A 115,343-nucleotide genomic window follows, 5' to 3' on the forward strand; every position below is an offset into this window, starting at 1 on the left:
GGTAATATGAAAGAAAACACTTTTCCTATGTTAGAGCGAACTAAATTCCAAGAAATTTTTGCAGCGTCAATAACCCTTACATTTTCAACAACTATAATATAATCCCAAAAAATAAGATAAAAAAATAAAATCATAATTCCAATTAAAAAAAGGAAAGTAAGTGCTCTTAAGGCAAGAAACAATGGTGTAACGACTAACAGCAAAAAGAATATTATAAAAACCTGTAATAGAAAACGACTAAAAAATTTCTTTGCACAACTAATAAAGGTATCTACGCTGACCTCATACCCCTTAATCCCTGCTAGGACACAGCCTAAGAAACCACCTTTTAAAAAAGCACCTGTCAATAAAAAGAGTATAAATAAAAGTAAGAATGCACCCTCTAGGTAGCTAAAGGGTAGATTTACTGCAATACTACCAGTACCACTCTGGGGTGGATCAGCTAAAACCTGCGTAAGACTCGGAACTGCTGAAGGAATAGTAAATTTAAGAGCAAACCCTTGTGCCCGCCGTAAAATATCCCCTAGTTGTAGGAAATCAAGAATTATTGGAACGAAAACTAGCGGATAAAATCTCTTGGTCAAATCAAAACCTTTGCTTAAGTTCATAGTTTCCATCCCTTTCAGAAAGTTTTAGATATAACATCTTTTTAAAACTCCGCCGTGGACGACGCGCCTCTCGTCCGATTTCAGCTACCGCCCCGTGTCTTGTTTTTTATAGAGCCTTTCGAAAATATATCCGGTCATAACCATTTTCACACCTTTGATCATATGCAATATATCCCAACTTTTTATAAATACTAATATTTTCCACCATCTTAACATTGGTGTATAACCGAATCTCCTTGACTCCCCTTTCTACCGCATAGTTCTCAGCATATTTAATCAGACTTTTTCCAATTCCTTTTCCTTGATAAGATGGAATCACGGCCACATTATCCAATAAAACGTAATCCTCAAAGTCCAGCAACACGAGAATTCCAACAATTTGGCCATTCCATTCTGTCACATAAACGTTCCCTGCTGCAATTAATGAAGCATAATTATCCAGCATAGGTTGCGGTTTTTTTCCCAGTCTGCCAATATACATTTCATAAGAAATGTTAGCGCAATTAAGGATTTCCTTTTCATCAAATAAACTGGCTTTCCTTATTTTTTCTATATCCATTTATTTTCCTCCACCCCTCATTATCCCTCTTAAGTTCACACAACATTTCGAAGAAGCAAAGGACGGCAGGGCCAGTCAGTCAAGGAATCGTCCCCTGACTCATTCAGTCTCAGATTTTGGGAACACACTGTTATGCGATTTGCCCCCCTCAGATTTTATTGCTAAAATCTCAAAGCGATAAGTGGTTATGTAATCCTCTCCGAAGGGATAATGGACTTTACAATCTTCGGATAGATTGTTGAGTATTCGAAAGATTTGTTGTTGATTGTTTTGGGCTGTTCCCATTCTGTCAAACCATTGCGGCAATTTATAGTGATCTTTTAACAGAGAAGTATGTTGTATAGTCAATGGTAGTTCCTTTAATAGCCGGTTCCATAGACGTGGCGAATAAGAACACTGGTGTGAACTGTCCCTTAAAAACTCGATACGATTAATTTCTTTTTCTGCTTCATCCCCATCAAAGACCGAGCAATCAAGAATATAAAGTTTCCCTCCCGACTTTAATACCCTACACATTTCGCGAAGAGCCTTTCTCACGTCGAAGAAATGATGGGCAGCAAATCTTGAGGCAACAATGTCAAATTGACCATCAGGAATATTCAAGTTATGTACATCTTCCACCTGAAACTCAATATTGCTTATACCGGATTGCTTCGTTGCCACTTCCGCCTCTGCCAACATTTCTGGGGTTATATCAACTGCCACCACCTTGTTAACACATTTGGCCAAGGCAATAGCTGTATGCCCTCCTCCGGTAGCAATGTCTAAGGCAGTTTCATCTGGATTCGGCTTTAAAAGATTAACCATTCTCTCCAGATCAACCGGATTTCCATGGGTAGAACTCAATCTATAATCTGAAGCCCTTTGCCCAAAATTTTTCCGAACCTCGCTTTGATTTCCCACACAAGTCTCCCTCCCTAATTTAGGCATGTCGCATAACGTCCCGAGAAGTCCCGCAGCGTCTTATTACATTCATTAAGGAAGCAAGGGACGGTTCGTCATTTCTTATAAAACAAGTTTAAGAGGACCCTGTTTAGACCTTATCCCTCGTTTGTTTTTTCTTCATTTTGCGTGACAGTCAAAGGAAGCGGGAGAACCATCCCTTTGCTTTACGCTAGTCAGTGAGTCAGGGAACCGTCCCCTGACTCACTGACTAGTGAATAAAAATCCTTTGATTCTAACTTCAGAATTTCCTCCCCTAATTTTTGTTATGTCGTATAACGTCTCGCGTATTCCCAAAGTCTGGTTATTACCTTCGTATTATGTCAGCGTTCGGGAATACGCTGTTATACATCATGTGATGTCTCCATTTTAGAGTGTGCCACGATGGTGTGCCCTCGATAATTCTCACTAAACCAAATCGCACTTTATCCATTCGCTTTTGTTATGCGCTTTCCTCCAAATGCATGGATTGTTCTCGTTCCTGCAATGCACCTGCCCCACTGCTCTGTCCCTTTAGGATAAATAATTCATCACCAGGATTAAGCACATACTCTATATCATTAATAACAGCTATATATTTTCCGCTTACACAAACCATGTACTCATCAAATTCATGTTTATGTTTCTTAGATACTCGATCTGAGTGACACGTCCAGAAAGCCATTTGACTACCATCAGCACCTTCATAATAATAGCCATCAATATCTTCGGTATTTTGCTCAGCACTATCAATATGGTTTGCACTATTCTCCATGAAACCTGGGAAATCCTTCATATTCCTAACCTCTGTCTGCTCAACGAGCTTGTGATCATTACAGAAATAATAATAAAAGCCCCATATGCCATCTTAACAAAATCCGTGCATGGTGGCGCGGCCATTACATCACATAACGTATAACGCCCCGCGAAGTTCCGAAGTCTGGTTATTACTTGCATATTCTCTCAGATTCTGGAACTTTGCTGTTATATGTATTGTAGCAACCCTCTGCTCGGAGGCCGCCAGAACGGCGGCCCTTGAGCAAACCCTTCAAATTTATGCTACCGGGGCCTCTCTTTTCTTGCAAATCAAATCACAAGGAACCTTAACATATAAAAGTTCCAATGTTTAACTGTGCCTACGGATTATTTCGTTTGCCTTATATACATCTTCTTTCCTGACAAGAATTTCATAACTGTTATTTGTGTTTGATCCCATTAGCATGTCCGATTGCCTAAAAGTATTATCGTTTGTTTTAGTTTTTGTACTTACACCATTGTCCATAAGGTTTCCCCTTATGCGAATATATTCATCGAGATTGCTTGTTAAATAAACTGTTTCCCAACCAAAAAACATCCCTATTATCTTCTTAAACACCCTAGTTCCTCCCCAGCTCTTTATCTTTTTAAACTCCTTAGTTTTAAAGAAGCAGTTCAAAATCTTATTCAAACAACTCCCGCGCATGGAGGCGTGGGAACAAAACCGCCCCAGACCGCTACATTACGTATAACGGCCAGCTTTGCCGACGTCCTCCGGCCTTAAGGCGAAAACCAAGCCTTACTTAGCTCTTAAGTTAGGCTTGGGCGAGCCGGGTCATGCCTGACTTAGGCCGGGGGATGTGGTGCGCCCGCCCCTGAACTTAGCTTCCCGCACCCTTGCGGCAAAGCATTGTTCTACGACGTATCCTGCCCCGTAACTCAGAGTGCGCCAAAGACGGTTCACCCTTGGACACCAAAAATAATTTTGTAATCTTTTTGTTTCACCATCAAGCAATTTGGACAATTCTCGCTCCTTTACACAATGGATATGTACTAACAAATTCTGATACTGCTTGGCTCATATTTTTAAAAGACTCACCATAAAAGTACAAAGCAGTTTCCGTATTTCCTTGCCAAAACCTCTGAATATCTCCATCATATCCTACTAATCTTGATAATTCTGATAACACAAAGTTTACATCATATTCTTTATATATCTGTTCAGGAAGGTTCACCCCATCTAGATAAATGGCTAAACCTTCTTTCCTTCCAAAAGAGATTTCTTCATTTGTTTCCTCAATTTTTATTTTTGAACCTTTTGGTGCTCCTAGCCATTCCAACTTTTTAACTACTGCTCCAGTAACTGCCTTAACATCTTGATCGTCATAAATTAGAATTTCTAAATCGCAAAATTGTATTTCACCGTCTTGGGTTTGCATAGTTCCACCACCAGTAACCGTACCGTAATTGTTAGATCGCATAAATTCTTCAAGTGGATCTTCATAATGAATTCCTCTATCTACTGGCATGATCTTATCATTCAGTTGAGCAATTATAAATTCTCCTGTTTCTTTATGTTCTTTTTTCTCTAAAGAGCCAAAAACTTTCTTAAATATCTCGTTAAACATTTTTCATTTCTCCTTTACTTAACTTACCGCGCCATGGATGGGCGGCCTTTCGCCACATTTCGTAGAACGTCTCGCCGGTTCCCGCCGCACCCTTAACACATGCATCATCCTCCAAGTGGCGGAAACCGGCTGTTCTACGAAGTGGTGGGTCCCACGGAGCCTAGCCGCCACGGATGGCGGCTCTCTCAGCAGATTTTAACTTTTCCAATCTATCTCAATACCATCAATATTACTTTCCCAACATGATTCTATGAACCTAACAATAACCTCTTCAAGAGAACTGTATTTGTCAACTTTGCTTTCTGCCAATTCGGTTGGCATTATTGGATTAGCTCGTTGGAAATGAAGTAAATACGAACAATCAGATATTTTCTGGATAAATACTTTTTCATGTACAACTTTCCCGGCACTCCAAACTGAAGCATCAGGCGGAAAAAATAAATATCTGTTTAGGAGCTCTACAACTAAAGCTTTAATATTGCTTACAGGAATCCTATTATTCTTAAAAACTTTTCTCTCTATAACATTAACATGACCCTTGGTAATTAACTTGATTAATATCTCTTCAAATACTTATTCCGAACCCCATTCCTTCAACACATAATCTGTACCAACTCTTAACAACTTGGGCTCTCCACCAAACCTTCCGTCAATATGACGCTCTTCCCAGAATTGATTACATACATTACATTTGTATAAGGTTTCCCATATCGAGCTCCGCTCCACATTTAGGACAGGTTATACACTCAAAGCTTTCGCCCTGGTCGACAAAAATAACTTCTTCATAACAAGTGGAGGAAATCCCGTCATTCCATTGTCCTAAAGAAAGCAACAGCTCTTTTGCTTTACTTTGAGCTTGTTGGAAAGGCACATACCCAGGATCTATGGGTATCAACCTCAAATAAGAATCCGACATTTCTTTCCTACCTACCCTACATTCATATTTCAATAATTTTTAAAGCAGTATTAGAATATTCCGATATTGCGAATTGCATATAACGTTCTCGCCATTCCCGCAGCGGCATATTACTTTCATATTGACTAAGTTGCGGGAATGGACGTGTTATATAAAGTCGCGCGTCTTCTTGTTCGGAGGCCGACAGGACGTCGGCCCCTTAATCAATGCTTTATATTGCTCCCATAATCCAAATTGTCTCGTCCACTTTGCAACCTGTACCTGTCCCATAGCTGTATTCCATTCCTTTTCTATGTCTAAATGGCACTTCCGCCCTAATCCAATACGGTCATGGTGACAAAATCGACATTCAAGTGGCATTAAACCGGTTCCGTATAATTCACATAAGTTATCCTTAAGAAAATTACACCCTTTTTTTGCATAAAAGTTAAGAGCAAAATTCCCTTCACATCCCTTAAATGCTGGAGATAACACTCCAAATGCCATCTCAGGAGAAATTTCAAGCATCATGCGATTTCCATATCCGGCTTGAATTGCTCTTACGACCTCTTCCACTGTCCACCATCCGGGACGTCGACAATAACTTAAACATATTTCACAGTTACAAGACTCCGAAGGTGGATATTTTTCATTAAGGGATTTAGACATTGCCCCTTTTTTCTTCAATCATATCACCCTTTAAACAGAATCTTTCCCGGCCATTATCCGCCACCCGATATGGCGCCGTTCCTGCGCGTGATTTTATATAACGTTCTAGGCATTCACGACGCGTCCCAAACACATCCATCATCCTCTAGTGTCGTGAATGCCGTGTTATATGATGCCGTACGCCCCCAGAGACCTACCCAGAACCCGATACCAACACCTAAACTCTTGTAACATAGATCCGAAAACTTTCGCCCCAAGGGTGATATCCAATTCCTATATAAGTAAAACCATACTTTTCGTAATAGCCTACATGGTCGGTACACAGATATAAATCTGAAAAGCCACCCTTTTTTGTATCGTTCTTCGCCTTTTCCAATAACAAGGAACCGAAAGCATTACCACGATGTTCTTCTTCAATGAACAGAGCACAAACCCAAGGATACAAATCCATTCTGCTAATAAAGTCATTTGTGATTAGTCCTGCACAGCCAATGATATCTCCACTGTTCTCTAACAAGTACCACTGTGGTAACGGTCTGGTTGAGGTGATGCAATTGGCAATACAGTCCTCATATACCATTAAAGTATCCGGACTAGCCCATTTGCTTTGTAAATATTGAATTGCCTTGTCCTTAAATTCAGGGCTTTCTTTAACCGAAATAATACGCACCGTGTCACTCCCTTATTTCTACCATTAACACTGGCGAGAAATTAACTGCTTAAAATTCCCTGCAATCGCCGCATACGGTATCGTATAACGTCCCGCGTATTACCGAAGTCTGGTTATTACATGCATATTCTCTCAGATTTTGGGAATACGCTGTTATGCGTAGTAGCAACGTCTCTTTTTCACTTATCGATTAATTTCCTTAAGTACTTATCATGTAGATTGCTTATTGAGACTAAAGATATTATTGCACCTAATAGTGCCATAAACATATCCCATTGTGTATCCCAAACATCGCCTTGAGTACCCAAAAATGCATCTGCTGCGCTACCAGTGGCCTCTGCCACTCCCCATTCTATTAATTCATATGATGCACTAATTGCAAGACAGATGCTAATTATAATGAAAGATAACAATTTACTTGGTTTTAACTCTGCTTTTCGCAATAGTATTTCTCTGGCAATAATGGCGGGAATAAAACCCTGAGCAAAATGCCCCAACCTATCGTAATAATTCCTAGCAAGATCAAATGTATCTCTTATCCAATTAAATATTGGCATTTCTGCATACGTGTAGTGTCCACCAATTATCAGAATGATCGCATGTAGTAATATCAAAATATAAACTAAATTGGTCAGTCTAAATCTGTTATATGTTAAGGTTAAGACAATCAGCCCGATGAGAGCAGGAATAACTTCTAAAAACCATGTAAACAAATCTTTTGGATTTATTACTGACCAAATCAATACGCCAAATAAGATTATCAATAATCCAGTATGTAATGGTTCAACTTTCTTAAAATTCAACCTATTGTTCACTTTAATCCTCCCATGATTCATCTCAGAAATTGCTATACGCATAACGTCCTGGGTATATACGACGTTGGGTGAGGCCGGATAAGCAAAGCATATCTTTGCAGGCTGAACCCAATGTGCTGGAGTGAGCCGTGGGAGGCAAAGCCGACCTAGGCGAACGAAAGCCGAGGAGCCCGAAGGGCCCGGAGCGTATATACGCTGTTATACGAAGTGGCGGCGTACTTCACTTTTTATATTTTTTTACCAATATAAAAAACATATCCATAATACTGTTTGTATTTTGAATACAACTCCGCTTCATACTTCATATATTCAACAAAAGCCTCTGCGGCTTTATTTCCAGCATTTTTTTTCAAAAATGTTTTTTGTATTGCTTTCTGCGGAATAAAATAAGTATCCGTCCAGCATTTTTCAGGCAATGTAAATGCGGCAACAAGACTATAACCGGCTTTTTGCATTATTGAAATATTATGCCCTATTGTACCTATTTCAGGAACAGCATCAACCCAAAACTTTTCAATTTCAGTAGGTCGTTCATCGGTAAACCATGACTCATATGTCACAGCAATATAGCCGTCTTTTTTTAGAAAGCCTTTCCAATAATTCAAGCCTTTTTCAAAACCTATATTGGCAATAGCCCCTTCAGACCATATAACATCAAATTCTTCATTTTGAAACGGTAAATTATCCATTGAACCGACAATGCCTTTTACCCTATTCTGCAAACCGAGCTTTTCAGCGTTTGTATTAAATTTTCCAATAAAATCGGGAAAAATATCAAGCCCAGTAATGGTTCCTTTTGTATTTTGTGCAAGAGTCATTGTTTGACCGCCTGTTCCACAAGCAAAATCCGCAATTTTTAATTCATTTGAAAAATTGTCAATAAAACTTAATGCCCTAATAGTAGATTCAGGGCTACCAGGTCCCTGCCGTTCCAACCTTCCAAAATAATCACAAATTAAGTTTGAATCAAAATCGCGAATTAATGTTTCTTCGTTTTCCATATGTAAACTCCTTAATCCAATGTAGCATCAATTATTCTTTTTCAATATATTTTTCCACCAATTTAGCCGCCATTTCGTATAACGTCCCGAGGGTTTGCGATGTCGGGTTATTACATTCATATTCTCTCCGATGTCGCTAAACCCTCTGTTATGCGCTGTTGGCTTCCCCAGATTTAGGCTAACCAACTTCTCTTTAGTATTTAAGCAGTTCCGATACCGTTTTGAACGAATAGCCCTGTCGTCTCAACCCTAAAACTATCCCCCTAATGGATTTCATTGATTCCCTTCGACTATCGTACATGACGTGTAGCAGAATAATAGACCCAGGTTTGGTATTCTCCAAAACATGTTTAGTAATCTTTTCAGAGCTATCCGCTACATCCGGGTACGAATCCGGTTCGATATCCCACATTATGGTCTTACGATTATGTTGTTTTAAGTAATAAGGTAGCACGAATAACTTCTTGCCGTTTGGTGGCCTAAAAACAATTTCTCTATCATAACCTGCTTCTTTAATTAGTTGGTCTGTTTTTTCGATCTCCCCCCGAACGTAGTTATATGACTTCAGGACCATTCGATTATGTGAGTAGGTATGGTTTCCTAATTCGTGTCCAGCTGCAACAATCCTTTTTCCCTGGGACATGTTCTTTTCCAGGTCTGAACCTATTACAAAAAAAGTTGCCTTAATATTTAGATCGTTGAGAATGGATAAAATCTCGTCCGTCTTATCGGTTGGTCCATCATCGAAGGTTAAAGCAACTACTTTTTCGCTTGTATCAACTCGAGGGTAGATTTCACCAAAAAGCTGAAATGTTCGGGATTTTGATACGCTCCATAGTGCCAAAGTAATGACAAATAGCAGCGCAACAGATGATAAAGCTAATAAGCCTTTCTTCAAATTCTATTCCCCCATTTATTTCTTGAATAGCCAATTGCACATAACTTTCTAGGCATTCACGAAGCGTCATACTACTTTCATATTGGTAAGTTTCGTGAATGCCGTGTTAGGCGATGGAAGTCTCCCTTAAGAATCCTTGGAAGTCTCTCCCTTTTGCAACCTCTCAAATTCAATTCCTAGTATTTTAAGCTTACTAGCGAAAGGTATAAGTATTAGGCCGATACAAGCCCCCACTAACGTTAATTGAAAAGCAGATAGAGTAAGTACTTTTGCGAAATCAAGTACAGATAATACAATCAGAACTGCCGCCAAAAACCAACAGGCAAACCAAAACCAGTCAAATACCTTATCATGTTTTGTTTTAGTCGTTGCAATTGAAGTGTTAAGGCTACTCTGTCGTAAAGTTGAGTACTGCAATACCTCCTGAGCGGAAACTCTATCAAGTTCCTCTATCTGATTTCCAAATTCTACTCTTTCAATATCGAATCCCTTGTTACTGTCGCTTCTGTATACTAAATATATAGGTAATCGTTTTCCCAAAGCCTTAATGTATCTTTGCAGTTGCCCTTTTCCCATATTTTGATTTCCTGCAGACTTTCGTGACTTCACCTCGAATAAGGCTACGGGTTCCTTGGATTGAGGATCTATTATTGCCAAATCCACACTGTACTTACCAATCGGCCATTCAATGGCAAATGATTCCTCGGGATAACCATGGCTTACTAAGTATTCAATTAACGCTTGTAAGACATCTTTCTCTAGATCCATCCCAGACTCCCCTTTCCTTTTCTTTTCTTATTTAACTTCTGTCGCCTAACGTCCCGCGTATTCCCGAAGTCTGGTTATTACTTTCATATCATCCCATATTTTGGGAATACGCTGTTATCGGATGGATGAGGCCCCCCAGAGCCAGAGTGCGACAGGACGTCGCACCCTTTAAGTCTTTCTAATCCAACTCGGATAAATTCTCTAAAATCGGGTATAGGCTTAGATGAACTAAAACTGGAACAACTCACTATGTGCTACGACACTTTATTTGTCAAATTCTGCTGTCAGGCTAATATGTTTCACTAGTTCATCCGCCAGCCCAATATACTTCTGAGGAGTCAATTCCATTAATCGCAACTTATCTTCTTCAGGCAGTTCAACGCTTGAAATAAATGCTCTTATTTCTTCTTTTCCAATCATCTTTCCACGAGTAATTTCCTTGAGCCTTTCATATGGGTTGCAATAGCCATGCTTTCTCATAACTGTTTGTACTGCTTCAGCAAGAACTGCCCAAGCTTCCTCAAAATCATTTTCAATAGCCTTGGGATTTATAGATATTTTTCTGAACCCTCTCAAAGTAGAATTAAGCGCTATGTATGAATACGCAATTGCCGCCCCTATATTCCTCTGGGCAGATGAATCGCTAAGATCTCTTTGCATACGGGATATTGAAAGCTTATTCGCGAGAAATTCAAGCAAAGAATTGCTTATTCCAAGGTTCGCTTCAGCATTCTCAAAATCAATCGGATTGACTTTATGCGGCATTGTTGAAGATCCAACCTCTCCTTTTGCCGCTTTCTGTTTAAAATAACCAAGTGAAATATATAACCATACATCCCTATCAAAATCTAAAACAATATTGTTAAAACGAATGATTGCATGGAAACATTCAGCCATATAATCATGAGACTCAATCTGCGTAGTCATGGGATTATACTCTAGGCCCAATCCGCATACAAATCCCTTGGATACTTTCTCCCATTCAATATCAGGATAGGCAATTTTATGAGCATTGAAATTACCTACAGCTCCATTAAATTTGCCAAGATATTCAAGTGAACGAATTGACTTTAGCTGCCGGTTCCACCTATAAACAAATATTGCCAGCTCCTTCCCAACAGTAGTTGGCGAGGCTGGCTGTCCATGAGTATGAGCTAACATCGGAACATCTTTTAATTCTTCTGCCATATTAGCAACTTCATCCACAAGTTTTTTCGCCAGCGGTAACCACGCATCATTCATTCCTTGTTTTAACATTAAAGCGTAGGACAAATTATTTATGTCTTCTGATGTACAAGCAAAATGAATAAATTCAATTACATCAGAAAGTGATGTATCCTTCAGCATTTCCCTCAAAAAATATTCCACCGCTTTTACGTCATGGTTAGTAACCTTTTCAATTTCTTTTATCTTTAAAGCGGGTTCTTCATTAAAATTGGCTACGATATTCCTGAGAAACTGTATTTCTTCAATGGTCAAGCCTCTTATGTTGTGAAATTCCGGATTAGACGCCATTGTAATCAGCCATTCAACTTCGATATGAGTGCGGAATTTCGTTAGTGCCCACTCGGAAAAATAGTTTTCTAAGATTGTTGTAATATTACTATAGCGACCTTCAATCGGAGTCAAAGCTTTAATTCTACTCATACACATTCCCTCCTCAACACATATTTAAAGCAAGATTAGCAATTTTCCATTTATTAATAGACGCGCTTGGTTGTTAGTAGTAACATTTTATCAATACCCACCTTGCTTCAGCAAAACATACATCCAAAGGCATACTTCTAATAATATAACCCAAAACCGAAAGCAAATCGTAATGATGATCGCTCTTTTTGTAGAATATTCTTCTTCACGCCGCAGGATGCGGCGGTCTCGCCTCATCTTTCCGATAACGTCCCGTGAATTCCCGAAATCTGGTTACTACTTGATATTATCTCAGATTTTGGGGAATTTACTGTTCTACGACGTATCGTACCCCCTGACTCAGCAGCGCCACGGACGGCGCTGCCTTAAATATTCACAAGTAAGATAGCAAATCACAATAATTTCGTTTAAATACCTTCAACAAAATAAGTCGCTATCTTTATCTCTATTCCAAACATATTCAATCCCTTGTGATATCTTTTCCGCAACCTCAGTTCCCATAGTATCAGCAATAAAACCTAAAGCCATATCAATTCCGGCAGAAACACCGGAAGAAGTATAATATTTTCCATCTTTAACCCATCTGGCTTTTCTTATCCATTGAACATCTTTATCTTGTTCAATAACCCAATCAAATGCCATTTTATTAGTAGTCGCCATAATACCCTTCAACAATCCTGTACTGGCTAATAATGCTGAGCCGGTACACACTGTTAGAACAAATTTAGCACAAAGGGATAGGTCCTTAATGTATCGTATCAATTCTTTGTTATTGACTTCACTTCTTGTTCCAAAACCACCTGGTATTAATAAAATGCCATCTCTATTAATATCAGATATAGGTAGTGTTTCTACTCTGATATTTTGGCTGCTTGTAATAATGCCACCTTTTTCGGAAAAACATTCTATCTCATAATGTTTTCCCAGCTTCCCGATTACTTCAATTGGCCCGAAGACATCTAATGTCTCAAAATTATTGAACAGTATTACATTAAAATTTGTCATAATACCTCCATAAAATGCTCTTATACTTTTACTAAAAGGAATACTTTCTTTTATCCCGCACCAGGACGGTGCGACCTTTGTACGATATGTTGTAGAACTCTTGCATCTCCGAACCAATGTCGCTTTATATGCCAAAAATAGTGGGATTTGCGACATAGTGTCGTGAATACCTAACTATGTCTGTCTAAAAATATTCTATCTAACGGACTTTGATTTTCCCTATTATCTGTTCACTGACATGGGTATATACCTCTGTAGTTTTAGAGCTTTTGTGCCCCAGCAGTTCCTGAATATATCTTAAGTCGGTCCCACCCTCCAAAAGATGCGTTGCAAATGAGTACCTCAGTGCGTGGACCGAAACATCTTTCTTGATGCCTGCTTTTTCGCAAGCGTTTTCAAAAACTCTCTGTACCGTACGTTCAGTTAGATGACCTTCTTCCTTATCGCCGGAAGCAACCATGTTTTAGGTTGATATTTCTTTACATATATAGGTAATCCGTCTAAAGCCACCGGAGATAACATGGTATACCGGTCTTTTCTCCCTTTCCCCTGCCGGATGTGGATCAACATCCTTAAACTATCAATATCTTCGACCCTCAATCTTAACACCTCACCAACCTGCAAACCAGCCGAATATGTTAATAATAAAATAGCCCGGTGTTTCAAATTCTGAAGTGACGCCAAGATTCTATTTATTTCATCTTGGCTGAGAACCAAAGGTAATTTATTTTCCTTTTTAGGTCGAGGAATAGCCATTACTATGTCAAACCGGCCAAGCACTTGTTAGAGAAAAATTGCGGTTTTATGTTATTTATTTCCTACTTCTGCATATTCCGGGGATTTCCTTCCTTTTTATGTCGTCCTGTGAAAAATATCCCAGCTTTGTTTTACAAGCAGCAAACATAAGCAAACCCCGGCAGCTTACGCCGCCGGGGTCTCTGATCAACAATATACTTTTTTAGAATTCGTTGGGCAGGCCCTGCAGTTCTTCCATGGTAAATACCGGGCCGTCCAGGCAGACATACTTGCTGCCGATGTTGCACCGGCCGCATTTGCCGATGCCGCACTTCATTCTCATTTCCAGAGTGGTAATCACCTGTGCATCGGTATAGCCCATTTTCTTCAAGGACTGCAGACAGAACTTGATCATGATGGGCGGGCCGCAGAGAACGACCATCTTGCCCTGGGGGTCGGGATTGACCTGTTCCAGAAAGGCAGGAACGAATCCTACGTTGCCGGTCCATTTTTCATCCCCTTTGTCCACTGTGACGTGAACTTTGGTGTCTCTTTCTTTGGGCCAGTTTTCAAACAGATCTTCTTTGAAGCACAAATCTTCTGGGGATCTGGCTCCGTAGATGATATCGATTTTGCCGAAATCATCCCGGTGCTCAAAGCTGTACCTGATCAAGGAGCGAACTGGGGCTAACCCGATCCCGCCGCCGATATAAAGCATATCTTTCCCCTTGCATTTATCGATGGGGAACCCGTTCCCGTATGGTCCTCTAACCCCTACGGTCTGGCCGGGTCTGATTTCATGAAGGGCGTCGGTGAGCATGCCGCATTTCTTGATGGCAAACTCCAGGTGGTTTTCTCCCTGGGCGGTGACGGAAAACATTCCTTCCCCCAGGTTCATCAGGGAGAACATGCCCAACTGTCCAGGCATGGGAGTAAAAGGTTTCTTGCCGTCCTTGGTGCTGACGAAAAAGGTTTTAATATCCGGAGTCTCCTCCACGATTTTAAATACGGTGCCCAAAACAGGAACCAAAGGATTGTTGGTTTCACAACTGCAGCTACTCATTGACGGCCACCTCCTTCAACTGGTCGATAAACAAGGTAATATCCATATTTACCGGGCATTTGGCCAGGCATCTGCCGCAGCCCACACAGAGGTTTTTGCCGTATCTTTCATTGAAGTACTCCAGCTTGTGCAGGTACCTGTTGCGGATCCGTTCCGTTTTGCTGGGCCGGGGATTGTGGCCCCCCGCCATCCGGGTATATTCGGAGAACATGCAGGAATCCCAGCACCGGAACCGGTATCCTTCATTCCCGTCATTGCGCACCTCAATATCAAAGCAGTAGCAGGTGGGACAGAGATAGGTGCAGGTCCCGCAGCCGATACATTTCCGGCTCACTTCCTTCCAAACCGGGCTTTCAAACATTTTGGAGAGTTTCTCCGGTACGCCGGTCATATCCACTTTCAAGGTACAGGCGGGCTGAGGAATCGTTCCCTCCCCCTCCGTCAATAAACCCTGCCATTTTGACACCAGTTCTTGACCGGCTTCGGACTGGGCTTCCACACCGTAGGAATCACCTAAATCATAAAGCTGGACATCGGCGGCTTCATGTTTCCCCGGGTTTAATCCCATGGAATCACAGAAGCAGGTGGGCGCGGTTTTGGCACAGCCCATGCATACGGTGAGCAGCTTCTCCCGTTTATTTTTAAAGAATTCATCTTCATAGGACTTGGTCAGGAAAACATCCTCCATGCACTTGATGCTCTGCATATCACAGGGCCGTACACCCAAAATAACCTGCTGCTCTGCCTCATTGTGCACGGTATAATCGGTAATTTCCTGATTGGAGACTTTATAGGAATACATCTTTTCGGTATTAGGGAATAAAAGGTCCTTCGGTGGCAGCACAGTGTTCACGGCTTCCAAATCCAGTGTTCCTTCACTGCCCCAGGGGGCAAACTTGCTGATCCCGTTTATCTGCATCGGTACCAGGACCTTTGATTCTTTGGCAAGAATCTCAATGGCTTCTTTGATTTTATTTTTGGCTAAGGTTTTCACTGCTGTCCACCTCCTTACATGAATTTTTCCGGATCGTCTTCTTTGTAATAGCCCAGGGGCGGTTTTTCTTCCGGGTCTACGGCCGCCTCATAGGGACCAAAGAGTTCATTGATATCTTTAATCAGTTTTCGGTTCAGTTCCATCAGGGGCAGGTTCATGGGACAGGCCCGCTCGCACTCGCCGCACTCAATGCACCGGTCCGCAATATGCATGGCCCGGGTTAAGCCAAAAAACTGGTTTTCCGCCCGGTTGTTCTGTTTTCCCTGCCAGCCCACCCGGTACTGGTCCACAAAGCACTCTTTGCAGTTGCAGGCGGGACAAACATTGCGGCAGGCATAGCAGCGGATGCATTTATCATACTGCTTCGCCCAGTATTCATATTTTTCGTCGGCAGATTTTTTCTCCAATTCGGTGACGGCATGAAACCGTTCCGGTTTGTCCTTTTCCGCCACTTTCTCGCCAATCATAACGTCAAATACCACGGGATTGGGATGGGTGCATTCCAGGCACTTTTTCGCCGTCTCTCCCGTATCCGGATCCTTCATGCCGCGGCACGGAATGCCGATCAAGTAGATATTTTCCCTTTTGATTTGCCCGTCCTGCAGCAGCCGGTTGACTGCCCGGGCATCACAGCCCCGCACAAAAAGGCCTATTTTGCCGTCCGGGAATTTATCATCAAGCAGGTATTTGGCTGTTCCCGCCAGGCAGTACTCATCCCAGACCAGGCGTTCTACATCTCCTGCAGAAGTAACAAAGGCAGGGGGAGACTGGTGGGGGAATCTGCCTTTTTCCCAACCGATCACATAGTGCACTTCCCCTTTTTCCAAGAGGTCTTTGGCAGTTTCACGCATTTTCGCGGTGATCTCGCTCATTTGGCATCCCTCAACTTCCTGTTCGGCCCAAGAGCCTTGATATCTTCGCAGAGACCGACCATGGTCTGTTTAAATTTTTCCGCTTCCGAACCAGAAATCCACCGGGCCTGGAAACGCTCCGGATCGACTCCGTTATATTCCAGGAACCTCTGCATGAGCAGGAAGCGGCGGCGTGTGAAGTAATTGCCACTAACATAGTGGCAGTCCCCCGGGTGTCAGCCGGCCACCAAAACGCCGTCTACGCCCCGTTGAAAGGCCCGCAGCACAAATTGGGGATTGACCCGCCCGGAACAGGGGACCCGTAAAACCCGCACGTTTTCCGGATACTTCATCCGGTTTAACCCGGCCAGATCGGCCCCGGCATAAGCACACCAGTTGCAGCAGAAAGCCAATATTTTCGGCTCCCAGTTGTTTTCTACAGACACAGCGCATCCACCTCCTCCAGAATCTGCGCATTGGTAAACCCTTGCAAGTCAATGGCGCCCGGACGGCAGGCAGCGGTACAGGCGCCGCAGCCCTGGCAAAGTCCCGTGTTCACAGACGCTACTTTTCTTTCCACCGTCTTGCCATGATCTCTTTCCTTAATGGTCTTCAACTCGATGGCTTTATACGGACAGCACGGCACGCACATGCCGCAGCCGGAGCACTTCTCTTCATTGACATGGCTGATCATAGGATCCGTTTCCATTTCGCTCTTGCTGAAGAGGCCGCACACTTTCACCGCGGCGGCGCTGGCCTGGGCCACCGTATCCGGAATATCCTTGGGCCCCTGGCAGGCCCCGGCTAAGAATACGCCGCCGGTATGGGTTTCCACCGGACGCAGTTTGGGATGTGCCTCCTGGAACCAACCGTCTTTATCAATGGAGAAACCTACCGTGCCGGCAATCTTATCATATCCTGCGGCAGGAACCATAGCCGTGGCCAGAACCACCAGGTCAGCCGCTACTGTCACAGGCTTGCCGATCAGGGTATCTTCGCCCTTACAGATCAGCTTATCTCCTTCCGGATAAATCTTAGACACACGTCCTCTCAGATAAACCGCCCCGTCCTCTAAAGTCCGGTTGTAGAATTCGTCATAGGCCTTTCCGGGCGTCCTCACATCCATATAGAAGACATAAGCCTGGGAATCAGGGATCTTATCCAACACCTGGTGAGCATGTTTTGCCGTATACATGCAGCAGGCTCTGGAGCAATATTCTTTCCCCTTCTGGGTATCTCTGGACCCGACACATTTAATAAACACTACGGTTTTCGGTTCCTTGCCGTCAGAGGGGCGCACGATCTTTCCGCCCGTAGGTCCGGCGGCATTGGACATCCGTTCGAAATGCAGGCCGGAAATCACGTCAGGATACTTCCCGTATCCGTATTCCCCATAAGCCTGCTCCCATTCAAACAGATCAAAACCGGTGGCCATAACAATGGCGCCAAAGGCTTCCGTAATGATCTCATCCTGGTCTTCGTAATTGATCGCTCCGGTGGGGCAAACTTTGGCGCACACGCCGCACTTGCCGCTCACCAGTTTCCGGCAGTGTACCGGATCAATCACCGGTTTGTTGGGTACCGCTTGGGCAAATGGTTTGTAGATACAGGGCCGTTTGCCCAGCCCTAAATCATATTCACTGGCCACTTTGGTGGGACACTTGGTTTCGCAAAGCCCGCAGCCGGTGCATTTGGTATAGTCTACATATTTGGCTTTTTTTCTGATTTTTACTTCGAAGTTGCCGATATAGCCGCCCACTTCTTCTACCTCGGAATAGGTCAAAACCTCAATATTCGGATGCTGCGCCGCAGCAACCATCTTCGGCGTGCTAATTCAGGCAGAGCAGTCCAAAGTGGGGAAAGTTTTGTCCAGCATGGCCATTTTCCCGCCGATGGTTGCCTCTCTTTCTACCAGCGTAACTTGGTGGCCCGCATCTGCAATATCTAAAGCGGCCTGCATGCCGGCAATACCGCCGCCGATCACCAAGGCCCGTTTGGTCACCGGAATGGTGGAAGTAAACAGTTCTTGGTTCCTGGCCACCTTGGCCACTGCCATTCTCACCAGATCAATGGCCTTTGCCGTCGCTTTTTCCTTATCCGTGTGCACCCATGAGCACTGTTCCCGTAAATTGGCCATTTCAAATAAATACGGGTTTAACCCGGCACCGGCCAATGTTTTCCGGAAAGTAGGCTCGTGCATTCTCGGCGTACAGGAAGCCACCACCACCCGGTTCAGCTGATGGGTCTGGATCGCTTCCTTAATTACCGCCTGGCCCGGTTCGGAACACATATATTTATAGTCCATGGCAAAGACCACATTGGGCATGGCCTTCGCCGCTTCCGCCACTTTTTCCACATCCACGGTAGCGGAAATATTCGTACCGCAGTGACAAATAAAAACCCCTACACGTCTCATGCGCCTTCCCTCCTTGCTCGACCAAATACATCCTGGATCAGTTTTTCCGCGGCCACAAAATGTCGCGGCAAGCCCACCTCTTTGGGCGCACAGCCGAAAGCCAGAGCCATCAATTCCGTGAAGTAATAAATGGGGATTTGGAAATTGGTGCCCATTTTAGCATTGATCTGCTTCTGCCGCATATCCAGATTCAACATACACAAAGGACAGGCAGTGGCAATGGCCTCGGCCCCGTTTAGCTGGGCGTTTCTTAAAATATCGTGAATCATTTTCTTGCCCACAGCCGGTTTGGCCACCACATGGCCCGCCCCGCAGCATTCGGTTTTATAAGCCCAGTCCACCGGCTCCGCCCCCAAGGCAGCCATAATATGGTCCATCACCATGGGATTTTCCGGATCATCACTTTGGGCAATCTTCGCGGGACGAACGAGCAGGCACCCGTAATAGGAGGCGATCTTCATCCCGGTTAAGGGCTTGGACACCTGGGCCTGAATTTTTTCCAATCCCACCCTTTTCCCTAAAACGTCTAAAAAGGAGATCACCTCATCTTTGGCCTGGTAGTCCATTTCAATAATATTGCTGATCCTTTTTTGCATCTCCTGAGACTTTCTCACCGCTTCCGCCGCGGCCTTAAACCTGAGAAAACAGGCCGCACAGGGAACCGCCACATCGCCCAATCCTTCCTTTTCCGCCAGGGCCAAATTCCGGGCGGGCAAAGCCAGGGACAGCATATGATCGGTAAGGTGGGCAGCTGATGCTCCGCAGCAGTTCCAATCAGGCATCTCCACCAATTCTACCCCTAATTTCTTGGCCACCAGCTTGTTGGATAAGCCGAATTCAATGCCGGTAGAGCTTAAGGAACACCCGGGAAAATAAGCATATCTCACTTATGCTCCCTCCCTTCCAGACACTTTTGAAAGATTTTCTTCACAGACCGCATATCCTTGGTCCTTTCGGGCATGATATGGGCCTTTCCTGTTAAAAATAAATGGGGAACAGAATCCACATCCTGAAAAAGCTTACCGGAGCGCAGGTTGTACAAGGCACTGAGAATTACTTCCGGTGACTTGCCAAACATTTTTAAATTCTGCAGGAAAATGTCGTTAAACAGGTTGATCTCTCTTTCTTTGACAATTCCTTTTTTCTTGGCCGTCTGGCGCACCGTCTCCATTAATGCGGCCAAGTCCACATCTCTGGGACACCGGGTGCTGCACGTTTGACAAGTCGCACACAGCCAGATGGTCCGGGACTGCAGGGCTTCTTCCAGCATGCCCAGCTGGAGCAGTCGAATGATTTGCCGGGGCGTTTTATCCATGGCAAAAGCTACCGGGCAGCCGGCAGAACACTTTCCGCACTGATAACAATCCGTGATGTTGACGCCTGCTTCTTGTTGAATCCTTTTGATTTCGTCCCGGTTCCGCGCGGCGGCGCTCGTCAGTTCAATTCCCTCCATACTTACCCCCTCTTTCCTTAAAATAATATTCCTGAAGCTTTTTGCTACCGAATATATATCCATACCAAACTTGAACAAACATCATCAGATGGGAGCATCCTATTAATGACTTATTCGATCGATTCTCATGGAATTCCTACGTGAAATTTTATTACCAATGTTTATTTTTTTTACATTTCTCATAAAAAAATTTAATCGTCCTACATTGTGCATTTTATCACATATTCCCGTCCTGCTACAACATCTTTTCTTGATTCCCACAGATAACCAGTCCATTATGGGTTCAGGATGGGGTAATGCGCAGTACCATGCTAAACTACTTTGATCAAGCGTCAATATAACTGCGTGCAGCCGGCTCGCTTTGAAAAACGACGAGTAGTTTTTACTTGTCGCTTTGGCATTTTTGATATTTATTGTTTTTCAGATAATCAATATATTCAATCGCCCATACTTGGAGCGCATCCAAAACAGGTTGGAAATGATCGCCCAACTCGCTCAGCGAATACTCCACCCTGGGCGGAATCTGGCTGTAGACCCTTCTGTTGATCAGGCCGTTCTCTTCCATCATGCGCAGCTGCTTTGTCAGAGTAGCCTGCGTCAAATTGGGCAGCACTCTTTGCAGTTCATTAAAACGCATTGTTTTGATGCTCAAGTGGTACATAATGAGCAACGTCCATTTCCCTGTAAGCAATTTTTGCGCCGTCACATAGGGGCAAATCCCGAATAAATCCTCTTGCATAATTTCTCCTTTAGTATCTATTAGATACTTACTATGATAAAAAATCGTACTTGAATATTATATCGTGCTATGATGTAATAATATAGAAAAAAGGACGGGAAGTCAATCCCGAAAAGAAACGGAGGAAGTATTCATGGAAGAAGTTTATGCGTTTTTGAAAAAGTGCGAAACTTATTATCTCGCCACCATGGACGGTGACCAGCCAAGAGTTCGTCCTTTTGGCACGGTGAATATCTTTGAGAACAAGCTTTACATACAAACGGGCAAGGTCAAAAATGTGTCAAAACAGATGCAGGCGAATCCGAAAATTGAACTTAGCGGCATGGCAGACGGCAAGTGGATTCGCGTGGAAGCGGTTGCGGTCGAGGATGACAGAGTGGAAGCAAGGCAGCATATGCTGGACGCCTATCCTTCCTTGCAGGGCATGTATGCGGCTGACGACGGCAACGCCCAGGTTCTTTATCTCAAGGATGCCACAGCAACCATCTCCTCTTTCACAGAGGCGCCTAAGGTGATCAAGTTCTGATTTGCTCTCTAAAATATGACTCCTCTAGAACAGCAAATCCCCATTTCTCCGGGCAGGCTGGTACCACACCAGCCTGCCTCTTTTTGCCGAACTATAATTAAAATCATTCTACTTAATTTCCCGTTCGGAAAGACTGTGAGACAGAAAAATTTTTATGTCTAAGGCAACTTTTGATGGAACCATATCGGCCTTTTATTCGTCATGTAGAGTGAGAAAAGTGCCCAGTTCCATGATCATCCGATTTTTCCTTCCGCTTTTACTGCTGCCGGATCTGGATTACAGCGACAAAGATTTGAAGATCATTTTAAGGCACGAACTGAGCCATTATCAACGAAAAGAGGCAAAAAGACCATGAAGGAACGGTTTGCGAATATTTTTGACAGGAGTAAAAGGCGCAAGGGCGTGATCACCTTATGCGCCCTCATTGTGGCCATAGGAATTACCGGGGCATCCGTGGCTTACAGTGGGAACGACGGCGGCGGGGAAAAGAGAATTGACAATATTGCCCTTCTCCATGCGGGAAACTGGTATGGACTTGAAGGGAATCAATTTGTCATATCCTATGGCACGAAGAAAACCGCCGTGGTGCCGCTTACGCCGGATACCGAGGATCAGTCGGTATATTTGGCAGACAAGGCCGTCTACATATCGGATGAAGTGACGGCCGTAGCCTATGGCGGACATAATAAAGAGTACCGGGGTCAGGTACCGCCTGTTTCCGTCCTGATCAGCAAGGACCAGGGGCAAACCTGGAACAGCTACACCGTTACGGACCCGAAAACGGTTGATTATGAAACGAAATATCTGGGCTTTACAACCCCAAATGAAGGCTGGCTGCTGCTCGCCGGAGGCGCTGCCATGGGGCATCAAAATAACAGGATCTTTGTGACGTCGGACGGGGGAAAGACTTGGTCCGAAACCGGCAATACCAGCGACACTTATGCACGCGTCGTTACCGGGGCGGGTTTTGCCGACGAAAACACCGGTTTTGTTTCCTTCCGTTATGACGCCGATCCTAATCCGGTGGTCTACCGCACGGAAAACAAGGGAAAAACATGGACAAAATGTGCTCTTGAAATACCGGACTCCTTTAAAAATATTGCCACCTACGCCACAGCCTTATCTCCTGTCTTCGACGGCGCGAAAGGCGTTCTGCCGGTAACCTTCCGTAAAAATGAAGGGAACGGGAATCCTGTGGATGTCACCGTGCAATATGAAACCTCGGACGCTGGGAAAACATGGACATTTCATGAAAAATACAATCTCGCTCTTATCTGGGCGGACGCTTGGGCCACAAGAGACGGCAGAGCACGCTACGAGATTATGAGCAGCCAAATGCAGAACGGGTTCCGGGCGCAGCAGCTTTCTCCGGACAATTTTGTCATCCGCTGGTCCAGCCCATGGGTGGTCAGCTACCAGGTAGCTCTGGACGGCACACAGGCCGTCGTTACCTATTGGTACACAGACTCCTCGACCAGCAAGTATCGGGGCGTGGAGCGCCTCACTTTTGGGGAGGAAAACGGGCGGCCGGTGGTCACGGCGTGCAAAACGGAAATCGAAATGGAGGAATATACCGACACCACAGATTGGAAAAGGGTTGATACGGGGTTGTACGCTTTTTCAATTCCCGATGATTGGGAGGCCGTCGCCTTAGCGGACAGCACCGTCAGCTTTACGAAAGGCGGTGAAGAACTGGGAACGCTGATGCGTTTGGGCTATGATGCGTCGCGCGCCCTCTCCCAGTTTGAGGGGAATCATGCAAACACGCTTAGCACGGAACCCCTTGAAGGCTACCCGTATGCCGCGACAAAGGTGATCATCCGGCGTAGCCAACCCGCAGCGGCCCATGACGATTCCTATGTGGACGAAGTGCATATTTATCTGATCCCCGAAAAAAGCAGATTTGCCTATGATTTGTGCTTTGACTCGTCTCTTGTCCATGGAGAAGCGGCTGAAATAGCCAAAAGCGCCCTGATCTATACGGACCGGATGCAGATTCAGGACCTAGCCAGGAAATGGGGCGAAGCGTTCAAAAACCGGGACGGCAAAGCACAGTACGATTTGATGAACCCGGACCTCCAAAAGAAAGTATATGAAGACTATCAAGAACGCGACTGGGTTACGGGTCAGTTAAGCCCATGGGTAGACGGCTTTACGGTACAACCCGGCGATGATACAGCTGTGCTTACCTACGCTTACATGACCCTGGACGGTTTTGCGGGCTACTATTTTCAGACCCTATCCTTTGCCCTGGAAAAGGGACAGTTCATGATTTCCGGCTACACCGAACCAAAACAGGTTAACGGTCAAAGGGAGGGCACTGTCCTTGCCTATCTGGATAGCGGCAAAACATGGCTGTCGGCAGCTTCTTTGCACGGGGAAATGTTTTCCGATATCACGCTTTCCATAAACGACAAAACAAAGCGTTTTCCCTGGAAGACCTATAAGGCGCCCGCCTTCTTGCCGGAGCTGGGCTATGCGGATGTAAACGGCGACGGACAGAAGGAGCTGATCGTTATTTTGTGCAAAGGCGAAGGCACCGGTACGCTGGTGGAGGAAATACATGTCTTAAATGGGGAGGATCTATCCGAAATTGCCGTTCAAAGCCCGCTGAGCGCACTGGAGAAACGGGTGGTATCAAAAATTGATCAAAGCGGTGTAAAAATCACCATTGACAATCAAAAAACCCTTGTATTCCCTGAAAAAGATATTACAGCCAAAGTCGCGGAGAAAAAAAGCTGGTTTGACACGCTGGGGACCGGCTCCATCATTGATTATTCCATCCAAGGGGGTGATGTCACCGTGAGAGTTGGCGCACAGCTTTCACCTGCCGGCTTTTTAGGTGACTTTAACCTGACTTATGCATATCAGAATCATCAAATGAAAGTAAATGGGATCCGTTTTTCCCCAGGCATATGAACCACCGGTGCGGCAATCTCCTTTTGATCATGGGACAAGTATAAATACTGGCAGGAATTCATACGTGCCTGCACGCTGGAAGTGTTGTCACACCGGTAAATCCAAGTGATCAATTCTTTGGTAGGCATGAATCAAAAAATAATGTATATCACCAATGCTACCGCCAGCAAAGCCGCTTCCGGAACCACTAACAGCCTGATTACCTTATTTAGGTTTGCCTTAAAATAATTCACTGTCAAAGTTAGACAAAGGTGTACCGGCGTGAGCATCTGTCCGGTGAATCCGGCAATAAATAGCAGCACTGCCGTGCGCAAGTCAAAACTGGCACCCATTGCGGCCAGGGCAATAGGAAAACCGATGCCCACAATCGCCACCATATGGCCGGTCATCAAGGCAACCAGAAAATTAATCGCCATAAAAATAAAATAGGATGGGACGGGCAGTTTATCCAATAGCAAGGGCAGCCCGGCTACGGCATCTGTATCTTCTAAAACTTGCTTAAAAATCATCACGGTGAATACCAGAATAATGGTCTTTAATTTAAGATCCGGAAAAAGCGCCCAGATTTTTACCGGTGTATACCGGTGATAAATGAGAAGGGCGACGATGACGATGCCCACAGCCAGCCAAACTTCTGTCTGCACCGCCAGCACCAGAAATACCACAACAAATAAAGGAAGAGCGCTCAGCACCAGTTCCCGCGCTATTTTAGAGCGTTCCCCGTTTTCGCTCCTTACCTCTTTCTGCACCGGAATTTTTTTTAAAATAGGAATACCCATGACTACCACCAGGGCACCAAAAGGAATTAATGCTAAAATCAGATGTTGAATCGGGATTCCCGAAAGCTGGGCAATTAACAAAATGCTGGGATAGATAGGCAGAAAATATTCCGTGACATGGCGATAATAGAAGTTAATAAAGCTTTTCTGTTCCGGCGTGATCGTAAGATCTTTCGCGGCGTGTTCCACAAGGGGCGCGGAAAAAATCGCGCCTCCTGCCGAGGGCATCAGGCCGATAAAGGAAGGCAAAAGAGCCATCACGACCCGCCGGTTCGGCACAACTGCCTGCAGCGCCAACAACATCCGATTCAGGTACCCTTCTTTTCTTAAAAGTACTTCCAATATCATAATCAGTATGAGAATAACGACCAGCTCAATGGTGACAGGGTTTATCACCCCATGCCAAACCATCATGAAAAAATCAAGCAGCCCGGTACGGTAGATGAATGCCAGTACCACTGAACAGATAAGCATGACGTAACTCACAGGTAAATGCCGCCAGATCAGAAATACCATCAATAAAAATGTACTGATCAGTTTAAACCCTTCCATCTATTTGCCCCCCTTCCCATTCACTTATTAACCCGCCTGACTTGGGGTAGCTGTTATTCCCGCCTGTATGCCGGCATTTAATGCTTTCATGTTCAGTTCTTCCGTGCCGGCAGGAATCCGGGCTAAAACGGCTTTCTTCAGAGCCCCTTCCGACACCACATGGGTGATGCCCATAATTACGCCCAGAGCAACAATATTTGCCGTCATTTCCCGGCCTGTTTCTTTTTTGGCCAGGCCCGTAATGGGAACCGGATAGTATTTTCCTCGATGGGCTCCTTTTAGCTCTTTTACCAGGGTGGAATCAATAATGATGATCGTCTCCTCCTTGATCTGACCCGAGTATTTTTCATAGGCCGCCTGGGACATGGCTAAAAAAATATCCGCATCCCCCACTTTGGGATAAAAAATAGCCTCCGTAGAGATGATCACTTCCGCCTTGCTTGCCCCCCCTCTTGCTTCCGGCCCGTAACTTTGGGACTGCACGGCATTGTACCCGTCCACCACTGCCGCGCTGGCGAGAATAATTCCGCCCAGAATTAATCCCTGTCCCCCCGTACCGCTCAGTCTGAGATCCCATTTTTGCTGCATTTATTTTTCTCCTTTCTGGACAGCATCCATCAGCCTGTCGTATGCCGCCGTGTATTCCGGGGCCTCTGTTTGATAGAGTGCTCCGATGAGGAATTTGCCCTGATAATCTGCCGGATTCATTTTTGCTGCTGTCTTTACATGGACGGCGTTTTCTTTTTCCCATTTTAACATGTCCAGGGAGGTTCCCATTTTGTTCCGTCTGCCGTAACTGACGGGACACTGGGAGACTGCCTCAATGACCGAGAAACCTTTGTGTTGGGCGCCGGCGACAATGAGATCGGTTAACTGCTTGGCGTGATAGGTTGTGCCCCGGGCCACAAATGTAGCACCGGCCCCTTTGGTCAGCGCGCAGAGATCAAAGTTACGTTCCATCATTCCGTAAGGAGCGGTCGTTGCCTTTTTTCCTGTAGGGGTAAGAGGGGAGTACTGGCCTCCGGTCATGCCATAAATATTATTGTTGATGATAATGGCCGTGAGGTCGATATTGCGCCGGCAGGCATGGATGAGATGATTGCCGCCGATGGCCGTGGCGTCTCCGTCCCCCATAAAAACAAAGACCTGTAATCGAGGTTCGGCCAGCTTTACCCCGGTGGCAAATGCCAATGCCCGTCCGTGGGTAGTGTGCAAGGTGTTGAAGTTTAAATAGGTGGTGGCCCGGGAAGAGCAGCCGATTCCTGAGACGATGATTGTCTCATCCTGGTTCATCTCCATTTCTTCCATGGCCCGGGCAAAAGCCCCCAGGACAATGCCGTTGCCGCAGCCCGGACACCAGATATGGGGCAGACGGTCTTGCCGAAAGTATTTTTCATAGGCCCCCTGCATTTAAAATACCCCCTTTATTCCGGCGATAATTTCTTCAGGGGTGACCAATTCCCCGTCTACCTTGTTTACGCCTACTACGGGGCAAGCACCGGCCACAATCCGTTCTACTTCCCTTTTCAATTGTCCCAGGTTCATTTCCGGTACGATCATCGCTTTTACCCCCAGGGCGATTTTTTTCAGTTCTGCCTCCGGGAAGGGCCAGATGGTAATAGGCCTGAACACCCCTACCTTGTATCCTTTACTATTTAAACGTTTCATCGCTTCTTTCGCGGACCGGGCCCCGCTGCCATAGGCTACCAGCACCACATCGGCTTCCTCTACATGGTCACTTTCCCATGCCAGAATTTCCGCCAAATGGCGATCAATTTTGGCCATCAAGCGTCGGTTCATGCGATCTACTTCCGCGGTCGCCATCGTCGCATATCCGCTTTCGTTATGGGTCAATCCGGTGACATGATATCGATACCCTGTGCCAAAGGGAGCCAGGACAGGAATGTGGTCTGCCTCGGCACTGTATGATACATATTCCCCTGCGCCTATTTCCGTTTTCTTGCGGTCAACTATTTCTAAGTCCTTTACTTCATCAAAATTAATCGGCTCTCTCAGGTGCCCGATCACTTCATCCATTAAAAAAATCACCGGTGTCATATATTTTTCCGCTAGATTCACGCACTTCACGGCTAGGGTATAACACTCCTTCACGGAAGATGGAGAAAGAACAATCACGGGGTGATCCCCATGGGTCCCCCATCTGGCCTGCAGCACATCCCCCTGGGCCGGACTGGTGGGAAGACCTGTCGACGGGCCGCCCCGCATTACATTCACGACCACGCAGGGGACCTCGGCGATACAAGCATAGCCCAGATTCTCCTGTTTCAAAGAGAAGCCGGGACCGCTGGTGGCCGTGAGCACTTTTTTACCGGTTAAGCTGGCCCCGATAATCACCGCCATCCCGGCGATTTCGTCTTCCATCTGAATAAATTTCCCGCCCAGCTTCGGAAGCTCCTTTGCCATCACTTCCGCAATTTCCGTGGAGGGAGTAATGGGATAGCCGCCAAAAAAGCGCACCCCTGCGGCCAAGGCGCCCAAAGCACAGGCCTCGTTTCCTTGGATCACTTCAATTCCTGTTTTCTTGGTCATGCTTCTGCCACCTCCAGGCAAAAATCAGGGCAATGGAACTGGCACATCTTACAGCCGGTGCACGAGTCCATATGATCAATCACTGCTTTGCCTAAATAATTTTCTGTAAAAACACCTTTGGGGCAGAGCCCGATACAGATCCCGCAGGCTTTGCAATAACGATCCGTGAGATGAACGATATATTTTTTTTCCATATTTTCCTCCCCGCAAACGAAACTTAATTGAGACAGGAGCAATGTGCAGAATAACGCCACAATGATCAATTGCAGCGTTATCTTGTTGAACATGAAACAATTCTTCCGCCTCTTGATGCTTTATCCCATGCTACTCAGAGAGCTCATTTTTCTTTTCTGATGCGCCAAAAGAAAATTACCCCAGGGCGCTGAAACGGGTATCTATTTCTTTGAGAAAATCTTTCGTCTGCACCACTTTTTTATCCGGAGACTCTGAAAGTTGGGCTAGATCTTTCGTCATCACCCCTTCTTCAATGGTTTTGATGGCCGCTTTTTCCAGTTTGTGCCCAAAATCCACCAGCTCATGAATGCCGTCTAATTCCCCCCGTTTCTTTAATGCGCCCGTCCAGGCAAACAAAGTTGCCATGGAATTTGTCGACGTTTCTTTCCCCGCCAGATACTGGTAATAATGCCGGGTCACCGTTCCGTGCGCAGCCTCATATTCAAAGTAGCCGTCAGGGGATACTAAGACAGAGGTCATCATGGCCAAACTGCCGAAGGCAGAAGCCACCATATCCGACATCACATCTCCATCATAATTTTTACATGCCCAGACGATTCCTCCCTCAGAGCGCATGACCCGGGCCACCACATCGTCAATTAAGGTATAGAAATAATCAATTTTCGCCGCGGTAAATTTCTCCTGGTACTCATGCTCAAAAATCTCTTGGAAGATATCTTTAAACCGGTGGTCATATGTTTTGGAAATGGTATCCTTGGTGGCAAACCAGAGATCCATTTTTTGGTCAAGGGCAAAATTGAAACAGGATCTGGCGAAACTCACAATTGATTGATCGATATTATGCATCCCCATCAGCACTCCGGGACCCTTAAAATCAAAAATAGTTTCCTTAGATACTTCACCATTTTCAGCTGTAAATACCAGCTCTGCTTTTCCGGCTCCCGGCACCCGCATTTCCACACTCTTATAAAGATCCCCATAGGCATGCCTGGCAATGGAGATCGGTTTGGTCCACGGTTTTACAAAAGGCCTGATACTGTTGACAATGATGGGGGTGCGGAAGACAGTGCCGTCCAGAATGGATCTGATCGTAGCATTCGAACTTTTCCACATTTGCTTCAGGTGATACTCCTGAACCCTTTGGGCGTTAGGCGTAATCGTGGCACATTTCACGGCAACGCCATGTTTTTTTGTGGCCAGCGCAGCGTCTATGGTAATCCGGTCATTGGTTTCATCCCGATTTTTTAAGCCCAGGTCGTAATACTCCGTTTTTAAATCAATGTAAGGATTCAGCAAGATCTCTTTAATCGCGTGCCAGATGATCCGGGTCATCTCGTCGCCATCCATCTCCACTAAAGGTGTTTTCATTTGAATCTTCTTGTTCATACGACTACCCCCTCTAAAAATTTATCCTCGTCATCCATTCTTCCGGGAAAAATACATCGCCTTACCTATTTTGTTTTTTCATCCAGTTCAGGGTGCCGCCTCCGGAAAGGATCTTTCTCTGCCTGGCCGTGAGCAGTAATTTTACGGAAAATTCTTTTCCTGAGGTCAGATTGCGCACATTTAATTCTTCCGCACCATTTTCGACGGCAGCTTTCATCCCTTTCACGTCCAGTTGATCCCCTTGGGCAATGGTTTCATAGATCTTGGGATCGGCTAAAAGGAGGGGCACAATACCGAAATTCACCAGGTTATCACCGTGAATTCTCGCCATAGACTTGGCAATAACCGCTTTCACCCCCAGATACATGGGAGCTAAAGCAGCATGTTCCCTGCTGGAGCCTTGACCATAATTGTCGCCGCCCAAAATAATGCCGCCGCCTTTTTCTTTGGCCCGGCCGGGAAAAGTGGGATCGACCGGCTCAAATACGTGCTCAGCCATGGCCGGAATATTCGACCGCAGGGGAAGGATCTTGGCACCGGCCGGCATAATCTGATCCGTGGTAATGTTGTCCCCTACTTTCAAAAGCACTTCACCCTGAAGATCATCCGCCATCTCCTCCTGCACCGGCAAAGCTTTAATATTGGGTCCCCGCCGGATTTCCCTCTGATCAAAGGCAGGGAAAATAAACATGCTGTCATCAACGGCAAATCTTTCCGGTAAGGCCACAGACACCGGTTCCCCCATACCGGCGGGATCGGTTATCACTCCTGTAATGGCACTAACAGCAGCAGTTTCCGGACTGACAAGATAAACCTGGGCATCCTTCGTTCCCGTCCGTCCTTTAAAGTTTCGATTAATGGTTCTTAGGGAAACCCCTGCCGATTTAGGCGATTGCCCCATGCCAATACAAGGACCGCAGGCGCATTCCAAAACCCGGGCCCCAGATCTGATGATCTCGGCCAAACTGCCGTTATCCGCCAACATTTGAAATACCTGTCTGGAGCCACAGGCCAGAACCAGACTGACATCCGGATCAACTTTCTTCCCTTTGAGTATTTGCGCTGCCTTCATCAGATCCAAATAGGAAGAGTTGGTGCAGCTGCCGATTACCACCTGGTTAATCTTCATCCCAGCCAGTTCTTGAACGGTCTTCACATGATCCGGGCTATGGGGACAGGCCGCCAGGGGCTGCAACTCGTTCAAGGGAATGACCAATTCCTGATCATAGACGGCGTCCTCATCCTCAGACAGCGGCTTCCAGGCTTCTTCCCGATCTTGCGCTTTTAAGAATTCCCGGGTTATTTCATCACTGGGGAAAAGGGAAGAGGTGGCTCCGGTTTCGGCGCCCATATTCGTAATGGTGGCTCTTTCCGGCACGCTGAGCGTTTTTACCCCGTCACCGCTATATTCCAATACGGCTTTAAGTCCGCCCTTCACGGAAAGCCTTTTCAGCACTTCCAAAACAATATCCTTTGCACTGGCCCAAGGGGACAGTTGACCGGTCAGTTTAATGTTGATAATTTTAGGCATGGTCAGATAAAAGGGACCGCCCCCCATGGCTACAGCTACATCCAGGCCGCCTACCCCGATGGCCAGCATGCCTACACCACCTGCGGTCGGGGTATGGCTGTCCGCCCCTAAGAGGGTTTTTCCCGGTTCCGCAAAACGTTCCAAATTTACCTGGTGGCAAATACCGTTTCCCGGCCGGGAATAAATTACCCCAATGTTGGACGCGACATCCTGCAGGAAAACATGATCGTCAGGGCTCTCAAAACCCGTCTGTAAAGTATTATGGTCTACATAGATCATACTTTTTTCTGTCTTTACCTGGGAAATACCCATTGCCTCAAACTGGAGAAAGGCCATGGTGCCGGTGGCATCCTGGACTAAAGTGTGATCAACTTTGATGCCGATTTCTTCACCTGCTTTCATTTCTCCGCTCACCAAATGTTCTTGAATAATTTTTTGTGTGACTGTTAAACCCATGGAAGCACCTCCTACAATTTTTCATCGGGTTCCTGCACCAACGATTTCATTTCACCTGACACATGGAGTAAAAGAATCTCTCTCTCTGAATGAAGAACTTGCTTCAAGCAGAGAGTTTTTGGGAATGGGGATCCACGATTCCCATTTCTTTCACGCCTGGTAATCTTTGCACTGTTCCCTTTATCTCAGGGGACATGACGATATCGGATACGGTCTCCCGGGACATGAGACGGAACCATTGAATCGCCCGGCTTAAGAGCTTGCGCCCGAAATGATAGGCAAAATTAAGATCGATCACATAGGCAAAGATGATATGCACCAGTATGAATGCCGCCATCATTTCCCCAGAAATGGTATCTGCCCAGAACCAGCGGATGATGCCGGTTACGCCCAGCACCGTCATAGTGAGGAAAATAATCAGGTACCAATATTTTTGTCCTGAATTATACTCACCCTGAAAGGGATGCTTCTCTTTAGAAAACACACTGCGGATCGCCTGTTTCCACCAGGCAAGATCTTTACGGCCAAAAGAAAATACCGCTTTCATCATGCGATTAAAATGGTACCGGTCAAAGAAAAAGAATAAAAAAGGAGAAGACAGCCAGATCACCGCTCCGCACTTATGAGCCATACTGACCAGCATGTAAAAGAAGTCATTCCAGTCCCGGCCAAAGTGGTTCATGGCAATGCCTGTGGCCGCCAGTAATAGATAACCGATGGCCATCCACCAGTGGACCAGTTTTTCCGTCAAGCGGTGCCTTGTGGCCACTATTTTCAGCTTCCCGTCCACCTGGGGGCAAGCCTGCACACAGCGATAACAACGGAGGCATTCCTCATCCACAATTTGCTCCAGCTGCAAGGATGTTCTTTCCGTCTGGAGGTCCACGCGTCTCCGCTCCCTCAAAACCACCGGACAGGCGTCCACACAGTTGCCGCAGGCGATACAGGCCTTTTGCCCGGCTACCTCGTCACCGCCCTCCAAAAGGTTATTGGGGGAAATCCCGCTGGAGAGCAAACGAAACTTGGCCACCGGAGACCAGGGGGTATCGAGAATGGCATGAATCAGCTCTCGGTTTTGTGATAAGGTTTTTAAACCCGGCACGATAGATCACCCTCTCTCAGTTCATACTCGCTCCGTTAGCACTTCTCACCTTCACTTCCTCCCGGGTATAATCGGGTAAGAGGATGGGAGAAATCAATCCATTATGGATGCCCAGGTCCTTCAATTGCTGATGGTACTTTTTGACATGCTGCAGGGACGGCGCTCCTACTTGGGCGCTTTTGATATAGGTCACCGCACTGTGCGCGCTCCGATGACCAAAGACAAAGATATCTAATAAAGAGTTTCCGCCTAAACGGTTGATCCCCTGTACCCCACCGGAACACTCGCCCGCGGCATAAAGGCCGGGTACCTTTGTTCGCGCTTCCGGATCAATTTCCACGCCTCCGTTTTGGTAGTGCTGGGTAGGGAAAATCAAGATCGGTTCTTCCCGCACATTGATGCCGTATTCATGGAACCGGTGCACAATGCCGGCAAACATGCGGTCTAATTTGCCCGCATCACCCCGAATATTGATCAGCGGTGTATCCAGCCAGATGCCTGCTCTGCCGGTAGGGGTGGGAATCCCGTTTCCTCTGCCCTGCACCTCCCGCAGGATACCGGAGGACACGGTGTCCCTCGTTTCCAGTTCGTTAATAAACCTTTCTCCTTTCACATTCACCAGTTGGGCCCCATTGCCGCGGCAAGCCTCGGTGATCAGCTGTCCCAGCATCTGCTCCGGCCACATGGCACCGGTGGGGTGGAATTGAATGTTCCCCATATGGAGCAGATTTGCTCCCGCCCGGTAAGCAATTACCAGCCCGTCGGCAGTGGCGCCGTAATGGTTGGTCGTGGGAAAATCGCAGGGATGCAGGCGGCCGATGCCGCCGGTAGCCAGAATCACAGCTTTTGCTTTCACCACCAGATATTCCCCGGTCTCCATATTCTGCAATAAGGCGCCCGTACATTTCCCCTCTTCATCCAGCAATAATTCCACTGCCGGCGTATACTCTAAGAGGGGGATTTTTTGATTGCGGAATTCATCCCGGATCACGCGCATAAATTCCAAGCCGCTTAAATCTTTGCAGGAATGGACTCTTCTTCTCTGATGCCCCCCGGCAAAGGAGACGACAAAATCCCCGTTATCCTTGGTATCAAACATGCATCCCAAGTCTTTCAGCCACTCTACCATCAAAGGGGCATCATGCACCAGGGTGCTGACTACATCCCTTTTGTTTTTAAAACGTCCCCCACCCATGGTATCCAGGAAGTGACGGTCCAGGGAGTCATTAGCCTGGGTAGCGGCGGCAATGCCCCCTTCTGCCATGACGGTATTGGAATCACCGATCCTGAGCTTGGTAGCCATCAAAACCCGGGCTCCCTTTTCCTGAGCAATCAAAGCAGCGGATACGCCCCCTCCCCCGGCGCCAATCACTAAAATATCCACATCATAGTCGATCTGGTTCAGATTCACCTGATCCGGGTCGACACAACTTCTGCCTTCCAGGAGATCCACCAGCTTATTGGTGAGTTTTTCCCCTTTGTTTGGTCCGATCCGTACTTCTTTAATGCTATCGGGCCGGTAATCGGGATGCCATTCATGGAGCAGCGCCTCCCGCTCGGCAAACGGCATGCGGGGAATCTCTTGACTGAGCCGAAAAGACCGGGTTTGTTCTAATTTCTTTATGGATTCTTGCATCATCATCGGATAGCCTGACATGTTCCTCCCCCTTTACAGCTTCTCAAATTCTCTTTGATCATATTTTTTCTTCATTTCTTCTTCCGATAGGCCGGCTAGCGCGTGCACCTCTCTATCAAACTTACCTGCCCGAACATCTTTGTTGCGCTCAATAATCTGTTGCGGCTTGGGCCGGACACTTTTGGAAAAATACCTGCGCACAAATAGGGCAATATGATAAGGAACCAGTTCACCTGTACACCGGGAAGCACATAAACCGCACATAATGCAATCAAAAGAAAGTTCCGCCGCTTTTTTCCAATCGCCCCGAAGAGCTGCCCCAATATAATCAATTGGTTTCAGATCTTGGGGACAGGCTTTGCTGCATGCACCGCAGCCTACGCATTTTTTGATTTCCGGATACAATTCCAGCAGATCCTGCGCCGGTCGATCAATTTTTCCCAAATCATAGATGGCTTTTTGGGTCGGGAAAAAGGGAATCTGGGTCAGATACATGCCGGGGACGATTCTTTCCTGGCAGGCCAATCCCACATAAATTTTGTAGTCCCCCGGCACCCGGTAAAAGGTGCCGCAGGCCCCGCAAAACCCGCCCCGGCACCCGCAGCCCCGGGTAAACTTATATCCGATCCACTCCATAGCCGTCATAATGGTTAAACCGTCCGGTACCTGATAACTCCTTCCCATCACGTTGATCTCAATCAATCCTTCTCCCATTGTCCTACCTCCCTAGTTAAAATCAAAAACCGACAGCCTCCTGCTATTCATCAGACTTTTTCTTGGGTGGTGTTTCCAGCCGGATAGAAGCGACCTTCCCTTTCGACACATAAACTTGGCCGTCCATCAAACGCCGGGCTGTTCTTGCCAAGGCCGCCTTGCGTAGAAGGATACTTTCCTGCACTTCTTCCACATCTACTTCCACTTCCAGTTTGCCGGAAGGATGACCAATCCGAATCTGATTCTGACCCCGGGCTTCCTGGGACAGCAAATCATAAACCACAGTGCCGGGAATCTTGGCAGCAGTACCAGTGCAGACGGCACCGGTAACGGCATAAGCCTTATGAGGCTTCTGCATGGACATCATTCGTCCTACAATATCGATTTCATCTTCTTTGATCATTCTGCCGTCGGAAGCAGGATAAGTCTGAGCTTTCGCGACAAAGCAGACCTTCGGTATCGCCGGGCTCACAGCCTTGGCATTTCTCCAATCATCCACCCGGCCGATTTTCACGGCAAAAATACCCCGGATTTCTTCCAGAGTATCCGTCAACTTGGGATTAGCATTCACCTCATCCGGCAGTTCTGTGCCCCTGATCCCCAGTTCCTCTGCGCCCACAAAAATCACCGGGTTAGCTGAATCCACAAAAGAAACGTGGAACTTTCCCTGGCTGGTATCAATGAGGTCTCTGGCCTTACCCGTAGGCAGCAGCTTTCCTGTCACCGAACCGGCTGAATCAAGGAAGTTGAGCACAATTCTGGCCCCTGTGCCCGGCACCCCGTCAATAGGAAAGTCCCCTTCCACCTTCGGTTTGCCGTTTTCCACAGGCACTTCCGCCACGATGATCTTTTTTGTGTTGGTATTAAATATGCGCACCGGGGTCACCGGCTCCACCGCCGGAACCAAACCTTCATCAATCGCGTAGGGACCTACTGCTGAGGAGATATTGCCGCAGTTTCCCGAGTAATCGATCGTGGCATTGAACAGGCTGACTTGCCCAAAGGTATAATCCACATCAGCGTCCTCCCGCGCCGACTTTCCGATAATGGCCATTTTGCTGGTGAGGGAGTCGGCGCCGCCCATGCCGTCAATTTGCCTGGGATCCGGGCTCCCGTAAGCGGCAAGGATGGTCCGATCCCTCTCATCCGGATCCTTCGGCAGGTTTTCCGGCCGGAAAATCAAAGCCTTGCTAGTTCCCCCCCGATAAATAGTCACAGGAATATGCACCATCTCACTCATGATAAAGCCTCCTTTTAAGTTAAATAAAAAAAGACAACCAGTTATTTTTTAACTGGTTGTCTAATAGTTTTAACGTTTGATTTCCTCAAACGATCACATATAGAACAGTTAACCCGATTCTTTTTTCCCTTCAATCTGTAGCCGGCATTCGTCTGCTCAATACCAGGATCGCATACGAAACGGTTACATGCCTCTATACTTATTATATTCCCGATAGAGGTCCTTTAATGAAGCAATGATCGCATTTTTTGCCGCACCATGATAGGTATCCATAATCTCGGAGATGAGGATATCTACCCCATCCGCCAGGCAAAACCCCACTAAGCAATGGTGCACAATATCATTTGCTAAATCCGTAATTAATGTACACTGCGCATTCACAATGACCCCATACTTCCTGTCAATCTCTACCACAACGGCGAGATGATCGAAAGGGCCTTTTGCCGCCATGCCCTGGGGTAATGCGGCATGACCAGCCAAAAATACTGTCCGCGCTCTTATCTGCTCTCCCCCCTCATTCCTCATTTATTTTCCTTTTCTGGCTTTATCCCACATCATTTTATTCTACATAAAACCATGATTCCCTTTTTATGGATCTCCTAAACCACACCGATCCGACATCTTACCACAAACCAAGAAGTTTCCAATAGGGCAAGCCAATCACCAAAAGGGCGATGGTACCCGCTATGGCCAGCAGCCCTCCCAATTTCCACCATACGCCGCTGTCCGCCACGTAGCCCGTTCCCGCCAAAATAGGCCCTACGGCATTGGTGTAGGGGGCCAGGGTGGAACCGTAAGAAAGGGACAAAGACAACAAGAGCGTGGTCGCCATGGGATCAATCTTTGCCGCCAGTGCCATGGCAAAGAGCACCGGGTAAAAAGAAGCCGCGAAGGCTGCTGTGGAAGCAAACAGATATCTGGGCAAGATGCTCAGAATCGTCAGGACCGTCAGGACCAACAGGGGATTTAACCCGGCCAGGGGTAAGACTTTGCCCATCACATCCGCCAACCACTCAAAAAATTTGGCGTCTGACAGGGTAGCCGCAATCCCCAAAACGCCGGCATACCAAATGAAGGTGGTCCAGGCTCCTTTATTCCCCGCCAAGGATTCCCACTTCACCGCACCAAAAAGCAGGCACAGGGAAACAAAGGAAATGGCTACAATCGTGGTATCAATTTTGGTAATGCTGGTCGTGGCCCACCCAAGAATCGCCATCAGAAAAAAGAAGGCCAAATACTTTTCCTCTTTTGTCATGGGTCCTAATTCTTGAAGCCCTTGGGTGGCAATAGCCTTGCTTTCCGGAATCGCCTTTAATTCCGGGGGATATACTTTGTACACCAGCCAAGGCATCAGGAAAAAGACGAGCAGGCAGGGCACAGCCGCGGCGAGAAACCACAAAGCCCAGCTTACCTCAATGTTTAGGATGGAGACGGCAAAGGCCAATACCACAGCATTGGAAGCCCCGGCAGTGATAAACATGGCATGGCTTGTCAGGCTGTTTTGATACTCCAGGGCGGTGAGATAAGCGCCGATTTTTTTCGCGGTCGGCCCCGGCACAGAGCCCAAAGCCACAGCCAGGCTTTTAAAAATGGGATAAACAATGCCGCCGGACCGGGCGGTATTGGATGGGGTGGCCGGGCTGACAATTAAGTCGCTCAGGGCCATACAATAACCAATGGCCAGGGATGATTTGCCAAAACGTTTCAATAAGAGATAAGAAATTCTTTTGCCTAAATTGGTATCGACAAAAGCCTGCCCAATTAAAAAGGCGGAAAAAACCAGCCAGGCCGTTCTATTAGAAAAACCACTCAAGGCTATTTTATAATCACTAAACACAATCCCTGCAATGGAACACGCCGCCAGCAACACCACCGGCTCCGGAAAAGGCTTGAAGATAACGCCCAGTATCGCCCCGGCATAAATCGCAAATATATGCCAGGCTTCCGGGGTCAGGCCGGGGGGAGCATCCACAAACCAGATCAGGATGGGCAGGCCAAATACTAAAACCACTTTCCACCATTTGCTTCTCAAGGTGGTAACGACCGGCCCGCTGCCCTTTTGCAGCGTAACTTCTGACTGTTGACTCACTAGCAAACACTTCCTTCCCAAAGAGATAATTTTGGTACCTGCACAGTAAGGTTGCTATTTTGTCCTCGGCTTAACTGATGCTAGACATTCGTGGGTCAATTCTCAAAGTTAGGGCTCCATTTACATACCCGCTCACCCCTTCCCTAGCAAAAATAAAGCCGGCAATCAGAATAAGCATAGATTTTCCTCTTCTTACTCCGGCTGCCGGCTTAATGCCTTTTCTTTTCCCTTCGCTAGTTGGGAGATCAGGGCAAAAACAGCAAAGATCCGCCATCCCATTCGCTGGTTCATTACCTCCTCTACCCCTTCCTTTTGTTGGGGCGGAGGTACATCAGCAAATTATTTCTTATTTAATCAATATTTTCAATTATTAAGCTCCTTTATTATTCATGCTATTAAAGATATCTCTCTATTTAAAATTCAAGATAATTTAGGAATCCCCTCTCGAAAAATTTAAGCTTTTTCCTATTTTTCCCTCAACTATGCTTCCTGTTCGACGCTCCCTTAGAGGATAAGATAAATTATCCACATAAAAGATAAAACCAGCAATCAGAATAAGCACGACTTTTCTCTTACTCTGCTTGCTGGCTTAATGCCTTTTCTTTTTCCCTTCGCTAGTTGGGGATCAAGACAAAACAGCAAAACACGGTTTTTTAGTTGTTATTACTTTATATTTTTCTAAAACGAAAAATATACTTCCACTTTTAATATTAAACCTATTCGATATCCTATTTAAAATTCCTCTTGTAAAATTTAAATTTTTTTCTTATTTTTTCCTCAATTTATGTCCTAATCTGCCCTTGTTTTCCAGGATAAAATCTTTTTAGCTGGTGCAAATGGTGACAAAAAAACCATTTTCTTTTTAACATAAGTTACTCATAATCACACACAATATAATGCGTGCGTAATTAAAATGTGAGGGAGGTTTTTCACATGGCAAGACGGAGAGGCGTAATGTCTGAACAGTTAAAAATGGAAATTGCTAAAGAATTAGGGATTTACAATACCGTTCAGACGGAAGGATTCGGCTCCGTTCCGTCCCGGCAGTGCGGTAACATGGTGAAACAGGCGATTGAAATCGCGGAAAGAGCCATGTCCCCTACCCTGAAATAACCTTCAAAAGCGCACAAAAGCACCAGGGATGATCCCTGGTGCTTAATTTTACTTTCAAAATTTATAAGTTTCAAAAGGTTGAAAGTATAAGAGCAACTAGGACTTCCGCCGTCGCCAAAGGCTTGGCAAGCCAAGCTGTCTAATTAAAAATCTTTGTGAAGAGCCAGGAGCGTTTGATCCGGACGGCATGGGCGGGACATAATTCCTGGCAGCAAAAACAGCGAATGCACTTGTCTAGGTCTGCTTTCGGCCTGCCTTTTTCCATGGTAATCACGGAGGGAGGGCAGCTATTTTTGCACACTTCACACCCAGAGCAGAGGTCATGTTGAAACAAAGGCCGGGGAGTGAGCCAATTGTCTAGATAACGCTCCATCCATTTAGGAAATTTGCCCCGGTAAAAATGGATATTTCTTGTGGAGGGTATTTTAAAATCAAGGATTTTTAAATGGTCTAAGGCATCGCCTACAATATTTACCTGCCCGTCCGTCAATCCTCTTTTTTGGGCTACTACCAGTGTGGGCACCCGGTCCATGTTCAATCCGATTAATTTTGCCCCCACCCAGTCGGCTCCATAGGGACTGACACTCCCCACCAAAGCTTTTACCGGCCGGGGTGTCCCGGAAGAGGGACCCTCTCCTTCCATGCCCATAATGCCATCAATCAGGGAGAACCTGGGCTTGATTTTTTGGCAGATATCAACCAGCAACTGGCAGAATTCTTCCTGCCCGGGCATTTTCAAGTGATACTCCGCTTTCATTAGCCCCGGTATCACGCCAAACAAATTTTTTACCGCCCCGGTAAAAACCGTCATACCATGAGTTTTTAGTTTGCCCAGGCTGATTAAGCCGTCGGCGCTCCACATGGCCCGGGACAGGGTCAGCGATTTGACGAGAGAACCATCTTCTACAGGAACAGTAATCGTCTCCACATCATAATTCAAGGCACAGCCGGTTTTCGCGGCGACCTCCTCCATGCCTGTGGATTTATAAATCCCTTTTAGCCAGAGCGGGGTAAAAGGCCCCCCTGGACTGTCGCCGATCACCACCCGGCAGCCTGCCTGCATCAGTTCCTTTGCAACCGCTTCCACCACAGCAGGGTGAGTGGTCACGGCAGCCTCAGGTTTCTTTTTCATTAAAAGATTTACTTTTAAAAAGATGGTTTCCCCGGGACGGAACAGGTGAGAACCCCCGCCAAAGGCAAGAAACATGCGGTGTACGGCATGGTCGACCTCTTCCTGCCGGTATGAATCGCATCGACCTAAAAAAACAGTCTCCATGATAACCCCCTCAGAGCAGGGAACCTGCTGCGCTAGATGACCCACCGGCTGCTCTTGCCAAAGGACTCAGAACCTAAGGTCACCCGGATAAATGATTGAATTTGAGACTTCGATCAAGAAAGGGAATAATCCTGCTTTTATCATCTCCCTTTATAAATCCAATTATGACTGTGTATTACAATATCTTGCTTTGCTATAGGATTCTGCCCATTCAACGGCTTCAGAGACGGCAGGCACGGTTGCACCGGAACACCTTTAGGCATCGAAAAAGGAGTCCGCCAGGACTCCCTTCTTTATTTCACTTACTAACTGCTGCTGTGGCAGCTGTCTTTGTCCGTACTGCTATGGGGGGTGTGGTGTTTGGCCTGATGGTGTTTCGACTTTTCCGGGCAGTGGGGCATTTGCTGCATCATCGGGCACACGGGCATCATTCCCATGGGGTCCATTTGTTGCGCCATCGGGCCCATCTCCATTTGCTGCGCCATCTGACCCATAGGCATCATTTCCATCTGCTGCCCCATCTGGCCCATAGGCATCATTTCCATCTGCTGCCCCATCTGGCCCATAGGCATCATTTCCATTTGCTGCCCCATGGGCATCATGGGCATCATCTCCATTTCCTGGGCCATGGGCATCGCAGACATCATCTCCATTTGCTGCATCATCGGGCACGTGGGCATCATGGACATCATCGGACACATTTGCATCATCGGCATCATGGGGTAATTTTGCTCCATCATTGGCTCCATAGGCATTTCCTCCATGATCGGCTCCATGGGCAGTTGGGACTGTGCTTCCGTTTCGGCCAGGGGCGCCGCAGGCATGGGAGAAGGTTGTTCCGGCGGGCTATAGTAATATTTCTTTTCCACAACCTCTTTTTCAACAGGGACTTTTACTTTATGGCCGGGAGAGATTTTGTCAGGATCTGAGATATGTTTATTGGCAGAAATCAGTTTTTGCAAGGGAACACCAAACATTTTCGCGATCTTAAACAAGGTATCCCCTGTCTTAACCACATAAATCATTGTTTGCAGGTAATTCGGCCCTTCCTCTTCCGCCCCGGACACTTTTGCAGGCATAGGGGCAGGCGCCACATGACTAGGTGCCACTTTACTTGGCGCTTCATAAGCAGGTGCCACATAACTAGGTGCCGCTTTGCTAGGTGCCTCATAAGCAGGTGCCGTCATCATCGGCGCTTTGGGAGCAGTGTTTTTCATGCCCGCTTTTGTGATCGCCTGATAATTGACGTTCTGGCTCATCCCTCCGCTCGGTATATACACCGGCATATTCACGTCAATCTTGTTGGGATCGGCTATTTGGGAATTGGCGGCAATCAGGTCTTCCAAGCTGACGCCATATTTTTTGGCGATCAGCCACATGGTATCTCCTTTTTTGACTACATGCACATTGGATTTTCCAGGAATATGAATCATAAGCCCGACTTGGATGTAGTCCGGGTCAGCAATGTCCGGATTGGCCGCAATTAAATCCTCCAGGCTGACACCGAACCTTTTCGCAATAAGCCACAAGGTATCCCCTTTTTGAACCTTATAGTCCACTTGTCAAGTCCTCCTTTCAATGATTTTCAGTACAATATATGCGGACCAAAATCAATCGTGACACGGAGGACAGACCGCCGGTAAAAAAGGACATAGATGGTCCCAGCCGGGATCGGTAGGGATCCGTTCCCTGGGACCGGGGTTCGGGAAAAGAAAAATGATCTTTTCGTTTTTCGGCAATAATAAAAAGGTAGTGCCGCAACCGAAGGGCAAGAATAGGCGAAAACTTATGGAGGCGAATGGAATGAAGGACTTCATCCCCAAAAGAGTTTATTTTGAACAGAAGGCCCTGGACTATCCTTTGGGCCGTGAGTTGTGGGCCCGTTTCCGGGATTTAAACATTCCCCTGGAAAAAATCACTTCACACAATAGGATCAGCGGGATCCCGGGTAAAACTCCTCATGAAGCATACCGGGAGGCCAAAGCCACCTTGGTGGTCGGCGTAAGAAAAACACTCAAGTTTGAAGGCTGTAAACCTTCGGCCCATTACCAAATCCCTCTTGTAACAAGTTGCCCGGGCAAATGTGAGTACTGCTATCTCCAAACGACCTTAGGGAAAAAACCCTACATCCGGATTTATGTGAACCAGGATGAAATACTGCACCAAGCTGCGCAATATATTGAGGAAAGAAAACCGGAGATTACCGTTTTTGAAGGTGCCGCCACCTCGGATCCCTTACCTGTGGAACCATACGGCGGGGCCCTGGCCAAGACCATCGAATTCTTCGGGGAACAGGAATTTGGCCGTTTTCGTTTTGTCACCAAGTTTGCCAATGTGGATCCCTTGCTGAAACTGGCCCATCAGAACCATACCCGTTTTCGTTTCAGCCTGAACAGCGATGAGGTCATTGGGAACTTTGAACATGGCACGCCGCCGTTACGCGAGCGGATTGAAGCGGCCTCCAAGGTTTCCTACGCCGGCTACCCCCTGGGCTTTATTATTGCGCCGATTCTGATTTTTGACGGCTGGAAAGACCAGTACCGGACGCTACTCACGCACTTGAAACAGCAGTTGTTGCCCTCTGCCCTGGATGATCTGACCTTCGAACTCATTACCCACCGTTTTACCCAAAGGGCAAAAAAGAACATCCTGGACCTATTTCCCGACACAAAGCTGGTGATGAAGGAAGAAGAACGGCGGGTAAAATACGGCCAATTCGGCTATATCAAATACCTTTATCCCAAAGAGGACTATGAGGAATTAAAGGCTTTCTTTTTAAGGGAAATTTCCCAGGTCTTTCCCCAGGCGAAAATCGAGTATTTTGTCTAAAAGAGGTAAAACATGAAAATACGCTTAGGCTACGCGGCCCTCAGCCTTCAATTGGAAAATTGTTCTCCGGCCAAAACCGTCACCTTTAAAACCTATTCCGGGATAGCGGACCAGGAAGCCCGGCTGGACAAACTCCGCCGAGTAGCCCGGCAAAATATCGAGAATACGTTCCGGGTGCTGCGGTACAATACCGCCCATGATATTCTGCTCTACCGTTTTTCTTCCCAGATCATTCCTTTAGCAACTCATCCTTTGGTGGAAGATTGGGATTACCTGAGGGAATTTGCCCCTGAACTTCAGGGCCTTGGCCACTATTGCCGGGCTCATCATCTGCGGGTCAGCGCCCATCCGGACCATTTTACCGTAATAAACAGTCCCGATGAAGCTGTGGTAGCGGGTTCCATCAAAGACTTAGACTATCATGCCGGACTTTTTCGGGCCATGGGACTGGACAAACAGACCAAAATGGTGCTCCATATCGGGGGACGGTATCAGGATAAAACCGCGTCTTTAAAAAGGTTCCTTGCCAATTTTCAGATGCTTCCATCCCATATTAAAAGCCGATTAATGCTGGAAAATGACGACCGGTCTTACTCTGCGGGCGACGTCATTGAAGTGTGCCGGAAACTGAAGGTTCCCATGGTATTGGATGTCCACCATCACCTGGTCCATCACGCCGGGGAACAGCTTTCCCGCCTGTTACCCCAGGTCTACGCCACCTGGACCCATCAAATTCCCAAACTTCATTTTTCCAGTCCCCGGTCCCCGGAAAAAATCCGCTGCCACGCCCAGGAGATTGACCCGGAATCCTTTTATCACTTTATCATGACGGCGCGGGAATTTAACCAGGATATCGACGTGATGCTGGAAGCGAAGAATAAAGATCTGGCCCTCTTCGCCTTGGTGAAAGAAATGAGCCGGAAAAAAGGGGTAACCCTGATCAATGAAGCCATGATGAGGATATAAAAAAAGCCCCAAGGGCTTTTCTGGTTCCGGATGATCATGAAACCTTTTTTTAGGGGGCGCTTTCTGTTTTTTCCCGGTCAATTTCAGCAATCATCATCTTCAGGTCATCCGCCCCAAACCGGTATCTTTCCCCGCAGAAATGGCACAGCAGCTCCGCCTGCCCCTGTTCTGCCAAAATCGTTTTCAGCTCTTCTTTGCCAATGCCCTTAAGAATATGGGCCAAACGTTCCCGGGAACATCGGCACTTAAAGGCCACGGGGTGTTTCTCCAACACCTGAACCCCCATACCTTGCAAGACTCGTTCCGCAATTTGTTCGGGTATCATCCCTTCATCAATCATCTGGCTCACCGGAGGAACCTGTCCAATATTTTTTTCCAGCTGGCAAATCTCTTCTTCCGTCGCCCCCGGCATGATCTGCACAATATATCCCCCGGCCGCTTTTACCGAATGATCGGTTTCCACTAGAACCCCTAAAGCCACCGCCGAAGGCGTCTGTTCAGATTCCGCAAAATAACGGGTCAGATCTTCCCCGATCTCCCCGGAAACCAGCGGCACGCTTCCTGAATAAGGTTCCTTCAGTCCTAAATCTTTAATCACATAAAGAAAGCCGTTTTTTCCTACGGCCCCGCCCACATCCAGTTTTCCCGGACGCTGGCTGGGCAGATGGGTATGAGGATTCTGGACATAGCCCCGGACTTCTCCTCGGGCATTTCCCACTACCACCACCGCCCCTAAAGGCCCTTCCCCCATCACCCGCAAAGTAAGGGTGTCTTCCCCTTTCAAATTTAATCCCATCATCACCCCGGCGGTGAGCAAACGGCCTAAGGCAGCCGTAGCCGTGGGATAGGTATCATGACGCCGGCGGGCTTCCTCACATAAATCCGTCGTTGACGCCACCCAGCAGCGCACCTTTCCTTCTGCTGCCGTGGCCCGAATGCAGTAATCAGACATGCCCATATTCATTCCTTTCCTTGCCTTACATCATATCTTCCGTTTCTTAACTTTTTTGTCCGTGGGGCTGAAAGTGCATCAGTATCTCTACCACTTCCGACCTGCTGCCGATCCGGATCGGCGGTCCCCAGGTACCGTACCCGGAAGAGACGATCACCTGAAGATTTCCTTTGCGCAAGTATCCCCAGTCATTTTCAAAAATTCGCGCCGTAATCCAATTATTGGGGAACAGCTGTCCCCGGTGGGTATGACCGGATACTTGCAGGTCAACACCCAGTTTTTCTGCTTCCCCCAGGTTTTGGGGCTGATGATCCAGTAAAATAACGGGAAAATTCCCGTCCACTTCATGCATGAGTTGGGACAATTCCTTACGGCCGGATCTGGAAAAGTTTTTTCCGGACGCATCATCCCGGCCCACCAGATAAAAACTGTCCGCCACCATGAGAGCCTCATCCCGCAGCACGCGAACCCCGGCCTTTTCTAAATGCAGGATGGTCTCGTCCACTTCCCGGCTGATATATTCATGGTTGCCTAAAACAGCATACGCCCCATATTTGGACCGCAGCTTAAGGAAACAATCATCTATTTTTTGCTCGGAAAACACGTCCACATTTCCATCCACGGTATCTCCCACCAATAGGACCAGGCCTGGATTCCGGTCATTGATCAACTGCACCAGTTTCTCCAAGCGCCTTTCCCCCACAATTTTACCCAAATGGATGTCCGATACCATCAGGACGCGGAGGTTCTGAAGAGGCCCGGCAGCTTTTGGAATGGTGATTTCATAAGACCGCATCTGCGTATGATTGGCATTCCATGTACCATACACTTGAATGCCGATGACGATCATCAATATCCCCAGGGCCAGCAACCGGTCATACCCGAGGAAAAACACCCCTTCCCCCGGAATCAGGCCGGTCCAGCCAGCCACTATTCGTACCAAGTCGAGAGCAGCAATGATGAGCAAGGAATAAAACATCATCCCCATCCAGTAAGCGCCTACCCAGGTAAGGACCAGGCCGACCTGATAGGGAAAAAACCTTTTCCCGATTTGAACAGCCACATTGGACCACACCACGATCCAAAACAGGCTCCAATAAAGCCACCCGGATAAACCGGGAAGATACCGAAAAAGATATTGCCAGCCCCGCAGGCCCACATAGTAATTGATCAGACCGTAGAGGGCAAGAAAAATAGCAATAAATATCCAAAAGTACCACTTCACGCCGCGTTATTTCTCCTCCTGATGCACAGTTAACTTTTTCTCCTGGATCAATTCCAAACGCTCCCCGTCAGGCCCGGAGAAAAAGATCACTTTCTTACCGTCCAAAACCTCCCGGGGCGTATCAGACAACAAAGAAACACCCAGTTCCTTTAACCGGATCGTCTCTTTTTCCACATCATCCACTTGAAAGGCAATATGATCGACCACTCCGGCAGCGCGCCATTCCGGTTGCCCGGTTAAATGCTGGATCAATTCCAGGGTTCCCTGGCCGGATTTCAAAAATACCACTTTTATTCTGGCATCTTGAAATTGGTCAAGGATTTGGCAGCCGAGAACCTTTTCATAAAAAGAGGCGGAGCGCTCACAATCTTGCACGGTCAATCCCACGTGGGCTATTTCCCGCATAGCAACACCCCCTAATCACTTTTTTCAAACCAGCCGGAGGGCAAATTCCGGACATACCGGGTTACAATACCCGCATAAAAGGCACAACTGATGGTTTACCTCCGCTTTCCCATCGTGCAGGGAAAGCGCCTGATTCGGACAAGCGTCTAGACAGGTGCCGCACCCCTTGCAGAAAGAAGCCACCAGCAACTTTTTATTGATTTTGTGGTCAACGGCGAGCCAATCTCCCGGGGCCACATTATTAAACAGCTTCAGATTCACCTCAAGTTCTTTGGCATTGACCATGCCCACGGCAACGGAAGCAATCCCGGGAATATCCCGCACAAAATCAAAAGCACTTTTCAACTGGCCGATTAAGTGCCCTCCCCCCAACGCCTTCATGGCATAGATGCCTTTACCCGCCTGATGCACCTTGGCGATAGCCGACAACATGTCGGTCACACTTCCCCCAATGATGCCCAAGCCGGTTTGATTAATGATAGGAAAAACCACATCAATATCATCCACCTGAGCCGCCCGTTCCACCGCTTCTACCGCATGTGTGGAAATACCTACCGCCCGGACCAACCCTTTTTTTCTCAAATCCTTTAAACATTGCAGGGCTCCTTGTCTCTCCTCGAACACCGATGCCTCCACCCGGGCTGCATGAAGATGAAAGATATCAATGTAACTCCGGCCCAGGGCCTCTAAAGCATCATAAACCGCCTTTTCCATCTTTTCATACGTGTCGGCCGCCGATTTTGAGGCAATAATGATTTCCTTGTCCCACCCCTCCAAAGCGGCCCGGATGGGTGGGTAAGTTTGGTAAGCCTCCGCCGTGTCCAGAAAATTAACGTCTTGCTCCACCGCGGAGCGGATTAATTTTGCCCCCTCCGGCACAGGCAAATTTGCTTGCAGGGGACCCATGGGTAAGATTCCAAAACAGAGTTCGGAAACTTCTATCCCTGTCTTTCCTAACATACCCTTTTTCATGGATATTATTTCCTCCTTTTTCCGCTGATCCTATTTTCCTTGACCCTTTACCGGCGCAGCGCCTGCACCGGCGGCACTAAAGAAGCAGAAACAGCCGGATAAACGCCAAACAACAGGCCGGAACCTAAGGCGACCAAACAGGAAATTTTGATCGCCTGAAAACTTACCGCCGTCTCAAAGCCATAACGGCCGAAGACGTTCAAGCCCCAAATGCCCCCGGCCACACCGGCAATGGCGCCAATGCCGCTGAGATAGAGGGCCTCCGCCAGAAACTGGGCAATCAAATCCCCCTGTTTCGCACCGATGGCCCGGCGCACGCCAATTTCCCCGGTGCGCTCCGTTACGGCAACCAGCATGATATTCATAATCCCCAGCCCGCCCACTAAAAGGGATACGGCGGCAATGCCGCCCAGAAGCAGGGTCATCACCCGGTTGGCTTTATCCGCTTCCTGCACCAGTTGATTGAGACTGGTAATGCTGATGGCATCCTTTCCCTGGGACAGCACCGGCGGTTGGGACTGGTCGGAGGAAGCCTTTTCCGAGGATGCCGGTGCCTCTTGTACCGTCCCTGTCTGCCCCGCCTGATTTCCCGTCCCTGGGGTGACGATGGTGGGAGCATGCTGGTCCAGGCCTAATTGGCGCCGGAAAATTCTGCCCAGCTGCACCACGGCTAAATCCGCATCATCCGCCGAAGCGGCTTTTGCCCAGATTTCCCCCACCGTCTTTTGCTGGGCAATCTTTTGAGCCGTAGTATAAGGGATGACAATCTTATCGTCAATCCCTTCTCCTTTTCCCGCCCCTTTGGGGCTCAAGACGCCGGCAATACGAAATGTCAGCCCGTTCAAGGTAATCGTCTGTCCCACGGGATCCCGCCCGCCCAATAAATATTGTCCCACATTATACCCTAAAACCGCAATAGGAGACCGTTGCTGGACATGGAGGGCGGTAAAAAAATGTCCGGCAATGAGGGGGTGGTCCCGGATCAGGGAAAACTCATGGTTCACCCCAATCACGTCGATATTGCCCCGGGCTCTGCGCCAGCGCATCACGACATTGGCATTGACGACGGGCGTGGCCATTTGCAGGCCGCTGACCCGCCCCACCAGCTCCTGGGCCTCTTCCGGCTCGAACTCGACGCTGGGATCCAGGGCTTTAATGACAATGACATTGGAGCCCAGGCTCTGAAACTGCTTCATCACGGCCAACCGGGCTCCCTCACCGATGCCCATCAGGCTTACCACCGATGCGACACCGATGCTCACGCCCAAAATGGTTAGGGCGGAGCGCAAAGGATTGGCCAGGATGCCATGGCCCGCCATCTGGGCGCAAAACCAGAAGCGCACCCGGATACTCTTCCACCACCGCAAGAACTGCATCTTAAGCCCTCCCCACTTTACTTCCCATTTTGTTGCTGCCCATTGTTGCCGCCCGTGCCCCCCGTATCTCCCGTGTCGCCCGTGCCGTCCTCTCCATTATCCTGTTTCCCCGGGAGCAGGTTATCCGATTGGATCTTCTGGCTGGGCAATAGATCGGCTGAGCTTCCCGTAATCACCTTTTGCCCTTCCGTCAGGCCCTTCTTTACTTCCGCCATCTTGTCGTTCATCAAACCAAGCTCCACCGGCACCACCTTTGGAGTTCCGTCCGGCTGAAGCACCTCTACCTTGTTCTGGCCATCTTCCTGGAATACCGCTTCCAGGGGCACCAGAAGAGCATTCTTCACATTGCCCGCTTTAATATAGGCCTTGGCCTGCATGCCGGGCCTTAACTCCGGCCCCCCTTTCACCGTAATCGATACCTGAAACTGGGCCACCCCGTTTTCATCTTTGCCCATGGTAGCCACCTGATCCACTTTTCCCTCAAATACCTTGCCGGGAAGAGCATCCACCGAAACATCCACCGGGGCCCCCTGTTTGACCAGCAAAATATCCACATCATCCACCTGGGTCCAAATCTGCATATCCGAAGCCTGGTAAATACTCCCCAGCCACTCCCCAGGCTGGGCCGTTCCTCCCGCCTGCCGGCTCAAATCAGCCACAATGCCGTCCATGGGCGCCCGGACCTCCAGGAACCCCTCTTTGGCTTCCCACTCGTGCAGTTCCGCTCTTTTGCTCCGGATACTGGTTAATTTTTCATCAATGGTGTCCCGGACATCCTGTCCCGCCAGGGAAGCAATGGGATCGCCCTTTTTCACCGATTCCATCTTATGGACAAAGAGCTCCGTGATCACAGACTCGGCCTGGCTTAACACCCGCTGCTCATTGACATATTTGTCTACTTTCGAAGTATAGCGTAACCATCTGATATTCGTATAATCCACGGGTTTTTTCTTCGCATCCGCCGCGCTGATAAAACCAATGTTCACATGCATGTCCGGCCGCACCAATCCGGGATTTTTCCCTTCCAAAGTAACCCAGTAGACAAATTCATAATCCTCTACCTGGGAATTGGGCGCCTGGTCGCTGTCTAACTCCGCACTGGCCTCAGGAACCGGATTGGGGTTAATATCAATAATCTCCGCGGCAATAAAATCATTGAAGAAATCGGAAAAGCTGAGCACCGCCACCTGGTCTTTCGTCAACTGTTTATACTCCACCGGGGTCAGTTTGGCGATCACTTCAAACCGGGTATCATCCACAATCCGGGACACAATTTGCCCTTGGAGCACTTCTTCCCCTTCTTTATAATTCAAATCCATCACCCGGCCGTCAATGGGGGCTCTCAAGATGATTCCGGCATCGGGATCAACCTGGTCAATATCCTCCACAGAGATCCCCATCAGGCTGGCCAGGGATTTTTCTTCCGCGGCCAGATCCTCCCGGGCGGTTTCCAGCTTGGTATCCAGGTCGGGAGCGAGCAATTGGACCAAAACCTGTCCCTGTTTCACCAAGTCCCCCGGCTTCACCAGGACTTTATCAATAATGTAGCTGGAGATCCCGGAAGTGTCCCCATAACCGCCCGGCACCTGAATCCCGCCGCCCCAGTTGGGATTTAACGGTCCGGTGGCTTCTACCCCTACGTCTAAGTCGCCCTTTTTCACCGATTGGGTCGAGTAGACCGGCCCTTGGGCCTTTTGATCCGGCGGAGGCACCAACTGCTGATAGGCATAATATCCGCCCCCCAAAACAACGATTAAAATTACCACGATCATAGAAATGCGTGTGATCATTTGTTCTCTGCCTCCTCACCGGTTTCATTCTTATCCGCAGCGCTCCTGCTCTCCTCTTCGGGCAATCCCAGTACTTCTTCTTCGGCAATTTCGCCGTCTTTCAAATGGACAATTCGGTGGCCATAACTGGAAATGGCGCGATCGTGGGTTACCTGGACAATGGTCATGCCGATTTCCTGGTTCAATTTTTGAAAAATCCCCATAATATTCTCTCCCGTGCGGGAATCCAGCGCTCCCGTCGGTTCATCCGCCAAAATCATCTTCGGCTGCCCCACAATGGCCCGGGCAATGGCGACCCGCTGCTGTTCCCCTCCGGAAAGCTGGGTCGGCCGGTGGCGTCTCCGGTGCGCCAAGCCCACCGATTCCAGAGCCGCCTCCGCCAGCCGGTGGCGTTCCTTGGCCCCCATGCCCCGGTAGATCAAGGGGAGCTCCACATTGGCCTGGGCATCCAGATCGTGGAGCAGGTGAAAACTCTGAAAGACAAAGCCGATAAAGTTGTTCCGGATATCGGCCAGCTTACCGTCACTGAGCTTTTCCACTTGCTTTTCAGCCAGCCGGTAAGTTCCTGAACTGGGCCTGTCCAAACAGCCGACAATGTTCAGCATGGTTGATTTTCCGGATCCGGACGGCCCCATAATGGACACAAATTCCCTCTCTTTCACCATCAGAGAGATTCCCTTGAGCACCTCGGTAATCACGTTGCCATTTTTGAATTGGCGGGTGATATCATGCAACTCCAATAACGGCAAAAAAACCACCCCAATCGCAGAATTATCCATTTTTCGTATGTCGTATATAATCATACCAAAGTTATCCAACAAGAAATAGACGATGGAAAAATATTTTTTGTTCCAGTTCTTGCTAAAAAACTTTCCTACCCGCCTCTTCCCTTGACAAAAGACGAGTTGCTCCATTATGATAAAGACAAGCCCTTTGGGCTTTGGGAGTCCGGGTACCGGTATCCGGAAAAACTGAATACGATCAACGATGAGCGAGAAAGTAGCGTTTGATGGTGACAGTCAGAGAGCAGCCGGCCGGTGCAAGGTTTGCCGCACATAAAAACGCCAAATACACTCGGGAGTTTCCCTGTCAGCGCCTGTCACCCGTTATCGTGACCCAAGCGACATTGATCATGATGTAAGTAAGGTGGTACCACGGGTTTTCTCGTCCTTATGGGACTGGAAAACCCTTTATTTTTTAGGAAAAAGGAGCGTGTATAAAGTGACCAGCGTTTATGATATTCTGGCGGAAAGAGGATATGTGGAACAGGCTACCCATGAGGAGGAAATCCGGGCCCTTTTGGGCCAGGAATCCGTAACCTTTTACATCGGATTCGACCCCACGGCGGACAGTCTGCATGTGGGACATTTTATCCAGGTGATGGTGATGATGCATATGCAGCAAGCCGGCCACCGTCCCATTGCCATTATCGGGGGAGGCACCGCCATGGTGGGCGACCCGTCCGGCAAGACGGACATGAGAAAAATGCTCACCCAGGAGCAGATCCAGAAAAATGCCGCCTCATTTAAGAAGCAGTTTTCCCGCTTTATCGATTTTGGCGAAGGCAAAGCATTGATGGTGAATAACGCGGACTGGCTGTTGAATTTAAATTATATTGAATTTTTGCGGGATATTGGCAAGCATTTTTCCGTAAACCGCATGCTTACTTTCGAGTGTTTTAAAAACCGCCTGGAAAAAGGCCTCTCCTTTTTGGAATTCAACTATATGCTGATGCAGTCTTATGACTTTTTGGAGCTTTACCGCCGGTACAACTGTAAACTTCAGTTGGGGGGCAACGACCAATGGTCCAATATCCTGGGCGGAGTGGAATTAATCCGGAGAGCGGATGAAGGAGCGGCATACGGGTTAACCTTTAAGCTGCTCACCACCAGTGAAGGCAAGAAAATGGGCAAAACCGAATCCGGGGCGATCTGGCTGGATGGGGAAAAAACCTCGCCCTATGACTTTTACCAGTACTGGCGCAATGTAGATGACCGGGATGTGGAAAACTGCCTCTCCCTCTTGACCTTTCTTCCCATGACCGAAGTAAGAAGGTTAGGCGCTTTAGAAGGGGCGGAAATCAACAAGGCAAAAGAAATCTTAGCTTTCGAGGTCACCAAACTGGTGCACGGGGCAGAAGAAGCCCAAAAAGCCGCTCAAGCCGCGAAAGCCCTGTTCGGCGGAGGGGAAAACTCGGAAAACATTCCCTGCACCGAATTGACAAAATCCCGGCTGGCCGGAGGAATGGATATTCTAACGGTGCTCACCGAAGCCGGTTTAATCAGCTCCAAAGGAGAAGGCCGCCGCCTGATCCAACAGGGAGGAATTTATGTGGGGGATAACCGGGTGGAGGACTTTACCCAGATCATCTCGGAAAAAGATTTTCATGAGGGAAAACTGATGATCCGAAAAGGGAAAAAGATCTATCACCAGATACGTCTTATGGGATAATCAGATCGGTGCCGAAAAAGGCTGTTGACAAATAGCCAGCAGCCTTAAGCTCATCCAAAGTTTCCTCGGCTTTAACCCTTCACCTTCGGGGTAATTCTTCGGCCGATTTCCCCTAATTCATTCGTAAAGCTTGAAACCGGTGTACCACGGGCGACTCCCTGGTATACCTTTTTTAGTCTGGTCACCGTATCCATATCGGAAGTGACATAAACCGTTTTGATGCTTGGTTCAGTGGCTTTTGCCTTATCCAGACAATCTCTTTCCACCCTGTCGGTCTTGCTTTTTTCAATGTTTGCCGCCAAATCAAGTCCTACATAACAGGTGTTGCCGGACACCACCACCGTGGATTTTTTGACACCCGATACAGAGTCACATGCCTGGGCAATTTTTGTGGCCCGGGTTCTATCGGTGCTTGGCGTGGTCATTTTCTTTGACGGGGCCGGGACAGGGGCCGGAGTGGGGGCGGGCTTTTTCGCCGGTGCACAACCGCCGATAAACAAGGAAACAATGAAAAACAGGCTTAAAACCAGCGCTAAAACTCTTCTTTTCTTCATCAGTTTCACCTCTTTTCCTTGAGATTTCATTTTTATTATTTGGCGTATCGAAAAAAATATCCCGGTTCAGGTCTAACATTTATTGGCAGGGTCAGCGGTACGGAAGCCGTCCGGCAAAGGCTTTTGCGGTTTTCACCCTGAACGGATTTCCTGCTTTCCCAATTATTTATTTCTGGCCACAACACGGGGCGCCGGCTGATAGGCGCTTATTCCCATGTCTTTTTTTATTTTTTGGGTCTTCGTCGTTACCTCCACCCAGGAATGAACGGTAATACCCTGAGACCCGGAAAAAATCTCCTTTTCACTACCCTTAGGAAGGGAGGGATCATTCTGATACTCCGTCCAAAAGGGAGTTTTATCCAATACCTGGTGGATCCATTTGACCTGAGGCGGTCTGCTTGTGCCATAGAACGCCATATAAAGGGTTCCTCCCCGATTCTGGGCCCAAACGAGAATGGGCGCTCCCGAAACATTTTTAAATTTAAAATCTTTGGTGCCATAAGAGATGGTAGCATCCTGACCCGGCGGGACATAGGGTACGGTCATGGAGTGGGGATATCGCTCAATAATTTGCTGGTTGGCCAAAACTGCCACATTATAAATGACCGAAGCAATTTTACAGACCCCGCCTCCCATGGTAGAAACAATATGCCCGTCACGATACATGGGCCCCGGGAGAAATCCCCGCGCAGCGGAGCGCCGGCTAATTCTGTCATTTAAGGAAAAAACCGCGGCCGGTTTGACTACTGCGCCCGCCAGGTATTTGGCCCCTAATGAAATATTGTCCCGCTCATGGAGAATGGGGTCGGGCAGAACCGCAGAATAGCTGGCCATACGGATAAAAGTACCGTTCTCTTGGCACGCCTTGATAAAAGCAGGATCTTCATCCCAGAGCATGCCCGCCTCCTTGCTTCCCCCCTTTTCTTCCACCTGACCAGTCCTCTGAGGTGAAGGCGCCGGTTTTTTTTGCGGGCTTTGACACCCGGCCACAAGTGTCCCGGTCAGACACAATAAGGTACATAAAGAAACTGCCTGATATAATCGGGTTATTTTCATGGAATCTCTCCCTTATTAAGTCATTAGGCTTCGTTTTTTTAGTATTTTGGAATATTCAAAAATAATCCCGAATTTTATTGGGAAAATTAACGAAGTATACCAATGAAGCAACTGTTTATTACTGCTATTCACGGAAGCACGCCGTCAAGGAATGCCATGGTGAATAAGGAGCCTCTCGGGAACGGGATCATCTTTTCTCCTCCGAAGAGGTATGAATAGGACCTGTCCCGGATAACATAACTAGGCTGAGAATTGTTTTTGCCCCTATCTCAATCTGCTGGGGAGATGCTCTCGCTTTGGACGGCAGGGGCATATAAAGTATCTTACCTGTCGGGAGAGGGCGAAAAAAGGGACATTGGTCTACCATAATTATGAAATTCTACAAGGGGTGATGATATGTTTTCCAAATCTAAATCCGGTCTTCTAGCCTCTGTCCTGCTGGTTTGCTGTATCCTGAGTTTTGTGGCATCGGCATGCAGTCCGTCTAAAAAAATGCAGCCCACCGCAAAGCCGAAACTAGAGGTGCTTGGCTTCTATGAAAAAGGCTGGAACGACTTAACTTACGGTTACCCGTCTCTGGAAAAATACTATAAGGATATTAATATTCTTGTCCCCTACTGGTATACCGTCCAGAAAGACGGAAGCCTAGGGATTTCAAAAATAGGCTTTGAACAAAAAGTAGCGGATTTTGTCAATAAACACCCGCAAGTAAAACTGATCCCTCTGGTTAATAACGAAAAAGACAGTCTGGCCATGCTCTCGGATCAAGATATCAGAACCACGGCGATAAACAATATCGTCAAAAAAGTGACGGAAAACAACTATGCGGGCGTAAATATTGACTTTGAACTGCTGCCCAAAGAATACAAAGGCCACCTGAACAGTTTTATCGCGGAACTGGCCAAGAAATTAAAGGCGCAGAACAAACTCCTCCTGATTTCTGTTTTTCCCAAAGTGAACGTCTCGGAAGACGTTTCCGGCGCTTACGATTATAAAACCTTGGGCAGACAGGCGGATTTAATCACCATCATGACCTACGATAATCATTCCGACAGCTCCGGTCCCGGGTCCGTGGCCCCCTATGGTTGGGTGGAAGAAAATATCAAATTTGCCGCAAAATCCATCCCCAAAAATAAGATCGCTGTCTGCATCGGCGCTTACGGCTATGACTGGCCGGTACCTACCTCCGCCGGTGACATTGAGTACATCGGTTTAAAAGAAGCCCTGGACAGGGCACAGGAAAAAGGCGCCAAGATCCAATGGGATGACGACTCTCAATCCCCATTCTTTACTTATACCGCTGATAACGGCACAGAGCATAAAGTCTGGTTTGAAAACGGCTACAGTGCCGCAAAAAAGATCGCCTTAGCCAAAGAGCTGGGGATTCACGGGATTGCAATCTGGCGGATGGGATTTGAGGATGCGGAATACTGGAACCAGGTAAGAAAAGAGCTCCAGAAATAATTTTGACCCAGTAAATAAACCCCCAGATACCAGGTACAGCACGCCTTTGCACCCAGGTGCGGCTTACAGCCCCCGAGCAGAAGCGGATTGCCGGACAGGTATTGGGGGTTTTTTTACGCATAATTGGCGGAATGCGCCATATAATTATGGTGATTATGCCTTAGATCAACAACGCTTCTATGGTTATTGGCTCCATAAAAAGGAGGATTTTTTGCATGATCATTCTTTTATCAAAACGAACATTAATTGGCGTGCTAGTTGTTCTAATGACCGTAGGCTTTGTCGGGGGGGCCTTTGCTCATATTTCCCGGGAAAGAGGAAAACATGATTTCAGCGGTATCGTCTGGGCCGTAGACACTCCGGAAAAAGTAATTTCCCTGACCTTTGACGACGGGCCTGATCCCGAATATACGCCGATGATTTTAGATATTCTAGAAAAAAATGGGATTAAGGGCACTTTTTTTACCGTGGGAAAACAAGTAGAAGACTTTCCTGAAATCGCCAAAATGATTGTGGAAAAGGGAAACGAAATTGCCAATCATACTTATACCCATCCCCGGCTGAACCGGCTCAGAATGGATCAACTAAATGTCGAGTTAGAAAAAGCCCATCAAGCGATTGTGGCACAGACCCATGTAGCGCCTACTTTGTTTCGCCCTCCGGGCGGATTCTATAACGAGGCGATCGTTGATTTGGCCAAAAAAAAGGGCTATAAAGTGATCCTCTGGTCCTGGACGCAGGATACCAAGGATTGGGCTAATCCGGGAACCAATAACATCATCAAAAAGGTGCTGAAAAACGCGGAAAACGGGGATATCGTCATTTTTCACGATTGCGGGGGAAACCGGATGCAAACCATCAAAGCCCTGCAGCCGGTGATCGACGGACTAAAAAAGGATGGATTTAAAATGATTACCGTAAGTGAATTGCTTAAAAAAGGGGAAACCAAAGAAGTCCTCAATAAGAGCTTCTTTGAATAAATTTACCTCCGGATACCCGGAAGGGCACCCGGAGAAATCGGATGAACTGTAAAATTTGGTTCCTTAACAAAAAAAGCCCTTTTGGGCTTTTTCTTTTATTTATTGTTCTGCTAACAGACTATTGATAAACTGCTTCGCCGTCCTGCCGGAACGTCCGTTGTGCCAGCGCTCCCAATGGAGAGCCCTTTCTCTTAGCTCGGCCAAGGGCAGCGTAATGCCGTTTTTTTCTGCCAAACCGGCGACGATTTCCAAATATTTTTCCTGGTCCGGAGAAGTAAAAGTCACTGTTAACCCAAACCGGTCCGAGAGAGAGAGTTTTTCCGCCAGGGCATCGGCCGCCCGTACTTCGTCTCCCCCTTCTCTCTCATCCCAGGTTTCCTGAACCAAATGCCGGCGATTGGAGGTCGCATAAATGACCACATTATCCGGTAAAGTTTCCATACCACCCTCTAAAATATATTTTAAGTATTTATATTCCGTCTCGTTTCTTTCAAAAGAAAGGTCATCAATAAAGACGAGAAAACGTTGGGGATAGGCGCGCACACAGCGCATGATTTTAAGAAAATGGGGGAATTGAGCCTTATCCACCTCCAGCAGCCGTAGTCCCTCCGGATAATAGGCGTTTACCAGGGCTTTAATGGTACTGGATTTACCCGTTCCTCGTTCTCCGTACAGCAGAATGTTATTGGCCCGGTTTCCTTTTATAAAGGCCTCAGTATTATGGATAATCACCGTTTTTTGTTGTTGATAGCCGATCAGATCATCTAATCTTACCGGATCCGGATAGGGTATTCCCACCAGCCCTTGATCCGGGTCCCAGCGGAAGGAAGCGAACCATCCCATTTCTCCGCAGCCAAAAGCCCCATAAAAACCCATCAGATCCTGCACCAATTCTTCCGGCGGAGCAAGGGGAAAAGACCGGGTCAATGCGGCCACCCTTTCCGCATAAGGACCGTTGCCGGAGGGACCCGGGGAAGAAAAGCCCCGGGGATAGTATTCCAAAACGTCTACAATATCCGACGGCACCCAACTTCCCAATAAGCGGAAGTCCAGATCAAACAGCTCTTTTAACAGCCCCACATCGTGTACGGCCAAATGTACCAGGCCGGATCCGATATTTTTTCCCCTCCCCCAGGCGGATGCCCGGCTAAAAGGGTTCTCTGCCTGTACGATGAGCAAGGTCAAATAATGATGCCACAAATTATCTTCCCAGTGATGTTTCTCCGCCTCTTTGAGCAGGTCGGCACATATTTCAAAAAAAAGGCTCTCCCTTGTTGCGGATGGAACCGTTTCTTGATTTACCGCCCCCATCAGGTTCTGTACTTTTTTCATCAGAGAGTTTTCCCGCATATGCCGATACAGGATTAATTTTTCCGGATGGGTATGAATTTTTGCCGAATTCGTGATGGTATGATCTTCCCTCATGTCGTTAAAGCCCTTTCTTCTTTGTCTCTTAAAAAGTATTATACAATTTTTTTGGCATAAAATAAAAAAAATTTCCTTACTCCTGAATAATGGTATGATTTGCTGCACTCATCTGTCAAAAGCCGCTTGAAGAGAACCTTTTTTCATGCTACACTGAATATAATTTCAACTGAAAACTAAAATGGATGAGCTGAGATAGTGCCAATGAAGATGAGCTGAGATGAGAAGAGACGACTCGGAGCAATGGGGTGAGGACCGGTATTTTGTGCTGGTCTTTTTTTATTTGTATGGAGGTGGTTGTTTTGATCGTGCTCATCGACAACTATGATTCATTCGTATACAATCTTTATCAGTATCTCTTGGAATTGGGAGAAGAGGTTGTGGTATGCCGCAACGACAAAATTAGCTTGGGGGAAATTGAAGAAATGAAACCCAGCCATCTCATTCTCTCTCCCGGACCGTGCACGCCAAACGAAGCGGGGATTAGCCTGGATCTGGTCAAGCACTTTGCCCCCACCATACCCATATTAGGCGTGTGTCTGGGGCATCAAACTATCGGGCAGGCTTTTGGGGGAAAAGTGGTCCGGGCCAAACGGCCCATGCACGGAAAAGAAAGCCCCGTCCATCACGACGGTTTAGGGGTCTTTTCCCGCCTTCCCCAGCCTTTAAGAGTAGGGCGCTACCATTCTTTAATTGTAGACAGGGATACGGTACCCCATCACTTAAAAATCACCGCCCTGTCCGCTGAAGGAGAAATCATGGGTCTGAGACACACCTGCTATCCTACGGAAGGAGTGTAATTCCACCCGGAATCCATTCTCACTCAGGAAGGGCACCGGCTGTTAAGGAACTTTATCAAACAAGGAGGAAATTATGCCGCTGCACAAAGTATTAATTGAGCACAACCTGTCTCCTGCCCATATTTATGAAAAAATCCGGCATCTCCCTTTTCCTGTCCTCCTGGAAAGTGCCATGAAGCACCCGGATATCGGCCGATACTCCTTTGTGGCAGCGGACCCTTTTTTGGTTATGGAGGTAAAAAAGGGCGCCTGTTTCATCAATGGAACCCCGCACCAGGGAGATCCTTTAGTCCTTTTGGACGGGTTGATCCGCCAATATCAGCTTTCTCCCGCACCCGACCTGCCCCCTTTTACCGGAGGGGCGGTGGGATTCTTCAGTTATGACTTCGGCTGGCTGTTTGAGAACTTACCGGACCGGACCCTTGATGATGTGAAGACGCCGGACTGCATGTTCTGTTTTTATGATACCGTCTTTGCCCTGGACCACGAAAAAAATTCCCTTGTCATTTGCTCTTCCGGTTTTCCGGAGCTGTTTGAAGAAAAACAAAGGTTACGCAGGGAAAAAAGGGCCCGTTATTTTCAGAAGCTTCTGAGCAGGACGGAGGAAGCAGAACTGCCTGCTTTTCCCGTGCCGGCAGAAATGAAATGCCATTTTGACCAGGAAAGTTATTGCGCGGCCTTAAAGAAAGTAATCGACTACATCCTGGCAGGGGACATTTACCAGGTGAATATGACCCAAAGGTTTTCCCTGCCCTTTGCCGGCTCCCCTTTTCACCTGTACCGGAAATTGGCCCACATCAACCCGGCCCCCTTTGCCGCCCTCCTGGAATGGAAGGCTTTTGCCGTTGTCTCCGCTTCACCGGAGCGTTATCTCCGCGTGCAGGACAGGCAGGTGGAAACGAGGCCCATCAAAGGCACCCGGCCCCGGGGAAAAACCGGGGAAGAAGACCGCCAACTGAGGGATGAATTGTGGAACAGCGCCAAAGACCGGGCCGAACTGACCATGATTGTGGACCTGGAAAGGAACGATCTGGGCAGGGTGTGCATTCCCGGCTCGGTGAAAGTCCCGGAGCTTTTTCGTTTGGAACAGTATGCCACCGTTTGGCACCTGGTGTCCACCGTGGAAGGAAATTTAAAACCGGGTATGACCATTTTCGATGTGATCAAACATTCTTTTCCTGGAGGCTCCATTACCGGTGCGCCAAAAATCCGGGCTATGGAAATCATTGAGGAACTGGAGCCGGTAAAACGGGGCATTTATACGGGGTCCATCGGCTATATCGGCTTTAACGGTGCCTGCGATCTTAACATTGTCATCCGCACATTTATCATTAAGGACGGCATGGCCCATATTCAAGTAGGCGGAGGGATCACCGCCGATTCTGATCCGCCCGCCGAATACCAGGAAACATTGGATAAGGCAAAAGCATTGTTCCAATCTTTAGGATTGTCCGGAGGAAAAAAAGATGAAAGTTTGGCTTAACGGGAACCTCATCCCGGAAAATGAGGCCGCCCTTCCCATCCAGGAAGAAGGCATCCGGTACGGGAACGGCCTGTTTGAAACCCTGCGCGTGTACCAAGGCAAGCCGTTCCTGCTCGCCCGTCATATCGCCCGCATGCATCTGTCGGCCAAAACCCTTGGTTTCAAGCCGGTCTTTGGGGAAAGCCGGCTCACCGCTGCCGCAAATGATTTAATTTGTCAAAACAGCGTGGAAGAAGGTGTTTTAAGACTATACTGTACCGCAAAAAATACCTGGATCACCAGTTCCCCCCAGGTTCCTTACGGTAAGGATTTGTCTGAAACCGGCATTCATGCCATGGTATCCCCCGTTTACCGAAACGAGACTTCCCCCCTGGTAACCTTGAAAACCTTTAATTATCTGGAAAACATCCTCCTCAAACAGAAGGCCTTATCCTTAGGCTTTCAGGAAGCGCTCCTGGTCAATTCCAAAGGAAATCTGGCAGAGGGGACGGCAAGTAATATTTTCCTGGTAAAGAACCGGGTTCTGGTTACGCCTTGTGCAGCCTCAGGAATTTTGCCCGGCATTACCAGAGAAGTGGTGTTGGACTTAGCGGAGAAAAACCACATCAAGACAGAAGTTCGGGAAGTGCCTGCCGGAGAACTCCGGGCGGGGGACGAACTTTTCTTAACCAACTCCCTCATGGAGGTTATGCCTTTAGTCTGCATAGAGAACAAGCCGGTGGGGTCCGGAAAGCCGGGGCCGGTTACGCGGCACCTTTCTATGGCATATCGGGAATTGCGGCAACAGATGGCGTAAAATAATGATCCTGCACAACAAAAAAGCCGTCTTTTTAGACGACCTGATTCCATGGATAACTATTCCGCTATGAGCTGTTTTTTACGGCTGCCGGGCACCCAGCGCCATATCATAGACCTGCTGCATCCGGTCATAGGTTAACGGCCCTACGATCCCGTCCGGATCCAGGCCCTGATCCTGCTGGAATGCTCTCACTGCGTCCTGGGTTTGAGACCCGTATACACCGTCAATATCACCCCCGTAATAGCCTAATACCGCCAGCTGGTTCTGTACTTGAATCACATCATCTCCACTATCTCCCAGGCCCAGTATCCGGCCTAAGTCTACTCTGCCTGTGATGCGTACCGGCGTACCGATTTCTACCCGGTTGAAAAGGTCAATCACATCCTCATTATACATTCTCACACAGCCATGGCTGGCAGCCTTGCCAATAGAACTGGGATTATCCGTACCATGAATACCGTAACCGCCCCAGGGCACCGATAGTCTCATCCACCGGGCTCCGAAGGGGCCTCCCGGATCAACTTGTTTTTCGATAATCGTCCAGTTCCCCGTTGGGGTAGGCGTTTCCGGCTTCCCTACCGCTACCGGATATGTTTTCACTAGCCGGTTGTTTTCACTCAGGTTGAGAATCTTTTTCTGTACATCAATGCTAATCCTTTTGTTGCCCCGGGCGGGAGGAATCTCCCCCATCCCCAGCGCATCCCAGGTGGCCGGGCCCACCACACCGTCAGCCTCAAGCCCGGCCTGAGCTTGAAATGCTCTTACAGCTTCTTCTGTAGCAGGGGCAAATATCCCGTCTACAGCACCCTGATAATAACCAAGTTCTTTCAGCCTATTCTGTACGGCATTTACATCCGGTCCCATCATAAAAGGACTCATCAAACGCAAATAACGGCTTGCATAAACCATTCGTTAATCCCCCCCATCATTACCGGTCTCCTCATCCCCTAAATCTTATGCGAAAAATATCGGATTAGAAGTAAATTCAGGGACGGTTCGTAAATTGGGTAAATTCGGGGACGGTTCTTGAATTGAATTCCATTCAATTCAAGAACCGTCCCCGAATTTACCCAATTTGCGAATTTACTTTATTTGGTTAAAGAAGGCGCCACATGCTGATGCCGTTTTCCCTTTTCTTTTCGATTTTTTGCTCTTTCAGCAAGGCATTTAGAGAGACGTTGAGCACGGTGATAGGGCTCATTTCAGCCCCGCACCCGCTTAAATCATATTCCTTACAGAAAGCCTCCATCACCTGCCGGTATTGTTGGGGGTACTCCACGCGCAATTCCTCGACCAGATGATCGGTCGCTTTATAGCAATCTCTTTCCAACAAGTCTAAAATAAGCTTATTTAATTCTGTCGGATCCATAGGCATGTACTCCTTTAACCCCCGGCAAGGATATCCTTCTACCGGTTGATCAGTTCCGTCAATTTCTCTTCAATAAAAAGCTCTAATTCTTTTTCCCCTATAAAGGCAGTATCATTTTCCGGTTTAACCCGGAAAAAATTAATGATCAGCTTATTTCCTTTCACCGCGTAATCATCAAAATGCAGCGGGGCAAATACCACCTGAATTTCTTCACATTGGGCCTGATTTAACTTTTCCCGGATTTTATTTTCCAAAGCATCCAGATTTAATTTTTTTAGGGGCTGGACCATGGCGTCCGTATAGGATAAATCCTCCATCATCCACAGGTTGTTGTTCCAAAAACGGGCTTCCTTTTTGCTTTGGGCGGAAAATACCTCCCGGTTTTTGATCGCGCTTAAAGCCCGGCGCACAGACTCGCCGTTAAATTCGTCGTCATAAGCATCCGTGAGCCCCGGCATTTCGGCAATGTCATAGATAAACTTTTCCGCCACCTTTTCTCTATCTTTCAGGGCATGCCAATAGTATAACATGGCTTCTACAGCCTCTAAATTAATTTTTATTCTGTCACCCATGAAGAATCCCCTCCTTTTCCCTTGAAAAACATAGTGTATTTTATCGGCTCTTCAGTAGGATTCTTCAATTGATCCTAAAATCCTTTTTACCGGCAAGAAATTATTTTATTTTCTTTCCCTGACACCTATTTTTACGTTTATAATAGAATATGCGAAAAAAGGAGCCGGAAGGAAGAAAAAAATGCATTATCACCGCATCAAACACGCTACCTTTCTCAAACGGCCGAACCGGTTTATTGCCCATGTGATGGTAGACGGGCAGGAAGAAATTGTTCATGTGAAAAATACCGGACGCTGTTTAGAACTACTGCAACCGAAGGCAGCTGTGATATTAGAGCAAGCAGAGAACCCTCACCGGAAAACAAAATATTCCCTGATCGGGGTATATAAAAAGGACACCCTGATCAACATTGATTCCCAGGCGCCCAACACGGTAGTTGGGGAAGGAATCGTCCAAAACAAGATCAAGGAATTGCCAAAGGTATCTGTACTCAAAAAAGAGGTCACCTACGGTCATTCTCGTTTTGACTGGTATTTCGAAACCTTAAGAACGAAAGGTTTTATTGAAGTCAAGGGGGTCACTTTGGAAAACCAGGGTCTGGCCCTCTTCCCCGATGCCCCCACCGCAAGAGGCACGAAGCACATTTATGAAATGATGGATGCGGTGAAAAACGGCTATCAGGGATTGATCATCTTCTTAATTCAAATGCAAGGCGTGAGCGCTTTTACGCCTAACCTGCCCATGGATGCTAAATTCAGCGCGGCTTTGGTCAGGGCCCGGGATGAAGGGGTCAATATTTTAGCTTATGACGCCCTTGTTACGCCCGATGAAATCACCATCGGGGGAAAAATAAACGTGCTCTTCCCAGATTCCCTAAACATTTAAAAAAAAGAAAAATAAAACACCCTGGGTAGGTCTTCAAGCCATCCAGGGTGTTTCCCTTGCCTATGTGCTTAGCAAAACCGGTTTCGTTTCGCTTCCTTCACCGCTTTTTCCGCCTTTTTGTTATCCGTCAAAACATCCGGGATATCCTGGTCGTCGTCACCCTGCCTGAGATGATTCTGTTTTTTCATTTATCGTCATTCCTTTCCAGGTACAGATTGAATGATTAAAGAGCCCGTAATGATCTTCGCTACAGCTACCATAGATTCCTACATACCTGCATACAACCTTTCGGCTATATACAAGCATTACAGAACCTACAGCAACCTTTGCTTGACCATTAAAAGTCCCTTAGGAACCTAATGCAATCTTTCGACTGCATGAGACCCCCAGATCAATTACTTGAGCCTGCGGAACCTTTAATGATCTTAGCTCGACCACCATTCATCCCTTTTGACCATACGATGATCGTTCGGACCACCGCACAGCCTGACAAGACAAATGACAGTCTGCCCGCCGACTAATACTGAGCCACTTTTGATGACCCAATATTAATCTTTGGTCGAACATCATAGAGCCCTCTGAGAAAAAGGACCCTATAACGCTCTTCGCTCAACCATTACGAACCCTTACGACCTTATTATGTACCCGAAATCCGCTTTTTATGTACCGGAAAAAATTTATTTCTGTGCGCCTTTCGGGCGGTCAGGGCTTTGATCCATTCATATTTTTCCTGTATTTACACATACTAGTTGGAACAGGCAATCAGGGAAAGATGGGTATGCATGTGTTCGGTAAACTGTTTCGCAAACTGAATTACTTGTTGACCCTCGGTCAAAAACAGCAGCGTGAATCCGGAAAAAAGGAGGAAAAACCCCTCACCGGTGATTTGCCTTTCGACCTGACCATGATTCAGAACATTTTAGGAACCAGCAACGATATTTCATACCGGCGTTTTAAGATTGGCGTAGAAGAGGCAACACTTATTTTTATTGACGGTCTGGTCGATAAAGCCATGATCAATGACCATATTCTGCACCCCCTCATGGTTGATGCCCAGCTTACCGGTGCGGATGAAGAGTTGGCAAGAAAAAACCTGGTCACGCAGATTGGGGACAAAATTTTAACGGCAGGGGAAATAAAACCGGTAAAAGAAATGAGCGAATTAGTGAACGGGGTATTGTCGGGAAATACCGCTTTGCTTTTAGATCGTTCCGAAAAGGCTCTTCTCATCGACACCCGGGGCTGGCCCGCCCGGGGTATTGAGGAACCGGAAACCGAGGTGGTGGTGCGGGGCCCCCGAGAAGGTTTTACAGAAACCATGCGCACCAACACGGCCCTGCTAAGGAGAAAAATCCGGGACCCCAACCTCACTTTTGACACCGTCCGGTTAGGCGTAAGGACCAAGACAGATATTACCATTGCATACATAAAAGGAATCGCCAAGGATACGCTGGTCGAAGAAATAAAAAAACGCCTGAAAAATATCCATACGGACGCCATTTTGGAATCCGGATACATTGAGGAGTTTATTGAAGATAATCCTTTATCGATATTCTCCAGCATAGGCAACAGTGAAAAGCCGGATACCGTAGCGGCAAAAATTTTGGAGGGGCGGGCCGCGATCATTGTGGACGGAACTCCCATCGTCTTAACCGTCCCCATGCTGTTCATCGAGAGCTTTCAAACGGCAGACGATTACTATTCACGGTCTCCTTATACCAGCCTGCTGCGTTTTATCAGGTTCTTGGGCTTTTTATTCAGCGTTTTTTCTCCGGCGATTTATGTGGCGCTGGTGGCTTTCCATCAGGAACTGCTTCCTACTCCTCTTTTAATGACCGTTGCCGCCGCCAGTGAAGGAACCCCCTTCCCCTCTATCGTGGAACTCCTGGGCATGGGACTTCTCTTTGAAATCCTCCGGGAAGCAGGGGTGCGCATTCCCCGGTCTATGGGACAGGCCGTAAGTATTGTCGGTGCCCTGGTCATCGGCGAGGCTGCCGTATCCGCCGGACTTATCGGCGCCCCGGTGGTCATTGTGGTCGCTTTGACCGCCATTGCTTCTTTTACCGTGACTCCCCAGGCAGATGCGGCCACGATCCTGCGCTTCCTCCTGACCCTGGCCGCGGGAGCCTTTGGCATGTTCGGCATTGTCATTGTCGTGATTCAGATGGTCATTCATCTGGTTTCTTTGCGGTCCTTCGGCGTCCCCTATTTGAGCCCCCTGGCCCCTTTCAGCATCAACGATTGGAAAGATTTGTTTTTCCGGGTACCCTGGTGGGCGATGAAGAGCAGGCCGGAAAGCATCGAGCCGGAACAGAGAATACGCCAAGGAGCGAAAAAATGAAGCGGGCAATCAAAAATATGGTGAAGCACTTTTCTGCGCACAAAAAGTATTTTTTCCTTTTCCTGTTGTTCTTCCCCCTTTTCCTGGCCGGCTGCTGGAATTATCGGGACCTGGACCAATTATCTATTGTAGCGGGGGTAGGATTGGATCGTTCGGAAAAGACGGGAAAGATTATCGTCACGGCGCAAATGATTAATCCCAGCGCGCTGAAAAGTTCCGGGGAAAAGGGCTCTTCCCCTACTCCCGGTCCTCAAAGCCAAACCGTAAGGGTGGCGGCCAGTTCAGGAGATACGGTATTCCAGGCCGTGCGGAATTTCGTCACCCATTCCAGCCGCAGGCTGTACTGGGCTCACATGAAAGTGCTGGTGGTGGGGGAAAAGGCGGCCCAAGAAGGGATTTATCCCCTGCTGGATTTCTTTGCCCGGGACCATGAAGTGCGGCCGGAAATCGCCATCATCGTCTGTCACGAAGAGGCGGGGAAAATTATGCAGGTTCCAGGGGGCGTGGAACCGGTTCCTGCCCTCTCCTTGTCCGAAAACATTCAGACATCGGCCCAAAACGGGGTAGCGCCGTCCATCAACCTGCAAGAATTTTTAGCCCGGCTCAAAAGCAAAACCGCCGCCCCCATTGCCACCCATGTAGAAGTTTTCGAGGAAACCGGAATCGACGGAAAAAAGACAAAAATTATCCACACCCGGGGAATTGCCATATTTAAAGGGGACCGTTATCAGGGAGAAATGGAATCGAAAGAAACCCGGGGAACCATGTTTGTGCTGGGAAAAGTAAGGACAGGAATTATTACCTTCCAGTACCGGGGAGAACGAGGAAGCTTTGAAATTTTGCGATCGAAAAGTACGATCACTCCTACCCTGCAAAAAGGACGCTTGCATGTGCAGGTAAAAATTACGTGCGAAGGAAACCTGGGAGATCAAGAGACAGTTAATTTTTCCCAGCCCGCCGTGATTGGGACGATCGAAAAATTGATTTCCCAGGAAATACGTTTCGAAGTGCTGTCCGCCTGGAGGCATGCCCGGGACCTAAATACCGACATCTTTCTGTTCGGAGAGGCGGTGCACCGCAAATACCCCCGGGAATGGCCGGAATGGGAAGCCAGGTGGGACGAAATTTTTCCTCAGATCCAAGTAGAGGTCTCCGTCAAAACCACCCTCAGTGAGATTGGCATGGTTATTCAGCCTTTTTATCAGACAAGATAATTTATGTACGGGAAAGCTGGTAGAAATATGATCCCACCGGAAACCAAATTATCCCCAAATGCCCTGGCCGTATTGATGGTAGGTTTTCTGTACGGCTCCACCCTCATTCTAAATCCGGGAGGAGGAGCAGGCCATGACGCCTGGATCGCGGTTCTCCTTGGCATGGGAGAAGGACTGCTCATCGCCACTGCTTTTGTCCTGCTCTCCTCCCGCTTTCAGGGACAAACTCTGGTCGAAATCTGCCGCAGCGTGTACGGTCCTGTGCTGGGAAACATCCTTTCAGCCTTGTTCATCTGGTATCTTTTTCACCTGGGCTCCCTGGTCTTAAACAATTTTAGCCGCTTTTTTGCCTTAATCATGCCGGAGACGCCCAAATTGGCTTTGATCCTCCCGATCATGCTGGTCTGTGTCTCTGCGGTAAAAAAAGGGGCGGAAACCCTTACCCGCTGTGCCCAAATCTTCGTCCCCCTCACCACGGTATTGATCATTTTCTCAACCATGATGTTGATCAATAAAATCAACCTGCAAAACCTGGCCCCGGTCATGGAAGTACCGGGGAAAAAACTTTTTTGGGCAGCCCACGGAGCGGCAACTTTCCCTTTCGCAGAAACCGTGGCCTTCCTGATGCTGCTGCAGGCTTTGGAAAAGGGGGCCAAGCCTTTTACCCTGGTACTGAAAGCATTTATCTTTGCCACTCTATTTCTGATCCTCATTGTCATCTTCAATACCGGTGTCCTTGGAGCCACGGCGGAAGCCTTTCTTTATCCTTCCTTCGAAGCGGCGCGGAATATTAACATTGGCAACACGCTGAACCGGGTAGATATTATCGTGGCCATCAATTTTCTTACCATGGGCTTCTTGAAAATTTCTGTGCTGCTTTATGGAAGCGCACTGGGCACAGCTCAATTATTTCGTTTTCGATCTCACAGACCCTTGGTCTTTCCCCTGGGCATCCTCATGATTCTATTGGAGATATTAGACTACCAGAACACACCTCAAATGGTGGAATTTGCCCAGAAGTATTATCCCATTTACGCCCTGCCTTTCCAGTTGGGCATTCCTCTGTTGACGCTGATCATGGCCTTTTTACGCGGATTACCCCGGAAAGGGAGAGAAAGATGATTCTTTTATTGCTCTTAGCCTTTCTCATGGTCGCTTTCATAGAGATCCCGGACCTGCTTAAAAACCGGTGGTGGAAGGAACTGGCCGGATTTATATTTCTTTTATCCCTTGGTTTCGTCCTCAGCCTGCTCATTTTTTGGGGTGTAAAGCTTCCCTATGTGTCCCTGATCATCAATCATTTGATCGATACTTTCCTTTTTTAGAGGCTTTAACGGACAAATTCCGCTCACGCCGGCGACCCCGCCTAAAATAAGGAAGAGAGAAAGGATCGACAGCATGCTCACTTGTTCATTTAAGAAGAAGACCCCGGCCATCACACCTACCATGGGAATGAGATAGGTCACTAAAGAAGTATTGGTAGCACCGACTGCAGTGAGCAAATGAAAATACATCACATAAGGAATGGCCGTGCCGAATAGGGCCAGTCCCAACACGGCCAGCAGGGACAACCCGCTGGGACGCAAAGTCCATGGCGCTTCTGCCAGCATAAAAGGAAGGATGGTGAGGAGGCCCGCCACAACCTGTCCGGCGGTGACTACCGAAGCTTTCATTCCCTTCAACATACTTCCGTATACGGCAGCCGAGGCATAACAGGCTGAGGCCAGGACCATGGCCATCTGAGCCCAGATATGTACCCCCAATCCATTTACCGCATCAGGGCCAATTAACAGGATCACACCAATCAATCCTACGCCCAAACCGGCTAATTTGGTCCCCGTCATGCGTTCGCTCCGGGCCACAAAGTGGCCGAACAGGATGGTGAATAAAGGCATAGTCGCACCTAGAATTGCCGCCAAGCCGCTGTCAATATAAATCTCCCCCCAGGCTATTAAGAGGTAGGGGGCCGTACAATTGGTGACACCTAAAATCAAAAAGGGAAGCCATGCCCGCCCCGGTTTCGGCATCTTGCTTCCTGTCCCGTATACATAACACAACAAAAACAGGGACGCCAAAAATAGCCTGAGTCCTACCAGCGTACAGGGAGGTAAAGATGCTACCGCCACTTTAATAAAAAGAAAACTAATCCCCCAAAGAATTGCTGTAATGATCAGCAATAAAAAATCGCCAGACCTGACTTCCCGGTTCATTCCCTGTCCCCTTGATGCAACATAGAACTACTGGCTTATCATTTTTCTTTTTTTCTACATAAATTGCCGCATTCCTGCCAAATTTTACAATTTTCGTTGGCAAGCAATCTGATAGAAAAAATTTTCCCCTTTCCTTTTTTATTCAAGGTTCATTAAAGGTCACGTGTTTATGATGGTAAATGTAAGGCAGCTGCTTACAAAAAAATTTTTTGGAGGTATCATAAACATGAAAAGCAAAATTTTATCCATGCTGGGCACAACAAAGAAAAAAGCGGGTGCTGTTGTTCTTTGCGGGGCCCTTGTTGCCGCAATAGGCGTTGGAACAGCTTATGCAGCAGGCTCTATCACTTCTTTGCAGGTTCAAGTGAAAAACGGGGTTAAAAGCTATTCCACAGACGGCGGCAAAACCTGGGCCAAAAAGGTTCCTGATGGTGTAACGGTGAACGACAAAGACGGCAAAATCACCGTCACCAATGGTGTTCCCCCGAAAGATGCTGATGGGAAAGGCCTGCTGAGCAAAGTGGAAAACGGGGTTAGAAGCTACTCCACAGACGGCGGCAAAACCTGGAGCGAAAAGGCCCCCGACGGCGTAACAGAGACTGAGACCACAGATGGCAAATTCACCTTCACGAACGGTGATCCGTCTGAAGATGCTCATGGCATGGGCTTGATGGTGAAAGTGGAAAGCGGCGTAAAGCTTTACTCCACGGACGGCGGTAAGACCTGGAGCGAAAATGCTCCTGACGGCGTAACAATAGGCAAAGACGGCGCGGTAATGTTTACGGATTATGCCAACAGACAGGCAATCGAGAACTAATCGTCCTAAAACTGCAGATCTGCTCAGGTGTGGTAAGCCAAATAAAAGCATCCACAGTTAGGGGCTGGTATCAGCTCCTAACCTGTGGATCCATCTTATTTTTTCTGGTTAATTAGGGACAAGGAGACAGGAAAATGCGCATTTTAATGGTGGAAGATGAGCGGTATATGGCGGAAGCGATCGCTCAAGTTCTTAAAAAAAATCATTACAGTGTTGATTTGGCCCATAATGGCGAGGATGGACTGTACGGCGGACTTTCCGGCATTTACGATCTCATCATTCTCGATATTATGCTGCCCAAAAGGGACGGTATCAGCGTTCTCAAAGAATTGCGCGAAAAGGGCATTGCCACGCCTGTGATTCTGTTAACGGCAAGAGGTGAAACGGAGGACAAAGTGCGCGGTCTTGACAGCGGTGCCGATGATTACTTGGCAAAACCATTCCACACGGACGAGCTGTTAGCCCGTTTGCGTGCCCTGGGCCGTAGGAAAACGGACCTGATTAATGGCGGCATACTTAAATATGGAGATATTGAGCTGAACCCACTGACCCTTTTGCTGGGCTGTGAAAGCAGAAAGATCAAACTAACCCTAAAAGAATCCCAGCTATTGGAACTTCTTATCAAAAGAAAGGGCATGATTCTTTCCAAAAAGATGATTATTGAAAAGCTCTGGGGTTATGATACGGATGCGGAAGACAACCATGTAGAAATACATGTCTCACTTTTACGAAAAAAATTGCATCAGCTGGACACGGATGTTTCCGTTAGTACGATCCGGGGCGCAGGATATGTGTTAAAAATGGTAAAGGATGAAGCATAGCATGTTTAGAAAGCTGCGCAATAAATTTCTCATGCTCAATATGTCCATGACATCGCTGGTAATGATTGCTGCCTTCGCGACCGTTTATTTCATTACCTACAACAGCATCCATTCGGAAATCCAGAATAAGCTGAACGCACGATCTGAAATGCAATTAGAAATCAAAGGAAACGACTTACCTGATCATCCGGAAAAAGAAGGAACCATGTCTCATGCCCAGTATTTCTCTTCGGATGATCCCCCTTCATTTCATATCGAGGTAGATGGGAATGGCAAGATTTTAAACATCAACTCTTTTATGGATCTGCCTGATGAAGTATATGAGAAAGCTGCCGAGACCGCCTGGAAGAATAAGGGGAAGAATCCCACCATCACCTTAGGGGGCAAACAATGGCAATATGCCGTCACACAAGTGACAAAACATGTGATGGAAGGAAACGGGCAAGAATATACCGTGGTAGAAGACAAGTATCAGATTGTGTTTTTAGATGTGACGGCATCCCGTCAAACACTCTTTAGACTGCTTACAACATTAATCTTCGTGGGATTCATGATGCTTTTTGTTATTTTTATCATTAGCCTTTACTTTGCCAACCGGGCCATTAAACCAATTGCCGAAGCATGGGAAAAGCAGAAACAATTTGTTGCCGATGCCTCTCATGAACTGAAAACTCCCCTTTCCATCATAAACGCCAATTACGACGCACTTTTGGCAAATCAGGAAGAAACCATTAAAAGTCAATTAAAATGGCTTGGCTATATCAGAATCGGTACCGATCGAATGACAAAACTTGTCAACGACCTTTTGTCTTTGGCTAAGATAGAGGATATCCATTCAGAAACAGGAAAAATGCCCTTTAATATCAGCACTGCAATTCATGATGTCATGTTGTCGATGGAAGCCGTGATGATGGAAAAAGGGATTCATCTCTCCCCTTCCATAGAGCCCGACATCATTGTTAAAAGTGACTCAGAAAAAGTGAAACAGGCTGTGACGATTTTATTTGATAACGCCATCAAATATACAAATGAAAAGGGGCAGATTGGTGTTTCACTGATAAAATCAAAACGTCAAGTGATATTTTCCATCAGAAATAGCGGAAAAGGAATCGCAAAACAAGATTTGCCGAAAGTTTTTGACCGATTTTATCGGGCTGACCCCTCCAGAGCCCATGAAGGGGGCGGTTATGGGTTAGGCTTATCCATTGTAAAAACAATCCTAGACAGATTGGGCGGCGAGATCCATGCCACAAGTGAGGAAGATGGGTTTACCACTTTTACTTTTACACTTGGAGGGATAGAGCCTCCAAATCCCCCCCGGAAAAGTTGAGACCATAGCACGGATCGAAAAAAACATCTGTCTATTCCATTTCAGTGCCAAAATTTTATTCACATTTTGCGGTACCGCAACTTGTTTTTCCCCAAAACCACCCGTAAAAAATATGGAGAATATCTCACGAATCAAAGACCTTGCCATTTTTGCATATATTTTATGCATGACTTCGTGTATAATCGTTTTAGATATTTTCTTCAATGACGGCTGGCGGAAAATCGAGGAGGCGGGAAAATGGCAAATGAAAGTTTTTTGTTTCAAAAAATATTGGATAAGATCAAGGATGGGGTGATTGTTTTTGATCCGTCCTTGCAGATCATCTTTGTAAACAAGAAGGCCGAGAGACTTGTCCGGTCCGGTTTCGGTAAATTCAGCGACATCGCCGCGTATTACAATTTGAACAGCTCTCTGGAGTCCCTGCGGCGTTCCAAACGGATTGAGCATAATGACCAGATATTAGAATTTACCAGCAGCATGGTAAGCCTTGATAACCTTTCCTATCCCTTGCTAATCATTTCCGACTGCACCAGGCTGGACCAGCTGGAAAAAGAAAGCTATTGCTATTCAACGATATTAAATACGATCAATGAAGGGGTTATTCTCAGCAATCCTAAAGGCTATATCACATTTTACAACAAACAAATCCAAAAATTTGAGGGTTTGGATGCGGCCAATGTGGTGGGACGTCATATGACCGAAGTGTATAATATTACGGAAGAAGTCAGTGAGCACCTTTCCATCTTGAAAACGAAAAAACCCATTATTGACCGCTATCAAAAGTTTCTTACCGCCGACAACAGAGAACTGTATTCCATCGGCAGTTCTTATCCCATTTATAAGAATGGAGAGATCATTGCCCTTTTTACCGTGTGCCGGAATTTAACGAAAATTCAGGAGTTATTGAACAAAACCATGCAGGTCCAGGAAAAAGCCCTGGGGAACACCTATATTGAGGATATGGGAAACAATACCCGTTTCCAGCTGGGCGATATTGTCACCAACAGCAGCGTGATGCTGGAGGTACTGGAAAAGGCGAGAAAAGCAGCCCTGGTCAACGCCCCTGTACTTGTTTGGGGCGAAACGGGAACGGGAAAGGAACTTTTCGTGCAGGGAATTCACAACGAAAACCCCCTGACCCGAAAAGAACCCTTTATTGCGGTAAATTGTGCGGCGATTCCGGAATCTCTTTTAGAGAGCCTGCTTTTCGGAACCACCAAGGGCAGTTTTACCGGATCTGTGGAGACCGCCGGACTTTTTGAACAGGCCCATAAGGGAACCCTTTACCTGGATGAAATCAACTCTATGCCCTTGAACCTGCAGGCCAAACTATTGCGGGCCGTGCAGGAAAAAAAATACCGCAAATTGGGCGGCAAAGAAGAACTGCCCGTCAAATGCCGCATTATCAGCTCCACCAATTTGGACCCCCTGCACTGTGTGGCGAAAGAAATGCTCCGGAAAGACCTCTATTACCGCCTCTCGGTATTGGTTCTGGAAATCCCGCCCCTGGCCAAACGCAAAGAAGATATCCCTCTTTTAATGAATCATTTCATCAACACTTTTTCCGCCAAGTACGGTAAAAGAGTAAGCAGAATCTCCTTTGATCTGGTTGACGCTTTTTGTAATTATCCCTGGTCCGGTAATGTGCGGGAGTTGGAACATGTGATTGAATCGGCGATTACCATGATTAATGAAGAAGGCATTCTCCTGCCGGAGCATTTTCCGCCCAGCCTGCGGCACAAATGGGAGAATCCCCTTCCCCCACCCATAAAAACAAGTGCCAACGGCCTTTTGGAGATTCTCGATTACACCGAAAAGGAAACGATTCGAAAAGCACTGGAAGAATGCAACTGGAATGTCTCCATGTCGGCCCGCAGACTGAAAATCGGCCGGCAAAATCTCCAGTACCGCATGAAAAAAAACAACATCAGGCCGCCGGTCATCATCACTTAGCCTTCCCCTGCATAGATATCTTTCACCTGCATGATTCTTGTGCAGGTGATTTTTTTGTTGTCTTTCTGCGAAATTTTAAACGCCATGCCCTCCTGCACATAATATTTGCACGCTCTCCCTGTCCCTCAGTTTATACCCTTCCCCTGATCCTCTGGGGCCAACCCCTTTATCTTTCTGTTATTTCAACAATCCCTTCATTGCCGTCAACCTTAACCCAGTTGCCGGTTTTTATGAATGCAAAAGGATCCTCTTCCAAATCGGTGACCACAGGAATGTCCAAAACTACAGAGGCTACGGCCGCCTTAGAGTCTAATTTGGTAAAAACCATGGCCGCGGGAGCTACCTGGGCAATCTTCACCGCATGAAAATGCATGGACCACCCGTTTGATCCCTTGCTGCCGGGCAGAATCAGCACGGCGCCTTTGATACACGCTCCCTCTAAAGGGTGCCCCTTTTCAATGATCAGTCCGGTCTTCGCGTCAATCCCATTCCAGCCCATTATTGTTTCCGGGCAAACTAAGGCTCTTCCCTCCGCGATTCCTTTTATGGCCCCTCTGCCCTGTAATATGATCCTGGTCATTTTACCTGCCCTCCCATTTTCCGCTTAGAGCTGATTTTAAACAATCCTCTGCCGAGCCAAAATAGACCGGTGCGGAAGTGATGGGCGCAATACTATGGGCTTGTTTGGCAGAGTCGAATGCCATGCCCCGGGCGCCTTGGGGTATTTTCCCATGGGTCACCGGACAACTGCTCGTGAGAAGGACCCCGCCGGCCCGCCTGATCTTTTCCGTATACCCGCACAGATCGGCAATCGCCTTAATGCCATAGACCGTCCAGACCTGCAATTCCACCTGGGAGGAAATCCGCTTTCCATCCAAAAAATCGGCGACCAGCCTGATCTCTTCAATGGAATAATGGGGACAGCCCAGGCTAATGAAATCGATCTCCCCCCGCCCCCCGGCACTTACATCGGCAAGGGACTCGTCCAGGTCCTCCTCTGTAATCGGCATCACATCCCGGGGCGGCTTCCCGCCGCAGGCCTGGTCCAGGGTCATCGCCTCAGGTGTGATGCCCACGATGTGGCACATTTCCGGGCCCCCGGTTTCTGCCATGGCAGCATAACAGGCTTTAATTTTATGCAGGTCCGGACGACTAAAATTGCCGTCAATAACAGGTATGGCGTGGCAGGGGAGTTTCCGGCCAATGGTATAGCCCAGCAAACCCCAGTCCATCACCGAGGCGGACCTGCTTTCGATCTTAAAAACGTGGGTTCCCTTCCGGTTGCTCATGATGTGATTGCCCCATAAAGGAGTCCTGCCGCACACCGCGGCACAAAAACCGGCTTCAATCCCATCCCCGTTCCCGCAAGCACCCCAAAGAGAGTTTAAAATCAGAACAACGCTTGATTCACTGGTTACAAAGTGTTCCCCCATCAGCGGGATAAATCCCACCAGATAGGGCGCGCAGGTTCCCGTGAGATGAACGCCTGCAGCCAGATAGCGCCGGAGAAATTCTTGATTCTTTTGATATTCCTCCTCGCTAACCCCCAGATGTGCCCATTTTTCCGGATCCATAGGGGAAACACAAGACTGGCAATAACAAGCCATTTTATCGAGAATTACTTTTTCCGAAGAGCAAAAGCACATTTCCGAGATGATCAGATCGATATCCTCAGATTTAAAAACCTCCAGGTAAGGATGGGCACCGCAAAACAGGGTGGCTTTGGTCACCTGGCACAGCTCTTCCGCCCCCAATACCTGGGCATATTTTACAATAAATTCCATCGCTTTCTGTTTTAATTTTCCTTCAGATCCATCCAGCAGGCGTTTTTCATCATCAGTAAGTTTCAAAACCCATTCTCCTCCTTTTTTAAAGCATTTAAAGAGTAGGACTTTTTATACCACCTGTAAAACAGGTGAATTTTTTTATCCTAATAAATTTACCATAACATTCATTATGGAACAATTCCTTTAGTTGAACATTCATCCAAACCTCCTGTTTGATCAACATTTTGACTTACCATCTGACACCTCTTTCTCTATGCCCAATCATTATTTAAGCAATTTTTATGCCAAAATTTTATTCATATTTTTTCTTTTTTGCACCTGCAGTCTGCCTCTCTACCAGCCTTGTGTTTTCTATAATTTTGGAAAACTACTATTTCTTCAGTTTAGTTAATTGATTGGGTTGGGATTGTAAAGGAGGGGCATGGCTATTCCCCGTCTGTGTTGAAAACTATTCGTCACTTTGATATACTGGATACGAATAATTTTGTCATAAATAATGGTAAAAGGGAAAAAATTATACATTTATTAAAGGATATCAATTTATGAATCAAACATTAAAGAAAATTAGGATCTGGCTATTTTTAACAACTCTTTTGCTTGTGCTTCCTCTTTTTTCCTCCTGTGCTTCATCCTCTCCAAAACTTGATCCGGACAGCCCTGTGGTACTGACGATATGGCATCACTATCTTGCGGAACAGAAATTAGTATTCGATACGTACATTGACGAATTCAACAGGACGACCGGTAAGGAAAAGGGGATTGTGATCAAGGCTTATAGCATGGATAACTCCGGCGACATCCATCAGAAAATCATCCAGGCGGCAAACAACGAACCGGGTGCGCCCAAGATGCCGGACATGGCTACGGTTTATCCCGATACGGCTTATACCCTTTACAACATGGGGCAGCTTGTACCTGTGGAAAAATACATGGAGCAGAAAAGGCTCGATCAATACGTGGGCAGCTTTTTGGAAGAAGGCAGGCTCACCGATGACAGCGGCATCTGTGTATTCCCCATCGCTAAATCAACAGAACTTTTGTTTATCAACAACACCGTCTACAGCAGGTTTTTAGAGGACTACAACAGAAGGAATCCCGCAAACCCCCTGAGCGAAGAAATGCTCGGCACCTTCGAGGGCATCATGAAAACGGCCCAGGCTTATTATTCCTGGACAGACGCAAAAACACCGGGCATCCCTAACGACGGCGCGGCGCTCTTCGGCTATGACGCCGTAAGCAACTTTGCCGTGGTCGGCTACCGCCAGCTCGAAGACAGTTTCTTCCGTGTACACGGCCAGTCGGGCGCCGTAAATCTAGCCAGCCCTGCCTTTGAGAAAATATGGGACTTCTACTATGTGCCGATGGCATTAGGCTATTTTGGCGCCTATAGTTTTTACCGCTCCGAGGATGTTCAGACCGGCGACCTTGTCATGTACACAGGCTCTACCGCAGGCGCCAATTTTTTTCCCAAAACCGTTACCTATCAAGATAATACAAAGCTTAATGCGGAATTGAAAGTACTGCCCTATCCTGTCTTTGAGGGGGGTAAAAAGGCGGCCGCCCAACAGGGTGCCGGCGTTGCCATCATCAAATCAACACCCGAAAAGGAATATGCCGCCACCATCTTTTTAGAGTGGTTTACCGAACCCCAGCGCAATACGGCGTTTGTTTTGAACACAGGCTACCTGCCCGTAACCAAGGAAGCCCTGGACCATGTGCTGCCCCAGGAACTGGATAAATTAAAAAATGTGCCGGAATATGCCAATGTCTTAAAGGTGATCCATCAAGCCCTGGCCATGATGAAAAATTACCAGCTTTATTCGTACAAGCCCTTTGAAAAATGCGACAAGATGCGTCGTATCTTTGAAGATAGATTTCTTGCCGCCGCTCAAGAGGGACGGAAAACTTTTGCACGTGAACTGGCGGCAGGAAAGGACTTTGGTACGGTTGTAAAGGATATCACGGCAAAAGACAGGTTTGAACGCTTCATTGTTGAGGTGGACAATGAAATTAGCAAAGCCGATTGAAGGCGCACGGAACAACTTATTTAATTTTCACAGCCTGTCCCTGAAAGACAGGCTGTGGGTTTTGCAGATCCTGTTGATTTTTACGCTGCTGATCAGTATTTTTTCTGTTTTATTGATCACGGGCATGATTCCTGTTTTCCATGATACCTCTTATATGCTGGTGAAGAAACAGCTGGATGATTCCGCAATGGAATTTTCCCAGAAGTATGCCGTGATCTCTGCGAACACGGTTGAACTGGCAGAGAGAATAAATAAAAGCATGGAAAAAAATCTTGCCACCCGGGGACTGACCATTTCCGAGCTCAAATCCCATCCCCAGCTTCTTGAAACCATACTGGGCAGAGAAGTTGAAAAAGCTGTCTTTGCCATGCAGAAAACAAATGTCAGCGGTGTGTTTGTCTTTTTGGATGCCACAGTAAACCCCAATTTAAGTCAGGCCCGGGACAGCAAAGCAGGGTTCTATATCATTGACATGGATCCGAATGTGATGCCATATAGCTCCGATGCCCTGTTTCTGCTTTACGGTCCGCCCGCGATCGCCCGGGAAAACGGCATGTACCTGCACACGGAGTGGGAACTGGAATATGATACAGGCATCCAGAAGGAGGAAAGGAGGACGGATTTTTATCAGATCCCCTTGGCCGCAGCGGCAAGAAATAAGGGGGCCGAGCTGCAAAATCTGGGCTACTGGAGTCCCTTTTTTAAGCCTGCCGAACACGGTGAGCAAGCGATGGCATTTTCCGTGCCCCTGGTTGATCAGCATGGTATTCCTTACGGGGTTTGTGGCCTTGAAATATCCAGAACATTTTTTGAAAAACTGATGCCTCCCCCTGTATCTTCTCTATCCGATGAGATGGTACTTCTTTTTTCCAGTTCGGATGCCAAGGGAATCAGCATGAAAAACGCCGGGTTGATCTCAGATAATTCAGGCTGGCTGCCGGAGGACGGGCAGGATTACCTGTTATCTACCGATCCCCCCAAAAACAAAGAGAATTTTAAACAATACTATTTTGATGTTTCCAGCCAAAGCGGCATGCTCGGCTTGGACACAACAGTCAGTCTCTATCCCTCGAAAAGCGTTTACAAAGATGAAAAATGGGTGTTAACGGCCCTTGTCCCCCAGACAGATGTAGAAAAAAAGACCCATCAGGCTTATTTGGCCTTGGCGGCGTTTTTGAGCTTACTCACCCTGGGGATTGTCGCCTCATACTATACAAGCAGGCATTATGTGGAACCGATTGTCAATACGCTCAATAAAATCAAAGAATGCGGGCTGCCGGCAAGCAAAACAAACATTCCGGAAATTGACGACTTTATTGAATTTTTAAAGCAGCATCCCTACGAGCCCACAAAAAACGTGCGGGCCGATACGGCTATGGTCTCCGAGCAGGCTGTCCCCATGGCCGGGCAAACTCCGTGGGATCTGGACAAAATCCCCCTGACAGAATTTACCCAACAGTTGGAAACTCTCTCCCGAGCAGAACGGGAGGTTTTTGACCTGTACATCAAAGGGCATACCGCCAAAGAGATCAGTAAAATCTTATTCATCAGCATCAATACGGTCAAGTCACATAACAAAAAGATCTATGCCAAAATGAATGTCAGCTCCCGTGCGGAACTGCTCGTATACTGTTATAAGCTGATGCTGGAAAATCAGGAGTAAGATAGATAAACTCCGGTTTAACAAATTATGGAACATTTTGTTCTTTTAGAACGTCAGAATAGAGAATGTAAATATGGAAAAGGAGGCCGTATCCCATGCTGCGCAAATCACGACTGCCCTCTCTCGTCTCCACCGTTGCTCTTGCCGCGGCTATCGCTCTGACCATTCCCATCTCCGCTTCTGCAGCAGCAACGCCCGCCACAGATGCTCCAGCCTCAGACGGCATCAAGATCACCCTAAATGGACGTGAATTCTCTCCCCAGTCCGCTCCATTTATCGACAATGGTGCTGTATACCTGCCTGTACGAGATATGGGAGAATTGCTTGGAACCGTCGTATTCTGGAGTTTTTCCACCAAAAGCGTGACGATGACTTACCCGAAACTTATCGTTAAGCTGAATTACGGCTCGACGCAAGCAACTGTTAATGGAAATGCCATTCCATTGACGGCGCCATTGCGGATTGTCCATGATCGGATTTTTGCTCCTTTGCGTTTTTTTTCTGAGGCTACCGGGGCCGGTGTTGCATGGGACAGTTCAACCAAAATGGTGCGCATTATACAATCAGATGATTACGTAAAAGGGGTCGGGGCCAATAGCACAATCTGGCTGAATGGCAGGACAGGAGACCTTTACATCGCCCATCCCTATGAGCAATCCCCGGTTTGCGTGGGCAAGCTTGATGCCGATATTCATGATTTCGTATCCATCGATGCGTGGCTGGGCAGTTCAGGTAATATGATTGTCACCGTCACGGACAATTATGGGGAGTCTCATATCAATTACGACGCTTATGGCGTTCTTGTCCACGACAATAAGATCGTTAGCCAGAAGAAGGCGAGCTACTTGCAGCGCTATGAGAAAAACATGACCTACTATCAGTACCTGGATCAAAATGCCAATAGGTATGTGGAAAATATGTTATTGACGGACGGCAGGATGCTGACCGTGTTCGACGCTGAAGGGAAAGCGGTTCAGGAATATGATCTGCCCGCGTTGGTAGGCAAGGATGAAAACTATTCGGTTTTGGGGGCCGGCAAGGATTATCTGGTCGTCCGGCCCAATCGGACAGGATTCTTGACGCTGATTAATTTGGAGGACTATTCCACGGTGGAGATGTGCAAAAAACTGTTGACCGGCAAAGACCTGGATTATGCCCTGAACAATGATGTCCCTTATCCCGGCGACGTGTTGGTATTCGCCGGCGAGTCGACCAATGGCAGCAGCCTGGTGTTCTGGTACGATAGTCCGGTCGACAGCAAGGATAATGATTATAAGGAATTAACCTACAATCGACATACCGGGGAGGCAGGGGTCTTACCATAAGTGAAGTCATCCTTTTTAATTAAGCGACTTTTCCCGCCCGATCAGTTTGACCCCGGCGATAAAATACCCCAGGCCCATGGCCAGCAGCACCAGGGTGGGCAGGATGGCGGCATCGAAGCCCTGGCCGTAGCTGGCGATTCTTTCCATGCCCTGGATGGCCCATTTTTGAGGGGTGAGATTGGCCAAGACCAATAGAATCTTGGAATTGACAATCTCCAGGGGCCACATGCATCCGCCCAGCATTGCCGTACTGGTCAACACCACCGGCGTCAGGGCGGACAATTGGGCATGGGTTTTCACAAGGCCTGATAAAAAGAGGCCTAAACTGGTCACGGCAAAAACAAAGGCGGCGGATACCGTCAAAACGCCGGCCAGACTTCGCCCCCAGTCCATGCCGAAAAGGTATTTTCCCGCCAGGATCAGGACCCCCAGCTGGATCGCCCCGATCAAATAAGCGGCCACCATGCTTCCCCCCAGAATGGCGGTCCTGGATACCGGGGAGACCAGCATTCTCTGCCAGGTTTTATGTTGTTTATCGTATAAGATTGTGCCGATACCGAAGACCATGGTATACATGGAAAAGAAAAGGGAAAAGCCGATCACGGTATGCTTCATATTGTCATCCTGGGGCGCATCCTGGATTTCCATGGTCTCTGCCCGCACAGTGAGGGGATTGCGATACTTCCAGGCGTCCATCACCCGGTCATAGGCCTGGGCGGCCAGGGCTTCCCTTCCGGCAGCCCCTTGGTAGGTGCTGATAAAGTCCGCCGTCATCTCGGCAATCCTTTGGCTGCCCGCCATTTTTGAGGCCGTACCCGTGACCTGTTGCTCCAAGGTGAGGATGTTGATGTCATCCTTCACCTTGATCATGCCCAGGGAAAGCTTGTTTCCTGTCCGGATGTCTCCTGCAAAGCCCTTTTCAATGACAAGGGCAGTCAGGACGCTGCCTTCCTCCACGGCTTTCACCGCGCCGGCATAATCGGATTCCTGAAACCGAAACCCGCCCCCCTCTTTGATCTCATCGGCCAGCATCCGGGAGAAAGTACTCCCGTCCTCATCCACAATCAATACCCTGGGCTGATACTGACCCATAGAGGTGCCGAAGATGAAGGTCAGCCCTAAGGCCATTGCTGTCATCAGGATAAACACCAGATAGTCGTCCCGCAGCCTGATCAGCCTTAATTTGATGATATGGCGCATCTCTCATCCCTACCCCTCATATAGAATAGCCAGATTGCCCCCAGGGTCAATGCCGTTCCCACACATACAAGCAAAAACAAATAGGTCCTGATTTCATCAAACCCATATCCCATCATCACCTTCAGATAGGACTTTAAAGCGATGCCATTGAGGGAGAAGATGCTCAGCTTTTGCATAAAAGAAGGCAAAAGTTCCACAGGGATAAAGCTCCCCCCCAGCAGGGCCATGGTTTGGATCACCGCCGTCTCAAAAATATTGGCGACACGGTCGTTTTCCGCCCGAAAGGCCGCCACCGCAATCAATAGGCCTGCCCCGGCCACGGCAAAGGCGGCGCAAAGGCTGATCAGCGTGACCAAAAGCATATTTCCCCAATGCACTTTTAGGGTCAGCCCGGAAAAGGTGATCATCACGGCGGTCTGGATCAGGACGAACAAAAAGACGGTGAAAAATTTCCCGGTGAGCATAGCGAGTTTGGACGTGCCCGCGATGACCATTCTCTGGTAAGTGGTATTTTGTTTCTCTTCCAAAAGCAGTCTCCCCCCGTGGCCGGCGGCGAACAAAATAAACATGGCCATGATCGCGGCCCCATAATAGTCAAAACTGGATACCTGCCTTTTTCCCTCTACAGGCATATTTTCCACATCCACCCGGATTTTTTTCAGATCGTCACTCATGCTTTCCACCAGGGTCTCCATGCGCTCCATGGCTTCCCCGCCCAGATCCCGCTCCAGCGCCGTCTCGATCAGCACGTTCTTGCCGATGATCACAGAGGAAAGGGTATCGGCAAAGGCGGCGACGATGCGGTGCACGATTTGGCCCCTGATCTGCTGTTCCGGGTTGCTGACCACCCGGAGCTCCACCTGGTTCCGGAAAGGGGTGAGCATATTCATTTTCATGTCATAGATAAAATGCTCCGGCAGGATCAGAAGGGCAGCTACCTTTCCTTCTTTGAGTTCTTGCCGGGCCCTGCTTGCATCGGCCAGATGGTAGGTGATCATTTTTTTCATTTCCGGACTCCCTAAGAATTCTTCAAAAAAAATCCTTTCCCCGTCTAATTTCTCATTGCTCCGGGCCAGCTTCGCCCGGGTCTCCCCATCCAGCCCCTGCATTAAAAAGCCGCTCTGTAAAGTCTTCAAGAAATCGGCTTCATCCTGATCCCGGTCGTACATTTTGACCACGACAAGGGGAATCGTACCGCTCTCCCCCCCGCGCGCAAAAACACCCTTCAGGGCCAGGCTTAGGATGGTAGTAAGGATTACCGGCATCAGGATCATAATCGCCAGCGCCTTTTTATCGCTCAAAAGAATTTTTAAATCTTTCCCGATCATGCGTAAGATTTTCATGTCCTTCTGCTCCTCAATCCCGCAAGGTTTTTCCCGTCAAATGTAGAAACACCGCTTCCAGGTTGGGCTTCTTCAGACCCATGGCAAGGATATGATGGCCTGTTTCATTGATCCGGCTCACAATGGGGGCCAGCAGGGCCTCGATATTTTCCCCGGAAATGATGATCTCATCCTCCCCTGCCTTGATGCTCTCAATCCCCTCCATCTTCTCCAGTTGGGCCACCAGGTCCGGGCCTGTTTCTTCCAGCTTCAAAGCCACCTGGGACTGGCCCTTGATCAGGTCCACCAATTCATCCCGGGACCCGGAGGCGATGATCTTTCCCTGGTCCATAATACAAATGGCGGAGCAGAGATACTCTACTTCTTCCATATAGTGGCTGGTATACAGAATGGTCATGCCCTGCCGGTTCAGCTCCAGCACCGTGTCCAGAATGTGCTTTCTGGATTGGGGATCAATGCCCACGGTAGGCTCATCCATAATGAGCAGTTCCGGCCGGTGCAGCAGGGCAGCGCCGATGTTGAGCCTGCGCTTCATGCCCCCGGAATACTGGTCCACTTTATCCTTGAGCCGGTCATGAATGCCGATGATCCCGGCCACCTCCTCGATTCTCTGCTTCAGGTCCCTGCCCCGGATGCCGTATAAGCCGCCCCAGAAGGAAAGGTTTTGATAGCCGGTCAGGGTAGGATAGAGGGCGATATCCTGGGGCACGATACCCAGCTTCTGCCGCAGGGCTCCCGGCTCCTTCAAAATACTTTTGTCCCGGTAAAGGATCTCTCCCCGGGTGGGCGGACAAAGGGTGGAAATCAGGGAGATAGTCGTTGATTTACCCGCCCCGTTGGGTCCCAGCAAGCCGAACACTTCCCCTTCCCGTACCTGAAAATCAATACCGTCTACCGCTTTGATGTGCGAAAAGTACTTTGCCAAATTTTCCACCTTGAGCAAGGTCATCCTATCCACCTTCTTAACTCTTTTTTTGGAACAGGTCTTTAAACACGAAGGGCAGGTTCCGGTCCATTTCCTCCGGGTCCAGGGTGTTTTCCTTCGTCAAAACAGGGAATTTAAACTCCTGTTCCTGATTGATGTCCCAGTTCTTAGTTTCCAGCCGGTACCTGATCCCGGTAACGCCGCCGGCTTGATCCGGGGTAAATTTCGCCTCAAAGGAGATGATTTCGTTGACAATATAGCCGTCAATATCCACATACGCATCGTACTGAAAGTTTTCGATGCGGCAGGAGGCCAGGCTTTTCTTAATCTCTCCGCTCAAGCGGTCAAAGGTGATCTCGTCCTGGGAAGCAAAATTCTGCTCGATCAGGCGGTCAAAATTGCTTTTCAGCTTTTCATCCCCGGATAGGGCAGCAAAGGTGTCATTGATTAGGGCTTTAATCTGGGCGTCCGTGAGCTTGATCCCATACCGGGTGGTTTTAACCTCCCCGTCCGGGGTGGTCAGAATCATACTTTTGCCCGTAAACACATCTTCCTGCCTGATCAGGGCCAACCAGGTTTGGTGCAGGGTGTCCCCGGTTTCCGGGGACACAAAATCAAACTCTGCCGTGCCCGGAGGCTTTGTCTCCTTGCCCTCCATCATCTCGTCCAGCCTGATGTATTTGCCCGCGATGGGCATTTTGATGAACATTTCCCGGCCATTGCGATAAAAATCGGTGTCAAAGCCTAAGCCGTTCAGATTTAAATAGTTGCGGCAGATCGTCTTTTCAGCCTCCCGGTCATAGGTGGCCTGAAAGCTGCCTTTGATATTCTTGAAGTATTCCAGGTCCTTTATTTGTGCTTCCTCAAGGCCGGTGAGATCAAAATCCAGGGCCAGGGTAAAATCTCCCGACACCTGCCCCTTGGTGATCTCCTCGGTCTTCTGCACCGCCTTTTTATAGCTTTCCAGGCTGTCTCCCGTGCACCCGGCCAGCAAAGCGGCGAGCAAAACCCCGATCACCACAAGACAGACTCTTTTCATGGCACTCCCTCCGGTAGGTTTTTCTTTATTATATCCAGCCCCCAAAATTTTTTCTGGTCCCAAAAGGCACCTGTTTGGTGAAAAAACTATGACTTTTGGCACTTATCGTCAGCTTCATTCCATAAACAAGAGCTTGTTCAAAAACCCCCAGATACTAGGCACAGCAAGCATTTGCAGCGAAGGCGGCAAAGGTTAGGGGACACACCCCTGTGAGGGGAATGTCCCCAACTAATGTACGTCGAGCAAGAATGCGCAGCTGTAGTCGCTCCTTGCCATCCATGGCATCGCGACACTAGGCCGTCCATGGCCTTCGCAACGTAGATGGGGGTTTTTCAACAAGCTCAAAAAACGGCTAAGCCGTTTTTCATAGATCATTTTTGATAGAGAATACCGCCAGCTGGGTGCGGTCCCGCAGGTCCAGTTTGATCAGAATCCTGGTAATGTGGTTTTTTACCGTACCCTCGCTTAAAAACAAAGCATGGGCAATTTCCTTGTTATTTTTCCCCTCCCCCACCAGGCGGCAGATGTCGGTTTCCCGTTCCGTGAGCAGCGCCGCCCTGGGATCTTGCTCTTTGCCGGCATGTCCCCGGGCCATCTGGGAAAACTGATCCAGCACTTTCACCGCTACCTCCGACGGGATCAAAGCTCCCCCCTGATAGACGGTGCGGATGGCCTGAGCAATCTCCCGGGGCGGGGCATCTTTCAAAAGGTAGCCCGAGGCCCCGTTTTTCAAGGCCTCGTAGATAAATTCATCGTCGGTGAAGGTGGTCAAAACAATTATTTTCACTTGGGGAAAATCTTTTTTGATCCTCCCGGTGGCGTCCACCCCGTTCATTTCCGGCATTTTCACATCCATTAAAATCACATCCGGCGCGTGACGCCGGCACAGCGCATAGGCCTCTTTCCCGTTGGAGGCCGTAGCGCAAATATGGATGTCCCCTTCCTTACCCAAGATCATTTTCAAGCCTTCCACCAGGATATCCTGATCATCTGCCACCAGCACCTGAATCATTGATCTTCCTCCCCGCTTAAAAAGCCTTTCACCGTAAAACCGTCCCGGGACGTAAACTCCACCCGGCCTCCCCCAGCTTCCACCCGCTCCCTGATCCCCTGGAGACCGTATCCTTCTTGAAAATCAGCGTTTCCCCCGCCGTTATCCCGGATCAAAAAATCCACCCGCCCGCCGGCGTAAGAGAGGTCAATGTCCACCCGGCTGGCTTGGCCGTGCCGCACGGCATTGGTCAGCGCTTCCTGAAGGATGCGGAATAAAGCCTTTTCGGCGGCAGGGTCCCGGTCCGGGCCGGATCCGGAAAGGCTCAGCTGCACCTGCACCCCTGTTTTCCGGGAAAATTCCCCCACCAGATCCTGGAGGGAAGAAATGGCCCGGACAGGGGCCGGATCCCCCCTGAGAGTCTCCACAACTTCCCTGATACCGGCCAGGCTTTCCCGGGCCGTCTTTTTCCCTTGTTCCAGGAGTTGCCCGGCCCGGCCCGGATCCGTCTCCAGCATGTGCCCGGCCATTTCCATTTGCATGATCAGCGCCGTCATATGATGCCCCAGGGTGTCATGAAGATCCCGGGCGATACGGTTTCTTTCCTCCACCAGGGTGAGACGGCTCACCTCGTCCACATATTTCTTCAATTGCTTGTGGGTATCCAAAAGCTCTTGATAGAGCATATCCTTCTTTTCCCTTTCCTCCCTGTGATATTGGGCAAAACTGATCATCACCAGGATCAGGACATTGGCGAAGAGGAAAAAGACCATTTGAGACACGGTGGCTAGGCTGAATTTGTAATAGATGAGAAATCCGTATTTGATCAGGGATACCAGCACCGCAACAGCGCCGATGAGGAGTCCCCGGTTTCTTTTTAAGGTCAGAAAAGCTTCCAGCAGGATGATCAGGTAGAAGAAGTGAAAAAAGTAGTTGATCAAGAGCCTGGAATGGACCTCCAGGGTGTAAACCAGGCCAATATCCAGGAAAAAAGAAAGGGCGTACCAGGAGTCCTTGTTCCGGAGCAGGAAATGCCGGCCGATCCCCAGGGCAAGATAGGCGACAAAAACAAAAAGCAGGACAACCAGCCTCTCCTGCTGGGCATTTTCAAAGTACACCGCCCCATAAAAAAGCAGGGAAAGGACGCCGATCTTCCCTAAATGCAATGCCATCTTTTTATCTTTCATCTGCCCGGTCCTTTTTTCCAGATTGGGAACTTGCACCTCCATTATAGTACACAAGTCCTCAAACCGGCCAGATGAAATTTTTTCTTCCCCGCTTAGACCCGGGAATTGTCTCCGCCCAAGCGCCCAGGGGTTCCTTCATAATTGGGGAGCCTCTATTATTGGATTAATCATAACGGCGAGTTTGTTGATATAACTGATGAAATGCTGGAAGCCATGAAAGCCGCAGACAGGTAGCAGGAGGCGTACATGCGGCGCCTGTACCGCTACAGGCTTCTGGGGTCCGTATACCAAAGCATGTAATTGTTGTATACTAAAAATATCAAAAAAAGCGGGTGAGTAGATATGCCGCAGATTCTTTTGATAGAAGATGATAAAACCATTATTATGGGGCTTTCCTATTCCCTGCGCGAGGAAGGCTATGAGGTATTGGCCTGTTATGATGCTGCCTCCGCGCTGAGGGAAATCCAAAGCCGCCGCTTCGATCTGGCCATTCTGGATGTGTCGCTGCCCGACGGAAACGGCTACGACCTCTGCCGCGCCATTAAAAAGGTGTCGGACACGCCGGTCATTTTCCTTACGGTATATAACGAAGAATCCCATGTTGTAATGGGTCTTGATATGGGTGCGGACGATTATGTGGCAAAACCCTTCCGCCTGCGGGAGTTGTTATCCCGCGTACGCACGGTGCTGCGCAGGGCGGGCGGCGAAGAAAAGGATGAGATCAGCATAGGCGAACTCACCGTCCATGTCAAGCAGGGGAAGGCCACGAAAAACGGCGCCGAGATTCCTCTGACCGCGCTGGAATACCGGCTCTTGCTCACGTTTGCCATCAATCACGGGCAATTACTTACTCGCAGCCAGCTCCTGGAAGACATTTGGGACATCGGCGGGGATTTTGTAAATGACAATACCCTTACCGTGTACATCAAACGCCTGAGAGAAAAAATAGAAGACGATGCGCAGAATCCCGTCTATATCCGGACGATGCGCGGGCTCGGCTACAGGATGGGTGACTGAAATGGGACTGATGCGCAACAAAGAGGTCAAAGGGATGCTTTTCGCAATGCTGCTGATCACGCTTGCGGGCACGGCTGCGGCCTATTCTTTTTCGCCGGCTGGGGCAGTCGTAACCTGCTCCTCCTGCATACTGATCAGTGCCATCTTTCTGTTGTTCACCGCATATCGCTACAAACACCTGACGCGCTTAAGCGATTACCTGAAACGGGTAAACGGCGGGGATTATGCGCTGGAGCTTCCTGATAACGACGAGGGCGAGCTTTCCATCCTGAAAAGCGAGATCTATAAGGTCACTGTATCCCTCAGAGCACAAAACGAACGTCTGAAGCAGGACAAGCTTCAACTGGCGGACTCCCTGTCAGACATTTCCCACCAGTTCAAAACGCCGCTCACCTCCATATCCGTCATGGCCGACCTCCTTTCAGACGACAAACTCGATGAAGGCCGCCGCGCCACGTTTACCGAGCAGCTCCGCGCACAGCTTGAACGTCTCAAATGGCTGACGGAGGCGCTGCTCAAGCTCTCCCGGCTTGACGCAGACGCAGTGACGTTCCATCGCAGGTACGTGCCGCTGCGCGAGTTGATCGAAAAGGCCGGCGGCCCTCTGCTGATCCCTATAGAGCTGAAAGACCAGACCCTGATCCTGGAAGCGGACGGCGGCGACCTGTGCTGTGACCTGAACTGGACGGCCGAGGCGCTTACCAATATCCTGAAAAACTGTATGGAGCACACGCCGGCGGGCGGCAAAATCCGCATATCGGCTTCCACAAACGCTCTTTTTACGGAAATCCGGGTGCAGGACAGCGGCCCTGGACTGGACAAGGCCAACCTGCCCTTTATTTTCGACCGCTTTTACAAGGGGAAAAACGCAGCAAAGGACAGCGTGGGCATTGGCCTGGCTATGGCCAAAGCGATTTTGAACGCACAAGGCGGAAGTCTTGAAGCAGGAAACGCGCATGGCGGCGGGGCGGAATTTATCTTGCGGTTTCCCATGGACAAAGCACAATAAAGATACACAGAGTCACCGTACAGTCACCTGCAGGATTTAGAATAAAATAAAAACGTGCAAGGAGGTATATATTTTGGAAATCCTGCGGGTTGAGAATCTGACAAAAACATACGGCAGCGGCGAGGCCGAGGTAAGAGCGCTGGACAATGTCAGCTTTACCGTGGAAAAAGGTGAGTTTGTCGCCATCATAGGCCCGTCCGGCTCCGGCAAATCCACGCTGCTTCATATTCTGGGCGGAGTAGATCGTCCCACATCGGGCAAGGTATTGATAGAAGGCACCGATATCTATACCCTGGACGAAACAAAGCTCGCCATCTTCCGCCGGCGACAAATCGGGCTGATTTATCAGTTTTACAACCTGATACCGGTGCTGGACGTGGAGGAAAACATCACGCTGCCTCTGCTTCTGGACCAGCGGAAGGCGGACAAACAGCAGCTTGCCGAATTGCTGTCCACTTTAAATCTGACCGACCGGAGAAAACATCTGCCCAACCAGCTTTCGGGAGGCCAGCAGCAGCGCGTGTCCATCGGCCGGGCGCTCGTGAACAACCCCGCCCTGATGCTGGCCGATGAGCCCACCGGAAACCTGGACAGCGCAAACAGCGCGGATATCGTCCGGCTTCTGCGCCTGTCCAATCAAAAATACAACCAGACGCTCATTCTCATTACCCATGACCAGAATATCGCGCTGCAGGCTGACCGCATTCTCTCCATCGAGGACGGACGCATCGCGAAAGACGAGGTGATCCGGAAATGAACGTTATGGGGCGCTTTACCCTGCGCAGCATGAGGGCGAACCGGAAATGGACGGTGGTTACCCTGATCGGCATCATCATTTCCACCGCCATGCTCGCCGCCGTATCCACCTTCTGCGCGTCCTTCACGGAGCTCCTGCGCAACGAGGCCATCGCCGACAACGGCAACTGGCACGCCATGATCTCGGGTGTACGCATGGGGGATGTATCCGCCTTTGAGGATGCCGGATTTGTGGAAGAAATCTCGCTCAGCCGCGATGTGGGATACGCTAAGCTTGAAAATCCCAAAAACGAAAACAAGCCCTACCTGTTTATCCGGCAATTCGATAAAAACAGCGGTAAAAACTTTCCTGTCGAACTCGTTGAGGGACGCCTGCCCCAAAACGACGGCGAGCTTGTGCTTTCACAGCATCTGGAAACAAACGGCGGCGTGAAGTATAAAATCGGCGATCAGATCACGCTGGATATCGGAAAGCGCACAAACCCGGACGGCTTTACCTTCGGGCAGCAGGACACCTATCAGGGAGAGGTAACTTACGAAAACGGTAAGTACATGCAGGGTGAAGCCCTGGCCCCCGAGCAGACGCGCGCCTACACGGTGGTCGGTATCATCAAACGTCCCAATTTTGAACCAACCTGGGCGCCGGGCTACACGGCAGTCAGCTTTCTGGATGCGGGCACTGTGGAGCCGGACGACGAAGTGACGGTCACCCTGCTGGCAGGCAAACTGAATCACGGCTTCTTTGAAGACGTGGAGGCGCTCGCCGGGCGGGTGGGGCTGGATAATACCCATATCCGCTTCAACACGGACCTTTTGCGCTACAGCGGCATTTTTGCCAACGACAGCGCGCAGAACATGATCTACGGCTTTGCCGCGGTTTTCATTGTCATCATCATCATCGCTTCCGTATCGCTCATTTACAACGCCTTCGCCATTTCCGTCTCCGAACGCGTCAGCCAGCTCGGTATGCTGGCCAGCGTGGGCGCGACCAGGCGGCAGAAGCGCCATAGCGTCTATTTCGAGGGCTTCCTCTTGGGCATCGTCGGCATTCCCGTCGGCATATTGGCGGGCATTGCCGGCATCGGCGTCACACTTTCTGTAATCCGCCCGCTGATGGAGAGCTTTACGAACCTCTCCTCCGCGCAGGGCCTTTCGCTGCACGTTTCGCTCCTGTCCGTCGCCGCGGCTTCCGTACTGGCCGCATTGACTATCTTCGTCTCGGTCTGGATTCCCGCGCGGCGCGCGTCGAAAATCATGCCCATCGACGCCATCCGGCAGTCGAAGGAAATAAAGCTTACCCGCCAGGCGGTGAAAACCTCGCGCCTGACCCGCGCGCTGTTTGGCTTCGAAGGAGAAATCGCCCTGAAGAACCTGAAACGCAGCCGGAAAAAATACCGCGCCACCGTGCTGTCCCTCATCATCAGCCTGGTTTTGTTCCTTACCGTCTCCTATTACGCCCAAGAGATGAACCGGGCTTCCGGCGCCGTGGAAACCGGCTATAACTTTGACCTCGCGGTATCGTATACCAATGTGCCGGCCGCCGAGGCGAGCGAGGCGAACGATGAAATTGCCAAACTTCCGGGCGTGACGGACACGGCGGCGGCGGAGAAAGCCGACGGCGTTTTTCTGACGGAAAACGCGCAGCTTTCGAGCCTGGTCAGACGGCTCTATGCGCCCGACGGGGAGAACTATTCTTTGGGCGCAGCACTTTACTGTCTTGACGACGCCTCCTTTGACCGATATGTACGCAGTTTGGGCGCGGACCCGCAGGAGTACCGGGACCCCGAAAACCCGAAGATGATTCTCGTCAACTACGGGCAGGCCTATTTTAACGGAAAGCGTACGGCGGGAGAGATCCTTTCCCTCCAGCAGGGTGTAAGCCTTCGTTTTTCCCAAAATACGGCGGACAAACGAGGTGCGGAAAACGGCGCAGAACTGGAAGTGGGTCTTCTTACCGGCCAGCGGCCCATGGGCGTGCTCGTTTCATCCCTCGACAGCATATCGGCTGTGGTGAGCCGGGAGGTCTTCAACAGCCTTCCCGACAGCCTGAAAAGCATTGATTCTGACAGAAACCCCAGCTTTCAGCAGTTGTTTCTGACCACAGACGATGCCGACGCCCTTGAAATAAAAATACAAGAGCTAATACAGGGCGTTTCGGGCAGGACATATGTTTTCAATGTCGCCGCCCAGGCCAGAAGCGAGCGCAACATGATGCTGGTGCTCGGTATTTTTATCTACGGGTTTATCATCCTGATCAGCCTCATCTGCATCGCCAACATCTTCAACACGGTTACCACAAACATTGCGCTGCGGCGCCGGGAATTCGCCATGCTGCGCTCGGTGGGCATGACGCCGAAAAGCTTTAACCGCATGATCCGCTTTGAAAGCGTCTTTTACGGGCTCAAGGCTCTGCTCTACGGCTTTCCCGTCAGCCTGGCCGTCATGCTGCTACTTCACCACATGCAGGCGGGCGTGTTCGACGTCGGTTTTTCTTTGCCATGGGCAAGCTACGGTGTAGCCGTTATCCTGATTTTTGTGATCGTGGGCGTCACGATGCTCTATTCCAGCGCAAAGATCAAAAAAGAGAACATCATCGATGCGCTGAAGGCGGATACCATGTGATAAAGTAATCGGATGGGTAAAACAAAAAAGAACAAAATTAACTTTGTGAATATACTTGACAGGGAAAGATTACTGATGTAAACTTCGATCATAGGTTACTCGAGTAAACTTTATTGGAGGCTATCATGAACGAACTATCCGGTAAAATTCAGGATTCCGAACTTGAAGTGATGCGCATACTTTGGGAGGCTGGGGACGCCCTGCCGCTCATCGAGATACGCCGCGCTCTTTCCGCCCGCTGCGGATGGGAAGATTCCACCATTAAAACCCTTCTTCGCAGATTGCAGGCAAAGGGCATCGTCAAACTGGAAAGGCGCGGCGTATACGGCGCGGTGGTGACCAAGGAAGAATACAATCAGTGGTCTACGAAGACATTCGTAAACAAGATATTCGCCGGCAGCGCGAAAAAGTTGGTGGCGTCGCTGGTATCGGGCGGGCAACTGGACGAAAAGGACATTGCGGAGCTTTCTGCAATGTTTAACGCGGGTGAGGAACATGAATAGCATCATGATTACGATTTTATCTCTTTCTTTATCAGGCTCCATATTGGCGCTGGTATTGCTTGCGGGTAAGCCTCTCCTGACAAACAGGGTGTCCAAAGCCTTCTCCTATTACATCTGGCTGCTGGTGCTGCTGCGTCTTGTACTGCCCATTGCCACGCCTATGAATGTTATGGGTTCTCTGTTCGGCATGGAACAGGCTAGCGTGAACAGCACAGTGACTGAACAGACCGGCATTCCAGCGGGAAATGAAACCGTACAAATAGACGGACAGACCGCCGTTTCTTCAAATACGCAAGCTGTCCCGTTGGAACCACAGCCAAACAAAACTGCGGATACCCAATGGTTATTTAGCGTATGGAACCTTATCAAGAATAATCTTTTATGGATATGGCTGGCGGGATCGGTGATCAGCCTGGGCTGGTTTCTTACGGCATATACGTGTTTTTCGCGGCGTATGCGGCGCTCCTGTCTAACACCGCACAGCGACGACCTTGCGGTATTCGAGCGGATGCGCGGGGATAAGCGCGTCCGCATGGCTTGCAGCAGTCATGCCGCCACACCGATGCTCATTGGTGTCATGCGCCCGGTAATCGTCCTTCCTCAGCTTGCCTATGTCCGCAACGGCATGGACAAAGAGCTTACGAACATACTGCGCCACGAGCTTACTCATTACAGAAGAAAAGATGTACTTTATAAATGGCTGGCCGTAGCAGTAACATCGCTGCATTGGTTTAATCCGTTCATGCTGCTGATCCACAGAGAAATAAACCGGGCTTGCGAACTCTCTTGTGACGAGGCCGTTATAAGCAGAATGTCCGCAGATGAAAAACAATCCTACGGAAACACGCTGCTTGCGCTCTCGGCAAACAGGAGGCTGTCGGCAGGCATCCTTGCCACAACATTATGCGAAGATAAGAAAGAGCTGAAAGAAAGGTTAATCAGCATTATGAAATATAAAAAGAAATCCACATGGGGGGGTGCACTGGCACTTGTTTTGGTGTTTCTGCTCGCGGGCTGTGCCGCCGCGCTCGGAACTGCGAACGGCTCAGGCAGCGCGATTACGCCTTCAGGAAGCACGCTGACGGCTGCCAGCGCATATTCCAGAGAAATGAGCGGGACAATTATCAACTGGCATGATACCGGCTCCTCTTACTCGCTTGACACAAACGGTAATGTGATTCTTTCGTATCACAACGGAAAGACTACGGGTAAAGCACCCCTGACTCTCCAGCAAAGCGGAAGCGCGGAAATTACAAGCATCTATAATACCGGATTTTACATTTCCAATGATAAAACTGCCCTCGCATACGGCGACGCGACAGGCACAGAACCGGTGACGGTATTGATCAGCGATGACATGGGAAAAACATGGAGCAGCGCCAATATCGATTTAAACGGTGCGGTGGCAAGCTGGAAGTGTATCGGTTTTACTACCATGAACGACGGCTGGCTTGTTGTATGCAGCTTTTCCGGCATGGGCCAGGAGATGCATTATGTTTACACGACATCTGACGGCGGCAAAACCTGGACGCCGGTTCTCGGGAATATCGATGACGTATACAGCAGGATGCTGAGCGGCGCCGGTTTTATAAATAATAAAGTCGGGTTCCTCTGCTTCCGCTATGAGACGGACTTTCAGCCCGCGATCTGCGTGACGCGGGACGGAGGCCTGACATGGAGCAAGCTTTTTATCGATCTGCCGGAAAAATACAGCGGAGATAACAAAACGCCTTTCTCGCCGGTTTTTGATGGAACGAACATCATACTGCCGGTGCTGCTCAGCGATCGCCATGGAGATGGCGGGGATGTCGGAATGGTATATCTGATAAGCCAGGACGAAGGACAAACGTGGCAGTGCGAGACATCAATGCCGGCCAACGCCGACGTAACCGGAGGCAACGGGACAACCGGCAATAATGCTGAAGAAGCGCACATAGGTGCTAATTCCGGGCCGCAGATTACAGACAGTGTGGATGCAAAATGGAAAGAAAAATATAATGATATTGACATTAATAACGAATGGATCAGTGCACAACAAAATGCCATTGCATTGTTCGGATCGCTTAAAAATGACTCCCAGCAAGGCGTTGTCGAAGTGATCTTTATGGATGATTCAGGTAATAATACAGTCAACCTCGAAAAGAGATACCTTTCCCCTGCCAAACATGGAGCGCTCAAAGCGTCCGAAATCGGCGCAAAAGATTATACGCTCGTTGCAACCGATGAAGATGGTTTGAAATGGAATTTCCAGATTTATAATGGTTTTGATCCGGACACTCCTTTAAACTAATTTATATTGGGCGGTGAGCGGCGGAGTATTTGACGAAGATCTCTATCAGGAGCTATGTCTAACGTTACTGAGCTGCATCCGCAAAATCCGGCTCTGATCCAAGATGGAGGACGCTGAGATGAGAAAGAAACTATGGATTTCCACTATGCTTATTGCTCTTTTTCTGATTATCGGCATCATCGCTATGATAAACGGAAATAAGCAAGAAGCAGAATTTACTGCCTCATATTCAGAAAAAACAGGCCAAATAGTAGTTAATGCCACCAGACCTTACAATAGATGCTCTCCCTATGAATTTGAAAACAGAATACCCGGTGGAGATAGAATTATTTCATTATCTGATCAGCATACAGAAGATGACACCGATACATTTGTTTTTGATATTCTTGGCAATGGGGTTACCGAATTAGCTTTTTACAGCATTGATCCCCAAGACGCAAGTGATAAATATAAATTCTCCCAAAGTCTTAAAATTGTCATAACAGATGAAGCTGTTAACTTAAACAATGAACTATGGAGACGATAAATTCTAATTCTGCGAACACGTCAAACTGCCAGTAATGAGCAAAATCGGGAAAGCGCGGGGAAAGCGCGGGGACGGTTCTTTTGCTTTTATCGGTCTCTTGGAAACGAGAGGACAAATAAGCAAGAGAATCGTCCCTCTGCTTCCACGGTTATTTCAGCGCCTGAGCTACCACTTGCTCCACCAGGTCTTCCCGGGGAATAAAAGGCAGGGTAATCTGTCCCTGGCTTTGATACCTCTGATTATAGTCCAGGGCCGTTTCCACGGCGTGGGCATTCCGGGCCCAGGAGCGCCGGGCCACGCCCCCCATCACATCCCACATCATGGCGGACCGAATGATTTCATCCACGCGCGGGCTGCCGTCCAGCACCAGGCCAAAGCCCCCGTTGATAGACTTGCCGATGCCCACGCCCCCTCCGTTGTGCAGGGCGCAAAGGCTCATGCCCCGGGCCGCGTTGCCCGCGAAGCATTGCACCGCCATATCCGCCATCACATTGCTGCCGTCTTTGATGTTGGCAGTTTCCCGGAAGGGAGAGTCAGTGCCGCTGACGTCATGATGATCCCGGCCCAGCATCACCGGGCCGATCTCACCCTGGCGCACCATCTCATTGAAGCGGAGGGCAATTTTTGTTCTCCCCTCCGCATCCTGGTAGAGGATACGGGCTTTGGTGCCCACGACCAGGTGATTTTTCTCCGCATCCCGGATCCAAAGATAGTTGTCCCGGTCCTGGCCTCTCCGGTCCGGATCAATGCACGCCATGGCGGCCCGGTCCGTTTTGGCCAGATCCTCCTCCTTGCCGCTCAGGCAGACCCAGCGGAAAGGACCGTATCCATAGTCAAAAAGCTCCGGCCCCATAATGTCTTCCACATAGGAAGGCCAGATAAAGCCGTCCTTTTCGTCCACCCCGTTTTTCGAGATTTCCTTCACCCCGGCGTCGAATACCGCCTTCATAAAGGCATTTCCATAATCAAAGAAATAGGTGCCCCGGTCTACCAGTGCTTGGATCAGGGTAAAATGCCGGTGCAAGCTCCGGTCCACCAGGCCTTTAAATTTCTCCCGGTCCGTGGCCAGCAGCCTGGTGCGCTCCTCAAAGCTGATGCCCTGGGGACAATAGCCCCCTTCATAAACCGCATGGCAGGACGTTTGGTCGGAAAGCAGCTCCACCTGGATGTTTTTTTCTACTACATAGGCTAAAAGGTCCACAATATTGCCGTGATAGGCAATGGAAATGGGCTCTTCCTTTTCCCGGTACTCCGTTACTTTTTGAAAAATCTCATCCAAATCGTCGGAAACCATCTTGACCCAGCCCTGGTGGTACCGGGTCATAATCCGGGAGTAATCCACCTCCGCCAGAACGCCGATGCCCCGGGCAATTTCAATGGCCTTGGGCTGGGCTCCGCTCATTCCCCCCAGGCCGGAACTGATAAAAAGCTTGCCGCGCAAGTCCCCGTCCTGGGGCAGGCCCAGTTTGAGCCGGCCCGCATTAAGCAGGGTATTAAAGGTGCCGTGGACAATGCCCTGGGGCCCGATGTACATCCAGCCCCCGGCGGTCATCTGGCCGTAATTGGCCACCCCCATTTCCTCGGCAATTTCCCAATCCCGGGGATTGTCAAACATGCCGATCATGAGGGCGTTGGTAATGATCACCCTGGGTGCTTCCGGCTTAGAGGGGAATAATCCTAAGGGGTGTCCCGAGGCCACCACCAGGGTCTGGTGGTCCGTCAGCGCCGCCAGATATTTTTGGATCAGGCGGTACTGAAGCCAGTTCTGGCAGACACTGCCCGTTTCCCCGTAGGTCACCAGTTCATAGGGATAGAGGGCCACCTCAAAATCCAAGTTGTTGTCCATCATTACCTGAAAGGCTTTGCCCGCCAGGCAGCGGCCCGGATAGGCCTCGATGGGTTTCCCGTAAATGCGCCCCTGGGGCCGGTAACGATAGGCATAGATGCGCCCCCGGGTCACCAGCTCCTCCATAAATTCAGGGGCCAGGGTCTCATGAAGTTCTTCCGGCACATAGCGGAGGGCGTTTTTTAAAGCAATTTTGGCCTGGGCCGGCGTCAGCTGAAAGCCCCGGTTGGGCGCGCGCCGGATCTCTTCCTCAAATTCCGGCCGGGGGGGCAGTTCCCCATCCAGCTTCACCGTCATGGCCTGGTCAATATCAAAATTTGTCATCATCAATTACTCACCTCCTGAAATCATTGAAGCAAGTTCTGCACTTGCAAATAGCTTTCTGAACAGGTTTCAGCATGCAAAGGACAAGTTCATATTCATATTCATATGAAAATAGATTTTTTCCTTCATTAGTTGTGTTTACGCAATCATGTGTCGTTAGTCAGGCTAAAGGGACAGCTTCCCTTCCACCTCTCCGATCACCTGACGGTAGACAGCTTCCCCCTGGTCCTGGATTTCCCCCTTCTGCTCTTTGATCCCCTTGATCCAGGCCCCATCTTTGATGGCGGCCAGGTTAATGGCCACATTGAAGAGGGCCCCCCGCAGCCCGGCATAAGCCATGAGGGCGGCTACGCCTCCATCGCTTAAGGCATTGGGGGTTCCCTTGGCGACAACCTCCCGGGCCAAATGCAATACGTCCAGGCAGCACGCCGCCGCCTCCAGGGGGAGCAGGGCGGCATTTTTCATCGCCTCTTGAATCGCCTGGGCTCTCGCCCCTTTTTCTGCTTCCGTCCCCTTGGGCAGGCGGTAGGCCCCCATCACCCGGTTAAAAGCCTCCGTATCCCGGTCGATCAAACCGGTTAAGCGGGATCTCAGTTCTTCCGCCCGGGCCACCACCTCGTGCATTTCTTCCCGGACCGGGTTGAACTCCTCTTTGCCTACGGTCAAACGGGCCACCATGCTCACCAGGGCGCCGCCCAGGGACCCGGCCAGGGCGGAAACGCTTCCTCCCCCCGGGGCGGGAGACTGAGCCGCCAGTTCATCCAAAAACTCTCTGCACGTAAAATCGACCAGCATTCCCGGCACCTCCCCTATTCCATGATCCTTTTCTCCAGGATTTGCTTTTCCGCAAAATTCTCCAGGCGCAGATAAAAACCGGCCGCGTCGATCAAGGCCTCCATGGGCGTCAAACCCACAATTTCGCTGTTCAGCACCTGCACCCCGTATCTGGCCGCCTCGGTTTTAACGATTTCAAAAACCCGGTGCAGGGGCACCTCCCGGTAATTGCACACATTGATGGTCACCTGGGCCCGGTTGGTTTCCTCAATCCGGATACCCAGGGCTTTAATGCTGGGGAAGCCGCCGGAACTGCCCCGGATTGCTTTGGCAATGGTTTGGGCGATCTCCACCCGGTCTGTATCCAGGTTGATATTATAGGCCACCAGGGGAGGCCGGGCCCCCACGGCGGTCGCTCCCGCCCGGGGCAGTTCTGCCGGGCCAAAGTCAGGGTGCCGGTCCGGTTCTTTGATCGCCGTCTTTAGGCCCTCGTACTGTCCTTTGCGCACCTGGGCCAGATTCTTCCTCTCAGGCCGGGATGCCGCCGCTTCATAAAGATAGACGGGAATGCCCAGTTCCGTACCGATCCTTTTCCCCACTTCCCGGGCCATGTCCACACATTCTTCCATGCTCACCCCGGACACGGGAATAAAGGGCACCACGTCGGTGGCCCCCATGCGGGGGTGCTCGCCCTGATGCTGGTCCAGATCAATCAGTTCCGCCGCTTTTTTTACCGTCTGAAATGCCGCTTCCTTGACTCCCTGGGGATCGCCCAGGAAAGTGACTACAGACCGGTTATGGCTGGGGTCGGAGGAATGATCCAGGAGTTTCACGCCCTTGACTTGGACGATTTGGGCCAAAATCTCCCGGATTATTTCCGGACGCCGGCCTTCACTAAAATTAGGAACACATTCTACCAGTTGCGCCATGTTCAGATCCTCCTCTCACCAATTTACCGTTTTTAATCACTGTACGTACCAGATTAGACCCCAGCCTATACGGCAGGTACTGGTAATTGGGGGCGTCAAAGAGGACGATATCCGCTTTTTTCCCTACCTCCAGGCTTCCCACCGTGGCGGCCCGGCCAATAGCATGAGCGGCATTGATGGTAACCGCATTGATCACCTCGGCAGGGGTCATTTTTAGGTATAAACAAGCGATGGTCATCACCAGGTGCAGGTCATGGCAAGGGCAGCTGCCCGGATTGAAATCGCTGGCCAAGGCCACAGGAACGCCCCCTGCGATCATCTTCCGGGCCGGGGCAAAATGATCTTCCCTCAAGTAGAAGGTGGTGGCGGGCAGCAGGCAGGCCATCACCCCCGCCGCCGCCATCTTTTCGATACTTTCCTCAGGGGTGACGAGCAGATGATCCGCCGAAACCGCGCCCAATTCGGCGGCCAGTTGGGAACCGCCGATGGCCGCAATTTCATCGGCGTGGATCTTTATTTTCAAGCCCAGGTCTTGGGCGGCGCGGAGAATTCTGCGGGACTGGTCCGCGCTAAAAACCCCTTTTTCACAAAAAATATCGCAGAACTCGGCCAGCTCTTCCCGGGCCACCTGGGGCAGCATCTCATTGATCACCAGCTCTACAAATTGGTCGGGATCCTCTTTATATTCCGGAGGCACGGCATGAGCACCCAAAAAGGTAGGCACAATGTCCAGGGGATGGTGCCGGTTGATTTCCCGGATCGCCCGCAACTGTTTGATCTCATCCGCCGTACACAACCCGTAGCCGCTTTTGGCCTCGATGGTAGTGGTGCCCTGGGAGAGCATCTGGTCCCCATACTTCTTGCCGATTTCCACCAATTCCTCCAGGGAGGCGGCCCGGGTCGCCCGCACCGTGCTGAGGATGCCTCCGCCCTGGGCCAGAATATCCAGATAGGGCACGCCTTGCAGTTTTAGATCCAGTTCATGCTCCCGGGACCCCCCAAAAACCAGATGGGTATGGGCGTCCACCAGACCGGGGAGAACCACCTGGTTCCTGCCGTCCATCACCAGGGTATCTTCCCCCACCTCCACCTGTTGCTCTGCCGCCGCCGTCGTGCCTACAAAAATAAGGGTACTGCCTGCCGCCGCCACCGCGCCGTCCGGAATCACGTCAATTTCCCCCAGGGCCGCCCCGGTCTTGGGTTTGGCCGAAGCGCCCCGGGAGGTCACCAGCTGACCGGCGTTTTTGATGTATAAATCCGCTTTCATTTTATCATCAGCCTCCTTTCAGGCTCTTAATGGATGCCACCGCAAGCCTGTTTTGTCCAGTCTAGAATCTTCTCTTCCTTGATCATGGCCAGAGCGGCCGCCGTGTCGTAGCGCAATTCCCGGTCATGCTCCAGCCGGGGCACTTCCTCCCGCACCTTCTTCTGCACCGTCCGGGCCGCCGCTGCGGGCTGGCCGCCGCGCAGATCAATACCCTGGGCGGCACAGAGCAATTCAATGGCAAGAATATTTTGCACATTCTCGATGATATTCCTTGCTTTGCGCGCCCCGATGGTGCCCATGCTCACATGATCTTCCTGATTGGCGGAGCTGGGAATGGAATCCACGCTGGCGGGATGGGCCAGCACCTTGTTTTCCGATACCAGGGCGGCGGCTACATATTGGGCGATCATATACCCGGAGTTCAGCCCCCCGTTGGCCGTCAGAAAAGGGGGCAATCCATTGTTCAAAGCAGGATTGACCAGTCTTTCTATTCTCCGCTCCGCAATATTGCCCAGTTCCGCCACGGCCATGCCCAGAAAATCCATGGCCAGAGCCACCGGCTGTCCGTGAAAATTTCCCCCGGAAATCACATCTCCCTCCTCGGGAAAAATCAAGGGGTTGTCGGTAGCCGCGTTCATCTCCGTTTCAATCACCTGGCGCACATAGGCCAGGGCATCCCGGGACGCGCCGTGCACTTGGGGAACGCAGCGCAGGGCATAGGCATCCTGGACCCGGTCCGGGAAACTCTTTTCGATGATCTGACTGCCTTTTAAAAGCTTGCGCAGGTTGGCCGCCACCACTTTTTGGCCCTGGTGGGGACGCACCTGCTGAATTCTTTCGTCAAAAGCCGCCGGAATGGCCGCCAGTGCTTCCATGGTCATGGCCGCCGTAATATCGGCCGTTTTCGCCAGGGAGAAACCGTCGTAACAAGCCAGAGCACCGATAGCCGTCATGGCCTGGGTGCCGTTGATCAAGGCCAGGCCTTCTTTGGCTTTCAGGTGCACGGGACGGATGCCTGCTAAGGTCATGGCTTCCTTCCCCTTCATTCTTTTTCCCTGGTAAAAGGCCTCCCCTTTGCCAATCATCACCAGGACCATATTGGCGAGGGGGGCCAGGTCGCCGCTGGCGCCCAAGGAACCCTTTTCCGGAATCAGGGGCACCACGCCCCGGTTCAGCATGTCAACCAGCACATCCACCACCTGGGGACGAATCCCCGAATATCCCTTGGCCAGGGCATTGGCTCTTAAAAGCATCATCGCCCGCACCACCTCTTCCGGCAGGGGAGCCCCGGCCCCCAGGGCGTGGCTGATGATGAGATTTTCTTGCAGCGTTTCCAGATCGGCGGGACCAATTTGGACGGTGCTTAATTTTCCGAAACCCGTATTCACCCCATAGACCATTTTCCCCTCGCGCAGAATGGTCTCTACCACAGCCCGGGCCTTCTCCATATTTTCTCTGCCCTGGGGTGCGATGGCCGCCCATTTTCCTTTCCGGGCCACCGCCACCAGGTCGTCCAGGGTCAGGGAATAGCCATCCAGAAGGATGGGCTCCTTTTCCCGTAGATTCACTTCATAAACCAAGGACATGTTCTTTCTCCTCCATTTCCGTCCCAAAATACTGTCCGGCATCAAAAGCTCCTGCTCGCCCCGTCACACCCATTCGGCATAGGCTGGCCGGAAAGCAGTCGCCTCTTTTTGCCCTTTCTCATCCTTCTTAGCAAGAAGCATGCCAATTCTCGAACTCCGCTTGTGGCCTGGTTTTACCCCGGCAGATGGAGGAGGACAGGGGGTTCGATGTGAAAAGATTTTTTCATCAGTAAAGAAGAATAAACAAAAAACCCCCTGAAAAAATCCGGCACCCATTCCGAGCAGGTGCCGGATTTAACCTCAGGAGGTTTCCGGGAAATCCCGTCTTTTTTCAGTCTTTGTCTCTGATTTTGTCCAGATCAATGGCCAGTTTTTTAATCTTATAATTCAGATTTTGCCTGGGCATCCCTAAATAAGCCGCTGCTTGGGACACATTGCCCCGGTACTTGGACAATGCGTCCATAATCGTCTTGGCTTCAAGCTCTTTCATCAGCTCGGGAAGAGCCGATTCCCTTTCCGATAGAGCATCCCGCATCATCACTTTGGTGCTGTGAAAAAGATTGTAGAAATAATAGGGCATATGCTCCGGCTTAATCCGCCTCTCGTCCCCTTCAATAAGATTGGCAGCGCTTTCAATGAGATTCTGCAGCTCCCGGATGTTGCCCGGCCAGTGATACTTCATAAAAATATCCAGCAATTCCGGGGAAATCCCGGCAATATTTAAACCGTATTTCTTGTTGCATTCCTTGACAAAGGCCTGGCACAAGGCCTCGATGTCTTCTTTCCGGTCCCGCAAAGGGGGAATATAGATCAGGATCACGGCCAGCCGGTAAAACAAATCCTGGCGCAGGGTGCTATTCTCAATGCACACTAAAGGATCTTCGTTGGTGGTGCTGATCACGCGGCAGTTGACGGGAATTTCCATCCTATCCCCCAACCGGCGTATGGTTTTTTCCTGAAGCACGCGCAATATCTTTGCCTGCATATTGAGACTCATGGAATTCAATTCATCCAAAAATAAGACTCCGTTGCCCGCTTGTTCAAACAAGCCCTTGGTATCCAGGGCCCCGGTAAAGGCCCCTTTGACCGTGCCGAACAATAAGCTTTCCAGCAGGCTTTCCGGCAAAGCGGCGCAATTGATGGGAATAAAGGGTTCCTTGCTCCGGGCGCTCATTTTATAAATACTCTGGACAAACAATTCTTTTCCCGTGCCTGTTTCGCCTACCACCAGTACAGAGCAGTCGTTTTCCGCGGCTTTTCTGGCTTTATTGATTTCCTTGAGCAAGGCCGGGCTATGACCGACAATGGTATGGAACATATCTTTCTTTTCTTCCGGGACCATGTTCAGGGTGAGATAAACATGGTGCTTCTGGGCGCTCAGCGCCCGGGTCATCAACTCCCGGATTTTGGTCATATCCCGGGAAACGGAAAAAGCGCCGATGACCTTGTCTCCATCATATAAGGGGAAATTATCCGTAATCAGCGTGATCACTTTTCCGGAGGCCAAAAAGTTTTCGCACACACCCAAAAGAGGCTTATTTTGACGGCGCGCTTTAAAATGGATACTGGTTTGATTTTCGATGCCATAGACCTCCCACAAGGTTTTCCCCAGTACCTGTTCGGCTTTCAGCCCTTCCAATTTTTCACTGGCCTGATTGAAAATAAAGATTTTCCCTTCCCCGTCCGTAGCCACGATTCCTTCGTTAATGCTGTTTAAAATCTGTTCCAAGGACTCAATGTAGACGTCTTTTTCCACCAGCTCGGTAATCTCCCTGATCAAAACCAGAGAGCACTCTTCCGAGTCGAGAAATTTTTTTTCCACCTGGACCTGATACGTTTTATTCCCAGATAATAATACATTTGATTTTAATTTCTCATGAAAATAGGCAAAAAAATCCATATGATAGGAAAGACCGGGAAAAGCATGCCGGATCATTTGATTGAAATAAGTAATCCGGTTCTTTTGGTCCAATAGCAGGATGCCGGTATCTAAAGAATCTAAGAGCTGCTCCGTCAACTGTCCGGGGAAAAGCATATGCGTCACCTCACATTTTGCCAGATAAATCAAGTGTCCTTGTGCAAGAAGTATTTTTTTAAAGTATAGCAAAATTCTTATCAGTTTGCGCAAAATATGAAAAATTTTTTTCACTATGGAAGCCGGGGGCCGATCCTGTAAAAAAACGCACGATCAATCTTTGCGCGCTTTTTTATCAAGAGAGGCACTCGCTCCGCTCAGGTTAATGATCTTCATCCAAATTCTGATATTTCACTTCTCTTTTATCGACCAGCTTGATGGCCTCTGAAGGGCAGTTGGGATAGCACAGGGTGCAGCCCCGGCATTTTTCTTTGTCATAGACGACAGGGGAATCCTGGCCCTTTTCTTTGGATAGAGCGCCAAAATGGCAGATCTTTACGCATTTTCCGCACTTGATGCATTTCCCCTGGTCTATTTCAATAAAAGCCTTCGGTATGGGCCAGATATGGTTACTGCCCTTGATGATGCTGGTCCGGATCGGGATACAGCAGCAGGCGCAGCAATTGCAAATGCCGCCGCTATGGAGCTCAAAATTTTGCATCAAACCGTGCTTGTTAGCTTGACGACAGACCTCAAAGGCCTCTTCCTTTGTGAGCCTTTTTCCATGGCCTCTGTCCGCCGGTGAATTAATATGGGGTTTTCCAAAATGGATGCAATTATCGAGGGGATTGTCGCACCTGTGCACATAGGACCTGCAGTCACACCTGAATTGAAAGACATATGCCGAAGCATGATCAATAATATTTTTGGCGTCCTCCAGGTCGATGAACTCATTGATCCGCCCCTTGGGATCAATGCCGCCGTTCATACACTGGGTGATCGTCTCATCAACTCCCCGGGCCAAATATTCACTTAAGATGTATTGATCCAGCTCAAACCGAACCTTTTCATCAAGCAGGACCCATTTGTCGTATTCATACCGGGCACAGCATGCAATTCTGTTATAGAACTCGCCAAGCTTATAGCAGAGCTTTCCCTCCTCCGATATCACCTTATCCAGGATGGTATCATGGTAGGAATCGGCGATAAAACGGTCCGGAAAAGATACCTGAAAGGACATCTTCTCATGGATCAGTCCCACCAGCTGTTCATGCTCCATGATCTCGTGGCCCATGAGCATGATTAAATCAATCTGCGCGTCGCTCAAAAAGCTGGGGATGAGAAATTCGTATTTTCGGGGAATCTGATAGTACTCAAATAAAGCCTCATCATATTGCTGCATGCAAACCCTCTCCTCTCAGATGGAAATTCTCAAAGTCCGGGGCGCCTGGGCATGGCGTCAATTTTCCCTTGTAGCCGGTCTGGTCCGCTTGCCGGCCATGCCACAAAGGCACGCGGGAAAGCAACCTCTTCCCTTCTGTCCCTGCATGATTCTTATGCAAGAAGCATGCCAATTTGCGAACCCCATCCGGTGCCTGATTTTCCCGGCATACGGGGCATGCAGGTAGATAACTGGTGCAAAATTTTTTTCAGATCGGAAGGAAAAATAGGCCCATTTTTTTGTCTCATTCGGGGCCTCCTCAAAGCCGGAAGGCCAACAGTCTGTTGGATCTTTCCGGCAAATCACTACTCCCTGCAGAAATCTTTTTCACCTGCATAGTTTCTATGCAGAGTGGCGGAAGCAAGGGGACAAAAGGAAAAAGCAGGGGCAACCCCCTGCTCAAATGGACCTGATCATTAATTGGCCATGACTTCCGTCCAGATGCGGTCATAATCTTTTAAGTACTCGCCCAGGTCTTTAAAGATTTCACACCTTTTGACATCTGCCTCGGAAGGATAAGCCGTTTGATCGTTTAAAACCTCCGCAGACAGATTCTTCTTCGCCTCCATGTGCGGAGAGGAATAGCCGATATATTCCGTATTTTTCAAGGCAGTTTCCGGATCGCACATAAAGTTGATAAACATTTCCGCCTCTTTTTGATGGGTGCTGGTTTTGGGAACGACCATGGCGTCAAACCACAGGTTGCTTCCCTCCTCCGGGATCACATACTCCAGGTCCGGATTTTCCCGTTTCATATACACGGCGTCGCCGGACCACACCACCGCTAATGCCGCCTCGCCGGAAATCATTTTATCTTTCACATCATCCCCTACATAAGCCAGCACCAGAGGCTTCTGTTCGATCAGCGCCTGTTTGGCCGCCTCCAGTTCCGACTGATCCCGGGTATTCAAGGAATAACCCAGCATTTTTAAGGCCACCCCGATGGAATCCCGCTGGCTGTCCAGCATTAAGATTTGTTTCTTATATTTGGCATCCCATAATATTTTCCAGCCGGTCACCGGTTCTTTGACCATGGTCTTATTATAGAGGATGCCCACCGTCCCCCACATATAGGGCACCGAATAGGCTTCTTGGGGATCATAGTCCAGTTTGCGAAAGGAGGGTTCGATATATTGAATATTGGGAATATGATTCAGGTCTATTTTATTCAATAAATCTTCTTTGATCATTCTTTCAATCATGTAATCGGAAGGGATCGCCACATCATAGCTGTTGCCCCCGGATTTGATTTTAATGTACATGTCTTCATTGGTGGTAAAGGTCTCGTAATTGACCCGGATGCCGGTCGCCTCTTCAAAATCGCCCAGCACCGATTCATCAATATAGTCGCCCCAGTTGTACACATTTAATGTCGCCTGGGGCTGCTTTCCGCAGGCTGTACCCGCCATGGCCAGTATGGCCGCCAGCATCACCATCCATACGATTCGGGCAGTTTTTTTCATACTCTACTCTCTCCTTTAACTTGATCTTTTGACATTCTTCTATCGACAATGATGAGAAGCAGCAGCACACTGATAAACATTAAGGTGGACAAAGCATTGATCTTGGGATTGATCCCCCTCCGGGCCATGGAATAAATGACGATAGACAGATTGGACACACCGGACCCGGTGGTAAAAAAACTGATGACAAAGTCATCCAGGGACAAGGTAAAAGCCAACAAAGCGCCGGTAACCACCCCGGGCATGATTTCCGGCAGGATCACCTTTTTAAAAGCGGTCCAGGGGGTGGCCCCCAGATCCAAAGCCGCCTCATACAGGTGCCGGTTCAGCTGTTTCAGCTTGGGGAGCACTGATAAAATCACATAGGGAATATTAAAGGTAATATGGGCAAACAGCAGGGAAAGGAAGCCCAGCTTCATATTTACAAAGATAAACAAAAGCATTAAGGAGATTCCGGTGACAATATCCGGGTTTAACACGGGCAAATAAGTAAGGTTCATCACCATCTTCTTTTTGAATCTGGTCATGTTGTCGATGCCGATGGCCGCCCCGGTCCCTACGACCGTAGCAACCGCCGAAGAGAGGATGCCGATCACCAGGGAATAATACAACGCTTTCATGATCTGGGGGTCGCGAAATAGATCCAGATACCACTTAAGGGTGACGCCGTCCCAATGGCCCCGGGATTTGGAACTGTTAAAGGAAAAAACGATCAGGACAATAATGGGCGCATATAAAAACAGAAAAATGAGAAAGACATAAAATCTTTGCATAAACCGGCCTACCATAGCCCACCTCTCTCATAATCCTTTTCATACCGGGCCATGGCTCCCATGCTGATCAGGATTAAAATCATCATGACGATGGACAGGGCAGAACCAAAATGCCAGTCTCCCACGTACAAGAACTGCTGCTCGATCAGATTTCCGATCAGGGTAAATTGGCCGCCTCCCAAAAGCCGGGAGATGACAAAGGTGGACACCGCCGGCATAAACACCATGGTGATTCCGGAAACCACACCCGGTAAGCTGAGAGGGAAAACAATGCGCCAGAATACGGTGATGTCATTTGCCCCCAAATCTTTTGCCGCCTCAATCACATGATGGTCCATCTTCTTTAAAACAGAATAAATGGGCAGAACCATAAAAGGAAGAAAGTTGTAGATCATGCCCAGGATCACGGCTTCATTGGTATACAACATTTGGATGGTGGGAAGATGAAGAAAAGAAAAGAATGTATTGATTAAACCCTTTCTTTCCAGCAAGGTCATCCAGGCATAGGTACGCAATAAAAAATTCATCCACATGGGCAAGACAAATAACAAAATGAGAAAGTTTTTGCTGCTTAAATCCTTCCCGGCCAGAATCATGGCCAGGGGATAGCCGATCACCAGGCAGCATACCGTGCTGATTAAGGCCAGCATCACGGAGCGAAACAATACTTTGATATAGACAGGTTCAAAAAACTTTTGGTAGCCGGCTAAACTAAATTCCATGCCCCGGCTGCTCATGGCGGTAAAACTGTAGTAAATCACCAACAGCAAGGGCACCGCCACAAATATCCCCATCCATACCAGGTAAGGAAATGAGATCCAGCTTCTTTTCATATCCCGCCCGCCTTTTTCATGATGTGAATGTCATTGGGAAAAATGTTCAGACCCACACGGGAATCAACGGCCGCCATCGTCGTGTTATGAATCTTCCAGGTGAACCCGGCGCCCAAAACTTCCATTTCATAGTGCACACCTTTAAAGATCACGGAGGTGACGACACCTTTCAGCATCCCCTGGTCTTCCGGAACCATTTTGATATCTTCCGGGCGTACCACCACATCTACGGGTTCCATTTTGAGAAATCCTTTATCGACACAGGCAAAATCCCGGCCGGCAAACCGGACAGATCCGTCTTCGATCATGATCCCGGACACAATGTTGCTCTCACCGATGAATTCCGCCACAAAGGCGTTTTTCGGTTCGTTATAGATATCCTGAGGCGTGCCGATTTGCTGTATCTCGCCATTGTTCAGCACCACCACCGTATCGGACATAGTTAAAGCTTCTTCCTGGTCATGGGTTACATAAACGAAAGTAATGCCCAGGCGCCGCTGCATTTTTTTCAACTCCAGCTGCATGTCTTTCCTTAATTTAAGGTCTAAAGCGCCTAAAGGCTCATCCAGGAGCAGCACCTCGGGCTCGTTTACCACCGCCCGGGCGATGGCCACCCGCTGCTGCTGCCCCCCGCTCAGGGAGTCTACGGACCGGGTCTCATACCCGGACAAATTTACCAGGCTGAGGATGGCGCGGACCCTTTCCTGAATCACATTTTGGGCAATCTGTTTAATTTTCAGCCCGAAGGCAATATTTTCAAAAACGTTCATATGGGGAAACAAGGCATATCTCTGAAAAACAGTATTGACTCTTCTCTTATAGGGGGGCAAAGAATTAATATTCTTCCCCTCAAACAGAATCTCTCCGGAGGATGGCTGTTCAAATCCCCCGATTACGCGCAGGGTAGTTGTCTTTCCGCAGCCGCTGGGCCCCAGCAGGGTGAGAAATTCATTTTTCCGGATGTAGAGGCGGATATTCTTCAAGGCCTCATTGCCGTCGTATTCTTTTGAAACATTGACCAATTCAATAATATGTTGTGCCATACCCATGACCTCCCCCAATCATCCGGTGTTTGAAACGGGGCAGAAACCTGCAAGATGCTGGTCTTTTTCATCATTTAAACTTCCGACCCAATTAAATTTAAGGGATTCATCGATTAATGTCAATATTTCGAGAAAAATATTTTTTAAAAGCCCCTGAGCCCTTTTTTTCAGGGCAGGAGAGGTCTTTCCTGAGAAGAAACGGTTTTTTGTTTTGAAAATGTAAAAAAAATAACACAAATATAACATAAATTTTTTCAGAAATGTGAAAAAACAAAGGATTCATGTGCCGGCTAAAGAATATCATACTGTTTAGACAAGGAGGACAGTAAAATTCTACCATTCCCACACGGTCATTTTTAAACAAGGACTAAAAGGAGATAATAAATCTTAACGAATGTGAATGGGCAGCTGCCGCTGACTTTCAGATAATTTTACAGTTTGGAAAGGAAGAATAATAAACATGGAAAGAATAGACAGAGTTATAAAATCGATGGAGGATCACGGGGTAGACAGTCTGCTGATCATGAAAGACGCGAACCTGAGATACGTTAGTCATTTTACCGGCTCCGAATCCTATCTGATTATTACAGCGAAAAAAAAGATTCTCATCACCGATTCCCGTTATACGGAACAAGCAGAACAAGAATGCCCCGGTTTTGAAATTGTCCGTTACCGGCATCCCTTTCCTTCTTTGGAGGAAACTTTAAAAACTATGGTCAGCAGGCTGCATATCACCCGTTTAGGATTTGAAAAAGATTACCTGACCTTTGATGGGTACGAAAATATTTCCCACGCTCTTCCGGATCTGGAATTTGTCCCTACCTTGGGAATTGTGGAAAGTGTCCGCAGCATCAAGGATCCCCATGAAATTGATTTCATGAAAAGGGCCGCCCACATCGCGGACATGGCATTTACGAACATCCTCAAGTATGTGCACATCGGCATCACGGAAAAAGACATCGAAACGGAACTGGAATATGTGATGAAACGGCAGGGGGCATTTTCGACCGCTTTTCCTACCATCGTCGCCTCAGGTCCCAGATCCTCCCTGCCCCATGGGGTTCCTTCCCAACGGCAAATTCAATACGGTGATTTGATCACCCTGGATTTTGGCGCCTTGTATGAAGGCTACCGGTCCGATATGACGCGGACCGTAGCGATGGGAAAAGCGGATGCAAAACAAAAACAAATCTATGATCTGGTCCTTTATGCCCAGAAAGAAGGGGTTCAGGCAATTTCTGCCGGCATCAAGGCTTCTCAAGTTGACCACCGGGTGAGAAATATCATTAAGGAAGCGGGATACGGCGAGTTCTTTTCCCATGGATTAGGTCATGGGGTAGGATTAGAAATTCATGAAGCACCTTCTCTCAACTCCCGGAATGAAGAAATTCTTGTTTCCGGAAATGTGGTCACGGTAGAACCGGGAATTTACCTGCCCAACTGGGGAGGCGTGCGAATCGAAGATACGGTATTGGTAACGGAGCGCGGGTGCGAGGTTTTGACCCATGCTCCCAAAGAACTGATGATTCTTTAAAAAAGGAAAGTACAGGCGGTAAACTGATTTTTATGGGCGCCGTCTGCCCTGCCCTTCTGTCCTTAAAGAGCTTAAGCCTCATCCGGCTTGAGCTTTTTTGTTATTTTGGGGCAATACTTGTATCTTCCTTCTAGAATTTTTTCAAATTTTCGTATATAATATTATATTAAATGAACTTTTAGGAGCTGGAAACAAGGTGCACTTTGGGGAGTTTGAATTTGCCAAAATCATTCCCTGGGCCGCCCAATGGGGATATCTGGGTGCTGCCGGGGCCCTTTTTGTGGAAGGACTGTCGATACCTTTTCCGGGAGGAACCTTTCTACTGCTTTACGGTTTTTTAGCCTCCCAGGGAAAAATCTCTTTACCCCTGGCGATTTTTTGCGCTTCCATCGGCTATACCCTGGCCGGTACTTTTCCCTATCTGGTGGGAAAAATCGGCGGCAGGCCTTTGATCTTGAACTATGGTCCCTATATTGGATTTTCTCATAAGTACTTTAAGAGCACGGAGCGCTGGTTTCATAAATTCGGCAATCCGACCGTGGCCTTTGGCCGGTTGCTGTTTTTCCGCAATTATATCTCCTATTTTGCCGGCATTGCCAAAATGCCTACCTTTTCTTTCTATTTTTATACTTGGATCGGCATTCTTCCCTGGGTAGCTTTCATGACCATCCTGGGCTACCTTTTGGGAAACAACTGGAGCTATGCCTTACGCCTGGCGGAACGGTATTCCTGGGTTGGTGTTGTTGCCCTGGTTGTCGCCGTCATCTGCGTTTATTTGTTGATCAAATCAAGAATATTCCAGAAGGCCAATAAATGGTTGGGAGATGCGTAAGAAGCGCTCAAAAAAAAACTAGGGGTAGAAATAAATGTCTTGACAAAGGATATTTGCCTTGATAGAATTATTGTCAAATCATAATTTAAATGGCTGTGACGGAGAAAAGTAGTTCGGAACCTGTTTTCCCAGGGAGTATGTGCCAGAGACTGGAAGCACATGCAAAACAAGACCAAGCGAAGTTCCCTCCTGAGCCGCAAGGTGAACGGGTGCTGTCCCTAGCATCACTATTAGCCGGAGCCGGAATACTTCCGCCGTTATCATGGAAGAGGGTATCGGATAACTTCCCGTACCTCATCAAGCGGGCATTTTGTATGCCAAATAGGATGGTACCACGAGACATCTCGTTCCTAACAGGATGAGATGTTTTTTTTATGAAGTTTATTCCCGTACCTGTCAAGATGGGCAGTTTTAGCCTGCCAACCAGGGTGGTACCGC

General features: G+C 48.7%; 105 protein-coding genes and 1 other annotated feature (1 of these 106 cut by a window edge). Of the genes, 31 read left to right on the top strand and 74 right to left on the bottom strand.

From position 1 onward, the window contains the following. The 25 genes from DCMF_RS10235 to DCMF_RS10355 all read right to left on the bottom strand — a co-directional run. Positions 1 to 608: the 5' portion of a hypothetical protein gene (locus tag DCMF_RS10235; protein ID WP_236860238.1), read on the bottom strand. The gene continues 163 nt to the left of window position 1, outside the view; 608 of the gene's 771 nt are visible here — the first part of the coding sequence; its start codon is at positions 606 to 608; its stop codon lies beyond the left edge, outside the window. Between the two features lie 106 nt (positions 609 to 714). Continuing rightward, complete coding sequence (locus tag DCMF_RS10240) at positions 715 to 1,167, bottom strand: GNAT family N-acetyltransferase (protein ID WP_148134342.1); 453 nt, start codon at positions 1,165 to 1,167, stop codon at positions 715 to 717. Positions 1,168 to 1,266: 99 nt separating this feature from the next. After that, entirely contained in the window at positions 1,267 to 2,070 is an 804-nt protein-coding gene (locus DCMF_RS10245; protein ID WP_148134343.1) for a class I SAM-dependent methyltransferase, read from the bottom strand. Positions 2,071 to 2,551: 481 nt separating this feature from the next. Then, positions 2,552 to 2,884 (bottom strand): cupin domain-containing protein, encoded by a 333-nt coding sequence (locus tag DCMF_RS10250; protein ID WP_335582403.1) that lies wholly within the window; start codon positions 2,882 to 2,884, stop codon positions 2,552 to 2,554. A 330-nt stretch (positions 2,885 to 3,214) separates the two neighbouring features. Further along, a complete protein-coding gene (locus DCMF_RS10255; protein WP_148137832.1) occupies positions 3,215 to 3,463 on the bottom strand; it encodes a hypothetical protein in 249 nt (82 codons plus the stop codon). Between the two features lie 388 nt (positions 3,464 to 3,851). Next, positions 3,852 to 4,472, bottom strand: coding sequence for a hypothetical protein (locus DCMF_RS10260; protein ID WP_214659248.1), 621 nt, complete (start codon positions 4,470 to 4,472; stop codon positions 3,852 to 3,854). A gap of 685 nt (positions 4,473 to 5,157) precedes the next feature. After that, the gene (locus DCMF_RS10265; protein WP_148134344.1) at positions 5,158 to 5,388 is read right to left on the bottom strand and encodes a hypothetical protein; all 231 of its coding nucleotides are present in this window, start codon (positions 5,386 to 5,388) and stop codon (positions 5,158 to 5,160) included. 147 nt (positions 5,389 to 5,535) lie between these two features. Then, positions 5,536 to 5,943, bottom strand: a complete 408-nt coding sequence (locus DCMF_RS10270) for a hypothetical protein (protein ID WP_214659249.1) — start codon at positions 5,941 to 5,943, stop codon at positions 5,536 to 5,538. Positions 5,944 to 6,253: 310 nt separating this feature from the next. Continuing rightward, the gene (locus DCMF_RS10275; RefSeq protein WP_148134346.1) at positions 6,254 to 6,706 is read right to left on the bottom strand and encodes a GNAT family N-acetyltransferase; all 453 of its coding nucleotides are present in this window, start codon (positions 6,704 to 6,706) and stop codon (positions 6,254 to 6,256) included. A gap of 179 nt (positions 6,707 to 6,885) precedes the next feature. Beyond that, complete coding sequence (locus tag DCMF_RS10280; protein WP_236860239.1) at positions 6,886 to 7,521, bottom strand: DUF2238 domain-containing protein; 636 nt, start codon at positions 7,519 to 7,521, stop codon at positions 6,886 to 6,888. A gap of 227 nt (positions 7,522 to 7,748) precedes the next feature. Further along, positions 7,749 to 8,522: a class I SAM-dependent methyltransferase gene (locus tag DCMF_RS10285; protein WP_148134347.1), complete on the bottom strand. Its 774-nt coding sequence runs from the start codon at positions 8,520 to 8,522 to the stop codon at positions 7,749 to 7,751. A 193-nt stretch (positions 8,523 to 8,715) separates the two neighbouring features. Next, entirely contained in the window at positions 8,716 to 9,420 is a 705-nt protein-coding gene (locus tag DCMF_RS10290; RefSeq protein WP_148134348.1) for a polysaccharide deacetylase family protein, read from the bottom strand. A gap of 126 nt (positions 9,421 to 9,546) precedes the next feature. Continuing rightward, a complete protein-coding gene (locus DCMF_RS10295) occupies positions 9,547 to 10,188 on the bottom strand; it encodes a type I restriction enzyme HsdR N-terminal domain-containing protein (protein ID WP_148134349.1) in 642 nt (213 codons plus the stop codon). A gap of 264 nt (positions 10,189 to 10,452) precedes the next feature. Next, positions 10,453 to 11,835, bottom strand: coding sequence for an adenylosuccinate lyase (purB, locus tag DCMF_RS10300; RefSeq protein WP_148134350.1), 1,383 nt, complete (start codon positions 11,833 to 11,835; stop codon positions 10,453 to 10,455). Between the two features lie 417 nt (positions 11,836 to 12,252). Further along, positions 12,253 to 12,843, bottom strand: coding sequence for a DJ-1/PfpI family protein (locus DCMF_RS10305; protein WP_418219646.1), 591 nt, complete (start codon positions 12,841 to 12,843; stop codon positions 12,253 to 12,255). Between the two features lie 196 nt (positions 12,844 to 13,039). Beyond that, positions 13,040 to 13,300, bottom strand: coding sequence for a tyrosine-type recombinase/integrase (locus DCMF_RS30225; RefSeq protein WP_148134352.1), 261 nt, complete (start codon positions 13,298 to 13,300; stop codon positions 13,040 to 13,042). Beyond that, positions 13,264 to 13,596, bottom strand: a complete 333-nt coding sequence (locus DCMF_RS30230) for a tyrosine-type recombinase/integrase (RefSeq protein WP_214659250.1) — start codon at positions 13,594 to 13,596, stop codon at positions 13,264 to 13,266. The genes DCMF_RS30225 and DCMF_RS30230 overlap by 37 nt, the downstream gene beginning before the upstream one ends. 202 nt (positions 13,597 to 13,798) lie before the next feature. Then, a complete protein-coding gene (locus DCMF_RS10320) occupies positions 13,799 to 14,638 on the bottom strand; it encodes an FAD/NAD(P)-binding protein (RefSeq protein WP_148134354.1) in 840 nt (279 codons plus the stop codon). Further along, positions 14,631 to 15,632, bottom strand: a complete 1,002-nt coding sequence (locus tag DCMF_RS10325; RefSeq protein WP_214659251.1) for a 4Fe-4S dicluster domain-containing protein — start codon at positions 15,630 to 15,632, stop codon at positions 14,631 to 14,633. The genes DCMF_RS10320 and DCMF_RS10325 overlap by 8 nt, the downstream gene beginning before the upstream one ends. Positions 15,633 to 15,646: 14 nt before the next feature. Next, the gene (locus DCMF_RS10330; protein WP_148134355.1) at positions 15,647 to 16,504 is read right to left on the bottom strand and encodes a 4Fe-4S dicluster domain-containing protein; all 858 of its coding nucleotides are present in this window, start codon (positions 16,502 to 16,504) and stop codon (positions 15,647 to 15,649) included. Next, positions 16,501 to 16,929 (bottom strand): hydrogenase iron-sulfur subunit, encoded by a 429-nt coding sequence (locus DCMF_RS10335; protein ID WP_214659252.1) that lies wholly within the window; start codon positions 16,927 to 16,929, stop codon positions 16,501 to 16,503. Before DCMF_RS10335 ends, DCMF_RS10330 begins: the two co-directional genes overlap by 4 nt. Further along, entirely contained in the window at positions 16,920 to 18,899 is a 1,980-nt protein-coding gene (locus DCMF_RS10340) for a CoB--CoM heterodisulfide reductase iron-sulfur subunit A family protein (RefSeq protein WP_148134356.1), read from the bottom strand. The genes DCMF_RS10335 and DCMF_RS10340 overlap by 10 nt, the downstream gene beginning before the upstream one ends. Beyond that, positions 18,896 to 19,786: a CoB--CoM heterodisulfide reductase iron-sulfur subunit B family protein gene (locus tag DCMF_RS10345; RefSeq protein ID WP_148134357.1), complete on the bottom strand. Its 891-nt coding sequence runs from the start codon at positions 19,784 to 19,786 to the stop codon at positions 18,896 to 18,898. The genes DCMF_RS10340 and DCMF_RS10345 overlap by 4 nt, the downstream gene beginning before the upstream one ends. After that, positions 19,783 to 20,352 carry a 4Fe-4S dicluster domain-containing protein gene (locus tag DCMF_RS10350; RefSeq protein WP_214659253.1) on the bottom strand — a complete coding sequence of 190 codons (570 nt, stop codon included), beginning with the start codon at positions 20,350 to 20,352 and terminating at the stop codon, positions 19,783 to 19,785. The genes DCMF_RS10345 and DCMF_RS10350 overlap by 4 nt, the downstream gene beginning before the upstream one ends. 382 nt (positions 20,353 to 20,734) lie before the next feature. After that, positions 20,735 to 21,091 carry a winged helix-turn-helix transcriptional regulator gene (locus DCMF_RS10355; RefSeq protein WP_148134359.1) on the bottom strand — a complete coding sequence of 119 codons (357 nt, stop codon included), beginning with the start codon at positions 21,089 to 21,091 and terminating at the stop codon, positions 20,735 to 20,737. Between the two features lie 133 nt (positions 21,092 to 21,224). Between DCMF_RS10355 and DCMF_RS10360 the strand changes: the two genes are divergently transcribed. Then, on the top strand, positions 21,225 to 21,617 hold the full coding sequence (locus DCMF_RS10360) for a pyridoxamine 5'-phosphate oxidase family protein (RefSeq protein WP_148134360.1): 393 nt from the start codon (positions 21,225 to 21,227) through the stop codon (positions 21,615 to 21,617). A 351-nt stretch (positions 21,618 to 21,968) separates the two neighbouring features. After that, positions 21,969 to 24,536: a WD40/YVTN/BNR-like repeat-containing protein gene (locus DCMF_RS10370; protein ID WP_148134362.1), complete on the top strand. Its 2,568-nt coding sequence runs from the start codon at positions 21,969 to 21,971 to the stop codon at positions 24,534 to 24,536. A gap of 131 nt (positions 24,537 to 24,667) precedes the next feature. Here the strand turns inward: DCMF_RS10370 and DCMF_RS10375 are convergent, their stop codons facing one another. The 13 genes from DCMF_RS10375 to DCMF_RS10435 form a co-directional block, all read right to left on the bottom strand. Beyond that, positions 24,668 to 25,867 carry a DUF401 family protein gene (locus tag DCMF_RS10375; protein WP_148134363.1) on the bottom strand — a complete coding sequence of 400 codons (1,200 nt, stop codon included), beginning with the start codon at positions 25,865 to 25,867 and terminating at the stop codon, positions 24,668 to 24,670. 27 nt (positions 25,868 to 25,894) lie between these two features. Further along, complete coding sequence (locus DCMF_RS10380) at positions 25,895 to 26,455, bottom strand: 2-oxoacid:acceptor oxidoreductase family protein (RefSeq protein ID WP_148134364.1); 561 nt, start codon at positions 26,453 to 26,455, stop codon at positions 25,895 to 25,897. Continuing rightward, entirely contained in the window at positions 26,456 to 27,277 is an 822-nt protein-coding gene (locus tag DCMF_RS10385) for a 2-oxoacid:ferredoxin oxidoreductase subunit beta (protein ID WP_148134365.1), read from the bottom strand. Further along, positions 27,278 to 28,417 carry a 2-oxoacid:acceptor oxidoreductase subunit alpha gene (locus DCMF_RS10390; protein ID WP_148134366.1) on the bottom strand — a complete coding sequence of 380 codons (1,140 nt, stop codon included), beginning with the start codon at positions 28,415 to 28,417 and terminating at the stop codon, positions 27,278 to 27,280. It lies immediately after the preceding gene. Next, positions 28,414 to 28,704, bottom strand: a complete 291-nt coding sequence (locus DCMF_RS10395) for a 4Fe-4S dicluster domain-containing protein (protein ID WP_148134367.1) — start codon at positions 28,702 to 28,704, stop codon at positions 28,414 to 28,416. The genes DCMF_RS10390 and DCMF_RS10395 overlap by 4 nt, the downstream gene beginning before the upstream one ends. Positions 28,705 to 28,786: 82 nt before the next feature. Beyond that, positions 28,787 to 29,998 carry an NADP-dependent isocitrate dehydrogenase gene (locus tag DCMF_RS10400; RefSeq protein WP_148134368.1) on the bottom strand — a complete coding sequence of 404 codons (1,212 nt, stop codon included), beginning with the start codon at positions 29,996 to 29,998 and terminating at the stop codon, positions 28,787 to 28,789. A gap of 61 nt (positions 29,999 to 30,059) precedes the next feature. Then, positions 30,060 to 31,985, bottom strand: coding sequence for an aconitate hydratase (locus DCMF_RS10405; RefSeq protein WP_148134369.1), 1,926 nt, complete (start codon positions 31,983 to 31,985; stop codon positions 30,060 to 30,062). Positions 31,986 to 32,088: 103 nt separating this feature from the next. After that, on the bottom strand, positions 32,089 to 33,087 hold the full coding sequence (locus DCMF_RS10410) for a cytochrome b/b6 domain-containing protein (protein WP_148134370.1): 999 nt from the start codon (positions 33,085 to 33,087) through the stop codon (positions 32,089 to 32,091). 16 nt (positions 33,088 to 33,103) lie between these two features. Further along, positions 33,104 to 34,744 (bottom strand): FAD-binding protein, encoded by a 1,641-nt coding sequence (locus DCMF_RS10415; protein ID WP_148134371.1) that lies wholly within the window; start codon positions 34,742 to 34,744, stop codon positions 33,104 to 33,106. 12 nt (positions 34,745 to 34,756) lie between these two features. Continuing rightward, entirely contained in the window at positions 34,757 to 35,437 is a 681-nt protein-coding gene (locus DCMF_RS10420; RefSeq protein ID WP_148134372.1) for a 4Fe-4S dicluster domain-containing protein, read from the bottom strand. A 43-nt stretch (positions 35,438 to 35,480) separates the two neighbouring features. Next, positions 35,481 to 36,677, bottom strand: coding sequence for a 2-methylaconitate cis-trans isomerase PrpF family protein (locus tag DCMF_RS10425; RefSeq protein WP_148134373.1), 1,197 nt, complete (start codon positions 36,675 to 36,677; stop codon positions 35,481 to 35,483). 183 nt (positions 36,678 to 36,860) lie between these two features. Next, positions 36,861 to 37,202 (bottom strand): DUF3870 domain-containing protein, encoded by a 342-nt coding sequence (locus DCMF_RS10430; RefSeq protein ID WP_148134374.1) that lies wholly within the window; start codon positions 37,200 to 37,202, stop codon positions 36,861 to 36,863. Between the two features lie 97 nt (positions 37,203 to 37,299). Further along, positions 37,300 to 38,766: a DASS family sodium-coupled anion symporter gene (locus tag DCMF_RS10435; RefSeq protein WP_214659254.1), complete on the bottom strand. Its 1,467-nt coding sequence runs from the start codon at positions 38,764 to 38,766 to the stop codon at positions 37,300 to 37,302. 933 nt (positions 38,767 to 39,699) lie between these two features. On the opposite strand from DCMF_RS10435, the gene DCMF_RS10440 reads away from it, so the two are divergent. Further along, complete coding sequence (locus tag DCMF_RS10440) at positions 39,700 to 39,879, top strand: small, acid-soluble spore protein, alpha/beta type (protein WP_148134376.1); 180 nt, start codon at positions 39,700 to 39,702, stop codon at positions 39,877 to 39,879. Between the two features lie 139 nt (positions 39,880 to 40,018). On the opposite strand, the gene DCMF_RS10445 is transcribed toward DCMF_RS10440, so the two are convergent. Further along, positions 40,019 to 41,155, bottom strand: coding sequence for a DUF362 domain-containing protein (locus tag DCMF_RS10445; RefSeq protein WP_148134377.1), 1,137 nt, complete (start codon positions 41,153 to 41,155; stop codon positions 40,019 to 40,021). Between the two features lie 305 nt (positions 41,156 to 41,460). Then, positions 41,461 to 42,714, bottom strand: coding sequence for a LysM peptidoglycan-binding domain-containing protein (locus DCMF_RS10450; RefSeq protein ID WP_148134378.1), 1,254 nt, complete (start codon positions 42,712 to 42,714; stop codon positions 41,461 to 41,463). Between the two features lie 244 nt (positions 42,715 to 42,958). Between DCMF_RS10450 and splB the strand changes: the two genes are divergently transcribed. Next, complete coding sequence (splB, locus tag DCMF_RS10455) at positions 42,959 to 43,984, top strand: spore photoproduct lyase (protein WP_148134379.1); 1,026 nt, start codon at positions 42,959 to 42,961, stop codon at positions 43,982 to 43,984. A gap of 12 nt (positions 43,985 to 43,996) precedes the next feature. Beyond that, positions 43,997 to 44,950 (top strand): UV DNA damage repair endonuclease UvsE, encoded by a 954-nt coding sequence (gene uvsE, locus DCMF_RS10460; RefSeq protein WP_148134380.1) that lies wholly within the window; start codon positions 43,997 to 43,999, stop codon positions 44,948 to 44,950. 49 nt (positions 44,951 to 44,999) lie between these two features. On the opposite strand, the gene hslO is transcribed toward uvsE, so the two are convergent. From hslO to DCMF_RS10495, 7 genes are read right to left on the bottom strand one after another with little or no spacing between them, the layout of a single operon-like run. Further along, a complete protein-coding gene (gene hslO, locus DCMF_RS10465) occupies positions 45,000 to 45,902 on the bottom strand; it encodes an Hsp33 family molecular chaperone HslO (protein WP_148134381.1) in 903 nt (300 codons plus the stop codon). A gap of 46 nt (positions 45,903 to 45,948) precedes the next feature. Then, complete coding sequence (locus DCMF_RS10470) at positions 45,949 to 47,127, bottom strand: metallophosphoesterase (protein WP_148134382.1); 1,179 nt, start codon at positions 47,125 to 47,127, stop codon at positions 45,949 to 45,951. 6 nt (positions 47,128 to 47,133) lie between these two features. After that, positions 47,134 to 47,532 carry a VOC family protein gene (locus tag DCMF_RS10475; protein WP_148134383.1) on the bottom strand — a complete coding sequence of 133 codons (399 nt, stop codon included), beginning with the start codon at positions 47,530 to 47,532 and terminating at the stop codon, positions 47,134 to 47,136. Between the two features lie 24 nt (positions 47,533 to 47,556). Then, positions 47,557 to 48,504 (bottom strand): aldo/keto reductase, encoded by a 948-nt coding sequence (locus DCMF_RS10480; RefSeq protein WP_148134384.1) that lies wholly within the window; start codon positions 48,502 to 48,504, stop codon positions 47,557 to 47,559. 47 nt (positions 48,505 to 48,551) lie between these two features. Next, complete coding sequence (locus DCMF_RS10485; RefSeq protein ID WP_148134385.1) at positions 48,552 to 49,880, bottom strand: ABC transporter permease; 1,329 nt, start codon at positions 49,878 to 49,880, stop codon at positions 48,552 to 48,554. Between the two features lie 17 nt (positions 49,881 to 49,897). After that, positions 49,898 to 51,670: an efflux RND transporter periplasmic adaptor subunit gene (locus tag DCMF_RS10490; protein ID WP_148134386.1), complete on the bottom strand. Its 1,773-nt coding sequence runs from the start codon at positions 51,668 to 51,670 to the stop codon at positions 49,898 to 49,900. Beyond that, positions 51,667 to 52,419, bottom strand: coding sequence for an ABC transporter ATP-binding protein (locus DCMF_RS10495; RefSeq protein WP_236860240.1), 753 nt, complete (start codon positions 52,417 to 52,419; stop codon positions 51,667 to 51,669). Before DCMF_RS10495 ends, DCMF_RS10490 begins: the two co-directional genes overlap by 4 nt. 472 nt (positions 52,420 to 52,891) lie before the next feature. Here DCMF_RS10495 and tyrS point away from each other — a divergent pair, with 472 nt between their 5' ends. Next, a complete protein-coding gene (gene tyrS / locus DCMF_RS10500; protein WP_148137836.1) occupies positions 52,892 to 54,121 on the top strand; it encodes a tyrosine--tRNA ligase in 1,230 nt (409 codons plus the stop codon). A gap of 71 nt (positions 54,122 to 54,192) precedes the next feature. Here the strand turns inward: tyrS and DCMF_RS10505 are convergent, their stop codons facing one another. Then, entirely contained in the window at positions 54,193 to 54,675 is a 483-nt protein-coding gene (locus DCMF_RS10505; protein WP_148134388.1) for a YhcN/YlaJ family sporulation lipoprotein, read from the bottom strand. Between the two features lie 162 nt (positions 54,676 to 54,837). Then, entirely contained in the window at positions 54,838 to 55,731 is an 894-nt protein-coding gene (locus tag DCMF_RS10510) for a VanW family protein (RefSeq protein WP_148134389.1), read from the bottom strand. Between the two features lie 396 nt (positions 55,732 to 56,127). On the opposite strand from DCMF_RS10510, the gene DCMF_RS10515 reads away from it, so the two are divergent. Continuing rightward, positions 56,128 to 57,195: a glycosyl hydrolase family 18 protein gene (locus DCMF_RS10515; protein ID WP_148134390.1), complete on the top strand. Its 1,068-nt coding sequence runs from the start codon at positions 56,128 to 56,130 to the stop codon at positions 57,193 to 57,195. 215 nt (positions 57,196 to 57,410) lie between these two features. Continuing rightward, on the top strand, positions 57,411 to 58,175 hold the full coding sequence (locus tag DCMF_RS10520; protein ID WP_214659256.1) for a polysaccharide deacetylase family protein: 765 nt from the start codon (positions 57,411 to 57,413) through the stop codon (positions 58,173 to 58,175). A gap of 99 nt (positions 58,176 to 58,274) precedes the next feature. On the opposite strand, the gene DCMF_RS10525 is transcribed toward DCMF_RS10520, so the two are convergent. Then, complete coding sequence (locus DCMF_RS10525) at positions 58,275 to 59,600, bottom strand: ATP-binding protein (RefSeq protein WP_148134392.1); 1,326 nt, start codon at positions 59,598 to 59,600, stop codon at positions 58,275 to 58,277. Positions 59,601 to 59,908: 308 nt separating this feature from the next. On the opposite strand from DCMF_RS10525, the gene DCMF_RS10530 reads away from it, so the two are divergent. From DCMF_RS10530 to DCMF_RS10540, 3 genes are all read left to right on the top strand, one after another. Beyond that, entirely contained in the window at positions 59,909 to 60,400 is a 492-nt protein-coding gene (locus DCMF_RS10530; protein WP_472297460.1) for an anthranilate synthase component II, read from the top strand. Positions 60,401 to 60,473: 73 nt separating this feature from the next. Continuing rightward, on the top strand, positions 60,474 to 61,883 hold the full coding sequence (pabB, locus tag DCMF_RS10535; RefSeq protein WP_148134393.1) for an aminodeoxychorismate synthase component I: 1,410 nt from the start codon (positions 60,474 to 60,476) through the stop codon (positions 61,881 to 61,883). After that, positions 61,867 to 62,679, top strand: a complete 813-nt coding sequence (locus tag DCMF_RS10540) for an aminotransferase class IV (RefSeq protein ID WP_148134394.1) — start codon at positions 61,867 to 61,869, stop codon at positions 62,677 to 62,679. The genes pabB and DCMF_RS10540 overlap by 17 nt, the downstream gene beginning before the upstream one ends. Positions 62,680 to 62,760: 81 nt before the next feature. Here the strand turns inward: DCMF_RS10540 and DCMF_RS10545 are convergent, their stop codons facing one another. From DCMF_RS10545 to DCMF_RS10555, 3 genes are all read right to left on the bottom strand, one after another. Next, a complete protein-coding gene (locus tag DCMF_RS10545) occupies positions 62,761 to 63,591 on the bottom strand; it encodes a L,D-transpeptidase family protein (protein ID WP_148134395.1) in 831 nt (276 codons plus the stop codon). Positions 63,592 to 63,778: 187 nt separating this feature from the next. Further along, complete coding sequence (locus DCMF_RS10550; protein ID WP_148134396.1) at positions 63,779 to 64,051, bottom strand: hypothetical protein; 273 nt, start codon at positions 64,049 to 64,051, stop codon at positions 63,779 to 63,781. Positions 64,052 to 64,089: 38 nt separating this feature from the next. After that, positions 64,090 to 64,623 (bottom strand): TDE2712 family protein, encoded by a 534-nt coding sequence (locus tag DCMF_RS10555; protein WP_148134397.1) that lies wholly within the window; start codon positions 64,621 to 64,623, stop codon positions 64,090 to 64,092. A 181-nt stretch (positions 64,624 to 64,804) separates the two neighbouring features. Between DCMF_RS10555 and sfsA the strand changes: the two genes are divergently transcribed. From sfsA to DCMF_RS10575, 4 genes are all read left to right on the top strand, one after another. After that, positions 64,805 to 65,509: a DNA/RNA nuclease SfsA gene (gene sfsA / locus DCMF_RS10560; RefSeq protein ID WP_148134398.1), complete on the top strand. Its 705-nt coding sequence runs from the start codon at positions 64,805 to 64,807 to the stop codon at positions 65,507 to 65,509. Positions 65,510 to 66,293: 784 nt separating this feature from the next. Beyond that, on the top strand, positions 66,294 to 67,850 hold the full coding sequence (locus tag DCMF_RS10565) for a spore germination protein (protein ID WP_214659257.1): 1,557 nt from the start codon (positions 66,294 to 66,296) through the stop codon (positions 67,848 to 67,850). Beyond that, positions 67,847 to 69,064 carry a Ger(x)C family spore germination protein gene (locus DCMF_RS10570; RefSeq protein ID WP_148134400.1) on the top strand — a complete coding sequence of 406 codons (1,218 nt, stop codon included), beginning with the start codon at positions 67,847 to 67,849 and terminating at the stop codon, positions 69,062 to 69,064. Before DCMF_RS10565 ends, DCMF_RS10570 begins: the two co-directional genes overlap by 4 nt. 27 nt (positions 69,065 to 69,091) lie before the next feature. Beyond that, the gene (locus DCMF_RS10575; RefSeq protein WP_214659258.1) at positions 69,092 to 70,186 is read left to right on the top strand and encodes a GerAB/ArcD/ProY family transporter; all 1,095 of its coding nucleotides are present in this window, start codon (positions 69,092 to 69,094) and stop codon (positions 70,184 to 70,186) included. A 101-nt stretch (positions 70,187 to 70,287) separates the two neighbouring features. Here DCMF_RS10575 and DCMF_RS10585 read toward each other — a convergent pair whose 3' ends face one another. Further along, a complete protein-coding gene (locus DCMF_RS10585) occupies positions 70,288 to 71,274 on the bottom strand; it encodes a DMT family transporter (RefSeq protein ID WP_148134403.1) in 987 nt (328 codons plus the stop codon). A gap of 226 nt (positions 71,275 to 71,500) precedes the next feature. Between DCMF_RS10585 and DCMF_RS10590 the strand changes: the two genes are divergently transcribed. From DCMF_RS10590 to DCMF_RS10605, 4 genes are all read left to right on the top strand, one after another. Beyond that, positions 71,501 to 72,091, top strand: coding sequence for a sialidase family protein (locus tag DCMF_RS10590; protein WP_148134404.1), 591 nt, complete (start codon positions 71,501 to 71,503; stop codon positions 72,089 to 72,091). Positions 72,092 to 72,225: 134 nt separating this feature from the next. Then, on the top strand, positions 72,226 to 72,912 hold the full coding sequence (locus DCMF_RS10595) for a response regulator transcription factor (protein WP_148134405.1): 687 nt from the start codon (positions 72,226 to 72,228) through the stop codon (positions 72,910 to 72,912). Between the two features lies 1 nt (position 72,913). Continuing rightward, positions 72,914 to 74,242 (top strand): sensor histidine kinase, encoded by a 1,329-nt coding sequence (locus DCMF_RS10600; protein ID WP_148134406.1) that lies wholly within the window; start codon positions 72,914 to 72,916, stop codon positions 74,240 to 74,242. Positions 74,243 to 74,479: 237 nt separating this feature from the next. Further along, a complete protein-coding gene (locus tag DCMF_RS10605; protein ID WP_148134407.1) occupies positions 74,480 to 76,195 on the top strand; it encodes a sigma 54-interacting transcriptional regulator in 1,716 nt (571 codons plus the stop codon). Between the two features lie 166 nt (positions 76,196 to 76,361). Here the strand turns inward: DCMF_RS10605 and DCMF_RS10610 are convergent, their stop codons facing one another. Continuing rightward, positions 76,362 to 76,775, bottom strand: a complete 414-nt coding sequence (locus DCMF_RS10610) for an aconitase X swivel domain-containing protein (protein WP_148134408.1) — start codon at positions 76,773 to 76,775, stop codon at positions 76,362 to 76,364. Position 76,776: 1 nt separating this feature from the next. Further along, positions 76,777 to 78,045 (bottom strand): aconitase X, encoded by a 1,269-nt coding sequence (locus DCMF_RS10615; RefSeq protein ID WP_148134409.1) that lies wholly within the window; start codon positions 78,043 to 78,045, stop codon positions 76,777 to 76,779. Between the two features lie 479 nt (positions 78,046 to 78,524). On the opposite strand from DCMF_RS10615, the gene DCMF_RS10620 reads away from it, so the two are divergent. From DCMF_RS10620 to DCMF_RS10630, 3 genes are all read left to right on the top strand, one after another. Further along, entirely contained in the window at positions 78,525 to 80,009 is a 1,485-nt protein-coding gene (locus tag DCMF_RS10620) for an extracellular solute-binding protein (RefSeq protein ID WP_148134410.1), read from the top strand. After that, positions 79,987 to 81,672, top strand: coding sequence for a helix-turn-helix domain-containing protein (locus DCMF_RS10625; RefSeq protein ID WP_148134411.1), 1,686 nt, complete (start codon positions 79,987 to 79,989; stop codon positions 81,670 to 81,672). The genes DCMF_RS10620 and DCMF_RS10625 overlap by 23 nt, the downstream gene beginning before the upstream one ends. Positions 81,673 to 81,767: 95 nt before the next feature. Beyond that, complete coding sequence (locus DCMF_RS10630; protein WP_148134412.1) at positions 81,768 to 82,997, top strand: copper amine oxidase N-terminal domain-containing protein; 1,230 nt, start codon at positions 81,768 to 81,770, stop codon at positions 82,995 to 82,997. Between the two features lie 15 nt (positions 82,998 to 83,012). Here DCMF_RS10630 and DCMF_RS10635 read toward each other — a convergent pair whose 3' ends face one another. From DCMF_RS10635 to DCMF_RS10660, 6 genes are all read right to left on the bottom strand, one after another. Next, a complete protein-coding gene (locus tag DCMF_RS10635) occupies positions 83,013 to 84,197 on the bottom strand; it encodes an ABC transporter permease (RefSeq protein WP_148134413.1) in 1,185 nt (394 codons plus the stop codon). After that, positions 84,176 to 85,540 carry an ABC transporter permease gene (locus DCMF_RS10640; RefSeq protein ID WP_148134414.1) on the bottom strand — a complete coding sequence of 455 codons (1,365 nt, stop codon included), beginning with the start codon at positions 85,538 to 85,540 and terminating at the stop codon, positions 84,176 to 84,178. Before DCMF_RS10640 ends, DCMF_RS10635 begins: the two co-directional genes overlap by 22 nt. 13 nt (positions 85,541 to 85,553) lie before the next feature. Further along, entirely contained in the window at positions 85,554 to 86,489 is a 936-nt protein-coding gene (locus DCMF_RS10645) for an ABC transporter ATP-binding protein (protein WP_236860241.1), read from the bottom strand. Between the two features lie 13 nt (positions 86,490 to 86,502). Continuing rightward, positions 86,503 to 87,504 carry a hypothetical protein gene (locus DCMF_RS10650; RefSeq protein WP_148134415.1) on the bottom strand — a complete coding sequence of 334 codons (1,002 nt, stop codon included), beginning with the start codon at positions 87,502 to 87,504 and terminating at the stop codon, positions 86,503 to 86,505. A gap of 364 nt (positions 87,505 to 87,868) precedes the next feature. Further along, positions 87,869 to 88,516: a response regulator transcription factor gene (locus DCMF_RS10655; protein ID WP_148134416.1), complete on the bottom strand. Its 648-nt coding sequence runs from the start codon at positions 88,514 to 88,516 to the stop codon at positions 87,869 to 87,871. Further along, the gene (locus DCMF_RS10660) at positions 88,513 to 89,682 is read right to left on the bottom strand and encodes a sensor histidine kinase (protein WP_214659259.1); all 1,170 of its coding nucleotides are present in this window, start codon (positions 89,680 to 89,682) and stop codon (positions 88,513 to 88,515) included. Before DCMF_RS10660 ends, DCMF_RS10655 begins: the two co-directional genes overlap by 4 nt. Before the next feature lie 342 nt (positions 89,683 to 90,024). Here DCMF_RS10660 and DCMF_RS10665 point away from each other — a divergent pair, with 342 nt between their 5' ends. From DCMF_RS10665 to DCMF_RS10700, 7 genes are all read left to right on the top strand, one after another. Further along, positions 90,025 to 90,699: a response regulator transcription factor gene (locus DCMF_RS10665; RefSeq protein WP_148134418.1), complete on the top strand. Its 675-nt coding sequence runs from the start codon at positions 90,025 to 90,027 to the stop codon at positions 90,697 to 90,699. 1 nt (position 90,700) lies between these two features. Further along, positions 90,701 to 91,708, top strand: a complete 1,008-nt coding sequence (locus DCMF_RS10670; RefSeq protein WP_236860242.1) for a sensor histidine kinase — start codon at positions 90,701 to 90,703, stop codon at positions 91,706 to 91,708. A 73-nt stretch (positions 91,709 to 91,781) separates the two neighbouring features. Continuing rightward, entirely contained in the window at positions 91,782 to 92,465 is a 684-nt protein-coding gene (locus DCMF_RS10675) for an ABC transporter ATP-binding protein (RefSeq protein WP_148134419.1), read from the top strand. After that, entirely contained in the window at positions 92,462 to 95,086 is a 2,625-nt protein-coding gene (locus tag DCMF_RS10680; protein WP_148134420.1) for an ABC transporter permease, read from the top strand. Before DCMF_RS10675 ends, DCMF_RS10680 begins: the two co-directional genes overlap by 4 nt. Before the next feature lie 125 nt (positions 95,087 to 95,211). Further along, the gene (locus DCMF_RS10685) at positions 95,212 to 95,589 is read left to right on the top strand and encodes a BlaI/MecI/CopY family transcriptional regulator (protein WP_148134421.1); all 378 of its coding nucleotides are present in this window, start codon (positions 95,212 to 95,214) and stop codon (positions 95,587 to 95,589) included. Beyond that, complete coding sequence (locus DCMF_RS29190; protein WP_214659260.1) at positions 95,582 to 97,879, top strand: M56 family metallopeptidase; 2,298 nt, start codon at positions 95,582 to 95,584, stop codon at positions 97,877 to 97,879. The genes DCMF_RS10685 and DCMF_RS29190 overlap by 8 nt, the downstream gene beginning before the upstream one ends. A gap of 118 nt (positions 97,880 to 97,997) precedes the next feature. Further along, positions 97,998 to 98,405 carry a hypothetical protein gene (locus DCMF_RS10700; RefSeq protein ID WP_148134422.1) on the top strand — a complete coding sequence of 136 codons (408 nt, stop codon included), beginning with the start codon at positions 97,998 to 98,000 and terminating at the stop codon, positions 98,403 to 98,405. Between the two features lie 148 nt (positions 98,406 to 98,553). Here the strand turns inward: DCMF_RS10700 and DCMF_RS10705 are convergent, their stop codons facing one another. The 12 genes from DCMF_RS10705 to potA form a co-directional block, all read right to left on the bottom strand. Then, positions 98,554 to 100,578, bottom strand: a complete 2,025-nt coding sequence (locus DCMF_RS10705) for a urocanate hydratase (protein ID WP_148134423.1) — start codon at positions 100,576 to 100,578, stop codon at positions 98,554 to 98,556. Positions 100,579 to 100,740: 162 nt separating this feature from the next. Beyond that, the gene (locus DCMF_RS10710; protein WP_148134424.1) at positions 100,741 to 101,370 is read right to left on the bottom strand and encodes a cyclodeaminase/cyclohydrolase family protein; all 630 of its coding nucleotides are present in this window, start codon (positions 101,368 to 101,370) and stop codon (positions 100,741 to 100,743) included. Positions 101,371 to 101,384: 14 nt separating this feature from the next. Then, positions 101,385 to 102,278: a glutamate formimidoyltransferase gene (ftcD, locus tag DCMF_RS10715; protein ID WP_148134425.1), complete on the bottom strand. Its 894-nt coding sequence runs from the start codon at positions 102,276 to 102,278 to the stop codon at positions 101,385 to 101,387. Beyond that, on the bottom strand, positions 102,250 to 103,545 hold the full coding sequence (gene hutI / locus DCMF_RS10720; RefSeq protein WP_148134426.1) for an imidazolonepropionase: 1,296 nt from the start codon (positions 103,543 to 103,545) through the stop codon (positions 102,250 to 102,252). Before hutI ends, ftcD begins: the two co-directional genes overlap by 29 nt. Before the next feature lie 26 nt (positions 103,546 to 103,571). Next, positions 103,572 to 105,131 carry a histidine ammonia-lyase gene (gene hutH / locus DCMF_RS10725; protein WP_148134427.1) on the bottom strand — a complete coding sequence of 520 codons (1,560 nt, stop codon included), beginning with the start codon at positions 105,129 to 105,131 and terminating at the stop codon, positions 103,572 to 103,574. Between the two features lie 331 nt (positions 105,132 to 105,462). Next, entirely contained in the window at positions 105,463 to 107,166 is a 1,704-nt protein-coding gene (locus tag DCMF_RS10730) for a sigma 54-interacting transcriptional regulator (protein ID WP_214659261.1), read from the bottom strand. A 202-nt stretch (positions 107,167 to 107,368) separates the two neighbouring features. Continuing rightward, positions 107,369 to 108,388, bottom strand: a complete 1,020-nt coding sequence (locus DCMF_RS10735) for an ATP-binding protein (RefSeq protein WP_148134429.1) — start codon at positions 108,386 to 108,388, stop codon at positions 107,369 to 107,371. A 152-nt stretch (positions 108,389 to 108,540) separates the two neighbouring features. Then, complete coding sequence (locus DCMF_RS30075; RefSeq protein ID WP_257790954.1) at positions 108,541 to 108,675, bottom strand: hypothetical protein; 135 nt, start codon at positions 108,673 to 108,675, stop codon at positions 108,541 to 108,543. A 168-nt stretch (positions 108,676 to 108,843) separates the two neighbouring features. Next, positions 108,844 to 109,890 carry an ABC transporter substrate-binding protein gene (locus DCMF_RS10740; RefSeq protein WP_148134430.1) on the bottom strand — a complete coding sequence of 349 codons (1,047 nt, stop codon included), beginning with the start codon at positions 109,888 to 109,890 and terminating at the stop codon, positions 108,844 to 108,846. Further along, the gene (locus tag DCMF_RS10745) at positions 109,887 to 110,678 is read right to left on the bottom strand and encodes an ABC transporter permease (protein WP_148134431.1); all 792 of its coding nucleotides are present in this window, start codon (positions 110,676 to 110,678) and stop codon (positions 109,887 to 109,889) included. Before DCMF_RS10745 ends, DCMF_RS10740 begins: the two co-directional genes overlap by 4 nt. Then, positions 110,672 to 111,496: an ABC transporter permease gene (locus DCMF_RS10750; protein WP_148134432.1), complete on the bottom strand. Its 825-nt coding sequence runs from the start codon at positions 111,494 to 111,496 to the stop codon at positions 110,672 to 110,674. The genes DCMF_RS10745 and DCMF_RS10750 overlap by 7 nt, the downstream gene beginning before the upstream one ends. Next, complete coding sequence (gene potA / locus DCMF_RS10755) at positions 111,493 to 112,539, bottom strand: spermidine/putrescine ABC transporter ATP-binding protein (protein WP_148134433.1); 1,047 nt, start codon at positions 112,537 to 112,539, stop codon at positions 111,493 to 111,495. The genes DCMF_RS10750 and potA overlap by 4 nt, the downstream gene beginning before the upstream one ends. Positions 112,540 to 112,999: 460 nt before the next feature. Between potA and DCMF_RS10760 the strand changes: the two genes are divergently transcribed. Next, positions 113,000 to 114,073 (top strand): M24 family metallopeptidase, encoded by a 1,074-nt coding sequence (locus DCMF_RS10760; RefSeq protein ID WP_148134434.1) that lies wholly within the window; start codon positions 113,000 to 113,002, stop codon positions 114,071 to 114,073. Between the two features lie 196 nt (positions 114,074 to 114,269). Further along, a complete protein-coding gene (locus DCMF_RS10765) occupies positions 114,270 to 114,905 on the top strand; it encodes a DedA family protein (RefSeq protein ID WP_214659262.1) in 636 nt (211 codons plus the stop codon). Positions 114,906 to 114,991: 86 nt separating this feature from the next. Next, positions 114,992 to 115,260 (top strand) — a binding site (T-box leader). Positions 115,261 to 115,343: the final 83 nt, after the last annotated feature.

This window comes from Candidatus Formimonas warabiya (assembly GCF_002777255.1).
GTDB lineage: Bacteria > Bacillota > Dehalobacteriia > Dehalobacteriales > Dehalobacteriaceae > Formimonas > Formimonas warabiya.

What these genes read in the sequence shown, in the direction of transcription:
- DCMF_RS10240 (WP_148134342.1), bottom strand. Translation starts at nt 1,167, where the DNA reads ATGGATATAGAAAAAATAAGGAAAGCCAGTTTATTTGATGAAAAGGAA.
- DCMF_RS10250 (WP_335582403.1), bottom strand. Translation starts at nt 2,884, where the DNA reads ATGAAGGATTTCCCAGGTTTCATGGAGAATAGTGCAAACCATATTGAT.
- DCMF_RS10260 (WP_214659248.1), bottom strand. Translation starts at nt 4,472, where the DNA reads ATGTTTAACGAGATATTTAAGAAAGTTTTTGGCTCTTTAGAGAAAAAA.
- DCMF_RS10265 (WP_148134344.1), bottom strand. Translation starts at nt 5,388, where the DNA reads ATGTCGGATTCTTATTTGAGGTTGATACCCATAGATCCTGGGTATGTG.
- DCMF_RS10285 (WP_148134347.1), bottom strand. Translation starts at nt 8,522, where the DNA reads ATGGAAAACGAAGAAACATTAATTCGCGATTTTGATTCAAACTTAATT.
- DCMF_RS10295 (WP_148134349.1), bottom strand. Translation starts at nt 10,188, where the DNA reads ATGGATCTAGAGAAAGATGTCTTACAAGCGTTAATTGAATACTTAGTA.
- purB (WP_148134350.1), bottom strand. Translation starts at nt 11,835, where the DNA reads ATGAGTAGAATTAAAGCTTTGACTCCGATTGAAGGTCGCTATAGTAAT.
- DCMF_RS30225 (WP_148134352.1), bottom strand. Translation starts at nt 13,300, where the DNA reads ATGGTTGCTTCCGGCGATAAGGAAGAAGGTCATCTAACTGAACGTACG.
- DCMF_RS30230 (WP_214659250.1), bottom strand. Translation starts at nt 13,596, where the DNA reads ATGGCTATTCCTCGACCTAAAAAGGAAAATAAATTACCTTTGGTTCTC.
- DCMF_RS10320 (WP_148134354.1), bottom strand. Translation starts at nt 14,638, where the DNA reads ATGAGTAGCTGCAGTTGTGAAACCAACAATCCTTTGGTTCCTGTTTTG.
- DCMF_RS10330 (WP_148134355.1), bottom strand. Translation starts at nt 16,504, where the DNA reads ATGAGCGAGATCACCGCGAAAATGCGTGAAACTGCCAAAGACCTCTTG.
- DCMF_RS10350 (WP_214659253.1), bottom strand. Translation starts at nt 20,352, where the DNA reads ATGGAGGGAATTGAACTGACGAGCGCCGCCGCGCGGAACCGGGACGAA.
- DCMF_RS10355 (WP_148134359.1), bottom strand. Translation starts at nt 21,091, where the DNA reads ATGCAAGAGGATTTATTCGGGATTTGCCCCTATGTGACGGCGCAAAAA.
- DCMF_RS10360 (WP_148134360.1), top strand. Translation starts at nt 21,225, where the DNA reads ATGGAAGAAGTTTATGCGTTTTTGAAAAAGTGCGAAACTTATTATCTC.
- DCMF_RS10370 (WP_148134362.1), top strand. Translation starts at nt 21,969, where the DNA reads ATGAAGGAACGGTTTGCGAATATTTTTGACAGGAGTAAAAGGCGCAAG.
- DCMF_RS10375 (WP_148134363.1), bottom strand. Translation starts at nt 25,867, where the DNA reads ATGGAAGGGTTTAAACTGATCAGTACATTTTTATTGATGGTATTTCTG.
- DCMF_RS10380 (WP_148134364.1), bottom strand. Translation starts at nt 26,455, where the DNA reads ATGCAGCAAAAATGGGATCTCAGACTGAGCGGTACGGGGGGACAGGGA.
- DCMF_RS10385 (WP_148134365.1), bottom strand. Translation starts at nt 27,277, where the DNA reads ATGCAGGGGGCCTATGAAAAATACTTTCGGCAAGACCGTCTGCCCCAT.
- DCMF_RS10390 (WP_148134366.1), bottom strand. Translation starts at nt 28,417, where the DNA reads ATGACCAAGAAAACAGGAATTGAAGTGATCCAAGGAAACGAGGCCTGT.
- DCMF_RS10395 (WP_148134367.1), bottom strand. Translation starts at nt 28,704, where the DNA reads ATGTTCAACAAGATAACGCTGCAATTGATCATTGTGGCGTTATTCTGC.
- DCMF_RS10400 (WP_148134368.1), bottom strand. Translation starts at nt 29,998, where the DNA reads ATGAACAAGAAGATTCAAATGAAAACACCTTTAGTGGAGATGGATGGC.
- DCMF_RS10405 (WP_148134369.1), bottom strand. Translation starts at nt 31,985, where the DNA reads ATGGGTTTAACAGTCACACAAAAAATTATTCAAGAACATTTGGTGAGC.
- DCMF_RS10415 (WP_148134371.1), bottom strand. Translation starts at nt 34,744, where the DNA reads ATGTCAGGCTATCCGATGATGATGCAAGAATCCATAAAGAAATTAGAA.
- DCMF_RS10420 (WP_148134372.1), bottom strand. Translation starts at nt 35,437, where the DNA reads ATGGGAGAAGGATTGATTGAGATCAACGTGATGGGAAGGAGTTATCAG.
- DCMF_RS10425 (WP_148134373.1), bottom strand. Translation starts at nt 36,677, where the DNA reads ATGAGTGAGATGGTGCATATTCCTGTGACTATTTATCGGGGGGGAACT.
- DCMF_RS10430 (WP_148134374.1), bottom strand. Translation starts at nt 37,202, where the DNA reads ATGAGGAATGAGGGGGGAGAGCAGATAAGAGCGCGGACAGTATTTTTG.
- DCMF_RS10440 (WP_148134376.1), top strand. Translation starts at nt 39,700, where the DNA reads ATGGCAAGACGGAGAGGCGTAATGTCTGAACAGTTAAAAATGGAAATT.
- DCMF_RS10445 (WP_148134377.1), bottom strand. Translation starts at nt 41,155, where the DNA reads ATGGAGACTGTTTTTTTAGGTCGATGCGATTCATACCGGCAGGAAGAG.
- splB (WP_148134379.1), top strand. Translation starts at nt 42,959, where the DNA reads ATGAAGGACTTCATCCCCAAAAGAGTTTATTTTGAACAGAAGGCCCTG.
- uvsE (WP_148134380.1), top strand. Translation starts at nt 43,997, where the DNA reads ATGAAAATACGCTTAGGCTACGCGGCCCTCAGCCTTCAATTGGAAAAT.
- hslO (WP_148134381.1), bottom strand. Translation starts at nt 45,902, where the DNA reads ATGTCTGATTACTGCATTCGGGCCACGGCAGCAGAAGGAAAGGTGCGC.
- DCMF_RS10475 (WP_148134383.1), bottom strand. Translation starts at nt 47,532, where the DNA reads ATGCGGGAAATAGCCCACGTGGGATTGACCGTGCAAGATTGTGAGCGC.
- DCMF_RS10480 (WP_148134384.1), bottom strand. Translation starts at nt 48,504, where the DNA reads ATGAAAAAGGGTATGTTAGGAAAGACAGGGATAGAAGTTTCCGAACTC.
- DCMF_RS10485 (WP_148134385.1), bottom strand. Translation starts at nt 49,880, where the DNA reads ATGCAGTTCTTGCGGTGGTGGAAGAGTATCCGGGTGCGCTTCTGGTTT.
- DCMF_RS10490 (WP_148134386.1), bottom strand. Translation starts at nt 51,670, where the DNA reads ATGATCACACGCATTTCTATGATCGTGGTAATTTTAATCGTTGTTTTG.
- DCMF_RS10505 (WP_148134388.1), bottom strand. Translation starts at nt 54,675, where the DNA reads ATGAAGAAAAGAAGAGTTTTAGCGCTGGTTTTAAGCCTGTTTTTCATT.
- DCMF_RS10510 (WP_148134389.1), bottom strand. Translation starts at nt 55,731, where the DNA reads ATGAAAATAACCCGATTATATCAGGCAGTTTCTTTATGTACCTTATTG.
- DCMF_RS10515 (WP_148134390.1), top strand. Translation starts at nt 56,128, where the DNA reads ATGTTTTCCAAATCTAAATCCGGTCTTCTAGCCTCTGTCCTGCTGGTT.
- DCMF_RS10520 (WP_214659256.1), top strand. Translation starts at nt 57,411, where the DNA reads ATGATCATTCTTTTATCAAAACGAACATTAATTGGCGTGCTAGTTGTT.
- DCMF_RS10525 (WP_148134392.1), bottom strand. Translation starts at nt 59,600, where the DNA reads ATGAGGGAAGATCATACCATCACGAATTCGGCAAAAATTCATACCCAT.
- pabB (WP_148134393.1), top strand. Translation starts at nt 60,474, where the DNA reads ATGCCGCTGCACAAAGTATTAATTGAGCACAACCTGTCTCCTGCCCAT.
- DCMF_RS10540 (WP_148134394.1), top strand. Translation starts at nt 61,867, where the DNA reads ATGAAAGTTTGGCTTAACGGGAACCTCATCCCGGAAAATGAGGCCGCC.
- DCMF_RS10545 (WP_148134395.1), bottom strand. Translation starts at nt 63,591, where the DNA reads ATGGTTTATGCAAGCCGTTATTTGCGTTTGATGAGTCCTTTTATGATG.
- DCMF_RS10550 (WP_148134396.1), bottom strand. Translation starts at nt 64,051, where the DNA reads ATGGATCCGACAGAATTAAATAAGCTTATTTTAGACTTGTTGGAAAGA.
- DCMF_RS10555 (WP_148134397.1), bottom strand. Translation starts at nt 64,623, where the DNA reads ATGGGTGACAGAATAAAAATTAATTTAGAGGCTGTAGAAGCCATGTTA.
- sfsA (WP_148134398.1), top strand. Translation starts at nt 64,805, where the DNA reads ATGCATTATCACCGCATCAAACACGCTACCTTTCTCAAACGGCCGAAC.
- DCMF_RS10570 (WP_148134400.1), top strand. Translation starts at nt 67,847, where the DNA reads ATGAAGCGGGCAATCAAAAATATGGTGAAGCACTTTTCTGCGCACAAA.
- DCMF_RS10575 (WP_214659258.1), top strand. Translation starts at nt 69,092, where the DNA reads ATGATCCCACCGGAAACCAAATTATCCCCAAATGCCCTGGCCGTATTG.
- DCMF_RS10585 (WP_148134403.1), bottom strand. Translation starts at nt 71,274, where the DNA reads ATGAACCGGGAAGTCAGGTCTGGCGATTTTTTATTGCTGATCATTACA.
- DCMF_RS10590 (WP_148134404.1), top strand. Translation starts at nt 71,501, where the DNA reads ATGAAAAGCAAAATTTTATCCATGCTGGGCACAACAAAGAAAAAAGCG.
- DCMF_RS10595 (WP_148134405.1), top strand. Translation starts at nt 72,226, where the DNA reads ATGCGCATTTTAATGGTGGAAGATGAGCGGTATATGGCGGAAGCGATC.
- DCMF_RS10600 (WP_148134406.1), top strand. Translation starts at nt 72,914, where the DNA reads ATGTTTAGAAAGCTGCGCAATAAATTTCTCATGCTCAATATGTCCATG.
- DCMF_RS10605 (WP_148134407.1), top strand. Translation starts at nt 74,480, where the DNA reads ATGGCAAATGAAAGTTTTTTGTTTCAAAAAATATTGGATAAGATCAAG.
- DCMF_RS10610 (WP_148134408.1), bottom strand. Translation starts at nt 76,775, where the DNA reads ATGACCAGGATCATATTACAGGGCAGAGGGGCCATAAAAGGAATCGCG.
- DCMF_RS10620 (WP_148134410.1), top strand. Translation starts at nt 78,525, where the DNA reads ATGAATCAAACATTAAAGAAAATTAGGATCTGGCTATTTTTAACAACT.
- DCMF_RS10625 (WP_148134411.1), top strand. Translation starts at nt 79,987, where the DNA reads ATGAAATTAGCAAAGCCGATTGAAGGCGCACGGAACAACTTATTTAAT.
- DCMF_RS10630 (WP_148134412.1), top strand. Translation starts at nt 81,768, where the DNA reads ATGCTGCGCAAATCACGACTGCCCTCTCTCGTCTCCACCGTTGCTCTT.
- DCMF_RS10635 (WP_148134413.1), bottom strand. Translation starts at nt 84,197, where the DNA reads ATGCGCCATATCATCAAATTAAGGCTGATCAGGCTGCGGGACGACTAT.
- DCMF_RS10640 (WP_148134414.1), bottom strand. Translation starts at nt 85,540, where the DNA reads ATGAAAATCTTACGCATGATCGGGAAAGATTTAAAAATTCTTTTGAGC.
- DCMF_RS10645 (WP_236860241.1), bottom strand. Translation starts at nt 86,489, where the DNA reads ATGACCTTGCTCAAGGTGGAAAATTTGGCAAAGTACTTTTCGCACATC.
- DCMF_RS10650 (WP_148134415.1), bottom strand. Translation starts at nt 87,504, where the DNA reads ATGAAAAGAGTCTGTCTTGTGGTGATCGGGGTTTTGCTCGCCGCTTTG.
- DCMF_RS10655 (WP_148134416.1), bottom strand. Translation starts at nt 88,516, where the DNA reads ATGATTCAGGTGCTGGTGGCAGATGATCAGGATATCCTGGTGGAAGGC.
- DCMF_RS10660 (WP_214659259.1), bottom strand. Translation starts at nt 89,682, where the DNA reads ATGAAAGATAAAAAGATGGCATTGCATTTAGGGAAGATCGGCGTCCTT.
- DCMF_RS10665 (WP_148134418.1), top strand. Translation starts at nt 90,025, where the DNA reads ATGCCGCAGATTCTTTTGATAGAAGATGATAAAACCATTATTATGGGG.
- DCMF_RS10670 (WP_236860242.1), top strand. Translation starts at nt 90,701, where the DNA reads ATGGGACTGATGCGCAACAAAGAGGTCAAAGGGATGCTTTTCGCAATG.
- DCMF_RS10680 (WP_148134420.1), top strand. Translation starts at nt 92,462, where the DNA reads ATGAACGTTATGGGGCGCTTTACCCTGCGCAGCATGAGGGCGAACCGG.
- DCMF_RS10685 (WP_148134421.1), top strand. Translation starts at nt 95,212, where the DNA reads ATGAACGAACTATCCGGTAAAATTCAGGATTCCGAACTTGAAGTGATG.
- DCMF_RS29190 (WP_214659260.1), top strand. Translation starts at nt 95,582, where the DNA reads ATGAATAGCATCATGATTACGATTTTATCTCTTTCTTTATCAGGCTCC.
- DCMF_RS10700 (WP_148134422.1), top strand. Translation starts at nt 97,998, where the DNA reads ATGAGAAAGAAACTATGGATTTCCACTATGCTTATTGCTCTTTTTCTG.
- DCMF_RS10705 (WP_148134423.1), bottom strand. Translation starts at nt 100,578, where the DNA reads ATGATGACAAATTTTGATATTGACCAGGCCATGACGGTGAAGCTGGAT.
- DCMF_RS10710 (WP_148134424.1), bottom strand. Translation starts at nt 101,370, where the DNA reads ATGCTGGTCGATTTTACGTGCAGAGAGTTTTTGGATGAACTGGCGGCT.
- ftcD (WP_148134425.1), bottom strand. Translation starts at nt 102,278, where the DNA reads ATGGCGCAACTGGTAGAATGTGTTCCTAATTTTAGTGAAGGCCGGCGT.
- hutI (WP_148134426.1), bottom strand. Translation starts at nt 103,545, where the DNA reads ATGAAAGCGGATTTATACATCAAAAACGCCGGTCAGCTGGTGACCTCC.
- hutH (WP_148134427.1), bottom strand. Translation starts at nt 105,131, where the DNA reads ATGTCCTTGGTTTATGAAGTGAATCTACGGGAAAAGGAGCCCATCCTT.
- DCMF_RS10730 (WP_214659261.1), bottom strand. Translation starts at nt 107,166, where the DNA reads ATGCTTTTCCCCGGACAGTTGACGGAGCAGCTCTTAGATTCTTTAGAT.
- DCMF_RS10735 (WP_148134429.1), bottom strand. Translation starts at nt 108,388, where the DNA reads ATGCAGCAATATGATGAGGCTTTATTTGAGTACTATCAGATTCCCCGA.
- DCMF_RS30075 (WP_257790954.1), bottom strand. Translation starts at nt 108,675, where the DNA reads ATGAGACAAAAAAATGGGCCTATTTTTCCTTCCGATCTGAAAAAAATT.
- DCMF_RS10740 (WP_148134430.1), bottom strand. Translation starts at nt 109,890, where the DNA reads ATGAAAAAAACTGCCCGAATCGTATGGATGGTGATGCTGGCGGCCATA.
- DCMF_RS10745 (WP_148134431.1), bottom strand. Translation starts at nt 110,678, where the DNA reads ATGGTAGGCCGGTTTATGCAAAGATTTTATGTCTTTCTCATTTTTCTG.
- DCMF_RS10750 (WP_148134432.1), bottom strand. Translation starts at nt 111,496, where the DNA reads ATGAAAAGAAGCTGGATCTCATTTCCTTACCTGGTATGGATGGGGATA.
- potA (WP_148134433.1), bottom strand. Translation starts at nt 112,539, where the DNA reads ATGGCACAACATATTATTGAATTGGTCAATGTTTCAAAAGAATACGAC.
- DCMF_RS10760 (WP_148134434.1), top strand. Translation starts at nt 113,000, where the DNA reads ATGGAAAGAATAGACAGAGTTATAAAATCGATGGAGGATCACGGGGTA.